The organism is Pedobacter terrae (assembly GCF_900100705.1).
GTDB lineage: Bacteria > Bacteroidota > Bacteroidia > Sphingobacteriales > Sphingobacteriaceae > Pedobacter > Pedobacter terrae.
The window spans coordinates 115,343-230,685 of record NZ_FNCH01000009.1 but is presented as its reverse complement, the minus strand read 5'-3'; the positions used below and the strand labels follow the sequence as shown (position 1 = coordinate 230,685).

The 115,343-nt window shown below is 40.4% G+C and carries 109 protein-coding genes and 1 tRNA gene (2 of these 110 running past the window's edge); 31 read left to right on the top strand and 79 right to left on the bottom strand.

Annotation, left to right across the window (positions count from 1 at the left end):
• On the top strand, positions 1 to 89 hold the 3' portion of the coding sequence (gene kdsB, locus BLR60_RS13530; protein WP_090500682.1) for a 3-deoxy-manno-octulosonate cytidylyltransferase. 691 nt of this gene lie to the left of the window's left edge; only the last 89 of its 780 coding nucleotides appear in the window; the start codon falls outside the window, past its left edge; the stop codon is at positions 87 to 89.
• A gap of 62 nt (positions 90 to 151) precedes the next feature.
• On the opposite strand, the gene BLR60_RS13525 is transcribed toward kdsB, so the two are convergent.
• A complete protein-coding gene (locus BLR60_RS13525) occupies positions 152 to 1,105 on the bottom strand; it encodes a bifunctional helix-turn-helix transcriptional regulator/GNAT family N-acetyltransferase (RefSeq protein WP_090500679.1) in 954 nt (317 codons plus the stop codon).
• A 315-nt stretch (positions 1,106 to 1,420) separates the two neighbouring features.
• Here BLR60_RS13525 and BLR60_RS13520 point away from each other — a divergent pair, with 315 nt between their 5' ends.
• The 7 genes from BLR60_RS13520 to BLR60_RS13490 all read left to right on the top strand — a co-directional run bounded on the left by BLR60_RS13520 (position 1,421) and on the right by BLR60_RS13490 (position 14,324).
• On the top strand, positions 1,421 to 1,963 hold the full coding sequence (locus tag BLR60_RS13520) for a hypothetical protein (protein WP_090500677.1): 543 nt from the start codon (positions 1,421 to 1,423) through the stop codon (positions 1,961 to 1,963).
• A gap of 495 nt (positions 1,964 to 2,458) precedes the next feature.
• Positions 2,459 to 5,233 (top strand): outer membrane beta-barrel protein, encoded by a 2,775-nt coding sequence (locus tag BLR60_RS13515; protein WP_090500675.1) that lies wholly within the window; start codon positions 2,459 to 2,461, stop codon positions 5,231 to 5,233.
• A complete protein-coding gene (locus BLR60_RS13510) occupies positions 5,220 to 5,993 on the top strand; it encodes a GLPGLI family protein (protein ID WP_090500673.1) in 774 nt (257 codons plus the stop codon). Before BLR60_RS13515 ends, BLR60_RS13510 begins: the two co-directional genes overlap by 14 nt.
• A gap of 162 nt (positions 5,994 to 6,155) precedes the next feature.
• Complete coding sequence (locus BLR60_RS13505; protein WP_090500671.1) at positions 6,156 to 7,772, top strand: CTP synthase; 1,617 nt, start codon at positions 6,156 to 6,158, stop codon at positions 7,770 to 7,772.
• A gap of 21 nt (positions 7,773 to 7,793) precedes the next feature.
• Positions 7,794 to 9,587, top strand: coding sequence for a membrane protein insertase YidC (gene yidC / locus BLR60_RS13500; RefSeq protein WP_090500669.1), 1,794 nt, complete (start codon positions 7,794 to 7,796; stop codon positions 9,585 to 9,587).
• A 350-nt stretch (positions 9,588 to 9,937) separates the two neighbouring features.
• Positions 9,938 to 12,790, top strand: coding sequence for an alpha/beta hydrolase family protein (locus tag BLR60_RS13495; protein ID WP_090500667.1), 2,853 nt, complete (start codon positions 9,938 to 9,940; stop codon positions 12,788 to 12,790).
• Positions 12,791 to 13,052: 262 nt separating this feature from the next.
• The gene (locus BLR60_RS13490; protein WP_090500665.1) at positions 13,053 to 14,324 is read left to right on the top strand and encodes a nucleoside recognition domain-containing protein; all 1,272 of its coding nucleotides are present in this window, start codon (positions 13,053 to 13,055) and stop codon (positions 14,322 to 14,324) included.
• 265 nt (positions 14,325 to 14,589) lie between these two features.
• On the opposite strand, the gene BLR60_RS13485 is transcribed toward BLR60_RS13490, so the two are convergent.
• The 6 genes from BLR60_RS13485 to BLR60_RS13460 form a co-directional block, all read right to left on the bottom strand.
• Positions 14,590 to 16,011: a SusD/RagB family nutrient-binding outer membrane lipoprotein gene (locus BLR60_RS13485; protein ID WP_090500663.1), complete on the bottom strand. Its 1,422-nt coding sequence runs from the start codon at positions 16,009 to 16,011 to the stop codon at positions 14,590 to 14,592.
• An 11-nt stretch (positions 16,012 to 16,022) separates the two neighbouring features.
• Complete coding sequence (locus BLR60_RS13480) at positions 16,023 to 19,199, bottom strand: SusC/RagA family TonB-linked outer membrane protein (RefSeq protein ID WP_090500661.1); 3,177 nt, start codon at positions 19,197 to 19,199, stop codon at positions 16,023 to 16,025.
• A 182-nt stretch (positions 19,200 to 19,381) separates the two neighbouring features.
• A complete protein-coding gene (locus tag BLR60_RS13475) occupies positions 19,382 to 19,561 on the bottom strand; it encodes a hypothetical protein (RefSeq protein ID WP_143009084.1) in 180 nt (59 codons plus the stop codon).
• A gap of 163 nt (positions 19,562 to 19,724) precedes the next feature.
• Entirely contained in the window at positions 19,725 to 20,165 is a 441-nt protein-coding gene (locus tag BLR60_RS13470) for a PaaI family thioesterase (RefSeq protein ID WP_090500657.1), read from the bottom strand.
• Positions 20,166 to 21,088: 923 nt separating this feature from the next.
• Positions 21,089 to 23,551 (bottom strand): TonB-dependent receptor, encoded by a 2,463-nt coding sequence (locus tag BLR60_RS13465; RefSeq protein WP_090500655.1) that lies wholly within the window; start codon positions 23,549 to 23,551, stop codon positions 21,089 to 21,091.
• Positions 23,552 to 23,873: 322 nt separating this feature from the next.
• Positions 23,874 to 26,264: an ABC transporter permease gene (locus tag BLR60_RS13460; RefSeq protein WP_090500653.1), complete on the bottom strand. Its 2,391-nt coding sequence runs from the start codon at positions 26,262 to 26,264 to the stop codon at positions 23,874 to 23,876.
• 368 nt (positions 26,265 to 26,632) lie between these two features.
• On the opposite strand from BLR60_RS13460, the gene BLR60_RS13455 reads away from it, so the two are divergent.
• Both BLR60_RS13455 and BLR60_RS13450 read left to right on the top strand, forming a co-directional pair.
• Positions 26,633 to 27,091: a MaoC family dehydratase gene (locus BLR60_RS13455; protein ID WP_090500651.1), complete on the top strand. Its 459-nt coding sequence runs from the start codon at positions 26,633 to 26,635 to the stop codon at positions 27,089 to 27,091.
• A 160-nt stretch (positions 27,092 to 27,251) separates the two neighbouring features.
• Positions 27,252 to 27,485 (top strand): hypothetical protein, encoded by a 234-nt coding sequence (locus BLR60_RS13450; RefSeq protein ID WP_090500650.1) that lies wholly within the window; start codon positions 27,252 to 27,254, stop codon positions 27,483 to 27,485.
• A gap of 353 nt (positions 27,486 to 27,838) precedes the next feature.
• Here the strand turns inward: BLR60_RS13450 and BLR60_RS13445 are convergent, their stop codons facing one another.
• From BLR60_RS13445 to BLR60_RS13425, 5 genes are all read right to left on the bottom strand, one after another.
• Positions 27,839 to 28,225, bottom strand: a complete 387-nt coding sequence (locus tag BLR60_RS13445) for a hypothetical protein (protein ID WP_090500647.1) — start codon at positions 28,223 to 28,225, stop codon at positions 27,839 to 27,841.
• Between the two features lie 214 nt (positions 28,226 to 28,439).
• Positions 28,440 to 29,156: a DUF92 domain-containing protein gene (locus tag BLR60_RS13440; protein ID WP_090500645.1), complete on the bottom strand. Its 717-nt coding sequence runs from the start codon at positions 29,154 to 29,156 to the stop codon at positions 28,440 to 28,442.
• A 120-nt stretch (positions 29,157 to 29,276) separates the two neighbouring features.
• Positions 29,277 to 29,975 carry a DUF1826 domain-containing protein gene (locus tag BLR60_RS13435; RefSeq protein WP_090500643.1) on the bottom strand — a complete coding sequence of 233 codons (699 nt, stop codon included), beginning with the start codon at positions 29,973 to 29,975 and terminating at the stop codon, positions 29,277 to 29,279.
• A 148-nt stretch (positions 29,976 to 30,123) separates the two neighbouring features.
• Positions 30,124 to 30,726, bottom strand: a complete 603-nt coding sequence (locus BLR60_RS13430; RefSeq protein WP_090500718.1) for a DNA alkylation repair protein — start codon at positions 30,724 to 30,726, stop codon at positions 30,124 to 30,126.
• A gap of 472 nt (positions 30,727 to 31,198) precedes the next feature.
• Positions 31,199 to 32,809 (bottom strand): DUF6377 domain-containing protein, encoded by a 1,611-nt coding sequence (locus BLR60_RS13425; RefSeq protein WP_208600634.1) that lies wholly within the window; start codon positions 32,807 to 32,809, stop codon positions 31,199 to 31,201.
• Positions 32,810 to 33,095: 286 nt separating this feature from the next.
• On the opposite strand from BLR60_RS13425, the gene BLR60_RS13420 reads away from it, so the two are divergent.
• From BLR60_RS13420 to BLR60_RS13395, 6 genes are all read left to right on the top strand, one after another.
• On the top strand, positions 33,096 to 34,199 hold the full coding sequence (locus BLR60_RS13420; RefSeq protein WP_090500639.1) for a glycoside hydrolase family 43 protein: 1,104 nt from the start codon (positions 33,096 to 33,098) through the stop codon (positions 34,197 to 34,199).
• A gap of 192 nt (positions 34,200 to 34,391) precedes the next feature.
• Positions 34,392 to 37,544 carry a SusC/RagA family TonB-linked outer membrane protein gene (locus BLR60_RS13415; RefSeq protein WP_090500637.1) on the top strand — a complete coding sequence of 1,051 codons (3,153 nt, stop codon included), beginning with the start codon at positions 34,392 to 34,394 and terminating at the stop codon, positions 37,542 to 37,544.
• 4 nt (positions 37,545 to 37,548) lie between these two features.
• Positions 37,549 to 39,402, top strand: coding sequence for a RagB/SusD family nutrient uptake outer membrane protein (locus tag BLR60_RS13410; RefSeq protein ID WP_167354736.1), 1,854 nt, complete (start codon positions 37,549 to 37,551; stop codon positions 39,400 to 39,402).
• Positions 39,403 to 39,824: 422 nt separating this feature from the next.
• Complete coding sequence (locus tag BLR60_RS13405; protein WP_090500633.1) at positions 39,825 to 40,907, top strand: PAS domain-containing sensor histidine kinase; 1,083 nt, start codon at positions 39,825 to 39,827, stop codon at positions 40,905 to 40,907.
• A 192-nt stretch (positions 40,908 to 41,099) separates the two neighbouring features.
• The gene (locus tag BLR60_RS13400; protein ID WP_090500631.1) at positions 41,100 to 41,678 is read left to right on the top strand and encodes a Crp/Fnr family transcriptional regulator; all 579 of its coding nucleotides are present in this window, start codon (positions 41,100 to 41,102) and stop codon (positions 41,676 to 41,678) included.
• A gap of 100 nt (positions 41,679 to 41,778) precedes the next feature.
• Complete coding sequence (locus BLR60_RS13395) at positions 41,779 to 42,849, top strand: SDR family oxidoreductase (protein ID WP_244155657.1); 1,071 nt, start codon at positions 41,779 to 41,781, stop codon at positions 42,847 to 42,849.
• 506 nt (positions 42,850 to 43,355) lie between these two features.
• On the opposite strand, the gene BLR60_RS13390 is transcribed toward BLR60_RS13395, so the two are convergent.
• From BLR60_RS13390 to BLR60_RS13375, 4 genes are all read right to left on the bottom strand, one after another.
• Positions 43,356 to 43,661, bottom strand: coding sequence for a hypothetical protein (locus tag BLR60_RS13390; protein ID WP_090500627.1), 306 nt, complete (start codon positions 43,659 to 43,661; stop codon positions 43,356 to 43,358).
• Between the two features lie 642 nt (positions 43,662 to 44,303).
• Positions 44,304 to 46,178, bottom strand: a complete 1,875-nt coding sequence (locus BLR60_RS13385; RefSeq protein ID WP_090500625.1) for an amidohydrolase — start codon at positions 46,176 to 46,178, stop codon at positions 44,304 to 44,306.
• Between the two features lie 56 nt (positions 46,179 to 46,234).
• Entirely contained in the window at positions 46,235 to 47,587 is a 1,353-nt protein-coding gene (locus BLR60_RS13380; protein ID WP_167354735.1) for a lipase family protein, read from the bottom strand.
• Between the two features lie 641 nt (positions 47,588 to 48,228).
• Positions 48,229 to 48,462 carry a hypothetical protein gene (locus BLR60_RS13375; protein WP_090500621.1) on the bottom strand — a complete coding sequence of 78 codons (234 nt, stop codon included), beginning with the start codon at positions 48,460 to 48,462 and terminating at the stop codon, positions 48,229 to 48,231.
• A gap of 691 nt (positions 48,463 to 49,153) precedes the next feature.
• On the opposite strand from BLR60_RS13375, the gene BLR60_RS13370 reads away from it, so the two are divergent.
• The 4 genes from BLR60_RS13370 to BLR60_RS13355 all read left to right on the top strand — a co-directional run bounded on the left by BLR60_RS13370 (position 49,154) and on the right by BLR60_RS13355 (position 53,159).
• Positions 49,154 to 50,137 (top strand): aldo/keto reductase, encoded by a 984-nt coding sequence (locus tag BLR60_RS13370; protein WP_244155656.1) that lies wholly within the window; start codon positions 49,154 to 49,156, stop codon positions 50,135 to 50,137.
• An 11-nt stretch (positions 50,138 to 50,148) separates the two neighbouring features.
• Positions 50,149 to 50,886, top strand: a complete 738-nt coding sequence (locus BLR60_RS13365; RefSeq protein ID WP_090500619.1) for an SDR family oxidoreductase — start codon at positions 50,149 to 50,151, stop codon at positions 50,884 to 50,886.
• Positions 50,883 to 51,818, top strand: a complete 936-nt coding sequence (locus tag BLR60_RS13360; protein WP_317039657.1) for a helix-turn-helix domain-containing protein — start codon at positions 50,883 to 50,885, stop codon at positions 51,816 to 51,818. Before BLR60_RS13365 ends, BLR60_RS13360 begins: the two co-directional genes overlap by 4 nt.
• 405 nt (positions 51,819 to 52,223) lie before the next feature.
• Complete coding sequence (locus BLR60_RS13355) at positions 52,224 to 53,159, top strand: EamA family transporter (RefSeq protein WP_090500710.1); 936 nt, start codon at positions 52,224 to 52,226, stop codon at positions 53,157 to 53,159.
• Positions 53,160 to 53,210: 51 nt separating this feature from the next.
• Here BLR60_RS13355 and BLR60_RS13350 read toward each other — a convergent pair whose 3' ends face one another.
• Positions 53,211 to 54,080: an NmrA family NAD(P)-binding protein gene (locus tag BLR60_RS13350; protein WP_090500617.1), complete on the bottom strand. Its 870-nt coding sequence runs from the start codon at positions 54,078 to 54,080 to the stop codon at positions 53,211 to 53,213.
• Positions 54,081 to 54,199: 119 nt separating this feature from the next.
• Between BLR60_RS13350 and BLR60_RS13345 the strand changes: the two genes are divergently transcribed.
• The gene (locus BLR60_RS13345) at positions 54,200 to 54,538 is read left to right on the top strand and encodes a winged helix-turn-helix transcriptional regulator (RefSeq protein ID WP_090500616.1); all 339 of its coding nucleotides are present in this window, start codon (positions 54,200 to 54,202) and stop codon (positions 54,536 to 54,538) included.
• A gap of 223 nt (positions 54,539 to 54,761) precedes the next feature.
• On the opposite strand, the gene BLR60_RS13340 is transcribed toward BLR60_RS13345, so the two are convergent.
• On the bottom strand, positions 54,762 to 55,784 hold the full coding sequence (locus tag BLR60_RS13340) for an LLM class flavin-dependent oxidoreductase (protein WP_090500708.1): 1,023 nt from the start codon (positions 55,782 to 55,784) through the stop codon (positions 54,762 to 54,764).
• Positions 55,785 to 55,904: 120 nt separating this feature from the next.
• Between BLR60_RS13340 and BLR60_RS13335 the strand changes: the two genes are divergently transcribed.
• Positions 55,905 to 56,417 carry a hypothetical protein gene (locus BLR60_RS13335; protein WP_090500614.1) on the top strand — a complete coding sequence of 171 codons (513 nt, stop codon included), beginning with the start codon at positions 55,905 to 55,907 and terminating at the stop codon, positions 56,415 to 56,417.
• Between the two features lie 122 nt (positions 56,418 to 56,539).
• Positions 56,540 to 57,028: a DUF4385 domain-containing protein gene (locus tag BLR60_RS13330; RefSeq protein ID WP_090500612.1), complete on the top strand. Its 489-nt coding sequence runs from the start codon at positions 56,540 to 56,542 to the stop codon at positions 57,026 to 57,028.
• 198 nt (positions 57,029 to 57,226) lie between these two features.
• On the opposite strand, the gene BLR60_RS13325 is transcribed toward BLR60_RS13330, so the two are convergent.
• Positions 57,227 to 58,000, bottom strand: coding sequence for a DNA-formamidopyrimidine glycosylase family protein (locus BLR60_RS13325; RefSeq protein WP_090500609.1), 774 nt, complete (start codon positions 57,998 to 58,000; stop codon positions 57,227 to 57,229).
• Between the two features lie 122 nt (positions 58,001 to 58,122).
• On the bottom strand, positions 58,123 to 58,884 hold the full coding sequence (locus BLR60_RS13320) for a DUF72 domain-containing protein (protein WP_090500608.1): 762 nt from the start codon (positions 58,882 to 58,884) through the stop codon (positions 58,123 to 58,125).
• Between the two features lie 753 nt (positions 58,885 to 59,637).
• On the opposite strand from BLR60_RS13320, the gene BLR60_RS13315 reads away from it, so the two are divergent.
• Positions 59,638 to 59,711 (top strand) — tRNA-Arg (locus BLR60_RS13315).
• Positions 59,712 to 59,852: 141 nt separating this feature from the next.
• Positions 59,853 to 61,085, top strand: coding sequence for a site-specific integrase (locus BLR60_RS13310; RefSeq protein WP_143009083.1), 1,233 nt, complete (start codon positions 59,853 to 59,855; stop codon positions 61,083 to 61,085).
• Positions 61,086 to 61,104: 19 nt separating this feature from the next.
• Here the strand turns inward: BLR60_RS13310 and BLR60_RS13305 are convergent, their stop codons facing one another.
• From BLR60_RS13305 to BLR60_RS13245, 14 genes are all read right to left on the bottom strand, one after another.
• Positions 61,105 to 61,545, bottom strand: coding sequence for a hypothetical protein (locus BLR60_RS13305; protein ID WP_090500604.1), 441 nt, complete (start codon positions 61,543 to 61,545; stop codon positions 61,105 to 61,107).
• Between the two features lie 61 nt (positions 61,546 to 61,606).
• On the bottom strand, positions 61,607 to 65,332 hold the full coding sequence (locus BLR60_RS13300) for a phage tail tape measure protein (protein WP_090500602.1): 3,726 nt from the start codon (positions 65,330 to 65,332) through the stop codon (positions 61,607 to 61,609).
• Positions 65,333 to 65,346: 14 nt separating this feature from the next.
• Positions 65,347 to 65,778, bottom strand: coding sequence for a hypothetical protein (locus BLR60_RS13295; protein WP_090500600.1), 432 nt, complete (start codon positions 65,776 to 65,778; stop codon positions 65,347 to 65,349).
• A gap of 69 nt (positions 65,779 to 65,847) precedes the next feature.
• A complete protein-coding gene (locus BLR60_RS13290; protein ID WP_090500597.1) occupies positions 65,848 to 67,713 on the bottom strand; it encodes a hypothetical protein in 1,866 nt (621 codons plus the stop codon).
• 1 nt (position 67,714) lies between these two features.
• Positions 67,715 to 69,916 (bottom strand): hypothetical protein, encoded by a 2,202-nt coding sequence (locus BLR60_RS13285; RefSeq protein WP_090500595.1) that lies wholly within the window; start codon positions 69,914 to 69,916, stop codon positions 67,715 to 67,717.
• A gap of 2 nt (positions 69,917 to 69,918) precedes the next feature.
• On the bottom strand, positions 69,919 to 71,556 hold the full coding sequence (locus tag BLR60_RS13280; protein WP_090500592.1) for a hypothetical protein: 1,638 nt from the start codon (positions 71,554 to 71,556) through the stop codon (positions 69,919 to 69,921).
• Positions 71,553 to 72,029: a hypothetical protein gene (locus tag BLR60_RS13275; RefSeq protein ID WP_090500589.1), complete on the bottom strand. Its 477-nt coding sequence runs from the start codon at positions 72,027 to 72,029 to the stop codon at positions 71,553 to 71,555. The genes BLR60_RS13280 and BLR60_RS13275 overlap by 4 nt, the downstream gene beginning before the upstream one ends.
• A 46-nt stretch (positions 72,030 to 72,075) precedes the next feature.
• Positions 72,076 to 72,903: a hypothetical protein gene (locus tag BLR60_RS13270; RefSeq protein ID WP_090500587.1), complete on the bottom strand. Its 828-nt coding sequence runs from the start codon at positions 72,901 to 72,903 to the stop codon at positions 72,076 to 72,078.
• Complete coding sequence (locus BLR60_RS13265; RefSeq protein WP_090500585.1) at positions 72,900 to 73,403, bottom strand: hypothetical protein; 504 nt, start codon at positions 73,401 to 73,403, stop codon at positions 72,900 to 72,902. The genes BLR60_RS13270 and BLR60_RS13265 overlap by 4 nt, the downstream gene beginning before the upstream one ends.
• Positions 73,378 to 73,908, bottom strand: a complete 531-nt coding sequence (locus BLR60_RS13260; protein WP_090500582.1) for a CHAP domain-containing protein — start codon at positions 73,906 to 73,908, stop codon at positions 73,378 to 73,380. Before BLR60_RS13260 ends, BLR60_RS13265 begins: the two co-directional genes overlap by 26 nt.
• Entirely contained in the window at positions 73,827 to 74,177 is a 351-nt protein-coding gene (locus tag BLR60_RS24675; protein WP_143009082.1) for a hypothetical protein, read from the bottom strand. Before BLR60_RS24675 ends, BLR60_RS13260 begins: the two co-directional genes overlap by 82 nt.
• Positions 74,174 to 74,413 carry a hypothetical protein gene (locus tag BLR60_RS13255; RefSeq protein WP_090500579.1) on the bottom strand — a complete coding sequence of 80 codons (240 nt, stop codon included), beginning with the start codon at positions 74,411 to 74,413 and terminating at the stop codon, positions 74,174 to 74,176. The genes BLR60_RS24675 and BLR60_RS13255 overlap by 4 nt, the downstream gene beginning before the upstream one ends.
• Positions 74,410 to 75,393: a DUF6712 family protein gene (locus tag BLR60_RS13250; protein ID WP_090500576.1), complete on the bottom strand. Its 984-nt coding sequence runs from the start codon at positions 75,391 to 75,393 to the stop codon at positions 74,410 to 74,412. Before BLR60_RS13250 ends, BLR60_RS13255 begins: the two co-directional genes overlap by 4 nt.
• Positions 75,393 to 76,745 carry a hypothetical protein gene (locus BLR60_RS13245; RefSeq protein WP_090500573.1) on the bottom strand — a complete coding sequence of 451 codons (1,353 nt, stop codon included), beginning with the start codon at positions 76,743 to 76,745 and terminating at the stop codon, positions 75,393 to 75,395. Before BLR60_RS13245 ends, BLR60_RS13250 begins: the two co-directional genes overlap by 1 nt.
• Positions 76,746 to 77,110: 365 nt before the next feature.
• On the opposite strand from BLR60_RS13245, the gene BLR60_RS13235 reads away from it, so the two are divergent.
• Genes BLR60_RS13235 through BLR60_RS13225 form a run of 3 tightly spaced genes read left to right on the top strand, consistent with a single transcriptional unit; the run spans position 77,111 to position 78,003 of the window.
• Positions 77,111 to 77,305, top strand: coding sequence for a hypothetical protein (locus BLR60_RS13235; protein ID WP_090500570.1), 195 nt, complete (start codon positions 77,111 to 77,113; stop codon positions 77,303 to 77,305).
• Positions 77,293 to 77,550: a hypothetical protein gene (locus BLR60_RS13230; RefSeq protein ID WP_090500568.1), complete on the top strand. Its 258-nt coding sequence runs from the start codon at positions 77,293 to 77,295 to the stop codon at positions 77,548 to 77,550. Before BLR60_RS13235 ends, BLR60_RS13230 begins: the two co-directional genes overlap by 13 nt.
• A gap of 54 nt (positions 77,551 to 77,604) precedes the next feature.
• Complete coding sequence (locus BLR60_RS13225; RefSeq protein WP_090500566.1) at positions 77,605 to 78,003, top strand: hypothetical protein; 399 nt, start codon at positions 77,605 to 77,607, stop codon at positions 78,001 to 78,003.
• Positions 78,004 to 78,120: 117 nt separating this feature from the next.
• Here BLR60_RS13225 and BLR60_RS13220 read toward each other — a convergent pair whose 3' ends face one another.
• The 7 genes from BLR60_RS13220 to BLR60_RS13190 form a co-directional block, all read right to left on the bottom strand.
• Positions 78,121 to 78,573: a JAB domain-containing protein gene (locus tag BLR60_RS13220; RefSeq protein ID WP_167354734.1), complete on the bottom strand. Its 453-nt coding sequence runs from the start codon at positions 78,571 to 78,573 to the stop codon at positions 78,121 to 78,123.
• Between the two features lie 222 nt (positions 78,574 to 78,795).
• Positions 78,796 to 79,227: a hypothetical protein gene (locus tag BLR60_RS13215; protein ID WP_090500562.1), complete on the bottom strand. Its 432-nt coding sequence runs from the start codon at positions 79,225 to 79,227 to the stop codon at positions 78,796 to 78,798.
• Between the two features lie 416 nt (positions 79,228 to 79,643).
• On the bottom strand, positions 79,644 to 81,191 hold the full coding sequence (locus tag BLR60_RS13210; RefSeq protein WP_090500561.1) for a hypothetical protein: 1,548 nt from the start codon (positions 81,189 to 81,191) through the stop codon (positions 79,644 to 79,646).
• Positions 81,178 to 81,657, bottom strand: coding sequence for a hypothetical protein (locus BLR60_RS13205; RefSeq protein ID WP_090500559.1), 480 nt, complete (start codon positions 81,655 to 81,657; stop codon positions 81,178 to 81,180). Before BLR60_RS13205 ends, BLR60_RS13210 begins: the two co-directional genes overlap by 14 nt.
• A 94-nt stretch (positions 81,658 to 81,751) precedes the next feature.
• The gene (locus tag BLR60_RS13200) at positions 81,752 to 82,021 is read right to left on the bottom strand and encodes a hypothetical protein (protein ID WP_090500558.1); all 270 of its coding nucleotides are present in this window, start codon (positions 82,019 to 82,021) and stop codon (positions 81,752 to 81,754) included.
• Positions 82,014 to 82,565 (bottom strand): phospholipase D-like domain-containing protein, encoded by a 552-nt coding sequence (locus BLR60_RS13195; protein WP_143009081.1) that lies wholly within the window; start codon positions 82,563 to 82,565, stop codon positions 82,014 to 82,016. Before BLR60_RS13195 ends, BLR60_RS13200 begins: the two co-directional genes overlap by 8 nt.
• 4 nt (positions 82,566 to 82,569) lie before the next feature.
• Positions 82,570 to 83,250: a hypothetical protein gene (locus BLR60_RS13190; RefSeq protein ID WP_090500554.1), complete on the bottom strand. Its 681-nt coding sequence runs from the start codon at positions 83,248 to 83,250 to the stop codon at positions 82,570 to 82,572.
• Positions 83,251 to 83,313: 63 nt separating this feature from the next.
• Between BLR60_RS13190 and BLR60_RS13185 the strand changes: the two genes are divergently transcribed.
• Complete coding sequence (locus BLR60_RS13185; RefSeq protein WP_090500552.1) at positions 83,314 to 83,505, top strand: hypothetical protein; 192 nt, start codon at positions 83,314 to 83,316, stop codon at positions 83,503 to 83,505.
• Here the strand turns inward: BLR60_RS13185 and BLR60_RS13180 are convergent.
• The 8 genes from BLR60_RS13180 to BLR60_RS13145 form a co-directional block, all read right to left on the bottom strand.
• On the bottom strand, positions 83,495 to 83,761 hold the full coding sequence (locus BLR60_RS13180) for a hypothetical protein (RefSeq protein WP_090500551.1): 267 nt from the start codon (positions 83,759 to 83,761) through the stop codon (positions 83,495 to 83,497). The two genes, BLR60_RS13185 and BLR60_RS13180, sit on opposite strands and share 11 nt — an antisense overlap.
• A gap of 205 nt (positions 83,762 to 83,966) precedes the next feature.
• Entirely contained in the window at positions 83,967 to 84,149 is a 183-nt protein-coding gene (locus BLR60_RS13175) for a hypothetical protein (protein WP_090500549.1), read from the bottom strand.
• A gap of 12 nt (positions 84,150 to 84,161) precedes the next feature.
• A complete protein-coding gene (locus tag BLR60_RS13170; RefSeq protein ID WP_090500547.1) occupies positions 84,162 to 84,707 on the bottom strand; it encodes a hypothetical protein in 546 nt (181 codons plus the stop codon).
• A 25-nt stretch (positions 84,708 to 84,732) separates the two neighbouring features.
• Positions 84,733 to 85,113, bottom strand: coding sequence for a hypothetical protein (locus tag BLR60_RS13165; protein ID WP_090500545.1), 381 nt, complete (start codon positions 85,111 to 85,113; stop codon positions 84,733 to 84,735).
• A 55-nt stretch (positions 85,114 to 85,168) separates the two neighbouring features.
• On the bottom strand, positions 85,169 to 86,302 hold the full coding sequence (locus BLR60_RS13160; RefSeq protein WP_090500543.1) for a hypothetical protein: 1,134 nt from the start codon (positions 86,300 to 86,302) through the stop codon (positions 85,169 to 85,171).
• Between the two features lie 38 nt (positions 86,303 to 86,340).
• On the bottom strand, positions 86,341 to 87,693 hold the full coding sequence (locus tag BLR60_RS13155; protein WP_090500541.1) for a S49 family peptidase: 1,353 nt from the start codon (positions 87,691 to 87,693) through the stop codon (positions 86,341 to 86,343).
• A gap of 77 nt (positions 87,694 to 87,770) precedes the next feature.
• On the bottom strand, positions 87,771 to 88,220 hold the full coding sequence (locus tag BLR60_RS13150) for a hypothetical protein (RefSeq protein WP_143009080.1): 450 nt from the start codon (positions 88,218 to 88,220) through the stop codon (positions 87,771 to 87,773).
• 125 nt (positions 88,221 to 88,345) lie between these two features.
• On the bottom strand, positions 88,346 to 88,762 hold the full coding sequence (locus tag BLR60_RS13145) for a hypothetical protein (RefSeq protein ID WP_143009079.1): 417 nt from the start codon (positions 88,760 to 88,762) through the stop codon (positions 88,346 to 88,348).
• 678 nt (positions 88,763 to 89,440) lie between these two features.
• Here BLR60_RS13145 and BLR60_RS13140 point away from each other — a divergent pair.
• Complete coding sequence (locus tag BLR60_RS13140) at positions 89,441 to 89,659, top strand: hypothetical protein (protein WP_090500534.1); 219 nt, start codon at positions 89,441 to 89,443, stop codon at positions 89,657 to 89,659.
• A gap of 206 nt (positions 89,660 to 89,865) precedes the next feature.
• On the opposite strand, the gene BLR60_RS13135 is transcribed toward BLR60_RS13140, so the two are convergent.
• The 18 genes from BLR60_RS13135 to BLR60_RS13055 all read right to left on the bottom strand — a co-directional run bounded on the left by BLR60_RS13135 (position 89,866) and on the right by BLR60_RS13055 (position 100,205).
• Entirely contained in the window at positions 89,866 to 90,306 is a 441-nt protein-coding gene (locus BLR60_RS13135) for a hypothetical protein (RefSeq protein ID WP_090500532.1), read from the bottom strand.
• Positions 90,307 to 90,462: 156 nt separating this feature from the next.
• Positions 90,463 to 91,137: an ABC transporter ATP-binding protein/permease gene (locus BLR60_RS13130; RefSeq protein WP_090500530.1), complete on the bottom strand. Its 675-nt coding sequence runs from the start codon at positions 91,135 to 91,137 to the stop codon at positions 90,463 to 90,465.
• Positions 91,138 to 91,149: 12 nt separating this feature from the next.
• The gene (locus BLR60_RS13125) at positions 91,150 to 91,881 is read right to left on the bottom strand and encodes an HNH endonuclease signature motif containing protein (RefSeq protein ID WP_167354733.1); all 732 of its coding nucleotides are present in this window, start codon (positions 91,879 to 91,881) and stop codon (positions 91,150 to 91,152) included.
• Between the two features lie 122 nt (positions 91,882 to 92,003).
• The gene (locus BLR60_RS13120; RefSeq protein WP_143009078.1) at positions 92,004 to 92,429 is read right to left on the bottom strand and encodes a hypothetical protein; all 426 of its coding nucleotides are present in this window, start codon (positions 92,427 to 92,429) and stop codon (positions 92,004 to 92,006) included.
• A gap of 112 nt (positions 92,430 to 92,541) precedes the next feature.
• Positions 92,542 to 92,817, bottom strand: a complete 276-nt coding sequence (locus tag BLR60_RS13115) for a hypothetical protein (RefSeq protein WP_090500525.1) — start codon at positions 92,815 to 92,817, stop codon at positions 92,542 to 92,544.
• Between the two features lie 41 nt (positions 92,818 to 92,858).
• Positions 92,859 to 93,137 (bottom strand): hypothetical protein, encoded by a 279-nt coding sequence (locus BLR60_RS13110; protein ID WP_090500523.1) that lies wholly within the window; start codon positions 93,135 to 93,137, stop codon positions 92,859 to 92,861.
• 7 nt (positions 93,138 to 93,144) lie between these two features.
• Entirely contained in the window at positions 93,145 to 93,393 is a 249-nt protein-coding gene (locus BLR60_RS13105; protein ID WP_090500521.1) for a hypothetical protein, read from the bottom strand.
• 159 nt (positions 93,394 to 93,552) lie between these two features.
• Positions 93,553 to 93,813: a hypothetical protein gene (locus BLR60_RS13100; protein WP_090500519.1), complete on the bottom strand. Its 261-nt coding sequence runs from the start codon at positions 93,811 to 93,813 to the stop codon at positions 93,553 to 93,555.
• Positions 93,814 to 93,938: 125 nt separating this feature from the next.
• Positions 93,939 to 94,226, bottom strand: coding sequence for a hypothetical protein (locus tag BLR60_RS13095; RefSeq protein ID WP_090500517.1), 288 nt, complete (start codon positions 94,224 to 94,226; stop codon positions 93,939 to 93,941).
• Positions 94,223 to 94,444, bottom strand: coding sequence for a hypothetical protein (locus tag BLR60_RS13090; RefSeq protein ID WP_090500515.1), 222 nt, complete (start codon positions 94,442 to 94,444; stop codon positions 94,223 to 94,225). The genes BLR60_RS13095 and BLR60_RS13090 overlap by 4 nt, the downstream gene beginning before the upstream one ends.
• A gap of 2 nt (positions 94,445 to 94,446) precedes the next feature.
• Positions 94,447 to 97,551 carry a primase-helicase family protein gene (locus tag BLR60_RS13085; protein ID WP_090500513.1) on the bottom strand — a complete coding sequence of 1,035 codons (3,105 nt, stop codon included), beginning with the start codon at positions 97,549 to 97,551 and terminating at the stop codon, positions 94,447 to 94,449.
• Between the two features lie 33 nt (positions 97,552 to 97,584).
• Positions 97,585 to 97,812, bottom strand: a complete 228-nt coding sequence (locus tag BLR60_RS13080; protein ID WP_090500511.1) for a hypothetical protein — start codon at positions 97,810 to 97,812, stop codon at positions 97,585 to 97,587.
• Positions 97,813 to 97,818: 6 nt separating this feature from the next.
• A complete protein-coding gene (locus BLR60_RS24855; protein ID WP_167354732.1) occupies positions 97,819 to 97,986 on the bottom strand; it encodes a hypothetical protein in 168 nt (55 codons plus the stop codon).
• Between the two features lie 238 nt (positions 97,987 to 98,224).
• A complete protein-coding gene (locus BLR60_RS13070) occupies positions 98,225 to 98,404 on the bottom strand; it encodes a hypothetical protein (RefSeq protein ID WP_090500507.1) in 180 nt (59 codons plus the stop codon).
• Positions 98,405 to 98,566: 162 nt separating this feature from the next.
• A complete protein-coding gene (locus tag BLR60_RS24670; protein WP_167354731.1) occupies positions 98,567 to 98,740 on the bottom strand; it encodes a hypothetical protein in 174 nt (57 codons plus the stop codon).
• Between the two features lie 252 nt (positions 98,741 to 98,992).
• The gene (locus BLR60_RS13065; protein WP_090500505.1) at positions 98,993 to 99,421 is read right to left on the bottom strand and encodes a hypothetical protein; all 429 of its coding nucleotides are present in this window, start codon (positions 99,419 to 99,421) and stop codon (positions 98,993 to 98,995) included.
• 17 nt (positions 99,422 to 99,438) lie between these two features.
• On the bottom strand, positions 99,439 to 99,975 hold the full coding sequence (locus tag BLR60_RS13060) for a helix-turn-helix domain-containing protein (RefSeq protein WP_090500503.1): 537 nt from the start codon (positions 99,973 to 99,975) through the stop codon (positions 99,439 to 99,441).
• Positions 99,972 to 100,205 (bottom strand): hypothetical protein, encoded by a 234-nt coding sequence (locus BLR60_RS13055; protein ID WP_090500501.1) that lies wholly within the window; start codon positions 100,203 to 100,205, stop codon positions 99,972 to 99,974. The genes BLR60_RS13060 and BLR60_RS13055 overlap by 4 nt, the downstream gene beginning before the upstream one ends.
• Before the next feature lie 134 nt (positions 100,206 to 100,339).
• On the opposite strand from BLR60_RS13055, the gene BLR60_RS13050 reads away from it, so the two are divergent.
• Positions 100,340 to 100,729, top strand: coding sequence for an HTH-type transcriptional repressor FabR (locus BLR60_RS13050; protein ID WP_090500499.1), 390 nt, complete (start codon positions 100,340 to 100,342; stop codon positions 100,727 to 100,729).
• Between the two features lie 220 nt (positions 100,730 to 100,949).
• Here BLR60_RS13050 and BLR60_RS13045 read toward each other — a convergent pair whose 3' ends face one another.
• The 12 genes from BLR60_RS13045 to BLR60_RS12980 all read right to left on the bottom strand — a co-directional run.
• The gene (locus tag BLR60_RS13045; RefSeq protein ID WP_090500498.1) at positions 100,950 to 101,405 is read right to left on the bottom strand and encodes a JAB domain-containing protein; all 456 of its coding nucleotides are present in this window, start codon (positions 101,403 to 101,405) and stop codon (positions 100,950 to 100,952) included.
• A 270-nt stretch (positions 101,406 to 101,675) separates the two neighbouring features.
• Entirely contained in the window at positions 101,676 to 102,809 is a 1,134-nt protein-coding gene (locus tag BLR60_RS13040) for a Shedu anti-phage system protein SduA domain-containing protein (RefSeq protein WP_090500496.1), read from the bottom strand.
• A gap of 829 nt (positions 102,810 to 103,638) precedes the next feature.
• On the bottom strand, positions 103,639 to 103,914 hold the full coding sequence (locus BLR60_RS13035; RefSeq protein WP_090500495.1) for a hypothetical protein: 276 nt from the start codon (positions 103,912 to 103,914) through the stop codon (positions 103,639 to 103,641).
• A gap of 385 nt (positions 103,915 to 104,299) precedes the next feature.
• Complete coding sequence (locus BLR60_RS13030) at positions 104,300 to 105,298, bottom strand: TIR domain-containing protein (RefSeq protein WP_090500493.1); 999 nt, start codon at positions 105,296 to 105,298, stop codon at positions 104,300 to 104,302.
• 715 nt (positions 105,299 to 106,013) lie between these two features.
• Entirely contained in the window at positions 106,014 to 106,382 is a 369-nt protein-coding gene (locus BLR60_RS13020; protein ID WP_090500489.1) for a ribonuclease E inhibitor RraB, read from the bottom strand.
• Between the two features lie 797 nt (positions 106,383 to 107,179).
• Entirely contained in the window at positions 107,180 to 107,413 is a 234-nt protein-coding gene (locus BLR60_RS13010) for a hypothetical protein (RefSeq protein ID WP_090500485.1), read from the bottom strand.
• 708 nt (positions 107,414 to 108,121) lie between these two features.
• A complete protein-coding gene (gene uxuA, locus BLR60_RS13005) occupies positions 108,122 to 109,288 on the bottom strand; it encodes a mannonate dehydratase (RefSeq protein WP_090500483.1) in 1,167 nt (388 codons plus the stop codon).
• Between the two features lie 59 nt (positions 109,289 to 109,347).
• Complete coding sequence (locus BLR60_RS13000) at positions 109,348 to 110,172, bottom strand: SDR family oxidoreductase (RefSeq protein ID WP_090500481.1); 825 nt, start codon at positions 110,170 to 110,172, stop codon at positions 109,348 to 109,350.
• 18 nt (positions 110,173 to 110,190) lie between these two features.
• Positions 110,191 to 111,657, bottom strand: a complete 1,467-nt coding sequence (locus tag BLR60_RS12995) for a glycoside hydrolase family 30 protein (protein WP_090500479.1) — start codon at positions 111,655 to 111,657, stop codon at positions 110,191 to 110,193.
• 170 nt (positions 111,658 to 111,827) lie between these two features.
• On the bottom strand, positions 111,828 to 113,000 hold the full coding sequence (locus tag BLR60_RS12990) for a glycoside hydrolase family 88 protein (RefSeq protein WP_090500477.1): 1,173 nt from the start codon (positions 112,998 to 113,000) through the stop codon (positions 111,828 to 111,830).
• A gap of 1 nt (position 113,001) precedes the next feature.
• The gene (locus BLR60_RS12985) at positions 113,002 to 114,189 is read right to left on the bottom strand and encodes an alginate lyase family protein (RefSeq protein WP_090500475.1); all 1,188 of its coding nucleotides are present in this window, start codon (positions 114,187 to 114,189) and stop codon (positions 113,002 to 113,004) included.
• 15 nt (positions 114,190 to 114,204) lie between these two features.
• On the bottom strand, positions 114,205 to 115,343 hold the 3' portion of the coding sequence (locus BLR60_RS12980) for a glycoside hydrolase family 2 TIM barrel-domain containing protein (RefSeq protein WP_090500473.1). Its footprint extends 1,327 nt past the window's final position; only the last 1,139 of its 2,466 coding nucleotides appear in the window; the start codon falls outside the window, past its right edge; its stop codon occupies positions 114,205 to 114,207.

The following is a 115,343-nucleotide window of genomic DNA, read 5'->3' as shown; positions in this document are numbered from 1 at the left end:
TCCAAACAAAAGTAACTGATTTAGAGACAGTTGCAATAGATACTCCAGAGGATTTGTTTAAGTTGAATAAGCTATTGAAAGCGGAATGAGTTTATCAATTCCGTCCTGCTGATCCGATAACTATCGGATCAGCAGGACGTATGGATTCAAACTAATTCAAGGTAAGTTCCATCTGTATATTGCAGCGTTCATATGGCGTGGGCTTACCTGCTACTTTTTGGAAACCCAGCTTATGGTAAAGATTAATCGCCGGTTTTAAAATGGTATTGCTTTCCAGGTAGATTTTAGATGCACCTAATGATTTTGCTTTTTTAATAATCGCATTTGCCAGCAGAAATCCTAAATTTTTCCCCTGCGCTTTTGGCGATACCGCCATTTTAGCTAATTCAAAATCATATTCGCCATCATTCATCTTAATGAGTGCGCAAACGCCTAAAGGCTCACCTTCGTAAAGTGCAACCAATATAAAACCTCCTTTATCTAAAATATAACCCTGAGGATCATCCAAAGCTTTGTAATCAGATTCTTCCATGGTAAAATACTTCGAAATCCACTCTACATTTAATGACCTGAATACTTCCTGGTATTTCGGAAGGTAATCCACAATTTCAACCTTTAAGCCATCTCTTTCTTTTTTCTTTTCGGTTACCCTTCTCAATAAAGTTTTTTGCTCCAGTAAAAATTCCCACTCTCCTATTGCTTCCCAAAGTTTATGCTGCGCTTGTGCCGAAATTTCTTCAATGGCAGCGTTTACATCAATAAGCTGATCTTTCAGATCTTCTGAAATTTGTATTCCTTTTTTAGAAAGGCTTACTACATTTCTACGTCCATCGGTTTTGTCTTTACTTTCTTTAACATAACCTTTTTTCAACATCTCGCTAATGATTTTACTCACTGATGGATGAGAATGACCAATGGCTTTAGCGAGCTCCGTAATTGTTTTTTCGTGATCTCTGGCCAATGCATAAAATACCGGAAACCACTTGGGTTGCATATCAATATTATACAACTTATAAATCTGCGCGGCATCCTCAGTCACTTTATCCGTTAACATCCTCAACCTGCTACCAATAGCTACTTTACCTGTTTGTTCAAAAAAATCCATAACAAAAATCAATTACGTAATCAGTTACGCAAATATAATGATTTCATTAATATCTACGATATTTTTTTGTAACCTGATGCTAATATTCGATATTATCGTTTACGCGTCAAAAAGAAAATGCGCTATTATATTTGTATGTGTGTGTGTCCATTGTTGTTTTCACAACACGATCCAGGCTTTTTGATTAAGACTAACAACCTCAATCTGGTAACCAAAGATCTAAAATAGCCGTGTTACTATAAGTTATTCTTTCAGAATTTAAAGGATATTATAAAATATGAACGTGACTAAAACATAAAATTTGTAGTTTTGAATATGAAAAATATATTGCTCTTCGTTGCTGGCTGCATGTTAGCGCTTGTTGCCTGTAATCCAAACGGGAAAAAGGAAAACAATGCCGTTGAGTTTAAAAATGTTAACCAAAGTCTGGCCAAATCATTTTCTGATTTAAAAACACTGGATACATTTAAAATAGAACTTACCGGCAGAAAACCTGAAGAAATGGTATTGAATTTCACCATCAAAAATTCAGGGGGAAAAGAGATTTACAATACCAAAATCAAGGGAACAGAATTGGTGAGCAATACCGACCCCAATGTTGACCTTTCGAAAGAAAAAGACCAGATTATTTTTTTAAAAACCATTGCCGATGATTTTTTTAGCGAGGATAATTTTCTTGAACCTGCAGTAATGCCGGAAGACAAAGCAGATAAGTATACCCCAGACAAAGCACTTTACGAAGAATTAAAAAAATCAGGTTTAAACGGCTTTAAATATCGATTGGGGAAAGAAAACAACGTTTATATTGCCTGGAGTGTAAAAGAGAAGAAAGTTAAAATTTATTATAAATGTTGCTAACGTAGCTCATGCACAATTATATATTCAAAAAGCTTTTTAATTGATGTTTAACTAAAAGATTTTTAGTAATTCAATAGCATTTATTCTTTACTTCCGTTCGGTTTCAAATTACCAGCACAAAAACAGTTTGATTCCCAAACAATATAAAACTTAAATTCCTTCCCGTTCTATTTTTAGCCAGCCAGATAACCTCAGTTCGATTATTGATATTCCCTTAAATGTCTACTCCAGACTTTTTTTGTTCACAGCCATCACCCCTGACCTTTAGCGAAGCAGAAATCTATTCCGTAAACCGAACCTCAAGCGAGCTCACCAAAGGTAATTGAGCTCAGCGTTTATCCAGCAGAAAAGATGCTGACCACGAAGTAGCTTCAGGGCAATTTAAAATATCATCTTTACTTGTAAAAATATTGCGAGTATTTTAGATAAACTAATCAAATAGTTGTATTTTCACGCACCTTAGCCAAACAACTATTTATAAACGTTTCTCTTCAGATGCTCAAAAATCTATTTGCCGTTTTCATATTTTCGGTATTATTTCTTCCTGTTTTAGCTCAAAAAGCCAGTATTAAAGGTACTGTAGTCGATACTGTAGAAAAAAAGAATCTCTCAAACAGTTCAATAGTGCTTATTAACAGCAAGGATTCCATTCTGATTAAAGATATCAGGGCAAAAGCAAATGGCGAATTTGAGCTGGCCAACTTAAAAAAAGGCAGTTATACTTTGGTTATCACCTACCCTAAAATGGCCGATTATGTCAGAGATATCAGGTTGTCAGATTCTTCAAAGTTTAATTTGGGCAGTATTGCAATGGATAGTAAAGCCACACTTTTGAATGAAGTGACAATTAAAGCGCAGAAGCAAGCCATTAGCATGAAAGGCGATACCATAACCTACCAGGCAGATAGTTTTGCAGTAAAACCACATGCCAACTTACAGGATCTGTTAAGGCGGTTACCGGGAATTGAAGTAGATAAAAACGGCGCCATCAAAGCTGGTGGTAAAGATGTAAACACCTTATTGGTAGATGGGGAGGAATTTTTCGGGGATGATCCCCTACTGGCTTCGAAATATCTAAAGGCAAATGCGGTGAACGAGATAGAAGTGTATGATAAAAAGAGTAAAAATGAAGAGCTGACGGGCATTAAGGAGGAAGACTCCAAAGAAAAGGTGATTAATGTGAAGCTAAAGGAAAATGCTAAAAATGGCTATATCAGCACCGCAGAAGCGAGCGGTGACCTGAACAAATACCGCAACGTGGGTGCTATGGCTGGAGTTTATAAGGGGAAGATGAAAGTAGCCGCTTTCGGTTTCAATAACAACATCAGTACAGAATCTAAATCCAGCAATGCCATGAGCCGCCTGAAGGGTGATGAATATGATGTGATCCAGGTTGGTGATGATGGCAGCTCCATGATGATCAGCTATGGCAACAATGAGGATGATGATTTCAGGCCTGGAGGCGGCATTCCGAATATCACTACTTATGGTGCTCATTTTTCCAATAAATGGAAGGATAATAAGGTGGGTATGAAGCTGAATTTTAAAGGTGCAGATAACAGTTCATTTAACGAAAGCACCAGCCGTAATGAATCACTGATCCCAAATGGTACGACATTTTTAAGCCAGGGTGCGGGTCGCGAGGAAAACCGCACTACCGGGCAAAGCCTGCGCGGAAGCATAGAGTTGAAGCTCGATTCGCTTTCGAACCTGAAAATTTCTTTCGGGGGGCGCCAGCAACGCAATTCGGCCAACAGTTTCAGTAACAGCGAAACGAAAAACGGACGGGGTATTATGGTGAATAGCAACAATGAAAACGGGGATTCTAACGGCCGAAGCGAAGTCTTCAACGGTAATATTGGATATGTGAAGAAATTCAGAACCAAAGGGCGGATTTTGACAATAGACCTACAGCCGGAAAACAATCGGAATAATAATGAACGGAATAGCCTGAACCAGACTAATCTCTTTGATTCTACGGGTGTAATGCTGACTCCGGATCGCCGGAATTACCTGAATGATGACCAATCCAGTAAAACATCACTTGCTTCACGGATCACTTATACCGAACCCCTGAGCAAAAGAATCTCATTACAGGCAGGCTATAGTTTTAAAACGGTTCGTTCCAGTAGTCAGAAGTATACCTATAACCAGGACCTGGACCGGCAAAAGATTGATTCGTTAAGTAACTTCTTCAAATTCAACAACTTCTCTAATGTGGGGAATGCCGTAATACAATATAAAGGCAAAAAGTTTACGTTAAGGGGCGGAACCCAGGCCATTCAAACCAGCTTTCACCTGGATGATATCGACCGTAACCGTCAGGTGAGCCGTTCGTATATCAACTGGGCGCCTGAAACCAACCTGAGTTATAAGCTGGGACGTAGTGGTAGCATTTCAGTTAGTTATAATGGCAGTACAGATCAGCCGGATATTGAGCAACTGCAACCTTTAAGGCAGGTGAACAGTCCGTTGTACCAGTTAATCGGGAACCCCAACTTAAGGCCATCATTCAACAATAGCTTTAACCTGAACATCAATACTTATCAGCAGAAATCTGAAATTTTTGCCTACAGTTACCTGGGGTATAACTTCGTACAAAATGCGGTATCATCGAGTACAACCGTAGACCAATCCAACAAGACTGTGACCACTTTTGTTAACCTGAATGGTGGAAAAAGCCTTTATGCAGGCGGAAGTATCGGAAAAAATTTCAGCAAGATCCATCTGAATACAAATATGGGTTTCAATTATAATTTTAACGAAGATGTTTCAATCCTGAATAAAGAATTGAATAAAACCAGCCGGAGCAGCATGGCATTAAGGCCAAGGGTGAGTATTTATCATGATAAGTTCAGCCTGGAATACAATATTTCGCTAAACTTTTCCAAAAGCCGTTCCACCATCGGAACGGTGAATGATGGCAGGAACTTCCGCCATGATCATGAAATCTCAGGGAACATCATCCTCCCCTATCATACGGAATTCAATACTTCCGTATCTCTGTCTTACCAGCCAGCCAATGCTTCATTTGCCCGACCGGTGAATATCGCCATCTGGAACGCTTCTATGTCTAAAAGGATGCTAAAGGCAGAAGAAATGGAAATCAAGGTTTCCATTTCCGATATCCTGGGCCAAAGGGTCGGTTATAACCGTTATGTAAATGGGAACAGTGTAGGCGAAAGCACTTACAGCTTTATTCCGAGATACGTACTGGTAGGTGTGGTTTATAATTTAAACGGCAATTTTGTTAAAAATGAAAAGAAATAATATCGGTTTTTTTTGCCTGATCTTTAGTATATGCTTAAGCATTCAGCCAGCTTGTGCGCAAATGGTGTTCATCAAGAGCGCTAAAATTACTTTTGAGAAAAAGGTGAACATTAAAGAGGGACTTGCCAATAACCAATGGCTGAGTGATGAGGTTAAAGAGAAAATGGGTAAATACCGCACCACCAACTTGGAATATAGTTTTAACGACAGCGCCTCGATTTACCGGGCTAAACCAAAGGAAAGTTTAGGTGATAACGCTTTCTTCTTCAGTTCTGACAATACGGATGAGCTGTTTACAGATTTTACAAAAAGCAACCGTGTGAAAAGAAAAAGTATTATGGGTGATGATTTCATTCTGAAGGATAGTATCCCGCGGCTGAAGTGGAAAATCATGCACGACCTGCGCAAAATTGCGGGTTATGAATGCAGAAAGGCTATCGCTACCATCAATGATACGGTTACTGTAGTGGCTTTTTATACCGATGAGATTTTGCTGAAAGGTGGTCCTGAAGGGTTTACTGGTTTACCTGGCATGATATTGGGTTTGGCCATACCTCGGTACAGAACCACCTGGTTTGCCACTAAAGTGGAAGCGAAAAACGTTCCGATCTTAAACATTGCTCCGCCAACAAAAGGGAAAAGAACAGACACGGAAAAAGATTTCAAAAAGCTGTTTGATCTTTACACGCGTTATGATGATAAAAAGAGCCCAAGAAAGATAGAAGATGTTAAAAAAGAACTTTATTCATTATTTCTTTAATCCAGCATTTTCGCTAAAACTATCAATATCAGCAACATAATACAATTAAAAAATATTCTGTCAAGTATCCAAACTGGCGATAATTTTTTTGTACCTTTGTATCCCGTACAAAAACAATTAACAAGGTTCAAACAGCCTGGTTAATATCACAAATTATCAATCATGACAAAGTATATTTTTGTTACGGGCGGTGTAACTTCCTCTTTAGGTAAGGGCATCATTTCCGCATCTTTAGCTAAACTTTTACAGGCACGTGGCTACCGTGTAACCATTCAAAAATTCGATCCGTACATTAATATCGATCCAGGAACATTAAATCCTTACGAACATGGCGAATGCTTTGTGACTGAAGATGGTGCCGAAACAGACCTGGATCTTGGTCATTATGAGCGTTTTCTTAACGTAGCAACTTCACAGGCAAATAACATTACTACCGGCCGCATTTACCAAAACGTAATTAGCAAAGAACGTAAAGGCGAATATCTGGGCAAAACGGTACAGGTTGTTCCACATATTACCGATGAGATTAAACGCAACATGCGCATTTTAGGCGAAAGCGGCGAATACGATATTGTGATTACTGAATTGGGTGGTACAGTTGGTGATATTGAGTCTTTACCCTTTATCGAGGCTGTACGCCAATTTAAATGGGAAGAAGGCAGTACCAATGCCATTGTAATCCACCTAACCCTGGTACCTTATTTAGCAGCTGCAGGTGAATTAAAAACCAAACCTACACAACACTCGGTTAAAGCATTATTAGAATACGGGATACAACCGGATATATTGGTTTGCCGTACCGAGCACCACTTGGGTGCTGACCTAAGAAAAAAAATTGCATTATTTTGTAACGTTAACATCAATGCAGTAGTCGAATCGATGGATGCATCTACTATTTATGATGTGCCATTGTTGATGTTAAAAGAACAACTGGATAAAACGGTTTTATCGAAATTAAAACTGCCGACCAAAAACGATCCGGATATGGAAAGCTGGAAGGATTTCTTAGGCCGTTTGAAAAACCCAACAGCTGAAGTAAAAATCGGCTTAATTGGTAAATATGTAGAGTTACCGGATGCTTATAAATCTATTATCGAATCTTTTGTACACGCAGGTTCGAAAAATGAATGTAAGGTTAGAGTAGAATATATCCACTCTGAAGGTATTTTTCCAGACAACGTAGAAGAGAAATTGGGTCATTTACAAGGTGTTTTAGTGGCACCAGGTTTTGGTAGCCGAGGTATTGAAGGTAAAATTGATGCCATAAAATACGTTCGTGAAAAAAACGTGCCATTCTTCGGAATCTGCCTGGGTATGCAATGTGCGGTGATCGAGTTTGGCCGTAACGTTTTAGGTTTAAAAGACGCCCACACAACAGAAATTGAAGAGAATTCTACAAATCCGGTCATCAACATGATGGAAGAACAGAAAAAAATAACCAATAAAGGTGGCACCATGCGTTTAGGTTCTTATCCCTGCGATATTAAAAAAGGCACAAAAGCATTTTCTATTTATGGCAAATCACATATCAATGAGCGCCATCGTCACCGTTACGAATTTAATAACGCTTACTTAAAGCAATATGAAGAGGCAGGAATGATTGCTTCAGGTATGAATCCACAGACTAATTTAGTTGAAATTGTGGAGCTAAAAAACCATCCGTTTTTCGTTGGTGGACAGTTTCACCCAGAATTAAAATCAACAGTTGCTAATCCTCACCCACTTTTTGTTAAATTTGTCGCCGCTGCAATGGAGTTTGCAAAAAAGAAAACGAATTAAAAAGCAGTACATACATAAATAATGGATAGAAATACCTTTACAGGACTGTTCCTGATTATGATCATTTTGGCAGGATCATTCTACTTTTTGAAGCCTAACGAGGCCGAAATAAAAAAAGCCAAAGAAACAGAGCGTTTAGATTCTTTGAAAAAAGCCGGTATAACACCCGCACAAAAAGATACCACCAAAACAGTAGCAATCGCTAATCCAGCTGTAGATTCTTTAACCTTAAAAGGTCCTTTTGGCACCGCTTTAACGGGTACTGAAGCCAATACGGTTCTGGAAAACGAAAATTTATTAATCACTTTAAGCAATAAAGGTGGTAAAATTACATCTGTTGAAGTTAAAGGGCAAAAAACCTTTACCGGTAAACCACTTATTTTATTTGCGGGTAGCGAAAACAAGTTTGGTTTAAATTTAAATGCAGCTGGTAAGGTAATTAATACCAATGATTTATATTTTACTTCGACAAAAACAGGTAATACGGTTACCATGCGTGCCAACTACGGCGCCAATGCTTACGTAGAATATGTTTACGATTTAAAAGCCTCGAGTAACAAAGTAGCTTTCAATGTTAATTTAGTTGGTTTACAACAGGTAATTGCAGGTAATACTATTGGTTTAAATTGGTCGACAATCTTACTACAACAAGAAAAATCAATTGAAAGCGAACACCGTTACTCTGCACCTTACTATAAATATTTAGATGGCGACGTAAATCATTTGAGCGTTTCGAAAGACGAAAAAGAAGAATTATCGAAAGGTAAAATCCAATGGTTCTCTTTCAAACAACACTTTTTCTCCGCCTCTTTAATCTCGAAACAGGCTTTCGAAAAAGGAAGTTTAGAAGTTAAAATCCCAACAGCTCCTGGTGAGGTGAAGTTTTATGATGCCAATATGCAATTGCCATATGCACATACCGCAAATCAGGTTTATGAAATGGAATTTTATTTTGGCACTAATAAGTTCTCTACCTTAAAAGCACAGGGTTATGATTTAGAGCAACAGGTTGATATGGGGTACTGGCCTTTAAAATACATTAACCGCTTTATTGTATTACCGGTATTTAATTTCTTAAATAGCTTTGGCTGGAACTACGGTTTAATCATTCTGGTATTAACCATTTTGTTAAAAGTTGCTTTATCGCCGCTTACTTACAAATCGTACCTTTCAATGGCTAAAATGCGGGTATTGAAACCAGAAATGGATGAAATTAAGGCTAAAGTAGGCGAAGATAACCCAACACTGGTTCAACAGGAGTATTTAAAATTATATAAAAAGGCCGGCGTAAATCCTCTGGGTGGATGTTTGCCAATGGTACTACAATTGCCTTTGGTAATGGCCTTCTTTTTCTTCTTCCCGAACCTATTTGAGTTACGTGGCGAAAGTTTCCTTTGGATGAAAGATTTATCAACCTATGATGAGTTTATTAAATTTGGTGTAAAAATTCCTTTCATTGGTGATCACTTAAGTTTAATGTGTGTATTGATGACCATCTCTACCTTAATTATGACTTATTTTAATAACCAGGTTTCTGGTGCCACCGGGCAGATGAAATACATCGGTTACATTATGCCAATCATTTTCTTAGGCGTGTTAAACAGCTATCCTGCCGGATTAAACTATTATTATTTCCTGGCCAACTTAATGACTTTCGGACAGCAGTTCCTGATCCGTAAAATGGTTGACGATGAAAAAATCCATGCTTTAATCCAACAGAACAAAGCGAGACCAGCTGATGAGAAAAAGAAAAAATCTAAATTCCAACAACGTTTAGACGATTATATGCGTCAGCAGCAACAAGCTAAAAAGTAATTTTGCTTTAATGATATAAATACCCTCGACTGCTTAATGTAATCGGGGGTTTTTAGTTTAAAGGGGCATGGAGCAATGTGCGTAGAGCTTAGTGTTGAAATAAAAAATCGTCATCTCTAAGCGTAGCGAAATGCCAGCATTTGCGGAAAGGATGCCCATACAGGCAGGGAGAGATCCGTTTAATAGATTTAGCTTCGCTCGAAATGATGGTATATACAGCGCGTTATATATTTCAGATAATCACAATAAAACCATTTCTATTGTAATATTTGGTATACAAGTTTCCTAATAAGCCAAAAATTTCCAATTTTAGAAGATTAAATCTCAACCAACAAACTAATTCATTTAAAATGCAAAAGAGACTAACTGTTATTCTGTTTTTCGTTGTCAGCATTGCCTATGCACAAAAGAAACCTTTAAATCACTCGGTATATGATACCTGGGAATCTGTAGGCGCTAAGCAACTATCAAATAATGGTCAATGGGCAATGTACAGCATCTTACAACAAGACGGTGATGCACGATTATACCTAACAAATATTAAAACGAATAATAAGATTAATATTCCCAGAGGGATGAATGCGCAATTCAGCAACGATTCGAAATTCGCGGCTTTTAATATCCGTCCGCTTAATAAAGATCTACGCCAGGCTAAAATAAAAAAGAAAAAGCCTGATGAATTACCAAAAGATTCGTTGGGGATTGTCAACCTCACAACTAATGCAGTTATAAAAGTACCAAGAGTAAAATCATTTAAGTTTCCGGAAGATGGTACTGGCGTACTAGCCTATTTAAACGAAAAGCCTGATACCGCACAAAAAGCAACGAAACCAGCTGAAAAAAAAGATGGTGAAACAGATTTTGCTGATGATGAACCTGCCGGAAAAACTAAAACAGAAGAAGGAACAGATTTGGTTGTTAAAAATCTGATTATAGGAACAGACAAGACCTATAAATTCGTTACTGATTATTATTTCAGTAAAGATGGCAAACAATTGATTTTTACTTGCAGTGGATCTAAAAAAGACAAAATGGCTCCTCAAGGGGTATTCTTACTCAACACAGAAAAAGGCATCTTAAAAACACTGATTAAAGGCAAGGGAAGTTTCAAAAACTTCACTTTTGATGAGGAAAGCGAACATGTGGCCTTTGTAGGGGAACAAAGTCCGGAAAAACAGGAAATAAAAAATTACAATATCTATTATAACTCTTTAACAATTGATACCGCACAGATTCTGGTTGATTTTGATATGCCAGGACTACCTGAAAAATGGTCGGTTAACGGTGATGGTAAAATTACTTTTAGTAAAGACGGTAAGAAATTGTTTTTCGGCATATCCCCTATCAAGAAACCAAAAGACACCACTATTGTAGATTTTGAAGTGGCAAAAGTTGATGTCTGGAATTATAAAGACGATTATTTGCAGCCTATGCAGCTTAAAAATGCAGAAAAAGACAGCAAAAAAAGTTATTTATCGGTAATTGATGTTTATAGTAGTGATCCAAAAGTAATCCCATTAACAGATGTTAAATTACCTGAAGCCAATATCATTGCTGAAGGTGATGCAGCACAGGTTTTGGCTTCAACTGATTACGGGCGGCGGATAGAATCGCAATGGAGCGGTTCAACTTCAAAAGATTACTACCTGGTTGACACGAAGAATGGCCAGAAAAAGAAAATTATCGAAAACCTTAACGGCTATGCGCTGGCTTCGCCAGCAGGAAATTATATCCTTTACTTCGATCGGAAATCGGGCAGTTGGAACACCTATCAAATAGCAACAGGAAAGGTTACGGTTTTAACAGCTGGTTTAACAGAAAAATTTGTTGATGAAGAAAATGACGTACCTGATTTACCTTCTGCTTATGGCTTAGCTACCTGGATTGAGGGTGATAAAGCTGTCCTAATTAACGACAAATATGACATCTGGTCGTTCTCGCCTGGTGGAAAATCGGCACCTAAAAACATAACCGCCGGTTTTGGAAGAGCGAACAACATTACTTTCCGTTACGAAAACGTAAAGCCAGACAAAATAGAAAGAAATGCCAATAAATTTGTTAAAGCAAACGAGTTGGTTTGGTTATCTGCTTTTAATAACCTAACCAAAGAAAATGGTTTTTACCGCACCAACGTAGGTTCTACCAAAGCACCTGAGCTGGTTGTAATGGCAAAATTTAAATATGCTAACCTGACGAAAGCTAAAGATGCTGATTTATATATCTATGATAAAGCCAATTATGTGGAATCGCCAAATGTTTATATCACTACTGATTTCAAAACCGAAACCAAATTAAGCAATACCAATCCTCAGCAAAAAGACTATAATTGGGGTACAGCAGAACTGGTTAAGTGGACTACGCCAAAAGGTTATAAAGCTGAAGGTATTTTATACAAACCAGAAAATTTCGATCCAAATAAGAAATATCCGATGATTGCTTATTTCTACGAAAAACTAACGGATGGTTTATACACCTACCAGGCGCCTGCTCCTACTCCCTCCCGTTTAAATATTTCTTACTTCGTAAGTAATGGCTACCTAGTATTTGCACCAGATATCAGCTACGAAGCTGGTCATCCAGGAAAATCAGCAGTTGAATATATCAATTCAGGTGTAGAAAGCCTGAAAAAAAACAGTTGGGTAGATGGTAATAAAATTGGTATTCAAGGTCAAAGCTGGGGAGGTTACCAGGTGGCTTACCTCATTACGCAAAATAATATGTATGCTGCTGCCTGGGCGGGTGCACCTGTAGTGAACATGACTTCTGCTTATGGTGGTATCCGTTGGGAAACCGGTATGAACCGTCAGTTCCAGTACGAGAAAACACAAAGCCGTATTGGTGCAACACTTTGGGAGAAACCAGAATTGTATATCGAAAATTCTCCGTTATTTATGCTTCCGAGGGTAAATACTCCAGTTGTGATTATGGCAAACGATGCAGACGGAGCTGTGCCTTGGTACCAGGGTATTGAAATGTTTACTGCATTACGCCGTTTAGGTAAACCGGTTTGGATGTTAAACTATAATGGTGAAGCGCATAACCTGGTTCAACGGCAGAACCGTAAGGATATTCAAATCCGCGAACAACAATTTTTTGATTATTATTTAAAAGGTGCAAAAGCGCCAGCCTGGATGACCAGTGGAATTCCGGCTACCGAAAAAGGAAAAACCTGGGGTTTTGAATTAACAGACGATAAGCCGTAGTTAGTCCGAAGTCAGGAGTCCAAAGCTAAAAAAGTCCATATCTAGTAGCACGTTAACTATTAGCTATGGACTTTTTTGATGGCAAATATTTTATCGTCGAATAAATCTATCTGCTGGCTGACTATCCTCCTGAGCATCAAAGATGATGATCTGATAGGCACTAGCCTGACTTTAAACTAAGGATTACAGGTTCAAGACTAAACTATGAATTTTCGACTAAAAAAGGTATTTTAACCCCTTCAAATAAAACTTAACAATCCTAATGGCATTAAGCAGAATCTGGTCGGCATTTATTATTGTGGCTATCGTTGTAGCAAGTATTAAATGTTTCTTTTTCGGACATAGCGATATTTTTAACTGGATGGTAATCGGGAAATCATCCGATCCTTTAAATCCCTTAAAATTAGATGGTATTATAGAAACCTGCTGGATTGCAGTTGACCTTTGTATCAAATTAGTGGGAACATTGGCTTTATTTATGGGTTTAATGAGCATTGCAGAAAAAGCAGGTGGTATCCGTTTGTTATCCAGAATTATTGGTCCTTTCTTTTCTAAACTTTTTCCCGAAATTCCGAAAGGACATCCTTCTATGGGGCATATGATCATGAATTTCTCTGCCAATTTATTAGGTTTAGATAATGCGGCCACACCATTCGGTATAAAAGCGATGGAGAGTTTGCAAGAGTTAAATCCCAATAAAGACGTGGCGAGCAATTCGCAGATTATGTTTTTATGCCTGCACGCCGCCGGTTTATGTCTAATACCGGTGAGTGTAATCGCCATCAGGTCAACTCAGAATGCGCAAGATCCTACCGATATTTTTATCCCCTGTTTAATTGTAACCTTTGTTGGTACCATGGCGGCCATGCTTATTGTATCTTTTAAACAAAAAATAAATTTACTGCAACCCGTGATCATTACCTGGGTATTAAGTATCTCAGCAGTTATTGGTTTACTGGTTTGGTATGTGAGCAAACTAAATGCAGAAAGCATCAAATCATTTTCAGGTTTATTAAGCGGTGGAATCATTTTATTGATCTTTTTATTGATCGTATTAGGTGCGCTATATAAAAAAATAGATGTTTTTGATGCGTTTATTGAGGGCGCCAAAGGTGGATTTGAAACCGCATTGAAAATTATCCCCTATCTGGTTGGTATTTTAGTTGCGGTGAGCATGCTGAGAACCAGCGGGACTTTTGATGTGATCATGAGCGGGATTAAAAACATGTTTATATATTTTGGAGCTGATACCAAATTTGTTGATGCATTACCCACAGCCTTAATCAGGCCGCTAAGTGGTGGTGCCGCCCGTGGCATGATGGTGAGCACCATGATTTCGAGCGGGCCAGATTCATTTGCGAGCAAACTTTCAGGTGTTTTTCAAGGTGCTTCTGATACTACTTTTTACGTGGTTGCAGTTTACTTCGGTGCTGTCGGGATAAAGAACACACGTTATGCTATCGGCTCGATGTTATTGGCTGATTTGGTTGGGGTGTGTACGGCTATAGCGCTCAGTTATATGTTTTTTGCATAGTTTGATTTATTCGTCATTAGTATATTATTTTCTTTTTCATCAGTACGAAAGGTATTTATATATCGGGTCAGTATTTTTTTGATAGCGAATGGACATCAGGCCTATTAACTACGGCTGCAGTTTTCGTTTCTTCTCCGTTTAAAGATTCTTCATTGCATTTACAATGACAACAAAAAGTTAAGCGGATACAAAAATCCCTGCGAGAAATAAATCTTGCAGGGATTTTTTATATTAATGTATTGTAATTAGCTAGGTAAAGCTTGCCTTAAGGCTTATCCCACCAAACCCGGGCGTTCAGATCATCACTACCCAAGTAAGGAAAACCTGCAATTGCCGCTTTATAGTTCTCGGTATTGTTAGCCTGTTCCTGTGTAGGATATCCCTCTCTTCTGGGAATAAGTTTGCCATTATTATTTGGAGGAGGTGCTAAAAAACTAGGAAAACCTGTTCTGCGCCACTCTGCCCAACCTTCGTAACCATGCATAAATAAATGTACCCATCGCTGATTACCAATCTGTTCCAGTGCATTTGCCGGATTATAAATTACACTGGTGTTTAACATATATGCGGTTAATCCACTGATATCATTATTATTCCACTGACGGATCGATTGTTCGATAGCTAAATCGTAATTGGCTTTTGCAGTCGCATCTCCTCCACCTATCCATCCCATTTTTGCGGCTTCCGCTAAAGCAAAAAGGGCCTGTGCATAAGTAACCAGATACACAGGAGAATTCTGCTGACGGATTGCGGTACCCAATAAAGAATAATTACCTGGCGTAACTGTAGTAGCTAAACCATAGTCTAAACCAACGTAATTTCCCGAGCTATTCTTTGTGGCGAAAACAGGCAACCGCGGATCGTTTAAAGGCAGCATAAAATCGACAACTGGTTTACTCACCGCAAACCAGTTTCTGCCCAGTACAGTAAACGAATTATACCAATAATTTTCCTGAGCGGTAACGGCTAAATGAGGATAAGCTAAATTATCGGTATTTGCCGTCATGATACCATTTGTTAAAGCTTTATTAAATTCGATACCGCCTTTCGTTGGGTCAACTTTACTCAAGCGCAAAGCCATTAATAAATGAATCGTATTACCTAAACGTTTCCATTTCGATACATCTCCCCCATAAACAATATCATTTTTTAAATTTCCATTAACTAATGATGCATTGGCTTCATCTAGTAAAGCAAAAAGACTATTATAAATACTTTGTTGGGAATCGTACTTAGGCGTAAAATTTTCTTTTCCCTTCAAAGCTTCTGTATAGGGTAAGGGGCCCCAGCGGTCTGTTGCATGCCACATAAAATAGGCCTTTAATATTTTAGCTACCGCAACCTGGTTAGCAATTGGCCCTTCACTCGCATCAAGGGTTGTGTTGGTTATCACAGTCTGTAAATTAATCAATGGCCCCTGGTATAAACCATAAAAATTAAAATTGGTGGTTACATATCTGGAATTATCAGGGAATGAGGTGTTGGATAAATATTGCGGGTAGTGAACACCGAATGGAGATGAGCTCAACGTGGGCAAAAATTGTTCCGAATTGGCTATTAATTGTGTGCCCGATGCTTTAGTAGGATTATTGGGATCTGTATTAATGGCATCATTAAATTTGTTGCAACTGCTAAATAAGGTTAAAACCGTTAAGCAGTAATATATAGATTGGTGAATTTTTTTCATCGCTTTAAGATTTAAAATTTAACGTTTAAGGTTAAACCGAAAGAACGTACGGTTTGCAACTCCCCTTTTTCGATCCAGCTGATTGCTGAACTACCTGATGAAAGTTCAGAAGGATCAACACCTTTAGGTGCCTTTTGCCAGATCATTACCGGGTTACGTGCCACAGCAGAAAGTTTAATGGCTTTAAATGGTGTTTTACTTAAAATTTTAGAATCGAAATTATAGCCTAAACTTAATTCCCTGATTTTTATATAAGATGCATCATAAATCCACTCGTCATAAAATTTTGTGCCCAGGTTTGTTCTATAATACGTTCTGGCATCTACATAGGCCGTAACAGGTTGCCCCGTAACTGAAGATATTCCCGAAACTTTAACGCCACCTCCATTTGCAACGGGTTCGCGTACATTTACGCCTTTATCGTTAAGTGCAGCCGTAATTTCCGATTGACCTGATTTCGCCGCTAACATTTGGCTCCAGCTAAAGAACTTGCCACCGCTTTGGAAACTTAATGCAGCGCCGAGATCGAACTTCCAGATTTTAAAATTATTGGTAATACCACCTGTATAATTGGGCACCACACTTCCAAAGTTTACGCCATTAACAGAGATAGGCATATTATCTGCGCCTAAAAGAATTTCGCCGGTTGCAGGATCGCGTTTATAACCTGGCCCAACCAAATTTCCAAAAGATTGATTTAGGGAAGAATTTAAAAAGATTGTTTGACTTGAATATACATTCTGATCTAACTGATAAACATTAATTCCAGGGTATAATTCTTTAATCGTATTTTTGTTTTTAGCATAATTCAGGCTGATGTCCCAGGTAAATAATTTTGATTTAACCGGTTGGCCAGTTAAGGTAAGCTCTAATCCCTTATTCTCAATCAGGCCTGCATTAACCACATAAGTTTCATAGCCACTTGCCCCGGAAACAGATAAATTAATTACCTGGTTTTTATTCCGCTGCTGGTATAAGGTAAAATCGATCCCCAGCCTGTTATTTAAGAACCGTAAATCTACACCAGCCTCATAAGAATTTGCAAAGGAAGGTTTAAGATCAGGATTTTTTAAAATATCAGGTACTGTTAAAGAACTGATGGTTCCGCTTGTGGCAGGATACGGGCTACCAAAAGCATAGGTAATTGCGGTTTGAAAAGGATCGAAATCAGAACCGGCTATGGCGTAGCTTGCACGCAATTTACCATAGGTAAGCACTTTTGATTGAATGAGATTACTAAACAAAAAGCTTCCTGAAAAGGATGGATACCAATAGGAATTATTAGCCGAAGGTAAAGCTGATGAAATATCATTACGGATAGAAGCATCCAGAAAATAGGTATCTTTATAACCAAAGGAACCCATTGCATACATACTTCTTACCTGCTTTTGGCGGAGATAAGAACTGCTGTTTGGCCGGTCTACTGACGCAGCAATGGTGTAGGTATTTGGACTGGATAAACCTCCCACGGTAGACTGTGATGTTTGGGTAAATTTAGTGGTATACAGATTGGCTCCGGCATTCACATTGATCGAAAAATCATTAATATTTTTGTTGAACTGCGCCAAAAACTCGTAATTATTATCTATTCCATCTGCTTTAGTTATGGCATAATTATCTAAATTACGACCACCAAGCGGCTCTTTATGCGTAATATGCTGACTGAACATATCAGACCGAACGAAACCGCTGATTTTTAATTCAGGCAATACCTGGTAACTTAAGTTTACATCCCCAAATAAACGGTTACGATCATCGTTATTTAACACTTCATAGGCATCAAAAAACGGATTGTTCCAATCACTGGGTTTATTGTTGGTAATTACTCCTGCTGTATTTGGATTTACATTCCAGTTTAAAATAGTGCCATCGGCATACCGGTAATTTCTAAGTGTATTAATGTCTAAATTACGCTGAAACCATTGTACAGCCCCCGTAAACGAGCCCTGATAACCTTGCGTAGGTCTCTGTCCGGAATTATTAGCGTAATTTACATTTGCTCCAACGGTAAGCTTTTTATTTAAATCGAAAGTGGTACTTAAGCTTAAATTATTTCTTTTTAACCAGGTATTCGGAATGGTACCTTTTGTGTAAGCATTGGTATAGCCAATTTTAAAGGTAGAATTGTCTGAACCACCGGTTAGAAATATTCCATTATTTATATTTTGGCCTGTTTCGAAAAAATCTTTAATGTTATTAGGTTGCGGTTCAAACGGACTTAACTGGCCATATGTAGGATCCTGTGGATAAAAGCTATTGATTTTTCTAATCGGAGTACCATCCATTTTCGGTCCCCAGCTTTCGTCATTACCATTCACATAATTTTGTCCGTTGGCGAGTTTAGAAAAAACCTGACTATTCCCAACGCCATAAATGTTCTGTAAGGGTAAAAAATTTCCAATTTTATCAATAGTGTAGGCAGAACTGATATCAATCTGCATTTTAGCACCTTTACCTCCTTTTTTTGTGGTAATTAACAGCACACCATATTGCCCTCTTATACCATATAGTGCAGATGCTGCCGGTCCTTTTAACACATTGATCGATTCGATATCATCAGGGTTAACATCCTGAGAAGTATTTCCGTAATCTACCCCATTTTCACCACCTCCAAAATTATTCTGTGTAATGGGTGTACCATCAACTACGATTAAAGGTGAGCCACCGCCAGTTAGGGAATTTACGCTTCTGATTTTAATTTTTTGTGTTCCACCTAAATTTGCACCTGAAGAACCAGTTACCTGAACCCCTGCTACTTTACCGGCCAACGAGCCAATAACATTGGTTTCTTTGGTCATGGTTAATGCATCCCCATCAATCTTTTGCGCAGCATAACCAATTGACTTTTCAGATCGTTTAATACCTAAAGCCGTAACCACCACATCAGAAAGCTCTTTAGCATCTCCTAAAAGTTGGATATCAACCTGTGTTCGTTCCCCCACAACTACCTCCCGGGTTACAAAGCCAATCGATTTAAAAATAAGTGTGGCATTATTTGATGGAACAGTAATGCTATACGTGCCATCACCAGCGGTAGAAGATCCTGTTGTACTGCCCTTAACCAGCACACTTACTCCGGGAATACCAACATTGCTACCATCAGTTACTTTGCCTTTTACAGTGGTTTGGGCGTAAGAAACGACATAACATGTTAAAATCCCTAATAATATTAGTAATTTTTTGTTCATAATGAAAGATTTAGGTTAATTGATTAGTTAAGTGGTTGTTAAAATACACAATTTGCCCAGCAAAATCTATTATGAAATCGATTCAGGAGATTATAGAAAATAAAAAAAGATAAGATTGGGTATAAAAAGCAAAATCCTGTAAGTTATTTACAGGATTTATGCTTTAATATTTTTATGATGCGTTACGAGTAAGAAGTTTGTGGAGATATCCGATTGATGATTTCATCAATGGCGTCGGGATCAATCACCGCATTTTTAGAAGCATACCATTTCTCGGTCTTATTATCTAACCAGATACAGAACGAGTGGTAACCATCTAAAACTACGGCATAGGTTTCATGAAAATCATCTTGGATACGCATGCAAAATCCCTTAAAAATTTTGCCTCGCACGTTAAATTGCAGGGTGGAATAATTTTCTAACATGGCTCATTATATTTTAGGTTAAATTACAACAAATTATACATGAGAATGTTTTGCTAATATAAAGGAATCAACAACTTATTCTTAAGCGTTGTGCATTAACTTAACCTATGTTTAACATGTTCGAATAACCCTTGGCAATTAAGCGTTTTTTCGATGGCAAAGATATTTCACATTGTAGATTTAAAATCGTACGCCCTCTTTTCACAATTGAGGTTTCTGCAATAACTTCATCCCCCTCACTTGCCGGAGCAAAATAATCGATATAATTGTTAACAGTGGTATACCTTTCATTTAATCCCATCGTAAAAACCGTTGCACCAATCAGATCATCAATAATGCCTGCGGTTACGCCACCATGCAAAATCTGATACGGATTGGTCATTTCTTTACGGATGGTATAGCGGCAAACCAATATACCATGATCTGCTTTGATTAAAACCGGGGCCAGCCAGTTCATAAAGTTTGATGGCGAATCTGTAATTACCTTGCCAATTGATTGTCTTAAAAAATTCAGTCGCTGCTCGCTCAAAGACGCTTCCATTGTTATAAATGTTTAATATGATATGCTTCAGGTAAATATAGAAAAACTAAAACAGTATTTCATTTTTTAAGATTGCGGGGTCAAAAAGAACCACGAACAGCAGCCCGGAGCATAGCGAGCACTATGAGCGATAGCGGGACTGCAAGCCGCTAATAGCCACGTAACGTTTTTTTCCTAAAAACCCTCATAAGTAAATCAGTAATACATTAGATCTATTATTAGTAGCGCAAAACCTGCACCGAACACCAAGTTTGTTCCCGTTTTCCGCTTATACGCTTCGCTGCCTCGTACCTCGTTGCTGCAGGGTATCGCTGCAACCGGGGCTAAGCAGCTAAAACAGTATTTCATTTGTGGGGTTGCAAGGTGCAGAAACCTTTGTTCCTAACCCCCCGCCTGCAACGGGCAGGTGATAAAGCGGAATAGCCAGGATCCCGACATTCCGTCGGGAGAGCAATATGAGCGATAGCAGGACTGCAGGCCGCCAATAATTACTTAACGTTCATTTCCTAATAAACACTCAACCCTAAATCATTAATGCATTAATCTGTTATTATTAGCGCAAAACCTGCACTGAACACTAAGTTTCCTCCTGTTTTCCGCTTATACGCTTCGCTTCCTCGTACCTCGTTGCTGCAGGGTATCGCTGCAACCACGGCTAAATGGCCAATGCAGTATTTCATTTGTGGGGTTGCAGGGTGCAGGAACCCAAGTACCTAAACCCCCGCCTGCAACGGGCAGTGATAAAGCGGAATAGCCCGGATCCCGACATTCCGTCGGGAGAGGACTATAAGCGAAAGCGGGACTAGCGGCCTCCAAGAATCACAAACGCTCATTTTCAAATAACCTATATCAATTAACATATCGTATCTCTAATAGGTCAAGAAAAATGTTATTTCCGGCCGTAATAATAAAAAGATAACCCCTTAAATTGGAATAATCACTTTAAAACTCAAATTTCTGCCCATATTATAAATCCCCGACCGGCCGTTGGGCGAATGATTGTAATATTCAAAATACTTCAATCTGTTTAGATTAGACTGATACGCAATATTAAAAATATTATCGGCCTGAAGGAAAATATCGCAGATGGTTTTCCCTTTTTTTGTTTTTAGCGTTGATCCTATTCCACCGTTAATTAAAGTATAACCAGCTGTAAAGCTTTCTGTATTGTCGAGCGCATAAAACCTGTCCTGATCTGCGAAAAAGGCCGCATCTATTTTAATATAAGGTTTATCAAAAATGCCCATAGGTTTTTGAGCGGTTGCCTTAATTTCCGTTCTCACCTGCAAAGGCGGAATAAAGGGTAGATATTTGGCTTCGTTACCATGCTGATCCAGTAGCTCGCGGTTTTGATTCAATCCTACGGTATAGGCTAAACTATTATTGAAGCTTAACCATTTTAAAGCTGTGGGATGCAGATTGATAGAAATTTCGGCACCATATAACCTGGCTTTTGATTGTTGGTACTGATAAGTAAGATTCCCGGGAACAATAACCACCGGATTCCCATTGGCATCGGTTAAGCGCGATTGATAAATATAATTTTGGATATTATTGTTAAACAGCTCCACGCTTATATCGGCATCTTTTAAATAGGCAATAATGCCAATATCTTGCTGAAGGTTAAATTCTGGTTTAAATGTTCTGTTCCCTAAATAAACAATGTGTGCACCCGGATCCAGTCCGTTAGAACCGATTTCTGTGATATTTGGGGCCCTGTAACCTCTTGCAATATTGGCTTTAATCAAAAACTTTTCTGAAATATTGTAAGTTAAGCCCAAACTGCCAGATAAACCATAATAGTTTTTATGAAATGATGGAAACTGCAATTTCCCTGTTGGATCGTTTGCGCTTACCTGCTTATCAAAACCATTTTGCACATTGGTACCTACATAAAAATTATCCCAATTGATATTTCTTCTGTCGATCCTGATCCCGCCGGAAACATCTACCTTACCCATTGATTTTTTTGCGAAATAAAATGCACCAACATCAAAGAGGTTATAATCAGGAATGGGAAAATCGGTAGCTGCTTTACTCCTGTTTACCTGGTACATACCATTAAGTCCCAGAGTACTTTCTATACCTGCAAAATCGGGCAGGTTGTATTTAAGATCATAATTAAAGGTGTTCAACACCACGTAAAGCCCGGCCTGGCCTGGCCATGTAGGATGATTATATTCTCTCCTAACACTCTGTTGCCCGCCAATTAATAAATTTAAATCGCTGGTGCCGAATTTAAACTGACTGGTATTGTAAAACCGGTAATGTTGAATGTGTTGATGCAAGGGGTTAATGGTATAGGTCTTCAGTTCACTGTCTGCCACAATGGGTCTGTTTTTAATATCGTCGCCATCATCCAAAACCTGCCTGGTAAACCTTCTCGATAATGAATCTCTACTGCCATCTGGAATTTCCATTAAATTATTGTAATAGGTAATGGCTGTTTTAGAAAAGCCCCAGGTTTTATCTAATCTGGCACTGGCAGATAGATTGTATTCCCTAAAAGCGGTTCCATAAACTAATCCATCAACTCTATTACGGTAATTATGTGCTGTTTTTCCCGTCACCCTGAAGGTATATTTCCAATCATTTTTAATGTAGGCCAATCCGATTGACGAGCCGATCATTCCATTATTACGCTGGTAATTGGTGGTAAAATCGCCTTTCAATTTTCCCTCTTCAAAATTCGGCATATAGGGGATCATATTAATTACGCCAGCTAAAGCGTCAGAGCCATAGGTTAAACTAGCCGGACCTTTTACAACCTCTACCCTGGTAATGCCGTATTCATCTACCTCAATGCCATGTTCGTCGCCCCATTGCTGTCCCTCCTGCCTTAAACCATCATATAAAGTTAACACACGGTTATACCCTAAGCCTCTGATAAAGGGTTTAGAAACATTGGGGCCAGTGGTAACGGCGGTAATCCCGGGCACTCCTTTTACAATAGCTTCAATTAAGTTGGTATTTACGTTTTGATCCATCGTTTTTTTAGACAGTACAGCAATGGGCACCGGACTTTTCCGCAATTGTGTTGCCCGGTTTACCCCTGTAATTACCACATCATTTAAATCGGAAGCTAAACTTAACATTTCGGCATTAACCATAAGGGTATCCCCTTTTAGGGCTACCTTCACTTTTTTGGACTGATAACCAATGCCTGAAAAAACGAGATCACAATTTTCAAATGGAACTCCATTTAATAGATAAATACCTGTACTGCCTGATTTAGTTGAAATTTTAGTCCCCAATACTTTGATAGTAATATTTTCAAGCGGTTCGTTCCGGGAAGTGACTACTCCTTTAATGACTACCTTCTGGGCTATGGCATTTAGGGATACGAGAAGGCAGCAACAATATAGTGATAAGAATTTCGCAAACATAACTGATCTATCTAAATATAATTTTAGACAAATCTAAATTTTAATTTATATATATCAAATAAAATATTTAGATGGTATTGAAGACAAAGTTAGATAAGCGTTTAGCGTAAGGCGAAAAGTGTTTTTTAATGGTGAGAGGTGGTATGGAACGCTTACAGTTTCCGGCCTTTTGGTCTATCAGAAAACTAAGCGTATGTTGCCAACTGACGAAATCTGAGGTGATTTAATCCCTTTAAATTCTAATTTAATTTTATACTGATTTTTATACAATAATTAACTCTCAGGGTGACACCTTCAAAAATACAATTTAAGTAATTAAAGATTATTCGTATTTAAGTGCATCTACAGCGTTAGCTTTAGCCGCACGGTACGATCTAAAACTTACAGTAACCATTGTTAACAGCATCGATGCGATCATCGCTAATAAGAATGGCCATAAACTGAGCGCAGTGCGATAAGCAAAACCAGATAGCCATTTATTTGCCAAAATATAGGCTAAGGGCCAAGCTACCAGGTTTGCTATAAAAACCATTTTAACAAAAGATCCATTAAGCATTTTTATAAGTTCGACAGTGGTAGCACCTAAAACCTTTCTAATAGCCATTTCGCGTGTACGCTGTGTGGCAACAAAAGATATTAATCCAAAAAGGCCAATAAAAGAAATAAACATAATTACCACGGCAAAAATCTTAAATAAAAGGCCCGTAATCCGTTCCGATTCATAATATCCGTTAATATCGTCATCTATAAATTTTGCTGAATACACTTCATTTGGAAAACGGCTTTTCCACATGGTTTCGATGTTTCTCATCGCTTCAACTAGCTGTTTAGGATTAAGCTTGACAGCCATACAATAATAGTGCTTTTTCTCCTGGTAGAAAACCATGGGCGAGATTTTCTCTTGAAGCGATTGATCATTAAAATCTTTTATTACCCCAACAATTGGCCCTGTTCTTCCATTTTGCGAAATGACTTTTCCCAGCGCTAGCTGAGCATTTGAAATTCCTATTTTTTTCACAAAGGTCTCGTTGGCGATATAAGCATTCGCCGTATCACTTTTCCCGTAAACCATACCGGCCACAAACTGAAGTCCAAACAGATCAAAATAGTGTTCATCACTCATAGAAAGCCGCACTTCAAAGTCTTTATTCTCACGGCCATCTACATAAAAATTGGTCGTATTCATCTGACCCGAAAGTGGTGGCCGCATAAAATAACTCTGCATTTCCACACCAGGTATATGCAACAGTTTTTCTCTGAACATTTGCTGTTTGGCCAGGCTGGCACTATCTCCCGGAAAATTAATCAGCACAATCGCATCCTTTTTAAAACCAAGGGGTTTTTCCCTTACATATTGCATTTGCCTCACTACTACAACTGTAGCAATGATCAGCACAATAGTAATGGCAAACTGTACTACAATCAGCACCATGCGAAGGTTAAAATTTCCTGACTTGAGGCGCACGCTATTTTTAATGGCTAACGCAGGACTGAAACCTGAAATAATCATTGCCGGATAAAATCCTGCAAGTAAGCTTACAGTTAACACCATAAAAAACAGAAAAACAAAAATTACAGGGCTTGCGAAAAGCGAAAGATTAAGCTGCCCTTTAAAAAGGCTGGCCAACTGAGGTAATAATAACTCTGAAAATATACAAGCCAACAGCATAGAAATCGTTGCAATTGCAGCAGTCTCCACTAAAAACTGAAGCACAAGCTGCTTACGCATTGCGCCCATCACTTTGCGTACGCCTACCTCTTTTGAACGGTTTACTGACTGAGCCGTGGCCAGATTAATAAAGTTAATGCATGCTGTGACTATTAAAAAAAGTCCGATAATGGCCAAACTGTACACCTCTTTTTTGGTAATAGCCGTATCAGCAAAATTATTGTAACGTTCACTAAAATGCACATCGGCTAAAGCCTGTATGCGACTCTTTTGATTGCCTGCTAATTTTTTCTGTTTTAAATATTTATTATTTAACCTTTCTAACGACTGTTCAAACAATGGCATGGAAGCGCCTTTTTTCAGGAGCATAAAACACTCATTATATGAACTTACCGAATCCCAATCCTGGTTTTTACTTCCATAAAAAGTTGAAAAACTAATCATAATATCCATTGGAACACTGGTACTTTCGGGTAAATCAGCAAATACACCGACAACGGTTAAAGGGATATCATTCCAGAAAGTAAAACTTTTACCAATAGCAAGCTGGGCAGAACCAAAAAAAGTTTTGGCAGTTTTTTCGGATAGCACTACAGTATTAGGTTGGGAAAGCGATTGTCCTGCCTGACCAAAAAGCCATTTTACGGATAATATATCAAACAGATCAGATTCAGTAAAATAGACATTACGAACTGCTTTAAAACGTTCAGTACCATCATTATTCTTAACCATCACCACGCCACTATTGCGCGAAATTCTTGCAATTTTCTCTATTCCCTCTAACTCTTCTTTAGCAGCAGGAGCAAACGGTATAGGCACACCTGCAGAATAATCATCAAAATTATTGTATTTCCAATCGGTTACGAACCTATATATCCGATCAGTATTTTTAAAGTGTGTATCATAACTTAATTGAAACCTGATAAATATGAAGATCAAAATGCAACTGGTCATCCCGATAGACAGACCAAGTATGTTAATCAAAGTATATGATCTGTTTCTAGTCAGATTTCTAATCGCAATTTTCAGGTTTAATCTAAACATAGACTTAAATTTAGGCAAACAACTCCATTCTTATGCCAAATATAAATATGCGGTTTGAAACGAGGAAAACCCTAACGAAACACAAATACTGTTCAGAAACGAACAATACTGTACGCAAGCGGACAGCAAATTTAATAAGGATATAAACCCTAAAAAATGCTTTATCATTTATATCTATCTGATTATAAACAACCTTGCACTGATCAAACTAAAAGCAGCAGAATTTCATTTAAATTTTTAACGATATATCGCCTTAAAAACGGTTATTATGGTTAATATTGTCACAGAAAAGTAAATGAAACTATAGTATCTATAGGATTGTTATGCGTTAGGAATTTTAGAATAATATTAATTTATAATCAGAATATATGTTGGTGATCAATAACTTCGAAGAGTACGAATCTTACCTTGGTAAAGAACTAGGTGTTTCGCAATGGCATACTATAGACCAGCAACAGATCAATAAATTTGCCGATGCAACTTTAGACCATCAATGGATACATACTGATCCTGAAAAGGCCAAAAATGAAGGACCCTTTAAGGCAACAATTGCACATGGCTATCTAACCTTATCCTTAATTCCTTATTTATGGAAGCAGATTGCGGATGTACGCAATATTAAAATGGAAATTAATTACGGTATTGAGCGTTTTAAATTTGGCCAGGCTGTTTTAGTGGATAATGAAGTACAGCTAAAAGCTAAATTGATGAATATTAGCAATCTGAGGGGCATCACCAAAGTAACCATTCAGGCTACACTTGTTATTAAAGATCAACCTAAGCCAGCTTATGTTGGTGACGTGGTATTTTTATACCATTTTATATAAATGCGAAGTGATCGGGCAAAGTAAAGACCATCATTTTTTATTTTCCTGTTGACTTAATGCGATATAAGCCCGATACGGTTTCCTAATTGTTACATTGGTCTGGAAATAATTAGGCTGGCTGGACGTTAATTTAACTAGATAAGATCATTAAATTTGACATATGGAAAACATCATCACCCCTACGCAATTAATCATCAACCATGCAAATAATGGTAACAAAGCCACTTTAAAAATTGGAAGCAAATTTCAATGGGATCCTAAATATGCATCAAAAGAGACACCTTCTTTTGATTCTTTTAAAAGCGAAATTGAAAATTTTTACCAATATAAACTGGTATTTGGTTATGAAGGTGCGGTTGGTCAAAGTATTTATATGGTAACCGGCGTAAAATAAACTGCATCAATCAGTTCCCAGGTATTAATAAAGGATCGTCAGTTATGATCAAATAGATTATTTCAATGAAATGCGTTGAAATAAGGCTTAAATATAAAAAGCCCGGATATCCATCCGGGCTTTTTTATCAACTAACCTAAACTTATAAATACTAACCAAATATTTATAGCACAAAACTAAATATCGGTTATTAAGCTAGTGTTAAATATTTATCATCTGTTATGGCACCAGATCCCGAATCAATATTGATACAGCTATCTGGCTTATTTTAGCACCCTCCGTATTACTTTATCAATTTCATCCAGATCTGACAGATCTTTAAGGTCAATCAATAATTTCAAATAACAAAACGGTTATTTTACAGCTCTGGTGGCCTTATCAAAAGATAGTACCAGGTTCTTTTGGTCAACCTGCTTTAAGGGCACTTCATGTTCATTTTTACCCAGGCCATTTGTAAAATAAACATCGGCTTTTACAGTCTCCCCCTTGTTAACACCATCATCAAATAAAGCAATACCAAAAAGGGTGCTGTCTACTTTTGATGATGCCGTAACACTCACTGTACCCAAAGCGTACTTACCATTATTCTTCAGGGTAACAACGCCCTGTTTATAAGTGTAACTTACTCCTTTCAGTGTTTCCAGATAGGTTTTATTCTTGCTGGTAATAGGTTGATAGGTTTGGGCATAACCTGAAAATCCACAGGCTGCCAGCATTGAAACAAAAATGATTTTTTTCATGATCTTATAAGAACTAACAAATAAATATCGCAAAAAAAAGCTTATTAAAAATAAATGTTGGTCATGATGAATGAAGGATTTAGAAATTAAATGACAAAAGCCAAAATAGACTGATATTCACCGCATTTATGGCGTTTTCAATTTAATATTATGCGTTGACGACATCAAATCATCCGGATTAATCTTTTAAAGTTTGTTTGGGCAATAACTGTTTCTAAATCAAAACAATTTCCATCACCAAAACGACCAGTGCTGCTGTTAAGGTATTTGCAAAATTAACCAAATTATTGCCGATGATGCCTTTACGCTCCAATACAGCGCCCAGTACAGAATCAGTCAGGTTGCCCACCGTTCCTGCAATAATAATAAAGCAAAAACTCATATTCCATCCATATCCCAGCGCATACATACCTGCAATGATGCAGCTTCCTAAAATACCAATTAATGTTCCTTCCAGACTGATTACCCCATCCATTCCGCAACGGTCTGGCTTGAAAGACATGATGTTAAAAAAACGCTTTCCATAAAGCATTCCCAGTTCGGATGAAAGGGTATCTGCAGTAGCAGATGCAAAAGATGCCGCCATTGCTGGAAGCATTAAATAAGTAAGCGAAGGATAAAATAAAATTACTACAGCTGCCATACCAGCAGCCCCGGCATTAGCCATTACCTGCCCTGCTGTACGGCCATTTTTGGTTTCCGCTATTGTGGCCACATCCTGTTTTTTACGTCGCTGCCAGGAAGTAGCCGCAGAACCCAGAATAAAAAATATAGTCATCATGGCGATGCCTGTATAACCAGCCGCAAAATAAATCAAACAGGCTAAGATAGCGCCGGTAAAAGCGGCCGGAACAGTCAGCTTTTTGGCCAGGATACTGTAAGCCATACCAGCCATGATAATGATAGGCAGAAAGATGACGCTATTGAACATATCGCAAATATAGGCGAATGATATGGATGAAAAGCACCAGAGTAAGATTTTGGGTTTTAAATGGTAATGAAAATAAACAGCCATTTATCCAATACATTACCTTAAACTTACCCGAACCCGTTAGCAAATGAGCAGCAACCTATACTCCCCTTTTTTTTCCATCGGGGCACGATGGATACAGGGTAAACTCTGTTGATCAGGATGATCTACAGCCAGCCTCCACAAATGACCCAAACCCAACTTTACAGGTAGTGCGCCGGGTTTAGCCTGATAGTGCAGATCAAAATAATGCTCAGTCAAAAAATTTTCAAATCCCTCTTCCGTACCATCGTATAATTCCTTAAGCTTCTGTCTGATTTCTGGCAACAGCACTTTTTGTTCAGCCTGGTGATTGGCCAAGATTTCACTAACAGCACCATAATACGTACATAAAAAAGTATCGGTACCAATCGGCGACCGGTCTACATGAAAAGAATATACATCTGTTGAAATAAAATCCAATTCCTCATCACGCTCGTAACTTTTAATTAAATTCAGCGAAGGTGATGCGCCGGCATCCGTTAACAATTGGAAATCGCTCAAAATAACTTCCCTGGCCATTTGCCCTTTTTCTGATAGTTTGAGTGCCTGGAGATCTTCCATAGCAACTTCTGTCAGGTTTGCTTTTAATTCGAGTTGAGATACAATTTCCTTAAAATCTCCCACCAGTTCTCTCTGCCAGCACGCTGCGTTTACATCCCCTTTAAAAACGGTATCCATCAAATAAGAAAAAGTAGAGACCACCACCACCTGTGCACTATCCGAAAATTTGTTATTCATCTTTATCAGTTAACCATTTGGTTATTATTTGCCGCAAAAATAAGGAATGGCGCAGCTGTTCATAAAAATAATCTATTTTTTTAACGGTTAACCCTTAGCTTTTTACCAATTTCTTTCCATCGCGGTCTTTCCACTCAACCTCTGGGATTCACTTGCCTGTAGCCAGCTGATGGGTAAATGCAACTTTTTTATCTGTCAAATCCCAGGTCGAGAGTTCATCCAGTACTTCTTGCCGATGTTTTTTGCTGATATCGCGAAGGGCATTCCCAACTGATTTTCTGAGGTATTCGCTGTCAGCTGATTTATTTACACTGATCAGCGTAATGGCAGTATGGGGATGATCTTTAAAATAAGGGCGGCCCGTCCAGATACGAAGTCCCTCTGTTACTGCTCTTTTCATATTCGGATGAGGATCTGAAAGCCATTTTTTGATAACAGGAAGACTTTTCTCATAACCGGTAACCTGGCAATATTGGTCAAAAGCTTTTGCCAGCATTTCCTGCACCCGCCAGTTTTGGTCTTCTGCCACCTGTGTCTCCAGAATCTGCAACGCTTCCGGATGGGTTGGCGAAAGTTGCCCCAAAATATAGGTAGCCAGCATCCTTACCTGGTAACTATTGTCGGCAAGAAACTGAAGCGCAAGGTTAAAATGCGGCGTTCCCTGATCTGCCAAAATCTGGTCGCCGGCTGTTATGATATGCTTAAAACCATGTTCAATTTGTTTAATGTGATTAATAATTGATGGTATCATGCTCATGGTATAGGTTTATTCGATTGTTTTACTGTTTCAAATGCCAACCTGGCGCATCCGCAATTTTAATGAGATATTGCAGTGCAATCACTGTGCTACAAATATACAAAGTTCAGTTTATATGACTTAATCCATTAAATATTGATTTGTAACTAATGTAGTCATTGGTAATGATAAGTTACATTTTTTCATATATGTAATAATACCTATTCGAAATTATGCCAGTAAGTCGAGAAGCTATTTCGCCTTTTATGAAAATCATCATGCACAGGGGACCTGCGATTTCCTCTATGGCGCGTTTGCAAATGTAAACTTAAATTTAACCCAAACACATCCAAAGTCAAATGATCGGAAAATTATCTACCCTGGCTAGTCAAGTTAAATCGTCATATTACCCCCGAAAATATCTCGCTCATCACCATCAGGTTAAAGCGCTTACGCATGTTAAGCAAATATGGAACACTTGTGCAGGTTAGCGTTCATCTGTAAATTTAATTTCCATAATCTTTTGTTCAAACTGCTCCGGAGGCACCAGCGCTTTTGCTTTCATACGGGCCTTGTAGGTATAAACGGTATTTACCGTATAATCCAGTATCCGGGCAATGGTTTCCGTATCGGTAACCCCTAAACGGATCAGCGCAAAAATACGCAGCGAGGCGGTGAGCATTTCTCCTTCCTTAAGCTCAATCTGTTCGTCGGCTCTTAAAAGTGCATTAAATGAAGAAACGAAATTGGGAAAAAGGGTCAAAAAAACGCTATCCAGTGTACTAAACAACTGGATTTTCTCTTTTTGGATGTGCACATTTCCCAGTACCTGGGTCGCATCCTGATATTTTCCTAATTTAATATTGTGCTGCGCTTTTCGTTTTACTTTATCGAGCGTTTCGATATAGGACGAACAGGTTTTAAAAAATAAGCCGATGAGTTCTTCCTTTATCCGTGATGATTCCCATAGTTTGCCGTTTACATCTTCCAGTTCTGTGTTTTTCTCTGTAATAATCAGATCATTCTGTTCAATACGGATCATCTGTTTGCGGAAAAGCACCAACTGAAAAAGCAAAACAATGGCCACCAGAATAAACAATACAATGCCAATCCAAAGCATCTCTTTATCATGTTGTTTTTCTTCTATCAATCTGCTTGCAATGAGCGGCAGTACCGACTCGATCTGAGCCGCTCTGTTTCTGGTGCCATAAAAAGCGGCATTACCCAGCGCCTCCTGCATACATACATAAGCATCATCATTTCTGTTCATTTTAAACAGTTCCTGCCCCAGCAAAAATATGGCAAATGTTTCTTTCGTGGCCGACCGTATATCGTTGATTGCGGCAAGTGTGAGTAACATTAATTTATCCTCACCTGAATAAGCATGACTGATTCTGGTGGCGATAATGGCAATCTGATGTTCTGATAGATCATGATTCAACAGATAGTCGTAATAAAATCCGGCATCTGGCGGTGTGCTTTGCCCGGCACCAGGTGAAAAAGCCATGTTAATGGTTTTTTCGAGCTCACTCGGGTCAATTAAACTCCCGGCCTTTTCAAATTCTTTTCGCGCAGCTTTACGGTAGCCTGTAGCATAGTAGGCATCGTTATTGTAAGCACCAATTTCATCAAAGAGCATTCCGCGTAAATTCAGATAGTCATACCGGAATTTGCCCGAGAGGCCAATGGTATCTATTTCTGATATTGTTTCAAATGCTTCTTTGTAAAAACCCGACTTTACCAAAACTCTAGCCAACCCCATCTGGCTTTGGATAAGGTGTTGCTTACCGCTTAATTGTTTGGAAAGGGCAATTAACTTATTGGCGTTGGTAATGGCAGAATCAAAACGGAAAGCACTGTATTCATTGAATAATTCAGATAATAATTTGTACCGATCAGGATAACAGGTAGCTGGTACGGCTGAAAGCTTGTTACGCAGTTTCTCTATCTTTTTTTCCTTTTGGCGGATATAATTATTTTCTGTTAAAAGTTCCAGCTTTAGTATCTTCCATAAACTGTCCGCTTTTGAAGTTTGCGCATGAACGGGAACCATGTAAAAGAGCGGAATAATAATTGCAAAAATTTTCTTTATCATCATTAATGCTGTTGGCCTGCGGCATTATATAAACATACAATAAATTATGATTTAAAGTCATATTGCCGCGCCAATATGACGTTTCAAACCCAGGTATGCAGTTTTCTATATACTAAAACCGCAAAAATGGTTTTGATTTTTGAAGCTTAACAGAGCAATAAGACACTCATTAACAGCTGTTTAAAATTTATTTGATTTTGATTTAAATAGAAGATCGCTTTGAATTGAACCGATCGCGTTTTTTCATCGCTACTTTTGGCTAAACCAAATAACAACCATTTTAAACTTTATGAGAAACAGATTTTTTATCTTGATAGCTGCAGGACTTCCCCTCTTGTCCACGGCCTGTCAAAAGCGTTCTCAGGGAGATACGGTCATCACTTCGCAGGGCAAGGTGGTGAAGTATTTTCAAAACCCATTGCTTAACGGAGATCATGCCGATCCTTTTGTAGCCCAGAAAGACGGAAACTATTATTTTCTTTCTACCAAAGGTAACCGTGTAGCCATCGCAAAAACAAAGGCCATGTCGCAACTCGCGGAGGCTACTGAAATCACAGTGTGGACCCCACCTGAAAATACCGATCACTCAGCCGACCTATGGGCGCCGGAATTGCATTTTTTAGCGGGCAAATGGTATATTTATGTTGCCGCAGCACAAAAGGGTGTAGACGATAGTAACCGCATGTTTGTGCTGGAAAATGAAAACGCCGATCCCACACAGGGTAGCTGGAATTTCAAAGGTAAAATTGCTGATGCTGGTCATGATCAGTGGGCAATAGATGGTTCTGTTGTTACAATTGGCAATAAAAACTATTTCGTCTGGTCGGGATGGGAAAATCCATCAGAGAAATATAAACAATATATCTACCTCGCACCCATGTCTAACCCCTGGACCATCAGCGGACCGCGCATCAAGATCTCCTCACCCACAAATGACTGGGAAAAATGGGAACCCACTTTTCTGGGGGCAGGCGTAAACGAAGGGCCAATCATGCTCCAGCGTGATGCTAATAGCCCGGTGTTCATTATTTTCTCTGCCAGCCGGTATAGTAGTGACCATTACTGCCTCGCCCAAATCCAGTTGAAAACCGGCAGCGACCCAACAATTGCAGAAAACTGGATCAACAAAAAACAGGTATTCGTAGCGAGCGATAAAAATGCCGTTTATGGCCCGGGGCATAATGGTTTTTTCTCCAGTAGCCGTAGGGACGATGACGGCACGTTGAAAACCGAAAACTGGTTTATCTATCATGCGCGTAGTATGCCGAATGATCCCGGACAAGCCAGAACGACTAGAATGCAGCAACTATCCTGGAAGGCAGATGGATCACCCGATTTTGGAACCGCCATCAGTACAGGGATCAAGCTATCCTGTCCCATCAACGAACAATAGGCTAATGTATACCGTCCGTTTTGTACTGTGCCGCTAAGGCGGCAAGAGGGATCCGTTTAGCCTTTTTTTCTACAACTCACTAACCAGATTGATAATTTATGACACCAAAAAAAGCTGTGGTCATCCAAAAGACCACATCCTGTTTGCCACCCAATTTTAAACCAGTAATCGAAAAAAACCATTAAACCAGCTATGAGAAAACTTTTACACCACTATAAAGGAAGCACTGCTGTAGGAACCCTTGGTTTCCGTACAATGTGCATCATAATGATCATCTGTTGTTGTTCCGCTGCCCTCGCGCGTGCCAGCACAGATAAAAAAATCCGGCCGTACATATTATCTGCTAAAAACCTTCGGAAAGATATTGAAGTAAGAGGAAGTGTAACCGACACCAGCGGCGTGGGCCTGCCAGGTGTAGTGGTAAGCGTAAAAGGCCGCAGCGGCTTTGGTACAGTTACCGATGTTAATGGCGGTTACCTGATCAAAGTTCCCGAAGATGCCACGCTGGTATACAGCATGGTGGGTTTTATCCGGCAGGAAGTGGCCGTCGGTTCACGCGAATTTATTGCGGTTAAACTGCGCCAAAACCAGGCCATGTTAGAAGATGTGGTGGTGGTAGGCTATGGCACCCAACAAAAAAACAATGTTACCGGTGCGCTTACTTCGGTAAGTTCGAAAGAACTGCTGCGCACACCAACAGCCAGTTTAACCAATAGCCTCGCCGGACGTTTACCCGGCCTTTTAACCATACAGAGCAGCGGCGAGCCCGGAGCCGACGGGTCTGCCCTCTATATCCGTGGATTTGGTACCTACCAGGGCAAGAGCCCCCTCGTGCTGGTTGATGGGATCGAGAACAGCATTGATGGTATTGATGCCAACGATGTAGAAACGGTAAGCGTTTTAAAAGATGCAGCTGCCACAGCCGTTTACGGTATGAAAGGTGCAAATGGAGTGGTACTGGTTACCACTAAACGGGGAAAAACAGGTAAACCACTTATTTCACTTACCGCACAAACGTCGCAACAACGTCCGTTCAATATGCCAGAATACCTCGACTCATTTGATGCGCTAACCTTATTCAGGGAAGCATTGAACAATGATGGTTTGAATGCAAACCTGTACACGGATGCCTATTTGAATAAATTCCGCGACCGCAGTAACCCTACTTACCAGTACCTCTATCCAAACGTTAACTGGACAGAAGAACTGATCAAGCCCTCATCAATGATGAACCAGACCAACCTCAATGTTAATGGTGGTTCTTCAACGGCCAGGTATTTCGTATCTATGGCCTACCTAAAACAGGATGGGTTGTACAAATTTGACGATCTCAATGCCTACAACATTAATGCGGTGATGAATAAGTATAATTTCAGAAGCAATATCGATATCGATCTTTTGCCTACACTGAAGTTGGAACTCAATCTTTCAGACATTGTTCGCGATCGAAACTATCCGACAGAAACGGCAGGCGCATTCTGGTCTGAAATACGCAATACACCAGCCTACCTTTACCCTTTAACCAATCCAAACGGTTCGGTATCCGGACAAAAAGATTCACCAGCCAATCCGTACGGCCGTTTAACGCAGTTTGGATATGGACGCTTTTTTGAAAACACCTTAAGCTCAATTATCGGTTTTACCCTAAAAATGCCCTTTATTACCGAAGGACTAAGCTTTAGAACACGTTTCGCTTACGACGCCCAGAACTTCAGAAACATTACCCGGCAACGCAATTACTCTACCTACCGGTTTATTACGAACGAAAACGAAACAGACCTGAGCAAAGGCCGGTATGAAGAACTGACCACGGGTGATGGTTTACTCGGTTTTAACATTGCTGCGAACGGCAGCCGTAAATCTACCTTTGAAAGTTACTTAAATTACGACCGGACATTTGCGCAGAGACATGTGGTTTCGGGGATGATCCGTTACAACCAGTCGCAAAGTTTTCTGGCTACGGCTACGGCTGATGGTGCCATCGCTGCCTTACCTTATAAGCAATTGGGTATAGTAGGTAGGGTTAATTATGCATTTGACAGGCGTTATGTACTGGAATTTGATGCGGGTTATAATGGTTCAGAGAACTTTATGAAGGGGCGGCGTATGGGCTTTTTCCCGGCAGCGTCTGCTGGCTGGATCATATCCAACGAGCAGTTTCTAAAAGATTCTAAATTGATAAGCCTATTGAAATTAAGAGGTTCTTACGGTATAGTAGGTGTTGATAACAGTGTTGGGCGTTTTGCGTACCTCAGTACCTGGCAAACCGGAAACGGCAGTGGCTACCGCTTTGGTTTGGCCGCCGATGGTGATGGCTACTCCGGCGCTCAGGAAAGTGCCACCGGAAACTCATTCCTTACCTGGGAGCAGTCTAAAAAAACCAATATCGGTGTCGATTTCGAATTATTTAAAGGGCAGATTGCTTTTACCGGTGATGTTTTTACCGAAAGGCGTTCGCAGATCCTGACCACTGCAGCCATTATTCCAAATGTAACGGGTGTTCAAAATCTACCGGCCATCAATGCCGGTATTGTAGACAACAAAGGTTTTGAAGGCGAAATTACCTTCCGCAAACGTTTCGGCAACCACAACCTGATGTTACGTGGCTCCTATTCGTATGCCACCAACCGGATACAGTATGCTGCAGAGCCCAACTATGCCCTGCCATACCGTGGATTAAGGGGCACACAGATCAATGAAGCCTACGGCTTAACCGCTCTTGGCTTATTTAAAGATGCAGCAGATATCACTGCAAGCCCTACCCAGCAATTCGGAGCCGTGCGCCCGGGTGATATCAAGTACCTTGACCGGAACAATGATGGTGTAATTAACAGTCAGGATGAAGGCTACCTGGGCCAGGTAACTACCCCAAAATCAATTGTGGGCCTAACCCTATCCTATACTTATAAAAACTTCGATCTGAATGTTCTTTTCCAGGGTGCTGCCGGCGGCAAACTTTGGTTAACCGGTACATCTGCATGGGCATTCTCTAGCAACAGCTCTGTGCTGGCCGATTATATGGATGGGCGTTGGACCACGCAGAATCCTGACCCAAATGCTAAATGGCCACGATTATCATCTTCCAATAATGTAAATAACAATAAAAACTCAACCTTCTGGCTTAGATCATCCAATTATGTGAGGCTAAAAAATGTAGAGGTGGGTTATACACTGCCCAAAACCTGGATCAAAAAAATCGGACTAACCAATATCAGGGCCTTTGCCACCGGATCAAATATTTTTACCTGGTCTGAAATGAAGATTTTCGATCCGGAGCGCACCAATGGCTTTGGAGACTATCCTCAAATGCGCGTAATCAACTTAGGAATAAATGCTTCATTGTAATCCCATGAAAAACATAACCAAGCTGCTTTTGGCAGTACTATTATTCAGCAGCACGTCTTGTAAAAAATACCTGGATGTTGTTCCGGCCGAATATTCGAGCGAAAATGATGTTTACAATAATATCAATCTTACAGAGCAGGCGCTGGCCCGTTTATACAACGCGCTGCCTAATGAGCTTACCTCACCCCTAACTGCAGCAACAGATGAAACCTACCACCATTGGTTTGATAATGGCGAGGCCATTGATGCTTATAAATATAATCTCGGCGCATGGACTACCAACGATAATCCGTACGGTAACTGGTCAGGAAAATACCAGGATATCCGCAGGGCGAATATCTTCATCAAACGCATAGATGCCGTTCCGGTACCGCTTGATCGTGAAAGTTATTACGCCATCTGGAAACCACGCTACAAAGCGGAGGCGCGTTTTCTTCGTGCACATTTTTATTTTGAACTTTTTAAACGCTATGGAGCCGTTCCGTTAATAACCAGCTCAAACGATGTAGACCCCGGAAACCTGGAAGATACGCAGGTAGCACGCAATTCGGTAGATGAGATTGTCAATTTCATTACAGCAGAGTGCGATGAGATTGCAACCGTACTGCCACTCACCCAGGAGGCGGCACAAACCGGTCGCATTACCAGGGGCGCAGCGCTGGCTTTGAAAGCCCGGACATTACTTTATGCTGCCAGTCCGCTGTTTAATGGCAACCCACTTTACGCCAGCGTACAGAATAAAGATGGCAAGGTGCTTTTTAGCCGTAGTTACGATAAAGAAAAATGGAAAAAAGCTGCAGATGCGGCGAAAGCGGTTATTGATCTGGGCATTTATAAATTATATGCGCCTTTTCCTGATAATCCGGTACAAAATTATGCGGCACAGTTTTATACCCGCGATTATACCGAAACCATCCTGCCAAGAATCCTCGGCAACTCTACAGATATTGACGGAAACTATCTGCCCAACGGCTCCCCTTTTAAAGGAAATGGAAAATTAACGCCTTTACAGCAGTTCGTAGATGCTTATGAAATGAAAAATGGTTACCCGATTAATCAAACCGGTTCTGGCTACAGTGCTACCGGGGTTTGGAGCGGGCAGCTATGGGACGGCTTGAAATTTCAGACGGTGAGCAATATATCCAATATGTACAAAGATCGCGACCCCCGTTTCTATGCCAGTGTATTTTTTCAGTATGATGTATGGCGGTTCGACGCCACTAAGCGTCCGGTAAGACTGGCCTGGTATGGTGCCGGCAACGGCATAACCGATGGCTGGGCAACCGGAAAATCAGGTACTAATCCGTGGGGCTATAATGTTCGCAAATTTTTATCGCCCGGTTATGACAGAAATGCCAATTCGGGTACAGGAACCCGAAACTTTCCTATTTTCCGACTGGCAGAAATGTACCTGAACTATGCAGAAGCCATGAATGAATACCTGGATGCACCAGATCAGTCTGTTTATCAATACCTCAACCTGGTACGCAACCGGGTAGCCATGCCAAATCTGCCAATCCTGGCCGCCGACAATACCAAGGCCGGCATGCGCAACCGCATCCAGAATGAGCGCCGGGTTGAACTCGCCTTTGAAAGCCACCGCTTCTGGGATGTAAGACGCTGGTTAATCGCTAAAACGGTAGATAATGTACCTGCGCTCGGCCTTAATGCACGCCCTTCAGCGGCAGAACTCAGCAGTACCGGGCTGGATGTATCCAGCGAGGCAGCCGGGGTAGCCGTATTTTACAAAACGGTTACCTTACAAAACCGGGTATTTGCCGATAAACATTATCTGATGCCTATACCCCAGTCAGAAATTGATAAAGATCCAAACCTGGTTCAAAATTATGGCTGGTAGGCCTAACACTACAAAAAACAATAGCCGTTATGGCAAGCCTCAAATGCCTGAAGATTTAATACAATCTTCAGGCATTGGCTTTATCTTAAATTATAAATGCTGTGCGGTATGCACTTTTAAGAAGATCCGTTCGGTTTATCAAAATTAATGTCAAAGCTAAATTGTTACGCTTACTGGTAAGCGTGGTTCTGCTGATCTTGTTAAACATTAACTTCCCTTGGCATCAATTTTCATGCCTTACACCCACTATCTACTGCTGTTGATCAGTCAGGCTTTATTGATATTTTTCGGGGATTCCGTTACAAATTTTCATTTCGGCTATGCAACAGCGGTCATTTTAATCGATTATGTAAAATCCTCATAGCGAAACTTGCGGTTCAGCAATCAATCATTATCTTTGCTAAAACTAATAGCAAAGCACATTGCCTAAAAATTTTTTAAATTCTGCTAGCGTTTCTGAAGAAAACCTGTCCATTGCCCTGGCTCAGGTTAAACTTGGATTTTGGGAACTCGACCTCGCTACCAAGCTCATTACCTGTACGGAACAGAACAGGGCTAATTTGGGATTAACGGCTGATCAGGTCATTACCGAAAATACCATTATTGAAGCTATTCTGCCCGAAGACCGCTGGAGGCGCGTGGAAGGGCTAAAACGAGCCATGCATCCCAAAACGCCAACTTATGATTTCGAAATCCGTGTAAAACACCCTTCTCAAGCCATTCGCTGGCTGCAGGTAAGAGGAACCGTTATTTTTGAAGCACGCACACCTGTGCGGATTATTGGCACAACGGTAGACATCTCCGAGAAAAAAGGGATGGAAATCCTTCGCGATGAACTGTTAAACATCACTACGCACGAGCTCAAGTCGCCGTTATCTGTCGTAAAGGGTTATCTGCAGCTCATTTACAAATTCATCGCCGGAACAGGCGATACCAAACACCTGCTTATTGCGGAGCGCGCCATTAATGCCAGCAGCAAGGTGGAACGTTTGATAGAAGAAATCATCCATCCCAGCGCGCATAGCGAATCTGAAATCTTACTTAAAAAAGAAACCTTTGATCTGCGAAAATTGGTTTTAGAGGTGATTTCCAATACCAAGGTGATCAGTGAAGCGGTAGAGATCAAATTGATCACGCTCACTGATGTTTATTATGTTACCGCAGACCGTTACCGTATAGCGCAGGTATTAACCAATCTGATCAATAATGCGATTAAGTATGCGCCTGGCGAATCGCTGATCGTGATCGAAATATCCAGCGATAGTTCAAATGTTAAGATTTCCATTATTGATATGGGAATCGGTATTCCCGACCATGAGCGGGAAAAGATATTTGGGAAATTCTACAGAATCAAAAATTCAAGCAGTGTTGCCGCCGGTAGTGGTATCGGTCTTTTTCTATGTTCCGAAATTATTGCCCGGCATGGTGGTGCAATCGGGATGAGGCCTAATCCAACCGGAAAAGGAACTTTGGCGTTTTTCAGTTTGCCCATTATAAAAAGTTAATCAAAGTGTATGCTAAATTCAAAGTGTGGAGTAGTTATTGGTTCAGTAAGATAGTTAAACCAACCCATGCTTAAAGTTTAGAAATCATAAAGAACAGCGTTAATAAGAATCATTACCATCATATAAAAGGCATCGATATTAAACCTAGCTGTTAATTTATTTAAATTGCATCACTATTCATCTTCATTACTGATGTTCGAAATTTTAATAAAACATATTGGTGATAAGGTTGAGTTGAACCAAAAGGATCTGATCTTGCTAAAAACCTTTTTTACGCCGAAAAAGCTGAGCCGGAAAGCCTTTTTGTTACGTGAAGGGGAAACCTGCAATCACCTCGCATTTGTAAGCAGTGGTATCCTAAAATCATTTGTAAGCGATGAAAAAGGTCAGGAACGGATTAATCTTTTTGCTTTTGAAGGCTGGTGGATTTCTGATTTCAACAGCTTCATTAACCGCGAAAAAGCCCTGCTAAATATCAGCGCCATTGAAAATGCAGAGCTGCTGCTGATCAGTTTTGACGATTACGAGGCATTAACGCTTCAAATCCCCTTAATGGACCGCTATTTCCGAATCCTGTATCAAAACAGCCTGGTTACTAAAGATCGCCGGCTTATCATTTCCAATAAGTCTACTGCAATGGAAAAGTATCTGTCACTCGTACACCATAATCCCGATATGGTAAAAAGCATTCCACATAGCCTCATTGCTTCCTATTTAGGCTTGAGTCCGGAAACGGTGAGCAGGATCAGAAAAAAGCTGTTATTTCAGTAATTCCTTATTGCTTTGATCAATACTTGATCCCGGTCAAGTATTTTAGCATCGGTTCGTGCCTACTTTTGTGCTGTTCTTAAAATTTTAACAAAAGGCATTTATGATGAAAAATATCGCATTGGTGGTGGGTTCAACCGGAATTACAGGGAGTAATCTGGTCGAAGAATTAATTGCGCAACACTGGACTACTTATGGTTTGGCCAGAAACCACAGCAAGCCTGTTGAAGGGCTTAAACCAATTAAGGCAGATCTGCTTGATGAAGAAAGTTTAGCTGTTGCCCTAAAAGATGTTTCCCCTACGCACGTTTTTTTTACCAGCTGGATGCGGAGGGCTAATGAACAGGAAAACATCATCGTTAACAGCACCATGGTGCGCAATCTGCTCCGTGCTTTATCTCCTAAAAAAGCTGTCCGCCATGTGGCCTTGGTTACCGGTTTAAAACATTATTTAGGCCCTTTTGAGGCCTATGCCAAAGAAGGCACATTGCCCGAAACACCGGTACGGGAAGAACATCCCAGGTTAGCCTACCCCAATTTCTATTATGCCCAGGAAGATGCCGTGTATGAAGCGGCAAACAGAGACCACTTTACCTGGAGCATTCACCGGCCGCATACCGTTATCGGCTATGCCATTGGCAACCTGATGAATATGGGAATTACCTTAGCGGTTTATGCCAGCATCTGCAAAGAAACAGGTGCAAAGTTTGTATGGCCAGGTTCAGCAGCCCAGTGGAATGGCTTATCAGATGTTACCGATGCTAACATACTGGCCAAACAGCTCATTTGGGCATCTACTACAGAAAATGCTAAAAATCAGGCTTTCAACATCACCAATGGCGATGTTTTCAGGTGGAAATGGTTGTGGAACAAAATTGCAGATTACTTCGCAATTGAAGCCGACGGTTATAATGGTTCCATCAGGCCACTGGAAAAAGAAATGGAAAATAAACAGGAAATCTGGAGCCAGATCGCACATCAATATGGCTTGAAAGAAACCAGCCTCGATCGGCTAAGCTCAGCCTGGCATACCGATCTCGATCTGGGCAGGCCGCTGGAAGTCATGACTGATATGTCTAAAAGCAGGAAATACGGTTTTACTGCTTTCGAAAGCACGGCAGATTCTTTTGTCAGCTTATTCCGGCAATTGAAACAGGAGAAGATCATCCCATAAATTACGGATAAAATTGCGTCCTGAGGGATAATTTATGGTGTAAAAATCAATATGATAGGCAGATAAAATTTAATTAGGTAATATCCATCAAGTGCATTCCGTCAACGGTAGCTTGTCGAAGAACCTTAACCTGCTGTTAAAGGTATTTCAATACTTCGTCAAGCTCAGCTTGGGCCAGGCTTAACCTGCAAAATATAGGTGAAGTACAAATGATGATACCGCCGCATATATTTTAACTGATTAAATCCGGTACACGGTCAATTGAAATGATGGCCAGAATGGAATAAAACCACTGGTTAACAAGCAGAACCATAACAAGGAAGGTTTACATTACCTGCAATGGAAATATAATGCACAATAGGAGATAGCAAAAGGAACTATTTTATACGCTGATCGCCAACACCTATTCCTCTTTCCTACAGCGATGGCAAGCCTGCTGCTGCTTTAACGGTAACACCGCTTCCCAATGCACAGGCACAAAACCCGGTGGCTTAATCATGGCCTATTTACGGTTTCAATTCCGAAATTGCATCCAGCTCCTCATCCGCTACATAGTTAAAGGTGGCAAAGCAGTTGCCCTTGCGGGTGCGCACAGTGCCCTTAAAACAGTATGGATAATTACTGGCTGATCTCCAAAATACTTCTGCTGATTGTGCAAAAACCAATAAGTCGGTTTTATCCTCAACGATGAATGTTATTTGCTTATCGTTTTGATCCGGTGCCGGAATGCTTTCCAAAAAATGATTTTGATAATATTGGGTACTTTGTACTAATTTCTGATTAGGATATGGGCTATAAGATGTAACGGCCATTAAGCTAAAATTATCAATAACTGCATTGTTATTCTTCCTTTTACCAACATCAAAATAGCGCGAAAGTTTATCGAATTTTCTTCAAGGGTTTCAGATCCGGCAAACAATTGTTTAAACCCGGTGGTTCACCTGCTGTTGTTTAATCAATCATCTTAACTGTAAATCAGGCCCTTAAATAAAACAAAACATCAACAAAGGCAACATTCCAGTTAAGGGTTTCCAGCCCGGGTGGCTTGCGGCTTTTACTTAAAATATTTTTAGGAAATTTACGGGAATTGAAAAACCGCCTGATCAATTTTTACGTATAGTTTAATATGTAGGGGGTGAGAGTCCTACATCGGGCGAAAGCTTGAGAGCGTTAATTTAGATTGGAGGGGCTATAATCATGGATTTGATTAACCCCTCTTTTATTGTAAAAAGTAGCCTGTATAGGCAAAATATAGTTTTAACTTCTATTTAGCGACGGGTAAAAATTCGCTCCAAAAGCGCTGGCTTTCATGCTGGCTAAAAAAAAATAACAGTCAGCATAAACGGACTGTTATCTAAAATCAGCGGTTAAAACCAACGTTAACTTGCGCTGCATATCACCCCGCCAACTAAAATAAATTTGCAAGAGGATTATAAAACAGGTGCCGTATATCCTTAGCTAGCGGTATAAACCTTTATCCCTCCCACCCAGGTTTCCAGCACTCTGATATTCCGCATATTCATGCCGCAATCTTGGCGGGGCATCAGGATCGGATCCTGTTCCAGGATTACGAAATCCGCAAATTTCCCATCCTCCAGACTTCCGGCCCAGCCATCGGCATAACACTGCCAGGCAGCATCATAGGTAACAGCCTTTAGTGCCTGCTCATGGGTAAGCTGTTCTTCGGTGTTCAGCACATTTAATGGCCAGGTATTGTCGCTCGCCTCCATTACACGGGTAATCGCTTGTTCCATCATCCTTAAAGGGCCAAGCGGGGTAACCGTATGGTCGCTATGAAGGGAAATGCGCAGCTTTTTAGCTGCCGAGCTACAGCGGTCAAGAGAAAATACCTTAGGTGCATGGTGTTCTGGCAAATCCTGTCCTTCAAATATTACTTTTTCAAATACATCGCCCCAGTACCCTACATGGCCAATTAAAAAGCTGGGCGAGATATTCAGTGCTTCCATTTCATCTATCCCACTTTGCTCCAGCAGCGAACAGTGCTCAATCCGGTTGCGCAGTTGAGGCCCCGTATATTTTGCTAATGCGCTACGGAAGGCGGCAATGGTATCGGTTATAGCTCGATTTCCATTTGCATGGATCATAATGGGCCAGCCTTTTTCCAGTATGACCTCATCAACCACCTTTTGATAGGCTTCGGTATTTTTAAAGTTAAATATTCCACACGAATGATCTTTTTCAAGTATGACCGAATAAGGTTCAGACTGATAGCCGGTTAGTCCCTGGTTAGACCCATCAGATACAATTTTGACATGGCCGAGGTAAAGATCCAGATAATAATCGGGCTGCCGGTAAGGTGGTAAAGCCTGTGCATCCTTCAGCGTTTCGCAGTATAAGGCCCCGCCCAAACGTACAGGTAACCGCTTGGCCTCCAGGTATTTTTCAAGATAAGGCACATACATATGGTTAATCAGTGCATCGTACATGGAAGTAACCCCTCTCGAGTTGGCCTGCCGGAAGAATTCATCCATATTTTCTACAATATCATGTGACTTTGTCTTAATGGCGTCCTCAAAGGTCTTTACAGCTGGCATCATCATGGTTTCCTCTTCCAGTAATCCATGTGTCTTGTCAATGTAATCCTCAGCACTGGTATAGTCGTGCATGGCAGGCTGCCCTTTCTGGGCATTGTAAATGGCGCTGAGGGCCGCAGAATTGGCATATAGCGTATGGCCTGATGCGCTCATGATTATTATCGGTGTATCTAGGCTCACGTTATCCAGGAACACGTTGTCAATCTCCGAAAAATTTTTTCCGCTTTGGGGCTGAATAAGTGCCGGGTCGAGTCCGGTAGCCAGTAACACACTGTCTGAAGATGTCGCAAGGGCCGAAGACAAGGTTGCCGATATCCAGTGTTTTGTATAAACTTTCCGCAAATCCTGTCCTTCAAAAGGGCTTACGTCTATCCAAGAGGCCATCATGCCCGAAAACACCGTATGAACATGCGGTTCAAACATTCCGGGAATCAGGGTATGCGTCTTATCCAGCACAATATTTTGATAAGCATCTTTGTATTTGGTATCCATAGCCGCCTTTACCTGTGCATAAGCACCGCTTGCTACTATAATGCCCTGCGCTATACCGATTGCCTCCACAGCGCGGGCATCGCCGTTAACCATGGGCCTGATCGTTCCTCCTGAATAGAGAATGGCTTCGGGAGATGCTGCAAGTGGCTTGCTTTTTGGTAAATGGGCAGTCAGCTTCTCGATATGTTCTTTACTGAAAAGCTCATGCTTTAATATTTCGACTATTGGGTTTTTGCAGCCGCAGGTGCACGCATGCGGATGGTGATGATCTGTTTTTATCATGGGTAAGGAGCGTTAACTGTTTTTTATCTATTTGCTTTTTATGGAAACTGATTTTTTTATTGTTCTTCTTGCAATGTACCATCTACCGAGGTAGCATAAGATGCAATCCAGGCCAGTATCTGCTCCATAATTCTGATGATTAATTCCAAACTGGTAACCTTTTTAACCCGCGGAAGCAACGTTTTATCTTTTGGATACACGGGTTGAGGCAACGGTTGTGGCAGTATAAGGCCTTGTACAGCCGGGCTGCCCGGCTGCGCAGGTATACCTGAATACAAACTCACATGCTGAAGGAAGAGTTGGGTAATATAATCTTTCATTGTTTTTGGCGGCGTGTTAACCGTATGTGAAGAAAGATCTGTATGCTGAAGTGTGCCTGGCAACGCCTGGTTCTGTATCCTGGTGTAGGTTACGCCCGATGTTGCAGCCCTTTTAAGCACCAGTCGCTGAAGCGTGTCAAGCGTCTTCTTCGTTAGAAAACGGGTGGATTGGCCGTAGATCTGAGCAATTTCCTGTAGGTCCGATTCGGCCCAGGCGTGTGGCACAACATCAAGCGTATTCCAGTGCATGGTATTCCAGTTTTGGTAATCACCGGTTTGTGCAACCCATCCTGCCGGAAGCGCCGGAAACGTGCTATTGAACAAAGCGGCAAATGCGCTTTCGCCAGGTGTAGGGCCGGCTGTAGGATAAACCAATGAGGTAGCAAATGCATCCAGCTTGTTGTTCTGTTTTAAATAAAGTGCCAGCGTTGGGGAAAGTGCCCCCGCCAGGCTATGTCCGCAAAATACGATTGCGCTTTGCTCACCAGGATTTAAACTGGCAATAAATGTTTCAAGAGTGGTATTGGGCGATACAGCCTTTGGCGGACTAACCAGCCCGAGCACTAATTTAACACCTGTAGCAGTTCCATTGGAGATGTAGGGATCAGTTCCGTTATAGGCTGATGGGGAGAACGTTGCCGGATCGTAGTCTGTCCAGTTTACCACTTGGGCCACCGAAAAATCCTCGGTTTCCCAGTCGTAAAGCGATGCCGGGTTAGTTGCCGCAACTGCTACCACATAAGTTGGCAAAGTTGGGCCGCCTGGGTAAGCAACAGCATCACACTGCGCAACATACAGGGCATTATCAGCAACGCCAGTAGTTTTTCCATGTTGGTCGGTCTCCTCAATAAGTGCAGGCCCCCATACCAATTTCCAGCTGCCCAGTGTCGCCGTCACCGACGGATCCGCCACCGAAGGCGCGGTTTGCCCCATTACTTCAACAGGTGGAACACCGTTCAAATAAAAAGATAAATCATACTGCAATTGCAGTTGTAAGTCGTTGCCAGTGCCCTGGTAGCCCCCGGCCCGGTTAGCGATGCAGGCCAGGCCAAAAACCTGTTGGTAAGCATCAAAAGATGGGTTTTGCATAAGTTTAATGAATTGATAGATTAAAATGGTGAACATTAACACAGTACGATATCAACTGGAGCTTTTACGCTGATAACTGGTATAAAGGTCACCTATCTGTGATCTGAATGAGATGCGAACTTGAACTGAGTTGAAAGCGTTACTGATGAAGTAAATGTACGATTTTAAGGAATACCTAAAAACAATTAATCATACATAATTAAAAATACTTAAATATCAGTATGTAACTGTAAGTCTACAAGCAATACATCAGCCCTACCTATATTATTATTCAATAAACTGGCATAAGCTTAAATGCAGCTTACACTATCTTGATGAGCACAGTCTGATCAAACCTCAATTGTTTTTTAACTAATAACTGGGTTTACCCGCTAAAGATAACCGGACAGGCATGGAACCGGAGCACTAACAACCTAACTGTTGCTGCATAAACAGAGCAATTTTTGCCATCCTGGCAAATAACGGATTAAAAAAAACTTCATTAAAATCCCTCCCGTCCGCATGAACATCAAACTAAAAAAAATCGAACTAAGCTACACCCAGCAAAATCTAAGATGGGCGGAAAATAAAAACGCCTGCCGATTTGCTGACAGACGTTTATTTGTTAATTATAGTCCTGAAATGGAGGGAATGGGATAGCTTTATACAGCATTCTGATAAACCACCTCAAAACTTCCGTACATGGCCATTTCTGCACTGTGCGCTACCGAAAGCTTTAGCTTTAACTTTTGTATCACTTCATTGGCGTAAACGATGCTTTTATTTAAATCTTTTATTCCGCGCACCTCTATTCCCCTCGCTAAGCGTTTGAACTTCGAAGGCTCAAATTTTTCAATGAACTTGTCCATATCAGCTGTTTGTGTCATTTTATTCATAGCGTAATCATTTTACCATAGCAAACCTCACGATGGAAGTTTTGTTTGCCTATCGCCCTGAAGAAAATATTAACAAACCAGCAGAACGCAAATAGTGGTACTGTAAATCAGCGAATTAAACAACACATACCGTTAATAAATTCTTAATCGTTATAATAAGTATTCCCTAAGCTGTACTGACGCAGGGTTGCCCTCCATATTCCCTTTCAGCATAAACGTATGGTCTTAATTCGATAATCCCCTGGATTTGACCATGAAACAAGTGCTTTGGGAAAAGTCTGTTTATTTCCTTTACCCGCTCTTCCGGAACTACATATATCAAACCGGCTATCGGGATTTACGCAAGAGCGCCACAGCATCAGGAATATACCAATGGTTTTTTAGAATAGATGCTAAACAAATGCGGTTTACATTCTTCCCGGAATAATATGCAGCAACCTTTGTGATGGCGATCCATCCTATAGGTTCCAGATCAAAAGAATAAATAATCAGACAAGCATGTTAGGCCAATAGCAAATATGCCCCTCCAAAAGCTTCAGTTTCCACTATCGGGCTCCCCTCCCTCAATGATGGTATGAATTTAAAATAATCTGACTACAACAATTACCAATTGAACTACTTTTTAAAAAGCGTTAATCCTGAATTTTGAAAATGAAAATAAAATTATTTTCAGAAACCATTAAAAGGAAGAATGATGCAAAAAAGAAAATTAGGAAATGAGGGATTGGAAGTTTCTGCTTTGGGCTTTGGCTGTATGGGTTTAAACTTTCTTGATGGTAAGGGCATGGAGAAAAATGCGGCCATATCGCTGTTGCACAATGCCGTGGAGCGCGGTATTACCTTTTACGATACGGCCGAAGCGTACGGACCTTATACCAACGAAGAATTGGTAGGCGAAGCACTGAAGCCTTACAGGGAAGATGTAGTGATTGCCACCAAATTTGGCTGCAAAGATGCCAGCCCGGCAATTGGTTTAGACAGCAGACCGGAAACCATACGTGCAGTAACCGAGGCATCGCTGAAGAGATTAAAAACCGATTATATTGACCTGCTGTACCAGCACCGGGTTGACCCTGCTGTGCCGATAGAAGATGTAGCCGGCACGGTAAAGGATCTGATTAGCGAAGGTAAGGTGAAATATTTTGGTTTATCGGAAGCGAGTGCCAAAACCATTCGGCGGGCACATTCCGTTCAGCCTGTATCTGCACTGCAAAGCGAATATTCGTTGTTCTGGCGTGAGCCGGAAGCGGAGATTATTCCGACTTTGGGGGAGCTGGGCATTGGTTTTGTTCCCTTTAGTCCGCTGGGTAAGGGGTTTCTGACGGGGGCCATCAATACAAAATTAGCAGCTGCAGACCGCAGAAATGTGCTGCCTCGTTTCACCGAAGAAAACATCAAGGCAAACCTGGTTCTGGTGGAAGCGCTTTCTGAAATTGCGCGAGAGAAAAATGTAACAACAGGACAATTGGCATTGGCGTGGTTACTGGCGCAGCAGCCCTGGATTGTGCCAATTCCAGGAACAACAAACCTGCATCGCTTGGCAGAAAATATAGCCAGTGCGAACGTTTTATTCACCGCCAGTGAACTTAAAAAAATCAATGCAACAGTGGATGAAATTACATTGGTGGGCGACCGTTATCCGGAATTTTTAGCCAGGCAGATAGACCAAAACTAAATACATAAACAATGGAAAATATTAAAGGAAAAGTAGTCGCCATTACGGGGGCAAGCAGTGGAATGGGGAGATCGATCGCCATAGCACTCGCCAACAAGGGAGCGAAAGTTGTTTTGGGCGCAAGACGCACGGAACGACTGCAACAATTGGTAGAAGAGATTAAAAATAATGGTGGTGAAGCCAGTTTTAGTACAATAGATGTAACCAATAAAGCTGACCTGGCTCGGCTGGTTACTACCGCCCTGCAACAATACGGAAAACTGGACGTGATGGTAAACAACGCGGGTATTAGTCAGCTTAGCCGCATTGACGAACTGGATATTGAAGGCTGGGAACAGATGATTGATATTAACATTAAAGGGGTTTTGTACGGGATGGCCGCGGCAATTCCGGTTTTTAAACGCCAACAGGCCGGGCACATTGTTAATATCATTTCTACCGCGGGGCTGAAAATTACGCCCATAATGGGGGTTTACGCCGGGACTAAAAATGCCATTCGAACCATTTCGGAAGCTTTTCGGCAGGAATCTGATGGTAAAGTACGCATTACCGGAATTTCACCGGGATATGTGAAAACGGATTTTGCAAACCAAATTAAAAATGAAGAAATGAAAACAGCCATTCAACAGGGCATGCAAGAAATGGCCATTGACCCTATTGCCATTGCAAATGCGGTGTTATATGCGATTAGCCAACCGGAAGATGTGGAAGTTGGTGAAATTGTAATTCGTCCGTCAAAACAAAATTGATTAAATTAGCAAAAGTAATGCAGTCATCACCTGAAATTAACCACATTAACAGTATATCGCAGCTGATGCGTTTACTGGAACTACCGGCACCCTCCCACCCGCTGATTGCATTGGTGGATTATCATTATGTACCTATAGAAACGTTCCCGAAGGGACAAAAAATAAGTCTCGACTTTTACAAAGTATCCTTTAAATCTGCATTTACAGGACAAATAAAATATGGACAGGGTTATTATGATTTTGAAGAAGGCGGCCTGGCATTTTTAAAACCCAGACAGCTGGTTTTTCCTCCGGAGGATAGCGCGAGTTATGAGGGCATTGCCCTCTATTTTCATCCCGACTTTATCAGGAATTATCCTTTGGGAAAAACAATCAGCCAATATGGCTTTTTCGCCTACGATGTTGCTGAGGCCTTGTTTTTATCAGCAAGTGAAAAGGAAATTATAGCTGGTCTGTTTACTTCAATTGCCAATGAGTTAAAGCACCATATTGACCATTTTAGCCAGGATGTTCTGGTATCGCAATTGGAGCTGTTGCTGAATTACAGCAATCGTTTTTATAACCGGCAATTTATTACCAGGAAAGCGGTCAATTCTGATATCATCACTACGCTGGATCGGTTATTGGCTGCCTATTTTGATGAGGGGAACAGTTTGAAGAATGGATTGCCATCTGTAAAGTACATCAGTAACGAATTAAAGCTTTCGCAGCGTTACCTGAGTGATATGTTACGCTCATTTACAGGATTGAATACGCAACAGTACATACAGCACACGGTGATAGAAAAGGCCAAAGAAAAACTATCAAGCACCAATCTGTCGGTTTCTGAGATAGCTTATCAACTTGGTTTTGAGCATTCACAGTCGTTCAGCAAACTTTTCAAAACCAGGACTCATGTTTCCCCCCTGGCTTTCAGACAATCGTTTAATTAAATAAAGGCGCTATTTTTTTGCTACGCTTATAATCCCATACCTCGTTAAAGTATGCGACCTGTAATGATTTGATGTATTGAGTTGATTTTAAATCTGTATGATCCGTAAATGCCTGATGTATAAGCAGAAACACCGCGAATTGAAGCTGTTTCTCCATTAAAAGGCCTGGTTGTGTGCCAAATGAGCATCATCTGATCATCAAAAAGTGTACAACACTCAAATGGCTGTCAATAATCCATTTTTGCTACGGGCTGAATTTCTCTTCTCAGTGAAGAGCAAACTGAGCACCGGGCATTAAGGTAACATCCAGCTGATCTGTGTATCATCCAACAGTAGTGTTTTAGCTATTTGCATGATAAGCCCAAAGATTTTATGATATTTGCGGCATCACAACATTTGGGCAAATTGAAAAACGCAAAATATTACCTGGCCGCTATATTCGCTTACGCAACCTGGGGCTTTTTTAGCTTAGTTTTAAAACCTTTGAGCGGATATGCTTCGGTGGATATTTTATTTTATCGCATTTTTAGTTGCGCGATACTGATGCTTTTTATTACCGTTTTGTTTAAACGTGCCGAATTGATTAAAACCTTTTCCAATATTAAAGCCTTACCCGCTAAGCAGAAGCGAAATATGCTTTTGTTGAATGTAGGTGGCAGTATTTTTCTAAATATCAACTGGTTCTCGTTTATTTACGTGCTTAATCATATCAGCGTTAAGGCTACTTCACTTGCCTATCTGGTATGCCCCATTATTACCACGCTGCTTGCGTACTGGCTTTTGCACGAAAAACTCAATAAAATACAATGGGCGGCTGTGGTATTAAGTATATTGGGGTGTTTATTACTATCATATTCCGTTATTATGGATATGGTTTACGGCATTGTTATTGGATTTACTTATGCCGCTTACCTGGTAAGCCAGCGCAAAAATGCAGGGTTTGACAAGTTTATCATCCTCACGTTTCACATTACGCTTTCCGCACTGATGTTGCTCCCCTTTTACCCTGCTTACAGCGGCGCTGTACCCACCGCTACGCAGTTTTGGTTACTGATAGAAGTTATAGCGGTTGGCTTTACCATCATGCCATTGTTTCTGAATTTGTATGCGTTAAAGGGTTTAAACTCCTCAACAGTGGGTATGTTGCTGAACATTAACCCCACTATTGCTTTTGTGATAGCAGCTTTAGTATACCGGGAGCCGATTAGTCCGTTACAAATGGCGGCCTACAGTGTCATCTTCCTATCGGTAGTGGTTTTCAACGTGCATTTCCTTTTTAATAAAAAACAACGGCACCTGACTGGCAGGGCCAATCAGGATTTTGCCAAAGAAAAAAGTTAAGGAAAAGCGTAAAGATGAGGTAGCTTTTCATTGTAATATTAAACGGACTGATTACGCCAAATATCTTGTTGTCAAATAATCTCGTAAAGTAAGTGCTGGTCTGCCCAGTATCTTTTCAATATCACTTTTATGGGTTTCAAATTCTCCTTCCGCTATCGCACCAGCGAATCTGGCCAAATAAGCTGCATCACCCGCACTTATACCCTGTTTTACCAGTTGTTCGATGTACACCGCTGATACAGCCTGATGGTAAGCTATCTTTTTGCCGCTAAGCGCAGAGATGATTTCGGCAATTTCTGCGAACGATATGGCGGTTTCTGCAGCAATGGTATATGCCTGGTTTTGATGGCCTGGCGTAGTTGCTACACTGGCTAAGGCATTGGCCATTTCTGCTATTGGTAAAAAAGGAACATGGCCATCACCTGCCGGGATAGAGATTCCATTGTCCAGGATATTTTCTCCGGCAATTATCGGAATCAAATCAGCATATAAGGTATTATTCATTAAGGTATAAGGCACTTCAGCATGTTTTAAATAATCAGCGGTATAGGCATGATATATTACATCATCAGCCATAGTGCTTTGCGTTAAGTTTTTCATATCAAACCCTGTGTAAATGATATGGCTTACACCACTCTTCTTTGCTGCATCGATCACATTTTTGTGCTGATTAAATCGATGGATAATATCCGATGAGGAGGAGATCAGTAACAGCTTATCTACATCCTCAAATGCAGCTGTTAAAGACGCAAAATCATCATAATCACCAACTTTTACCTGGATTCCATTTGATTTAAATGCCGCACCCTTTTCTTCATCTCTTACCAAGGCAGCAATTTCCTTTGCAGCTATACCCACTTTCAAAAGCGCGTTGATGGTGGCCCTGCCTAAATTACCTGTTGCACCCGTTACTAAAATCATATTTATTGTTTTTAAGATTAAAAATCAGTTAATTTGTTGGGCAAAGAAAGTGATATTGATGTTGAAAAACGCCAGTTTTAATCGAAGCAGCGCAAAAAGTAGTAACCTTTAAGTAACTAATGGGAAGTAATTTAAATATGGCTGAGTGTCCTGCTATGGAAACCATCGCGTTGATTGGCGGACGGTGGAAAGTGATTATTTTGCACGTACTTTCTAAGGGTACCAGGCGTTTTGGCGAAATCATCGTTCGTGTACCTTCAATATCAAGAAAGGTATTAACTGAACAGCTAAGGGAGCTGGAAGCTGATGGATTAATTAGCAGGGTGGAATACAAAACGCTTCCACCAAAGGTTGAGTATACCCTCACCGCATTTGGAAAGAGCCTCTGCCCGCTATTAAGCTACATATCAGCATGGAAACGAGATTCGGAGGCTGGTTTATCTTCCGACAGCTTATAAATCCTGCAGGGCATGCATTTTAAATTTAAAATAATCGCCACGGCGATGAAGCGATCATGATCAGTAAAAATTGGCTCCCCTGATCCTGATCTGTAATCATACAGACAACAAAAAAGCGGAAAAAACCAAAGGCTCTTCCCGCTTATCTAAATTAACGCTCTCGATATATAAACACCATTGATGGCAATATGTTTTACGTGATTTGAAAAAAAATCAAATTTATTTATCTCCAACCAAGGCCCGGTGCAACGTGCTCCAGAATTGAAGATAACACATGGATATTATAATCTACGCCCAAAGTATTCGGAATGGTTAAAAGTACCGTATCCGCTTCTTGTATGGCTTCATCGGCGGCCAATTCTTTAATGAGTTGATCGGGTTCAGCGGCATATCCCCTACCGAAAACCGCCCGTTGGGTGGGCTCGATATAGCCAAAACTATCTGCCCCCTTACCCTGCTGCCCAAAATAATATCTATCCTGATCGTTCATCAGCGCAAATATGGAGCGGCTGACCGAAACCCTTGGCTCGCGCTTATGCCCTGCTTTTCGCCAGGCTTCCTTGTACAGCCTGATCTGCTCGGCCTGCTGGATACTAAAGGGCTTGCCACTTTCATCAAACTTTAAAGTAGAACTCTGCAGGTACATTCCCTGCTCTGCCGCCCAAATAGCGGTCGCATTGGAGGCTGCTCCCCACCAGATGCGCTCGCGCAGTCCCTCCGAATAGGGTTCCAGCCTTAACAATCCAGGAGGATTGGGGAACATCGGATTTGGATTAGGCCTTGCAAAACCTTCGCCATTCAATCTTTCCAGAAATTCCAGGGCCTTTTGCCGGCCCATATCAGCATCGCTCTCCCCTTTCTTTGGCGCAAAGCCGAAATACCGCCAGCCTTCGATCACCTGCTCGGGCGACCCCCTGCTGATGCCCAGTTGTAACCTGCCGCCAGAGATCAAGTCGGCCGCACCGGCATCCTCTACCATATATAAAGGGTTTTCATAGCGCATATCGATAACGCCAGTTCCAATTTCGATCTTCGAAGTTTTGGCGCCAATGGCCGATAGTAAAGGGAAAGGCGATGCCAGTTGCTTTGCGAAATGGTGCACCCTGAAATACGCGCCATCAAGGCCGATCTCTTCGGCGGCAACCGCAAGGTCGATAGATTGCAGCAAAGTATCGCCAGCGGTACGCGCCTGATATGAGGGATGTTCTGCCCAATGCCCGAACGATAAGAATCCGATTTTCTTCATTTCATTAATTGCTAAATCCAAAGTTAGCTTTACGCCTATCAAACAAAGGTCATGGCGTAGTCATAACCGCTACTACGTTTAGCAAACAATAGACCCCGGCCGATTGTTCCAAAATCAGTCATGTCGAGAAGAAAACAGATACGGTCAAAAGAACAGTTTACCGCTGCGCTCCAACTGGAACGGGCAGGCGATGCTGCTGCCGCATTGAAACTTTACCAGAAATCAGCCGTTACAGACCCTGCCAATTCCCACGCGTGGAACAGGCAGATGGTGCTTTTGCGCAAAGCGAAATCAAAAGAACAGGAGGTTAAGCTCATTAAACAGGCCATAGCCGAATACAGGAAATCGTACGAAACCAAACAACAAGATTGGCTGACAGAAAATCAGGACAAGGCAGACAGCAGCCGTGAACTGGCCCGTGTACTTGGTCTTTTAGAACCAACAGGTCTTCCAAAAAAAGACGATACCATCATCGAAAAATGGCAGACCAGGTTATACCTGCTTGAATACCGCATCAAAAATGCACGAAAGAAGAAAGCCCCGTCAAAAAAATCCACAAATAAATCGCCAAAAAGGGTGGCTGTTGCACCTAAAAAGCGTAGGCAAAAAGCAGCTACCCAACCAAAGCAGTAAAAAAGTAATAAAATCAGTTTAACTTCTATAGGCCCTTATCCATGATAACCAGGGATGAGTGAATGCTGACTTTAACCGCTTAAATGTAAAAACATAACCATAAGAAGGTATGTTGCTTATTTATGCCGGCAGAAAGAAAACCATCCTACCTAAATTTTGATACCGAAAAATACCATTGGAAACAGGACATTGATTATAAAAACAATCCCGAAAAATACAGGGTTGGCAAGGGCGAACAAGGCGTTTTGATCTGCGAGCCTTATAAGTCTGAAATTGGCCGGTTCTGGCGGTTCAAAACGCCAGCAATTGCCAAAGAAAGCAGTGAAAAGATATTGGAGATGTTCCATAATTACATCCTCGACAACGATTTTGTGGGGGCAGACATGGCCCGAAAATACCTGCAAATGGGTTACACCCGCGCCAGGCGGTACGCCAATTACAAAGGGGGAAAGAAATACGACAGGAACAAAGATTATAAGCCATTGGAACGCGGTACCGGATCGGCAGAAAAGGCACAGTCTGCCGAAATATTCTACTCCGCCTATAAGCTGGCAGCGGCCCACCCGATCTACCAATTGCTGAAGGCAGACTGGAAAAAACGGCTCGGATAGCCATTAGACTTACCAGGTACGAACCAATAAAAGCGCCAGGAGTTTACCTGCAGATCTGCGCCAAAATCTCGGATACCAAGGACTTTACCCCCTTCTAGCGCTTGTTCAGCATTTCGCACCGATACCAAACCCGCCTACAGGGATGCCAAATGCTCCCCTATTGTCTTTTTTCTTTTTACAAAATTATTTCAGTTGTTTTCAGGAATATAATTTCTGCTCGTCGGTATAATAACTGGTCCTTCCGCCTATCTTTTCTGACTTTACCGCCGCTCCGGACGGGGACTTCTCCAGTTGTGCGCCATGCACTTTCATGAAATCACGCAGCTCGCCCCGAAGCTCATCTCCGTTCTCTTTTGCGATGGCTGCAATGGCTTCTTTCAAAACAGCTCCCAAACTCTTGAACAATTTCTTCACTATTTTTTCGGGTATGGCCGAGCTGACCGAAAACGGAGATACCCTGGCATCCCACAGGATCTCATCAGCATATGAATTACCAATTCCCCGCATCTTTTTCTGGTCCATCAGCACTTCCTTAACCATTTTCCTGCTCTTAGAAAGCGCTTCAGCAAAATATTGCTCGTCCATTTCAAGCGCATCTGGTGCCTTAACAGCCTCGGGATTTAAGGTAGGGGTTGCTGCCCGCAACATATCTACAACTGCAAAGCCCTCGCCTCCGGCAAAATAAAAAGCAAGGATGGTATATTTCGGAAGTGCTGAATCTTTCTTCAACACCTCCAGTTTTCCCCGAAGCATGAGGTGGACCTGTAAAACTTCCTTACCGAAGTGAAAGTGCAAGGTTTTGCCATAGCGCAAAACCTTCGAGAGTTTTTCTCCTTCGAGTTTTGCCTTGAGCTGTGCGGCAGTCACGTTCAGCTTTTTCGCCACTTTTACTTCCAACTCCTCCAGGGTCTTTCCCCTGAACCGGTGCGAGAGGATCTGCGCAAATACTTGTAAGTCGGGTAGTTCAGCCATAACATTTTTCTAAGATTAAACGCGCAAATATTTGCTGATCTCCCTTAACGGGCCAGCTGATCAATCTGCAAAAATAAAACATGGTGCAGACCCTAAAAGTTTAGGCCAATACGCAGCAAATACTAATAGGTATCCCTTACGATCTGGCGCAGCATATTCAGGTTGGCATGTGCCTCTCCCATCGTATTATTAAAGTACACGAAAACCTTCTTGCCCTCTGCCAGCCAATCGGTTACATAGCTTGCATACTCATACAATACGTCGTCGGCGTAGCTTCCCCTGTAGTTTCCACCCGGGCCATGGAACCTGAGGTAGATAAAATCAGGATGGCTTTCCCGCACAGGAGAACTGGCAGGCGATTTATCGTGAACCACCATACCAAGCTCAAACGCTTCCAAGAGCTCATACACCTCATCTATATATAGCGAAGCATGCCGAAATTCCAAAGCGATCTTCCATTCAAAAAAAGGATCATTAGCCCTCAGCACCGACATTAAAAAGCGCAGCTGCGCAAAGTGAGAAATCCTGACGCTCGGGGGGAACTGTACCAAAAGACAACCCTTTTTATCGCCAACGTGCGAAATGACCGAAAAGAACCTGGACACCATTTCCGGATCAAAGGCCAGGTCTTTATTATGGGTGATCTCTTTAAAAAGCTTAAAGGTGAAACGAAACTGGTCTGGCACATCTGCCGCCCACTTTTTCATGGTAGAAGCCTGCGGTATTTTATAAAAAGAAGAATTGATCTCGATAGAATCCATCAGCGAGGCATAATAGCACAATCTGCTTTTCTCCTGAAATTCTTCAGGATAATGCAATTTATTGGGAACTGGTAACAGCAGGCCGCTGGTACCCGAATAATAGTTTTCAAAGGCGATGTCCATATTAACTAAACAAGCCGATGCAGAAAATAGTTGAGTGGCCAGATCAGAAGAAAAAAATCGCGTTTGAATGCTATGTATTCATCACCAAAGGTACAACAGCACGTTATTCGTTATACCATTGAAAGAATCTAATAGTTGCGTTGTGATCCGATAGGCCCTAAATCCACAGGTTAAAAAAAAGCTGCAAAACCTTGATAAATAGCGTTTTGCAGCAAGGTAATATTCACTTAAATTAGTGTTGACCAATATTACTGCTGTGAAAATAATAAATTCAGATCCAATATCCTCTTTCGGAGGCATATTTTTTTTTTGACTCCCCCGCCCATAGTGCTAAGCACAGCGTCACTACGGATTAATAACATGGAGTTTACAAACGGATAAATTAGTAGCGGGCCTGAGACTCTTTTCCATTACATATTCTGTAGAGCCCTGCGGAACGCTACGGATAGATAGGGATTGGATTCGAAGTGTATATTTGTTCAGAGGCAAGGAACTAGATTCGCATCATCCCGAAACCACATTGGTGGCCAGTTTGGCGCAACATAGAGGGGGTCACTTTCACTGAAATACACAATAAAGTCGAATAATCAGGTTTTTAGAGGCATGAAAACAAATTAATATCCAGAAGATCTAATTTTAATTGCTTCGTTTTTAAATACTTATTTAAAATAGAAAAAGTACATTATAAATAGTTTAAAATATATTTTTACATATTAAAGAGAACTTCTATATTTGCAGCTCATTAAAAAACGGGCCTCGGTAGCTCAGTTGGATAGAGCAACGGTTTTCTAAACCGTGGGTCAGGGGTTCGAATCCCTTCCGGGGTACACAAGCATACGCATGTATGCGAGGCACCGCAATAAAGCAGCTTCAGAGCAATCTGAAGCTGCTTTTATCAAATATAAAAACCCCAGAACAGGTTTATTTCAGATGTACAATTCTTGTACAAAAAAATTGGGGGGATTCCAATGGACAATAAGATTAATCTTAGCTGCAGTGTTGAGCTATGGATAAATAAACGTCGAATCCATAAGGATGGACAAGTTAGGCTGTATTTAAGGATCAGTGTTGAAGGGCATTTGCCCCGTGATATGAAACTTAGATTTTACTGGCCATTTGAATTTTTCGATTATTCTAAGAAGAAAATATTGCGTAGGTCAAAAGACGATATCGACTTCGTTACTGTGAACGCATATATTGAAAGTGAGAAAGCTAAATATTGGTCTGCTGTAAAAAAGTTCATACTATCAGATCAATATTTCACTCCAGATGATATTGTAAAATCCGTATGGTATGCTAAGATAGGCGGTTCATTTACAGACTTCATGCGGATTAGGTCTCGAGAAAGAGTGAAAGAAAAACAAATAAAATCTCACACTAGAGATAATCATATTTCCACCGCCAATATATTAGAGGCCAATAGAGGAGTAAGTGTGCCAGTTAGTATGATTGGCAAACGGTGGCTGGAGAAGTATTTGGCATTTTTAATGGAAACTATGAGCTATTCCGGCGCCTGGTCCCATATTAAAAATATCAGAACATATATTGGTGAAGCGAAGGATAAAGGGATTGCGATACATCCCACATTTGATGAATTTAAACTTGAAAAGCCGGAATCTGATCCAGTTTGGTTAGAAAGGGAGGAACTTGAAAGCATTTTAGGCGTTTACCAAAGCCCATCAACCTCGACGATAAATAAAACTTATATTAAAGCATTCTTGTTTGCATGCTTTACTGGTTTAAGGGTCTCCGATCTTCGGCGTTTTGATCTTAGCTGGATTGTGGGTAATGAGATTGTTTTTACTCCAGTCAAACAGCGTATTACGCAGAAGAAGCCCCAGATTGTTAAAATTCCAGTAATTGGAGTGGCAAAGCAATTTCTATTAACTCTAAAAGATGGGGACAAACTAATGGAGCGTAGTGATGTAAAGTTTAATAAGCATTTAAAGGTGATTGCAAGTTTAGCAGGGATATCAAAAAACCTTACTTCACACGTTGCCCGCCACACTTTCGGGACATTAATGGCTATTCAAAATACTCCAGTTGCAGTAATTGCGAATTTACTGGGACATAAAACCTTAAAATCGACAATGATATATATTCACATTGCGGAAAAGATTAGGCAAAATGAGATGATGAAACTTCAGGATAATTTTTCAGGCTTTATAGTTCATTCTAATTTTAAAAGAGAGGCCGGATAACCGGCCTCAATTGTAACGGTTATTTTTTTATGGCCATACCGGTGGCTTCATAGCCAGAGTATGTGCTTGGCGTTGCCGGAACAAAATTAATCTTCAGATTAATTATTCCATTACCTCCAGCTAAATGAGCCTTTTTACAGAGCTCAGCCAAAACTGATGATCTTGTAGCAGAACTGAAAACACCAGTTGTTACAACATTAGTCCCACTTAAACTTCCGAGAACATCATCTTTAAACTTTTTCTCACCCTTATCTGACAACTCATATCCTGATAGATGGATGGCAGAAACTGATGCTATTGGCTCGTAGCTGAAATTTACTGAATTTGATTCAGTCAAAAATATGCCTTGTTTAGCATATTCTGAATAGTCTATGGCCGACGAAGTGCGCACCACCGGTAATCTAACGCTGCAGCTTGTTAGTCCAGCTGCAAGCAGTGTTAAGAGCATTAACTTTTTCATATTATAATAATTTTAAAGGGCCTAAAATAATAAAACCCTTGCGCTAAGCAAGGGTTTATGTTTATCCAGTTTGTGCCGATCTATCATTTTGCAGCTTCCGGTTATAATCTTCCATTGCCTTCCACTCATTAACAATCGGTAAGCTATTGAACCTACGCTGTTCACTTACAAATTCACCAAACAAAATTTCCAATCGGTCAAGTCTGGTTGTACTTGGCTCGCTGTAAACTGGATTTGAGGTTGTGCTTGTGGCATTACCATTAAAACCGCCGGCTGCATAGGCCCTTTTATCCTGCCTTGCGGCTTCCAACATTCCTATAACATTAGCGTATCGAGGGCTTTTAACCATCCAATTAGGAGCAATCCATTCCTTTCCTGCTTCTCCAGCCATGAAACTTCTACCTGATGCAGACTTTTTGAAAACTGTCGGCTGGCCAACATACCCGGCAGGATCACTATCACTAAAACCGCCCTGTGCAAACTCTGGCATGGGCTGTGCCAAAATTATAGCAGATTGTAGGGCCGCACCCGCAATAATGGCCGGAATAGCGAATGGTGATAAGATACCGGTTTGAGCCATAACTTTTGAAACCGCGATGGCCCCGTTAACAACAACCTGAGCCAAAGCTGCAGCCTGGTCTGCTTTCCATGCTTTCTCTTTAGCCTCCTTAACCTTTGCGTCGTAGCGTTCATTTATTTTAGTCTTTTGATCTTCAGTTAAATTTGCTTTGCTTAATTCAGCATCTCTTTCTCTATCAAGGGCTTTAATTTTCCGATCGGTTTCAGCAGCACGGTTATTGCCCATAATATCGAAAACCCCATCTGCAGCTTTCTGAGTTGAATCAAGAATGAAGTTCTTTTTATCTTCTTCTGTAGCTTTTGTTTCTACTTCAATCTCTTTTCGTCTGTTTTTTTCAATCAGCTTAAGAGCATCCTGAAATTCCTTGGTGGCTTGAAGTTCTTGGCTGAATTTGGTTTTGAGGGCCGTAATCTCATCATCGTACTGTTTATTGATTTTTGCTAATCGCGCTGCAGGCTTGGAACCGGAGAGAGAGTCATATTCCGACTCAATGGCTACCTTTTCCTTTTCGAGACGTTCTTTCTCACGAAGTTCAGCTGCAGATAGTTCCTTTGACCGCTCAATTTTTAGTTTATTAAGCGCATTCTGATTACCGGCACTTTTGACTTCCTGATCATCATAGAACTTGTTAATCTGATCCTGTTGTTTTTTGATTTCGGTCTCGTGTACATCAGCAAGCCTTGTGCGAAGCTCTGAAATTTGGCGGTTCATTTCAGTTTCCTGGCGGACCCTTAAATCTGAAACAGCTTTCTCCCGATCAACCTGTATCTGGAGAATGTTTGTATTGGTTTTTTGCTCCTGCTCCTTATTTTCTTTCTTCTGTTCGGCCGTCAGTTTAAGTTTTCTGTTAGCCTCCAGCTGCTTTAAGAAATCTTGCTCTTTTTTGATCAGGGCATCGTACTTATCCGCTTCTTGCTTGACCTCTTTTTCATTAGCGCTCAGCTGATCATTTAATCTCTGCAGCCGAAGTTTTTTGTAATCATCATCAAGGCTTTCAAATTCAGATAAAGCTTTCTTCGTTGCTGCCTTTGCTGCATTTTCTGTTTTTTTATCCGGCTTTCCAGGCACTACGCCGCCAGTTGTAGTAGGCGATGTTTCTTCAATGGCATTCTTAAAAATATCCGCACCATACAGATTTTGAATCTCCGCAATGCTAGCTTTATTGGTTTGGATCTGTTTATTGTTATTTTCCTTGATTCCGTTCCTAAGCCTGGTTACGCCGCCTTTGTAGCCAACAGCTCCATACACAGCCTGAAACCCCTCATTTATAGCACCGAAAAAGCCGGAACCCTCTGATCCGTCAGCAGCCGCCAAAGCTATATTTTCCTTCTGCAACTCTTTGATTCTCTCCTGTGCCGCCTCTGCTAGGCTTTTCTTCTCCAGGGCATTGATATACTTGTTAATTGCCCCAACGGCTTTACCCGCCAATATCTCTTCGTCGGAATATTGCTTTAAATAAGCAGGCATAATATCGCGCAGCTTATTTACGGCTGCTAATTTTTCACTTCTTGTAAGATTTTCTGTTTTGATCGCCTTAACCAAGGTTTCAATGGTAGATTTCTCATCAACCATTTTCTTTGCTGCAGCTTCTTTTACATTATTAAGGTTTGTCTGGATTATAGCAGCTGCTGATGTTTCGCGGGCAAAAAGCACGTAAGCAGCTGTTAATGCTGAAATTATAGCTAGTATCGCACCAACAGGATTGGCTGCCATTGACAACCCCAACAGTCGTTGAGCTGCAGCAGCTCTGCCGGTATCGCCGGTCAGCTTGGCCATCGCAAGGGCATAAAGGAGTGCAACTGTTCGCCCAACAGCCATAGCTGCAGAAAGTAATGTAGTCTGAATAGTAGCAACCAGGGTTGCTGCTCTATAACCTAACCAGGCAGCTGTTATTACAAGCGCTGACTTTATAACTGTTCCTATAGCCTCACTATTAGCTTTAAGCCACTTAACAGCACTTGCGGCCATTAGGACCACTTCAGAAAGAAAACTTACTAAGGTCTGATTGGAAGCCAGGCTGTTGAAATCTTTGCCCAGCTTATCAACCTGTGCACCTAAAGTTTGATTTTTAAGCGTGAAAGCCTCATTAATATCGTCGTATTCCCCAATGGCTGTTGTGGCATCCTTTATCTTACCACTGAAGAAATCGAAGTTCTGGCCGAGCTTAGTAATTGTCTCAATAGTACGAGCACCTTCCTCGCCAGCATCATCAAGCGATTTGGTCACATCAGAGAAAGCATTTTTATTGGCCACTAACCCACGTGTATATTTCAATAATGCTTCTTCAGGAGCCTTACCGAGTAATGCAGTAAAGTCTTTTAATGAAACACCGGCTATTTTTGCAGCTTTTGGAGTGTCGCTTGAGATGCTTAATAATAGCTTCTGCATAGCAGTCGCAGCGCTTTCAGAGCGGCCACCAAGTTCCTCAATGCCGGCGCCGAAGGCCAATGTGGCGGGTAAACTTAAGCCTGCAGTCTTTGCAATGCCAGAGACGCGTTGGGTGAAATCAGATATGAAACCAGCGCTGGCCACACCATCATTTGCCAATTTAACCATGGCATTTCCCAACCTGGTAATGTTATCACCGGTTACTTCACCATCAAATACATTCAGGATTTTTCCGAGGGTGGTGGTGATCTGATCGGCGTTACCAAGTTCATCACCCAAGGCAACAACGAGTTTATCTGTTGCCTGCACAAAATCCAGTATTTGGGATTTGGCAACACCAAGCTTACCGGCAATAATTGCAATCTCCCTTAAACCTGATTTGCTTGTCCTGGTATCGAGCTTACCCAAGCTTGCATCGAGATTTAAAACACCCGCCTCAGTTAAGCCGGTAACACGCCTTAAATCAGCCAGGCTATCGCTTAGTTTTGCATTACTTGAAATGATATTCTGAAACTGAGCAGTGATAAACTGGAAACCCAAATATCCGGCTGCCAAAGAGCCAACCTTACCAAGTTCCTGGCGGATTTGTGCAAAGGCTCCGCCAACTTCGTTTACTTCATTCCGTATATTTCGTAAATGCTGACGGCTGGCATGTAGCTGCTCCATTTTGCGCTGCCATTCGGCGGTACCAACAGTCAGACCATTTAGCTCCCTTTCGAGCTGTTTGGTTACCTGAGTAAGATTTTTTATTGAGTTTTCGGCCGGTTTACCATCAATGTATAAACTGGCCTTGATTGACTTTGGAACTGCTGTTGCCATGAGAGCGTTGAGATTTAGCGTACTAGTATTTTTTCAATTTTTGCGAATACCTTATCGCCGTGATATTGGGCGATGATATTGGCGAGCTCCGGGAAGAGCTCCTCGATCACTGGATTAAAGAATGGCTTGGCCTTTCGTTTGCCTGTGCCCATTTTGCCCATACTGAGCGGGTTTGTTTTCCCCTTTCCGCCTCCTTTCAAAGAGAACTCTCCCGACTTATTTCCACCATAGCCACGGCCAGCACCCTTATGGACAAAGGCCATATAGTAGGGCATTGAAAAATCAATTTTTGAAGCTTCACCGGCATATTTCTTTACCGATGCCTTTTGTTGATCGTGACCGGGACCAACGTTAAGTACCAGGCGTAGAACTTCAAGCTTAATTTTCCGCCTGGCTTTATTGGTCCATTGGGAAACATCGGAATTGTACTGGGTGAGTAAAGACATAAAAAAAGCGTTCAGAGGTTATTCTGAACGCTAAGGAGGGGTAATTTTAAACGCTGGTAAACGACAGGCCTAGAACACGATCAGCAGCCCACGTCCGCGCTGATCATCAAAGCCATACACATCAAAATCGTGGTCACTTACATAATAATAGTTATCGCGTTGTCTGAAATAATACTTTTTGCCGAAAACCACTATATACTTTGGAACAGCATTTTTAATCCTTAATTCAATGGGTGCGATGTCATAAGATTCAATAAATTCTGTAATGGCTACAATACCACCTACACCATAGCTGTCTGTTGAACTTGTAATGGTTCCGCTAACTGTTCGTGGTCCCTGCGATTTTTGGGGCATGTTTTCTTCAGGGCCAGATTGACCAGGTGGCCACTCCCTGGTTGCCCAGTCAAAGTAATAGAGATCATATTCAATTTTGCTAACCGTTAGTTCAGTGAAATATGCCCTGAATGCAGCAAATCCAACAACATTGTTAAAAGCAGGGATAACCGGCTGAATCTTTACACTGGTCCTTGAATCCAGTGTAATCGTTCGGCAATCAACTTCCACGTCTATCAGATCCTCATTACTATTCCTGATTGAATATGAGACTTTTTCCGTTAAGGCCAGTGAATAGAAACCCTCCCGGCTTTTAAAAGCAATTTTTTTAAAAGAGGTCAGTTTAGCAGTAAGGGAGCTGCTTATCAATGCTGTTAAGCGAACCTTTTTGCTATCATTCAAAAATTTATAATAGAAAATTTCATCATTTCCGATTTCCATTGCCCTGGCTTCAGGAAAAAACTTGCCTCCACCCACATCTTTCATGCCTTTAAAGCTGATCAATCTCATATCGTTATGTGGGTAAATTGGCTGATTTGTGGCAGGCATAACGTAGTTATCGACTGTTCTTTCTTTGAGCGTACTGATATCGATCTCAATTCCCTTATCACCATCACCAATGATTACCTGGTTAGTTGGCGCGGACTGCTTTTCATCATTAATCTTGATTTTAAATAGCTCATCTGTATCATCCGGCTTAAGCGTCAAGGTATAGCCAACAACCTCAGGAGGTGCAATTTCCGTAACATCCGAAACATAAGGAGTTAAATCGATAATGTCCTGCGTAGCGATCAATGTCTTGGCTGAATCGATATATGCTTTGCCATCCAAAAGGTTAAATGATATCGATATGTTCAACCGCTGTTTATACATTTTGAAAAAATCGGATATCGTGATACCTGGAGGGACTGAGGCTAAAGAAGAGTAAATAAAAATACCATCGATGCCACCATAAATATAAATGGCCTTGTTATTCTCATCCTGAAAAAAACTGCCAGCCATTTCAAAACCCAAATACTCAAGTATCCGTTCAAAGATATATTGCAATTTGTAAAAGGCAACCACAGGACTATTAAGGGAAAAGCTCTGGCTGGAATGGTTCCAGTTATTTACAAAAGAGTTGTTCGCAACGGGATTGTAAATTGGGAAAAATGCATACGGATAGTTCTGTGGGTTAACGCACGTGTCTTTCATTAATGCAGGCGTGGTAAGATCAGCACTAAGCCGGCCATTTCCATCAAGGGTTGTAATATTATTAACTTTCGAGTTTTTAGCCTTGCTGACTAGTGTTCCGTAGTTGATTTTGAGAAGTGCCTTGAAGTCGCTCCCCTGCAGGCTGTAGGTGAGCAGGCCAGCAAAGAAGCTTGTTCCGGACACGAAGGTCTGTACCTCTAGCTGGTATACGTCGTTGGAGGATTCAACTAGGTGGCCGCTTTTAAAAAACTCTTTATTCCAGGCATCGCCCGGCATGTTGAATGAATAGGTTATATCTTCAAAATAGTTCTCGTTATCTAAAAAGAGCGGATTATTCCGCTCTATTGAAATTGAAGTATCCGAGAAAAGGTGCGCAGCGCGACCTCCCTTGTTTATGATTTGAATCATTTTAGTACAAACTACTTAACCATTCTGCTTGAATATCTAATAATAAATTCTGAGCCTGTGCGGAAGTTGCTGGATGTATATTGTCTGGAATCCAGTACTGTAAGACGGTTATATCTTTGTCCGGATCTGTTCCATCTACACCTGCATACGCAGCTCTGCCAGGGTCATCTGTCCATAAGTGCTGCGTCCCCTTAATTCTGTTTTGCGACCAACCAGTTTTTTTCCATGTTTTTAGAATGGGAATACCCCAGTGTTCTGCAACTGCCGTTTGAGCTTTTGAAACAATTGGATTCAATTGATTTTCATAATGTCCTACTATCGCTATACGTGCATAAGGGTTTGCCTTTAAGATCATACCAATATAAAAATTCATGGCTCCCAAAAAAGTTGTTTTGTCTTCTGGATTTTCAGGCTGAGTCAAGTAATTTTCATCAGTTTCGAATACCGGATTCGGACGTTCATTATAACCATGCGCAAACAGCCAAGAATCTGGCATAGGATTTGTTCCGTCCAGATATGGGACAATCCTGTGCTCGTAACTACACTGAATGTAAAACTCGGCATCTGTAATACCTCGCTTTATTGCTTCTACTTCATGTTGCCCTTCAAAATATGCTCTGTCTGGTGGCGCCGGCAAACCATCACCCGTGGCTAAAGCTTTGTATATGGAGTCCCAATTTGCAAGAATATAAACCTTTTCAGCGATAGTATCACCCATCGCTCTTAATATTATAGGCCATGCCCTTTTTTCTCCTGGATACTTTGGAACACCCGAACGTGCGCAACCGCTTGAGATCGCTTCATTTATAGGGAAACCTCCATTTTTCAATATCGCAGCAGGTAGATCGTAGCTTAGCGCCCAAATAGATGTGCCATAATAATTTACCCTTAATCCATTTAGCCAAGAATTTGGATATCTGATCTGACTATTGTAGAATCCAGAACGCACACCGCTGACCTTATCATTGTTGCCTACTACCAGTTTTAACTCAGATGATGCATTTGGCACATACTGAAAGTTGGCTCCCAAAGCCTTAAAGTCGATCCTAACATTAAAATCTATGAAGTGCATTCCGTTTGCTGACCAGGCTCGTCCTTCAAAGCTCTTTAAGCCTTGTAATTCATCTATAATTAGCTGAGGCTGGTTATACTGTACAATCATATAAGCGGTAGAGGTGCTTAGATTCCTTATCTCAATTGCAAATTTATAACTAGCATCAAGAGGCGATACAGGTGCATTTGTCGCAACTGCATGAAACCTCCAATCGTCATTTATAAAAGCATTTGGCACCATGATATCAAAAACAGGAGTGGCTGATATAACTTTTCTTGCCAACCTAGAATATTTTCTGTTTTTTTCTTTTAGATAACTCGGCATATTTTCAACGTCAAGCTTATCTAATAAATTAGCTGAATCACTAAAAATACCTGTGATTACATGCAAGTTTGTGCCATTATTATCGAAAGTAAAGTCAATGGGGAGTAGACTCCAGTCAATACCAACATTATACTTAAACAAAGCATCTGCATATGAATATTCAGTCTCCCCATTATAAAAAGTTATGCCTGTTTGTTCAGTTGGCACAGTCTCGTCTTCCGGTATTAAATACCAATTTGCGGCGGCTGTGAGATTACGTAAAATTATCGTTCGAGGATTGGAATTTACTTGAAGGATAATCCAGTCGTGTAATTTTTCATCATCAACTGGTTGAATACTTAGAGCCTTAATAGCATTTAGAATAATTTTTTCATCTGCAGAATATTGTGCTTCTTTATTCAACAGAAAATCAGGGAGTAATTCAATTGATTTTACATAATTATTTAAGTCTATATTAAAATTTGCACTACTGAATTGTGATCCATTCCATACAATAACACCTGCAGCACCTGTGATTTCTTGATTGCCAAAATTCGCATATTGGCCCGGTTCCGCGAACCAGAACATGGGCTTGCTCAGTTCACCATGGTTATCGCCAGGTTTTATACCAGCTTCTGGCTTTGCAGGGAGTTCAAGATTATATTCGAGCTGGGAAAACGGCTTTAGTCCATCACCAACTTTAATATTTACATAACTTGTGCCGTCAGTATTGTAAAAACGGACATAGATAGTTTCACCATCGTGGGGAATGAAATCTTCAAGAAGCCATTCTGCTTCGGTCAGTATTAAGTTTTTAATTCTTGCTAAGAGAACAGGAGTAGCCATTGTTATGAAATTTGTTGTTGAATAATTTGTTTTGATGGGTTTGCAGGTGTCCCCGCTAAAATTAAAATCGGGCCTGTGTACGGCGGTTGGAAAGAAGATCCTGAAAATGAAAAATCATCTTCAATGTCGTTCTCCAGATAGTTTTGATTTGAATATAAATACTGGTATTCAAAAGACTGTGCATATAAGAAGTCGCTGTCTGCGGGCTTGGCAACCGAATCGCTTGTAACCTCAATTGGCAGAATAGTGTTTTTAATGTATCTAAACTGGAGATTCGATAGAAAGAAATCCTTATTAAACTTTATGATGTCCGGATCATTAAAACCAGTGGATGCCTTAAACTTATCAGTACCGGTCTTTCCATAAACTTTAAATTCACCGTTTGTTACCTTGTAACCTGATTGAAGCAACCGAGAGGCCTTACTTGAGTTTATTTCCAACGTAGGTTGATTTACACCGGTGAAACACCTTGAATCCAGTGAGCCCCAGCTGCTCCAATTCAGGAAGTACCTTAAATACCGCTGGCCATCGCGTTTTATAAAATATTCCTGTTTTTCTGATATCCTATTGCCGGCATTATCAATCAAGTTAATTTCATATCTGTCCAACTGTTTTACGCCATTATATATATTGCCAGGACTTACATTAAAAGCAAACTTTCGGTGCTGATCGAGGTTAAAAGTTAAATCGTTTGCCGAATCACTGCTACCATCTGAAAAAAATCGCTTAATTAATAGTTTTGCCCCAGCCTTGGTCGACCTGGTATTAAAAAAATAAAGAAATTGTGGCTGATCGATTCGACCATATTGTGACTTGGGTCCTTGCTTTAAAAAACGGTCTTCCGTAGGTGATCCACCAGCAATCAGGCTAACCAGGTTAACAGACGATTTAGATTGAAAGCTCAGTCCACCGTGTAGAACATTAAACACATTGGATTTTAACAGCTTTTTGACCGTAATGGTGTCCCCGAAACTTTCAGCAAATTCAAAATAGAATTTGCGGGCAGTATTCATACAACTAAGAACCGTAATGCCAGGAACTTCAAGCCCATATTCATCTATATCTGCAGTTATTTTTTGATGGATTTTATCGCCCAGTTCTGCAATTGCTAACCCACCTGATCCGTTCTGGATATCGAGATAAGTTTTATAGATTTCATCGTAACCGGTATGGGTATTATTTTCTAGAAACAAACGAAAGAATACGCGATAATTAGGCTTTACAATTTCAGCTTTTCCGATCGTGGTATTTGTACCTCCTGAAATGAAGTCAAATCCAATTGTTTTCTGCTTTGCGGTAAAGATGATGTTGTAGCCGGAAAATGAAATATCAAAATCAGTACTCAGTTGGTGATTGGATTGAAACGAACCTGCTACATCGCTTGCAGGCAAAGCGGTTCCGTTGCCACAAAGAAATTGGGAACCACTATCATCTGGAGCAAGTGCGCTCATCATCGTAACAGTGTTATTCCCGTACTTAATTTCAATGATAGTACCAGGAGCGGTAATTGCTGCAATGTTGATCGAATTAACAGCATAGGAACCTACCTGTTGAAAATAATCTGCACATTGGAACTTGGCAGTAATGTAGCTATTGCTAAATGAATGAAGCTGAGGGCTTGAGGCAAGTGTTACGCTCATATTCCATCCTCCCAATCGTTGGCATTCACTTCACCATTGTAAGGTTTTGAGAAGCCAAATTGAACCACCCAACCATAAAGCTGATCTGTAGTAGGACCAATTCCGCCACCACCTGCTTCCAAGCTGTCGCACTGATAGAAATCCTCTACTTCAGCTAACATCTTGTTAAACACCTTATCGGAAATCAATTTACATTTATTAAGACAAGCTGCTTTGGTAGTAACCTTTTTATCCAGGATAATATAAGAGCCCTCCCATGATTCCGATAGATTGTCCATACCTCCTGATTTATCGATATCGGGCGTAAGAAAGAGCATTAATGGAAATTTACAGCCCTCTTTGATGGCCGTTTGCAAATCCTCAAAATCTAGTTGAAAAAAAGATCGTTCCCTGAAATTCTCCGGATCGTGATCCAGGTCCTTTAATTTTTGGGCATAAAGTTCAAAACGATCGACAATTGCCTGTATTTCCATAACACGAATTACGGCATAAGGCAATCGTCAATAAACGACAGGTAAATTAGGCAGTTATGCTTTTTTGGGACTCTTTAAAAGCAATACGCATTTCCTCCAGCCCATCGAGAACGAAGTCGGCATTTTCCAGTCGCAGCACGCCTGTAGTTCCCCATTTTGGGCCAAGTAATTCGCGGAAAAGGGAAAATATAGTTGCTGGAACTTGATCACTTTCAGAATCTACATTTTCACCTGTGCCCACTGGAAAGGCTGTAGGACGGTAACTCATTTGGAGGTTAATCGACGCTGTAAACCACGCATAAATTGCGAGTTTTATCCTATGGTGAACGTTGCCAACGCTTTTTGCATTTTTGGATATCAGGTTTTCGTTAAATGGCTCACGGATATCCCCAACCTTATCAAGAGCATGCTCATCAGTTGACTTTTGGCGATAAAGGATAGCGATTAATTCATCAAGAAATTTATCATCCTTGAACTGGGTGTAATAATTCCAGGCCTGATAGGCAAAACACCACTCTCCAAAGTTCAGCTCGCTTAGGAACTCAGATGGTGCAAAGTGTTTTTTCTTACGGAGCTGCAGCGTTGGGAAAAAGTTTTTTACCGGTACCTGAACATCCATAATAAAGTTCGTGAGCGACACCAAGCTATGTTTATCCTCATCAGGCAAGTAATAAAGAATGTGATAATTATCTACGCCCATTAATACAGTTAAAAGGCTCATTGCCATGGTATATGGGTCAGCCTTACTGAAGCTTCTTATTTCGACTATTGTCGCGTATTGATGCGCTTCTAATTCTTCCCAAGCGGAGGGAATTTCTGCAGAAAAAGGCACTTCCTTTTCATCTTTGATGTAATTACCTGAGATAGGAATCATGAACGTGATTTATAGCGTAAAAATAGGTAAATGGCAGCAATCGCGACTACAAATATTGATATCACCGTCAATACTCCCATAAAATTATATCTTTTTGACTCAGACTGCTTATTCTTTATAACCATATCGTTTTTAACTGAAATCCCCTTTGAAACATTGATTTTAGCATTTGAATCGATCTTATTTTGAGTGGTTAAAGCACTTTTAAGGCTCTTTTTTTGTTTCCCATGGATCGTTACACTCTTAGCTTTTCCAACAAAGCCAGTTAATTGATTAAAAGTTACAGTTCCGGTATCGGGAGTAATGTTGACCCAATATTCATTTTCTGAATCTTCGAATGAAAAAACATAGGAATTATTAGTTTTTGAAAGCTGAACTAAGCTTGAGCTATCAATCTTGGTATCAAGCCTGGTACTTGTTTTCACAGCTTGTAGGTCAACAGTTCTTTTACTGCATGCTGCCACCAGCAGGAAGCTAATTAAGATAAGTACTAACCGCATAAATTTGAGATTTTAAACGCCTTTTACGATATACGCCATCGCCTTCGCGACTGCCTGCTTCATTGGTATTGCCTTCAACGGTAATGAGATAAGTCGATTCCCACTTATCGACAAAGCCGGTATGAGCGACTCTTTTTTTCGTGGGGTAGTAGATAAAGAACACGTCACCTGGCCCAGGCGTCCGGGTAAGCTTATTTGTTCGATAGATAGTTGTTCCCTGTTCCATAAGGGCAACACATCCACCAGACCGGGCTTTTTTGACTCCGCTCTGTCCAAGTGTCCAAGATACGAACGCAGCACACCAGGGGTTACCAGGCTTAAGCCATACATAAGCGAGATACTTTTCAACATCAACGCCGTCGTTCCGACCTGTCCGCTCCCGCACACCAATAGCGGCATTGTAGGTTTTTTGGATTCCATCCCTTAAGCTGATGCCAGATTGAGCAGAACTATTGAGCCCACATAAAACAATAAAAGCGAACAGGAAACTAAGGTTTTTTGCCATGGTGTTAAGGATTTAAATTCGTTACTGAAGAAATGTTTTAAGTAGGTTTTTTGGTCTGGCCAGAATGCTCCAAATGCAAGCCATCCACAGGTAAAGCACACTGCAGCTTTTACCAGAGACAGGTTTATTGACTGAAGAACTCCAGCATCATAAGTACCGGCAGTTGGATCAATCCATCTAAGCACATATTGGGCAGCGAAGAAAAGTAGCAGGTTAACAATTATCGCACTGTACTCTTTTACTTTCTTGATAAGGGTTTTGGGTGTCATGATTTGCGTTTTATTTTAGAATGAACTTTTTCTACCAACTCAATACACTTGAGGATAAGGGTCAGTGCTGCGACCAGCATGCCGAAAACCACGCCAAGACTGGCGGCGATTTTCAAAGCATGTTCGTCGGTTACGAAGGACTGGACCGACAAGAGCAGGCCGCTGCCGAAACCACCGGCCATCCCAATGGATGGCCGATCGGTTAAAAAAGTGAGAGCGTTTTTTAAATCTATCATAGCGTGTAAATCCCTTTTTCAGGATCATTTGTTCTTTTAAATCTTCCCCTTTTCAATGGCTGAGGTTCGTAGCCGTCTATAGAATCAATATTGGCCAATAAGAACTGTAGTCCATCCTGTATGAATTCATTTCCGTCTTTAGTGAGCTGTTCAGCTGCAGCCTGGATTGCGGTATTGTAAATGGCGCTGTTATCCTTAATGGTTTCATAATTTGAGCTTAGGTTAACAGAGGCCATACCATTATCAATTGTAATGATGCGTTCAACAGAAGCTTTTGCAATAGTTAAAAGTGCTATGCCTGGCTTCAGATAAGATTCAACCAATTCAAGTGTTTTTCCATCGAGGTTGTCCATCCTAAGTATTTCCATAAATGCTTTCCCAAACAATGGGATAAGTATCTGATTCTCGATACGGTACATGATCGGCACCATTACCTGGAATGCATACCGGCTTCGGCGGATATTATACTGATCATCAAAGTCAGCTGCAGTCTCGATCAAACATCTTTCAACCTTTGAAAATTCTTTGGAATTGATGTATTCGGGAAATATATCAGCGTTATACTCCAAAAACTCAAGCAATTCCTCAATTGCATCAAAACCTAGCTCCAAAAGTGATTTCTCGACTTTATCTACCTGCCACTGAAAAGCGTTTTTAGTATTGTCATTGCTTAGGATCTGGATTCCAGAGGCTCCAATTGTAACGCTCAAAACAGGCAATCCGATTAAATAAGCAAGATTGGCCTCTATTTTCTGGCACAATTCTATTGCTTCGCGAATTTGAGGATCAGTAATTGCCGAAGTATCTTTACCTGCAGCTTCATAAGCAGATGCAAAAGCATCGAATTGCTCCTTTCCGATCATAAACCTGATAAACTGGCGTTCCGCCGTGGAAAGGTAAGGTTTAAGCAACTCGATGTTTTGCGTCATACTTACAGGAACCTGGTCCTGTATTTCTTTTATTTTGCTGACCAATTTCATTAGCTTACTACTTTTTTAGTGCCGGCACCGGTATCAAGGGTTGTCAACACCTGATCCTGTACACCGATCTGAATTTCTGGATCAAAACCATTATAAGCCTGGGCAAACTTGAAAATACCCATATTGATATCCCGATCAGCTTTCAATAAACTTCGCATGAACAGTCCGCTTTCGCGGATATTTGAGCCACCATTATTTGCACCACCGGTATAATCGCCACCGGTATTACCCTGGCCAACAGTTGCTGGATTGATCAGCATTGAGAAAAGTATTTCAGCATTACCTGCTGCAGCATCTGGAAGATATGCGTCACTTCTCATTTTATCATCAATGGTTTTAATCACCCAACCACCCACCGGTTTACCGGTCTGCTTATCTGTCCTGAAAAAAGAGACAATAGCTTTTTGAGCGTTTGTTGCACCGGTTAAATTATCTGTAATCTCATCGATCAGATCATCTACGATCTCATCCTGCTTTTCCTGCTCAAGTGTCTTAAAGTTTGGATACAATTCCTCCAGGTATTCGATTGGAATTTGTACATCATACTTCAAACTCATCTGATTTTTGAAAAGTGCTTTTTTATAAGTGGGAATTGATGTAACGATATCCAGCCATCCGCTTTCGCGTGAACTGTCCCAGTAGGCGACAGGATAATAATCATTTAATACATCTGGCCAATATTGCGGCATGATGTACTTGAAATTGCTGGTGTTTTTCTTGATCGCTTCTATCTGGTCATAAAAGCGTATGCTATCAATATGCGGGTAAGTGGCTAATTCTTCATTTTTAGCATCCGGAAAATTACCACTTACAAAAACATTGGGAATCTTACCATTGGTATAAGGTGCCAACCTGCAATGCGAAGCTTTGTGGTAATCTATGCCCCACACTGCGGTTTTATTCCCATTCATTCGGATTTCAGGAAAATTGATCCCGAAATAAGCGTAATCCTGCATTAGGCCAAGGCGTACCATATCAAAATTGGATCGGCGGGTAATTTCATCCCATTCAGGGCATTTAACGAGCTGTACTACCTCTTGACCGTTGTTTTCCATGTCGACAACCTTATAAGTCATCAATCTTTGACCGTAGATGTACTTAGTGAGCAACTGCAGTCCGGCACGGCCAACTGTACTTTTGCGCATGAGCTTCGCTACAATTTTGGGAAAATCATTATTTGTGCCCCAGGGTACATACAGTTTTTTACCAGTTTCTTCTTCAGTGGATAAGGCTCCCTGTTGGTGAAGAGCTTTCGGGGATTGTTCCCCGATACTTAAGAGTACTGGCCCGCCCGATCTGTAAGCATACATTGCAGAACCAGTGCTGCTTCTTTTAATAATCGACTTACTCATACCCAGTAAATTGGTTGTCCGTTAACTGTAAACATTAGCCTATTGTGGACCGCATATTTTTTCCCAGTCTCCATATCCTTTATTCCGCACATTTCATGTACATTTTTACAGGTTGGAGGTAATCCGCATGAACATGCCTTATCCAGGGAAACCAATTCACCTCCAGTTCCTTTGTCACGGTTACATTTCATAAAATCTATGGAGAATGAACCGTGTCCGTCTCTGAAATCGTGTTTTCTAATAAGCGTCAAAGCGTTTTTGAGAGCGATCATATTACGAATGTCGGGAGCTTACGATCCGCGGTAAACGACAGGGAAAAAAGTAAACAAAATCTTTAGTGTGTTAAAGATTTTATATATTTGGATATGACGATCAGAGAAGCATTTACAGACCTTATCAATCAAAGAGGTTGGTATGTCAAATTAGAAATACCTGAAGGAACCGCTAATTCGACCAAGAAAAGGTTTTTGGAAGGGAAACCGGTAACGGAAGATAAAATGAAAGAAATTTTGCAAAGGGCCGGTTATAGAATTAAACAGGTGGAGCTATGGGAGAAGTAATAAGTAAATATAAATTCCGTAAAATGTTTTTTATCTGCAGAGATAAGAAAGTGATCGCGCCAAATGTTGGAATGACCCAAGCATACCAATTACGAGAAACAGCCGAGCAGGTTTGCAAGGATAGAACAACGCATATGATTTGGGAGGACCAAAGCAAACCTATACCAAAAGAAAGTGTAGAAGGTTTTTACCTGGTGCCTGAAGCGCTATACAATGAAATCCTAAAAAGTCATGTAGATAAATAATGCAATTACGGGAAACCGTATTTTTTTGCTAAACACGATTTGCAACTTAGTGCCATGGAAAAAATTATAACATTAACACTAACCGAAAAAAAAGCCAGGATGTTGTTCGACAACCTGGTTGTGCTGACTAGAGATCTGGATGATCTTTACAAAAAAAATAATAATCCAGGGACAAAGGAAAACGCCGATCTGATGGAAGAAGTTTTCGAAGATTTAAGGATGAATATTTTTAGTGATCAGGAACAATTAAATTTAAACTATAAAACAAAAAAAATGAAAGTAAGAGTTATTTCAGCAAGAGCAACTGATACATTAGAAGAAAAGATAAATGAGTTCTTAGATGAACAAGATGTGGATGTTATCGACATTAAAATAGCATACAATGACGATATTAAAAAGATGATGGCATTGATCCAATATAGAGAAATTCCATTAGGTGGCGCGCAGTTGTAATATCGAGGGGTTAATAGCCCCTTTTGTTTTTTGCTACTTTTTTATTCAGGGCGACTGAAGAAAATAAAAAAGTAGGACAGGCACAAAAAAAAAGCACCATTTAGGTGCTTTTTAGCGTTATAGAAGACCTTCATCGGCAAAGCTATAATAACTATCTTCTGTAAGGATTAAATGATCTAATAGCCTTATATGGATCATTTTCGCACCTTCAAATATTTTTTCTGTTGTTGAAATATCTGCAGGGCTTGGCCGGAGCGTTCCCCCTGGGTGATTATGGGCCAGGATTATACCTGTTGCATTACACTTCAAAGCGATCTGAAGTACTTTATAAATGTCCATCGGGCAGCAATCAACGCCACCACTACCAATTTTCACTAATCCTAGAACATTATTACCATTGTTCAGTAGGAGCAGAAACGAGCTTTCATAAAGATTTAAATCATCAAGCCAATATTTTCTGAAAATGACTTCGGAGTTTTTGCTTGTTGTAATTTTTGGTCGGCTAGATATTTTGAAGTCGGGTTTGTAAGAAACTGTTATTTCAGAGACGTTATAGATATCATCAAGCATAATAATTAAAAAATTGGTTGTATTCGAAATTGTAAAGCTCTGGGTTGTCATTCGCCAATTGTTCGGCATATCCATCCCAAAAAAGGCCGTCAAGGTGTGTTATAAAGGCATCAAACATTTTTAATACCTCCTAAATATGTAACTTTGCTTTTCATTAGTTAAAATTTTAAGTAATTAGAATTTTAAGCCGTTTACCTCTGCAAAGGCAAACGGCTTTTTAGTTTAAGGGAGAATAATTTCGGCTTCGATTTCCGATCTGCGATTTTGTAATAAACCACCAAGAAATTCTATTACTTTACCGATCAAAACAGGGTTTTTAAGCTCAAACTCTCGTCTTTTATCATCTTTTATGGTCAGCACGCAACCTTGGTAATAATGATCCTGCTTTAATAAATCTTCGTCTTTTTGTTCAATTTCAAACTCCTCCAGTCTTTCAATGTAAAAGCCAAGCCTGGTAACATGTTTGATTTTGTCGTGAAGGGAACTAATAATTTTTGAAGTTTCTTCGAGGTTTGGCTTGTGGCCCTTCGGCTCGATCACCTGAGCTTCTTCAATTTTTGCGGTGTTCAACAATTTCATTTTTGGAGTTTCTGCTTTTGCGGTTGGTGCTTTATCTACTTTAGATTTAGCACTTGTTTTCGTTTTTGTTTCCATATATAAATATACTAAAAGTCTTTAATATATTAAAGACCTAAGCAATTTATTTTCAGAATTTTAACACTTTTTTTTATGCATTTTTTCTATCTCATATTTTTAGATAGTTTATGCTTTAAGATTTTGATTTTTAGACGCTTTGCTTTTTGAGATTCCCTTTCGAATCTCAAAAATATCCACGAAGTGCACCGCCTGCCCTATCGAAAAAGGCAATTTCCCTTTTTTCGATTTCTACGGAATATGATAGGCGGGCGGGGCCAAGTCAGGTAAAAAAATGTCGGGGGGCGCGGGGCGGGCGGGCCAAGTAAGCTAAAAAATGTTTTTGGGATGGGTAGGACGGCACTAGGCAGCCCCCTTACGCATAAAAACCTCATTGATTTTAATCAAATGAGGTTTTTGCCTATTAATAATTGAAGTTATCTAGTCCTGGTTCTGATTACGCCCGTACGCTCTTCGGTTCGGGTGCCATACTTACCAAGCGCAATGGTATCATGCGCATCAGAGAAGTGGGTTGTTGTTCGCTGATCTATATTGCGGTTCTTTTCATCTGCTTTATCCTTTTCAAAGCCGTTGCGGCCTTGTTTGATATTGGCATTGTTGATTGATATGATCAGATACTTGCAATGGTGACGATTGTATATAAACTTAGGTATGTTAGGATGGTCCCCCTTATGCGCATAACCCCAAAACTTATATCGATCATCATGCCCTGGCTGTTGTCCGATATAGAAGTGTATTGGGTTAAAGCCGTGGCTGATCAGTGTCTTAGCCACTATCTCCGCATAGGTAGCACCAATACCATTCTTGCCGATAGCGGTATGGTCATACCAGAAATGTACGTTACGGTTGCGATGGAAACGGTAATAGGTACACCATTTGGTAACGAGATCTTCAATCCGTTCACTCTCATCGATGCTCATTGCTGACAGATACCGGAAAACATTGTTATACTCCTGACAGGTAACCACACCATTGAACCACGCACCCCAGTCAAAGGATATCTCTAATGGCTGGTCCATCTGCACATCATTGTCCTGAAGGGAATTCAGCTGCTCAAACGCCTGTGCGTTATATCCATTGTTATTATCTATAATGCCGTCCAGATGATCGTTATTGAAATCTATGTAAGTATGCATCCGATCATTGAATAACGGGTAGAAACCACCAATAACTTTCTTTGGCCTTATATTTCTAATCTCGATATCGTATTCGGAAGGTAATAAGATTCGTTGCTGATCCTTGAACCAATCTGGCGGAAGGTTGTGCGCATTTATTGCTGAAGGACCCTCTATCCATAGATAGTCCGCAGGAAACTGCTTTGCCAATTCCTGATACTGAAATATCCACTCAGCTCTTCGCATACGGGGCATGGAGCAATACATTGACAAGCGGCGATAAGTCCGGCGGTTTTTAAAGCGCTCGTATTCTCCGCGCATTGTAGGAATTACCTGGCTTTCTAATTTGCCCTGGTCAATATCCTGTGCCTCATCGACCATTCCCGAGCTGTAGTTACCACCACGGCTATTTGTATCCTGAGATAGGAGATCATAACAGCTGCCATTAAAAAACGTGATGGTATGGATAGCATCTAAAGGTGGTTCGTACGGCGAATTCCATTTCCAATTCTTTGGAGGTAACCTGCCAACAAAATAATGCAGGTCTTTATAGAAACCGAGCATCTCTAGAGCTTTTATCGTACTCGGTAAAGTCCTGGTTAAAATCTGCTGATAAGTTTCACCCAAAATGAAATTTTTCGAACGTGGCATATCATACACTACATTCTTAATATCGATTGCTGCTCCTGTTGACTTACCGCCACCACGCCCGACCTGAGTAACACGGATACGCTGAGGCGCAAGCTCCAGTATAAGCTGCATAGGATTTAGTAGTAATTTAGCTCCTGGAAGAACACCTGCAGCTTCAGTGTCAATCAGCAATGATCCGTCGGGCCTAATCAGATTCATCGTCCTTGATTATTTCCGCCTCATCAGCGTGTTTCGACATTTCATTGACCAGTCCCCCTAAATTGATATGGCCGCCGGTAATCATAGATTGCAGTGCAGATATTACATTTTGCGGCAAGCTGATGTTATAAGTGTTTGGTTCCAGTTTAGAGAAGTCCGGAAGATCAGGATCTACTGTGTTAACGCCATTGATACTTGCCATTTCTTTAGCACCTTGGATCATGGCCACCTCATTGTTTTTTATACGGGCAATACCGATCGCATCTTTTACGATTTCCGTTGCCAGATGCTTAATACCCTGTTTTGTTGACTGTGCGATATCTCCAAATAAACTCAATGCATTAGCACAGTCACGGTAAGCGGTCGCCCGGCTTAAGCCAGGAAAGCGCTTCATTAAGAGCGCTGCCGAATCTGCCGTACTATGGCCATTACGCTGAAGTGTAAAAGCCTCCTGCCATCTGGCCAAAAGGGTTTGCTGGTGTAAAGTGAGGTTTGAAGCATCGCCGTCAGGATTTTTAATTCAGCGATGATCTGATCATAATTAGATAATTTTAATAGACTCATCGTATTTTCCTGTCGTTAATGTTTATGGCATCTGCGATCTTTAGTTCGATGGCCATGGCCGGCGAGCTCAGCTGATCAGTAAGTTTTATAATGCTTTCATTGAATGTTGCTTTACGGAGCAGTCGCCTCCTCAAAAAGGCAATTCCTTCTTGAGAATTTTCATCATCAATGTTTTCCACTGGTACGCCCGTGACCAGGGCGATTTCTGATTTTTCTAAGTATCTATAGGCGAAATCTTCTATTTCTTTTAAAATGTTATCAGACATTGGCTACTCCTTCCATTATCCAATTGATGTTGCTTTGCGCCAAATCATCGTTTACGATTATCACGCCAACCTCAGTACGCGGATTACGGGTAAGATTCGCGGACCCCATGAGTGTAAGGGAAAGGTTATCGCCTTTTATAACGGTAACTTTTGCATGGCTTTTTGAAAATTTTAGCGAAGAAAAAGTATTAATTGCCTGATGATAGAGGTCGGGTTTACGATTGCGAAAACCCTCATCAATAATTCCTACAGCTGATTTGACCAAACCAGAGTTTAGCCAATGGCTGTAATACCTGAGTGCTTCCGGACCAATTGACCAGGTAGAAAAATAGATATCTGCAGCACCGGTTTGTTGCAATAGATATTCGATCAGATCAATAGCACTCCAGGCCCCATCTGTTTTAAAAAAAATGGAAATATCGGATTCTAACCTGCCTATGTTATGAGAAATTTGGTTTAGCTTTCTGCCGTCCAAAAACTTAAATGCAGTCTCCAGTTTTATGCTATCCGCTGACCCTTTGGACTCCGGAGCAGAGATATCCATTGATTTAAATAGCATATCCATCGATCCTTTCCAAAACAAGTTTATACCTGGCTTCCCGGGCTTCAATACGTTGTGTTATTTTTAATCGTGATTTATCAGAATCGGCTACTTTAAGCTTCTTTCTATCTTTAGAAATGTTTGGGCCTAGATTGGCTTTTTCCTTGAGTAACTGTTGCAAGCTCATGTGCTGCACATCAACAACAACCTGTTTTTGTTCCTGCTCCCTCAGGTGGCCAGTATCGTTCCACTCATCAATGATGGCCCATGCTTCATTAACCTCATCCATTAGATCAAGTATTTCAATAGCAGCATCCAATCGGTGCTGTTGGCTGTCCATTACCCGGACGGCTTCAAATAGTCTACGTGCTTTGGCGTAGTTGAACCGTTTTTTCTCGAGAATCTGGATGATTTGATCAGGAGCAGAATCATAAGAGATCCGCATTTTTTCCGGCGATGGCTCCGGTTCCGGAGCTTCCAAAATAATAATTGGCTTTGGTTCTAAATTAGCTTTTAAATTCAGGGCGGCTAATGCCGCAGTAAGTTTGGAAAGATGGAAAGATGTGCTACCCGATTTAAATAGGGCAGAAAGGCTTTTATTGTCCCCGTACTGATCATAAAGCAGTTTTCCATGTTCATAGGTACGGTTTGGATCATTAAGCCAGGATGTGAGAGACGCAATTGCCATATTGTAAAAATGGCAATTGCTCTACTGCAGGTAAACGACAGGTCTTTTCTCTACTTTTGAAGTATGAAAAGATTCTTAGCATTTGCATTTTATGGATATGAAGCCCATGGCGGCATGAATGATCTTATAGGTGATTATGACACACTAAAGGAGGCAGTAGAAGCTGTTCAAAAGTTTATTAATGAAGCAATAAGAGGAATGTATCCTGATGGCCACGTGTATGATACCGAACTCAGAAGAATAGTTAGTAACTAGGATTTAAAATTGGTGGGTTCACCAACCAGTAATACTTTTTGTTGTTTTCATTAAACGCATATTGGTAATGTGCGGCTTCCAAAATTTCCCTGATCCTTTCGGAATCTTCAAAGTAACCTGGTAAGACTTCATGTATTTTCTCGAAGAATTCTGGCGTGCTCATTGGCATCTCACAAGATTCCCAATCTGCAGCTGGAGAGAAAAACCGTTCCAATTGTTGGAACAAAACACTATTTGGATATTTTGGTTCAGACATATAAAAACGGTAAGGCCTGCTACTAAGTGTATGAATACCCCTATTGGCTGCTTTTTTCCGACACGTCGAAATTATGGCAGGCCCACGCCTTACCGTATACCGGTAGTGCGAGATATTCAAGAAACTTAGTAGCGGTACAAACATAAAAAAAACCGCTCAATCCTGAGCGGTTCTTTAACTAACTAAAACTAAAAAATGAAAATGATTATTTTTCTTCAGCGATATCGCTTTTATTTTTCTTTACCAGAAAAGGAACGCCGGCTTTATAAAGCTGATTTGCGAGTCCTAAATCAATTTTTGAAAAATCGATTATCCCAAACTCAGCGACCTGGTGTTTCCCTTCAGTAATTCCAACTAATTTGTATTTATCTGATACTGCCTTTACCATGATCTGTCCCCCTTAAGCTGCTGGAGCCAATAGGCTCGCCAATGGTACAGTGTAGATAGGAGCAGGAGTTCCAGCGGACGCTTTTACTGTGATAACAGTTTTACGGCCGTCAGCTACTTTTTTACCAGATGTATAATCTGCAGAGATTAAAAGAGCCGGATCTTCCAATGAACCAACAACACGGTTTACATTGTTTTTCTCGGTCACAATCCAAACAATCTGCCTGTTAGCCGTTGCAGCTAAGTGGCCTAATGCAATCGGATCATTACCGGGATAAGAAAATTCATAGCTGTTTTCAAAACCTTTACCATCATTAGGACCAACGATCGTACATTTTAATTCGCCCTCTTCTAAAGTACCATAGTACTCGAAAAATTGTTTACCCGGCTTCATTACGATAGCGGTATCAATTTCAACGAGGCTGGCCAGTGTTGTCGCTGTTTCCGGATCATCAAGTACTGGAAAACTTAAGATGTCCTCTACGAAAGCGTAAAACGCTTTCTTTACACCTGCAGGATTTAATCGACCTGGAGGATAAGATATTTTTTGAGCATTCATTTATAAAAAATTGAGAGGTTAATTATTAAGATACGGGCGTAAGAATGCTTGATTCCTTAGCTAAAAGCTTTTCAAGCAATTTCTCATCAGCCGCTAACTCATCGAGTTTTTTCGGTCCAACGCCAGGAATAAGAAAATCTGTTCCGGTAAGTACATACTGGTCACCTTTAATTGAAACAACTTTTTTATCTGGAGCACTAATTTCAGATAATGCAGCCAATTGAGCTCCTAAATCCGTAATGATAGCGTTAGCGTCATTAAGTTCATCTTTCAATGACTCGATATCGCCATTGGCGCGATCTGATTCGGCTTTCTTTTGTGCTACAAGGTTCGCGTATTCCGCGTTAATTTCTGTGATGTAAGCTAATGCCTTATCCAGATCAGTAAATTTATCTACAATTTTCATTTGTGTATTTGAAAAAGCCCGGGCTTTTAAAGGCCCGAGCTGAGGTTAATATTGATTAAGCTACTAATGAGATATCAGAGCGGAAAACTAAAGCTGGATTCCAGAAACCAACACCTTTATGGAAATCGGTCAATGCCTGGATTTCACGGCCTTGTTTCTGAAGATCAAAAATCCCTTGATTTTCAGGGTTCTTATTCGCGATGATTTTGTTGTCTTCCGGAGTAGTCCAGATAACACCATGACCGGTTTGCGACGGTAGACCCACAACCTGGCAATCGGTATCGATAATTGTTTTCTTATCTGTTACCTGAGCATAATTTACATTATACTTTTCACGCATACCTTGTGCGAAGCGTTGTTCCAATACTGGAGCCATTGCGATGCGCTTACATACACGTTTAGCCAATTCTGGCAAAGTGCCCCTGAAATCTTCTACATATTCTACAAACTCTGTTGCAACAGTTGGAACGGCGCCCATTGTGATTACCTGTACACCAGCCTGCTTTAACTTTTCACGAACACCGTTCATTGAAGCACCTGGTGCTGTTGCGGTTCCCGCTGTAACGGCACCTGTTTTACCATAGAAAAACTCGTTCATCTCTAAATCTTCATTGTATTTAGGAATTACCAGATTTTCCAACCAGTATTTTACGATCGGACAATCTTCCGGCTTTAATGCATTTAAAGCAAGGAATCCTAACCAAGATTCCATTAAATCGTGAGGTACGATCGAAACATCGATTTTTAAGTTATCCAATTTAATTACCTGAGGTGTAAAACTTGTATCGCTAATTGGAGTGAACGCCTTTTGATAAGCCTGCAAAACACGGGTAATTTGAGCATTGGCTAATTCAATTCTTGTGGCTGTAGTCAGACGCGGTGTAAAAAAGCCTTCAGACACTGATTGCTGCATTAAAGCCACCCGCAAATCTTTTAATGACTGAGAACCGGCACTGTAGTAAGCACCGTATTCCGTAATAAGATCGGCAATGGTGATGGTACTAACCGCAAGCGATCCTTTTAGATGGAAAAGACCAGGGGCAACAGCGAATGATACCGCCGAGAAAGCGACACCGACAACCAAGGCCTGATCAGGAGCACCAGCTGCATGAGAAGCAAAGGCACCAAACAAGAACGTTAATGCAAATGCAAAAAAAGTTCTAATAGAGAGCGAAAAAATAGATTTCATTGTGTGTTTGTTTGTTTTATGAGAGGGTTAATTATTAATTAATTTCCTAAAGCTTCGTTTGCAGCTTTGTTGTGTGATAAGTTCGATATCACGGCGGCTGAATCTTTGTTATCAGCGTCAGGCTGAACATCATCACCGGTTTTACCATTATGAACAGCGCCAGCATTTTTACCAAAAGCAGCAACCTGACCTTCAAGCTCAGTGATACGCGCGGTAGCAGTAGCTGCAGCTGTGGTCATGGTCTGGATAGTAGTGTTTGCGGCACCAAGGTCAGTTGTTAATTGAGTGTTTGCAGTTTGTAAAGTGTCACGTTCAGTGGTTACAGCTGCAGCTTCAGTCATAAAGCTTTCTTCAACCAGGGCAATATGAGTAATGCCGGCTAAAGTAAGTTCAGCATTTGCTAAACTCATTTGAGACTCAGTAGGATTTGATATTCCAGCTAAAGCCAATACATTTTTGAAAGAATGTTCCATGTTATTTGTGGGTTGTGTTTTACTGTTGTTTTTCTTTGGCTGTTTTGCCAATTCACGAACTCTCGAGAGTGCAAAATCCCGATCCCCCAAATGATCAATCATTCCGAGCTCGAGAGCAACCGTTGCCATGAATGTTTCGCCCTGAAGGATCGTTTTGTTGGTGGACATCCCAGGGCGCTGCGCCTTTACATCTTCCTGAAAATCCTTGTTTAATGGATCAAGAGAATTTTTTCTGATAGGAGAATAGTTGCCCTTAAGGGCCTGGTTGTAAGTGTTATTTTTAAGAACCGATTCGGTAGCATAGATTTCATGAAACTCAACGCCCATTTTTTCCAGAGCAGGTTGAATATTTTGAATGAAATTCATTGTACCAATACTGCCGATTACCGCTCTAGGATGATCAATAACAATTTCATCGGCATGTACGGCAATGGCATAAGCGGCACTTGCTACGACATTACCGCCCAAAACAACCAATGGTTTGGTGCGCTTATCCATCTGATCAGTTAAGACCTTAATGGCGAAAGCCTGTCCGCCACCACTTTCAATGATCATCAGCGTACCGATGAAATTGCTGTCAGCATCAATCTTTTTTAATTCGGCAGCTAAATCCATTGTACCGATCGGTCCGCAGAATTGAGAGTACTTCATGATCGGACCACGAAGATTCAAAACGGCTACTGATCCTTCGGGAGCAGATGTAAGATCATGGTTCAAATCCTCATCATCGAAACCATCAGCATCAGCGGAAACAAAAAATGATTTGTTTCTCAAACGCTCTGCAGAGTTATCGGTTTGATTGGCGCTTGCCTCACCTTTAAGCAGAGCGGATAGAATAGGCAAATAACCCTGGGCATATTCTGGATGAATAGCCCAAGGTTCATTTAAGCCGAGAGTCGCATAATAACCGATGTTCATTAATAACTTAATTACAGTTCGTGTGTGTTGTGGTTACAAAGGTGTTTTAAAGTGGATGGCTGATAAACGACAGATTTTTAGAACGGATAGATCGGGGCGATGTCGTGTGTGTTTGCTGCAAACTGAAAGGTATATCCTTTGGCCGCGGAGCGTGTGAGTGAGCCATCAAATTTTGATGTGAATATTAATGGATTTGACGGCGTTCCGATCAGGCGTTTAAAACCTCTAGCATCAGTTAGTAGCACCAAAAACGGTTGTTGCTCCATATTTTGCATCAAACTGATATGCTGTGCAGAATCTCCAGGAAGAAAACCGGTAAGGAGCGGCTTATAAAAGGTTCCGTGCTCATTCGTTTCCGGTTCCTCTGTATATTGAAGCGTTTCATAAGTAGCATATCCATTATACCACGCGCCAAACTGCTGCAGGCCTAAGGGCAGAATATTGCTTCCATTGTTCACTAATGGATAGGTAGCCACGTCATTTCGTGGAACAAAGAGAAAAGAGCGATAACCCCCTGGGTTATACAACGGTTTATTGGGAAAATTGCCGATCATAATACGAATATCGACACATGATTTAGGCTGATAAACGACAGGTAATTTTGCTTTTTAAATTACGTGCAAGATAACCGACCACTTTATCATAAATTATTTTACGCTGATAATGAAGCAGTTGAACGGGCGTATTTGCGCTCCCATTGCTTTTCGAGGGTTTTATAGGGCAAATCATCTTCGTAAATCCCGTAAATGCTCCGAAATTCTAAAAGTGCCTTACGGATATCGCCCTTATTGCCATTCATTCTCGGTAAAACAAAGTCCATCATCCGGTCATTAAATTCGTCCAGGAGAAAGCTGTTAAACCGGAACTGATTTTTCTTCGGGATAAATATACCATAATGTGTTTCCAGATAAGGCGGAATCACGACGTTCAGACTTTCACCTTCAATTTTACAATGAAGGTCAGACTGGATGATTTCTTTTTTTTGCTTGAGGCTGTTAATTAGAAATGTGCCAAACCGATTTTTTTCGGACAGCACAAAATGAGGATCAATCGCAACATATCGGGCCATGTACTTTTTTAGGTACGGCTTTATCGCCACTGGGTGGATAAAGATCATGAGAGCAAGAAAAGTTTGTGTGTTTGTTTGGTTGTTCCGGGACTCAAATTTACTTAAAATATCTATCAGTTTTACATAATTGCACAACTGCGCAACGAAATTTACAACATTGTGAGTGTCTGAACTCACTACATTTTTATAACTTCTTAACCGTAACGCAACAAACTGCTGTACAGATACTTAAGTCTTAACTTTTGTTGAAATAAATTCTTAACCGGAGCCATCAAAGTTTTTAACCGCAAAAACCGTTAAGAATATTTCTTAACTTCTTTCTTTAGTTAAGAATAAAATCTTAACTCTTTAACTCCTATAAGCTTTTGGTTCAGTCTGTTAAAGTCTGAAATTTAAAACTGTTAAGAAGTTAAAAAAATTTACTGGATTATAAAAAATAAGGGATTGCAAAGGGAAAAGCCGCCCCCGGCGGCTGCGATTAATAAGGTGTTCGCTTCGTGCCTCGCTCACTTGTTTATAGTACAGATGACAAAAGATCTTCTCGGATCAGGAGGGGAATAAAGGCGCTGAGAATCGCGTAAAAAAAAATGAATGGCCACTAGCCAGGAATATTAAATTCTCAGGAAGTTGTTTTTTGAATTTTTCGCAAATTTGAAGCGCACCTACGAAAAAATATTAATGGAAAGATTCAGTTTCATCCATTCTTCAGACGAGATAATAGTTACATCGAAAAACAGTGGAAACACATTGTTTATGTTAACCGTAAACAATCAGTTTATGGGATATGTGGCCAAGCACAACGGTGAGTTTGTAATGCAGCCAGGCTCAAAGTTGAGCATTGACCTTTATCACGAGATCGTGTCCGGGATAAAAATCGGACTTGAGGAAAGTAAATAAGATTAGCTGAAGTAAAATTTATACTTTTGCAACTGAGCGTTAATACCAAAAAACGGGCTCGTACTATCTGTGGTACGGCCCGTTTTTTATTTTCTAATCATGATTGGCAATCACTTCATAGAGAAACCGGATTAAAAAGCCCAAAGCTAGCACCCCGATAATAACATCGCTGATGCTTCCGTCAACAAAGTAATTGTAGATTTCTTTCATAATTTAATTTTCGTTTTCGCCTGGCTAAACCTGGTATTTTTATCTTCAACCCACAAATTGAATTGAGCGTGTAAAAAATGTTCATACCCAAGCCTTTGCTCATATATAAAAAGCCGATTGTCAAAAAGACCACCTTTTCGCAACGCTTTTTCAATTTCGTCAATAATAAGGTCTTCAATAATTTGTTGACGTGTTAAGTCTTGGCAGGAAAACCAATACTTCTCCTTAAAATCGCGCATCGGAATCTTTAAATCAAATTTAAAATGCTCGAGCCAGGTTCTATCCACTATTGTTTCACGGACTTCAATTCGAACGGTATAGTATGGGACATGCTTTACTTCATCCAGTAGTTCGGCTAAAGCCCTAAGGTTTGACGATATCCAATTAATGAGCTGTTTTTTTAAAACAAGATAATCGGACTTTTTAAAAAAGTTCATATTGGACTTTAAATTTAAGTTTGATCAATTGGCCAACATAATATTTAGCCGGAACTGGAATTTTATCAAAGCAGCTGGCTGGAGCATGGATTAAATTATTCCTGCCATCGGCCTTTATCCCAAGCTGCTTCAATTTTTTTAATGTATGTTTCTTTGTCATTGTGAGCGGGCACTTTGGCTTGATAGAAACTTATTTCTAACTGTTTCTGGATCGACACCAGGTTTAACAAATACAACAGTTTTTGCGTCAAGTCTTACGGCAACAAGTTTAGATTCATCAATTTTCCTGGTTGGCATAACGCTTCGGGTTTCCCGCTCAATTCTTTCTCTTTCTTTATCCCGCTTCGCCTGAAGCTTTTCCAATTCGCGTTTGACCTTATATAACCGCTCTTTTTCTGCCTGTTTTTGGTCCTTTGCTGGGCTTGCTTTGGCTTTATGAGTCTTAGTTGCCTTTATAGGTGAAGTTTTAAGGGCTACTTTCTGTTTCTGTAACCGTTTAAGATTACTTTTTGCTGAATCTTCGAACTTTTTAATAATCAGATCTTCCCAGTTAGATTTTGGGATAGATTTATTTAAAGCTCTGGCTTCAGCATTAGCTTTCTGCTTAGCAAACTTGGTCGCAGATCGTTCAAATTTCAAAATAAGCGCCGATTCCCATTTTTCGATTTTCAGGTTGTTCCGTATAAGCTGTTTATTATTTGCAGCGTTTAACTTTTTGTGCTCCCGTTCCAGTTGATTGAATGCCTTTACAAGGTTAGCATTAGCTTTCGCACTTTCTTTCGCTTTCTGCAGAGCTATTACTATTGCCTTTTTTTCAAAGCTCCTGATCAATCCATCTTCCCATTACTGCTTCTTCCTTTCACTTACTGCTTGAGACCTGCGTTTATTTGGTGTTTTAATCCTTGGGTCAGCCGACAAACCTTTTCCCGCAAGGGAATTCAGACGATAGCTGTCTTTTTTGCTTACCAATGCAAGATTATCGAGTTCGCAATTAAGCGGGTTGCCGTCTTTAAACCGCACACAGTGTTTAGCAGGTACTTTCCCATGCGCATCTTCCCAAATATGGATGTGCAATGGCACCCAGACATTAATGCCTAGTGATATCCATTTTTTTTGGGTGCCGTCTTTATAATTTGTACGGATCGTGATAGTTCCGCTTGGCAGTGTGTTTTTTGGTTTGGAGCCACGTTTAAATCTACTTGCTTTAGTTTTTTCAATAGCTTCTGCCGTCATGTAATCGGTTTGTTTCTTCCCCTTGGTGACAGGAACGCTACCGGCTTTAAAGCGATTATCAAGCGAGCGCAACCTTTTTACTTCTTCCGGTACAACCAAGCCTAATTGCCTCATCCTGGTCAAAACTTTCGTCGTGCTAAAATTTAACTCTCTGGCCATTTTCTTTGAACCTTTCAGAAGGTAGTTGTCAACGATGTACTGATCATCTTCAATACTGCAGGTGGTTTTGGTCGCGTTTTTTTCTCCGGTCCATTTTTTTGAAAGGGCCAACGGAACCTTTAAGCCAAGGTTGCTCCGGATTGCTTTGATCGTTGTTGCTGAGCAGTTAAAATGAGCGGCCATATCAGGTGCGCTCTTTTTAAGGTAATTTTCAGCAACAAACTTTTCTATTATTTGACGTCTATTTTCCATTGTTATTTAATGATAGCGGTCCATGATCGGCTAATCATGAACCTTTTGCCTTTTTAGTATGTAAGGTCAGTCCAGTGAATTAATTGGCCGGTAAAGTCTTTGTTGAAGTAATCGAAAAATGCCTCTACTGATTCGAAACCGTCGTTAATTGCTAGTGTTTCAATCTCGACAAAATCTATATGACGGCCCTCAACATAGAGATAAACCCAATCTTCGGTTTTCCACTTAATTTCAATAGTCTGAACGCTTTTACACTTTATCGTTGGCGCGAACTGGAAACGGTTACCAGTTCGGTTATTGATGACCATGTGGATATCTATACCGGAACGCCAGCGATCACCTTTTCTGACTGTGTGAAGCTTTGGTTTAACATCTAAAATTTCGAAGTTGCTGCTAAACTTTACCAGGTGATTTTTACTGTACAAATGGTAATCATCAAGTACGGCTCTAAGCTCTGTACCGCTTAATGTTGTAGGCATTAACCCTGTCCAAATTTTAGGGACAAAGAAGTTCTTAACCCCTTTGATCTCTTGTGAAAACCCTAAAGTCATTAAATATCCTCCAATTTGATTTTTCGCCCTTTCATATTCTCTAGTGATAGCGTTCCATGAGCTGCTCATCATGAACCTGTCGCCGGTTTAATTCTTTCAACTCATCTTTTAGTGCCTGCTCCGAAAAAATGTACTGTTGAGTAGATTTATGGGTGCTTGGAATCAAAACTTTGAATAGGCATTTTGCTTGAGTGTCTTCTCCTTTATAGGCAATTTTTCTAGCCTCATCCTCGGATACAAATGCCTGTGTTCTTTCCAAATACTGGACTGCATCCGGGTATTTGGTTTTGTAGTAATCTAATTTATAAGTTGACATCGTTTAATTAACCATTACTGGGGTTATACCATCTGTTATAATTATTTTGTTCTGGCTGTTTCTTGCTTTTTTGCTTTACTCTCCAGATAGGGAACCATTTTAAGGATTGACTGGATCTGCCGCTCCGGATTTGCAAATAACTCGTCTCGATTGCCTTCAACAGAGAAGCTGACGGTTGTATCGATGGTTTCCGACTCCTCCGTGACAGCGATTATTTTGCATATAAAGGGGTTTTCAGGCTTTGAGAGATCGTTTAATTTATACACCAGGATATTTCCCGCCGGTGTTTCTACTTTTTTAAAGAAGTCTGTTAGTTTCATTTTATGTTTATTCTGAATCTGAGTTTGGACTTAGGCATTGGATAAAAACGCCTGGATGGTCGGATTCGTGGCCTAATACTACTATAGAAGACGAGTCTGGAGGTGAATAATCTAAACCGGACAATTCTTTGGGAATAATTGATTCATCGTCAATACTTACCTCTGCAACCGTTACAATCATATACTCGCCCTGCCCGGCGGCATCAATTAAAATGATATCGCCAACTGTTATTTCGTCAATCCTGAGTATTTCCATTATTTCGTTATTTCTGTAAGTTTTCCGCTTTTGATAAAGCTTTGAACAGCATGAGCATCCAGAGTCATTGTATGGTGATCTGTGGCGACATCGAATAATCCGCGTCCAGCAGGAGCAATGGTGATCACCTGATCACCGCGCTCAAATGTTCTGATTTGGTTAGTCATTTCCTTTACCGTCACTTTCTGAGAGTGTGATCACAATTTTTCCATGGGATGGAATTATGTCAACATCCCTACTGTACATTGCCGCTATAGCCACGAGGTTGCGAAATTGCAGAGGATCAACCTTTTTAGCAGTTATTTTAAACATAAATCCGATTCCATAATCCTGAACTTTAGCCTCAGGGAATGCAATACCCAACGATTTAATTAATGCCGAATCTTTAGATTCTTCTGTGTTTTCTTGTAATTTTTCCATCTTTGTTGTTCTTTAAATAATTAATTATTTACCGCCCCGGCCATTCGCACTGGCGGGGCGGTTTTGCTAACTGGCAATTGCCAGGATCAAAGCAAGAATGATTAAAAGAATGATCCCGTCTTTCATTATACTGATTTAGATAACTCCTTTAGTAGCAGGTTAATTTCAAGTTCAGTTTCTTCGATGTATTTTTTCGTAACGAATTCCTTTGCTTCCTGCAGTTCCTTCATGTATTTACTATTGATCCGCATAAAAGGATCATCTTTGGATTGCTTTTCAAGGCTCGAAAACATTGTTTCCAGCATTCCACGTAAAGGGGAAGGTTTTAAGCTCTCCTTTAATTCCGCTTTTAGCCTCATCAGATCTTGAATTTGCACTTCAAGTGATTTCGTTTGTTTTTTGGTTTCAGTCATAATTTCTGATTATTTATTAATTCAATTTTATTATCATTTATCAACTCGTGCAGTCGAACGGCTTCGATGTACTGTATTTTAGTGGTGTGTTCATACTTGAGCTCATACATTGTCCGCTTATAATTGTCACCGGCACCGGTACTCCAGATATCAATTATCTGAAACCTAAAGGCGGTTCCGGTTACATTCCATTTCGTATTTACACCAGGTACTTCCATTATTATTTAATTGGGAAATCATCGTCCTGATCATTAGGATCTAGTGATCTTTTACTTTCAGATTGATTGACATTTTCATTAAAAGGAATATTAGTTTGGGCCGTGTTCTGGATCTCACTGATCCTTCTCTTTACAAGTTCATCAGCTGACACATTCGATTCATCCCCAATTCCCTCAGGCAGATCATGTGTAGCCTGGATATAAAACATCTCGGAGGCAACCTTTGGCATTTCCGGAAGTGGTGTCCAGGTGTTTGATCTGGCATCGTAATGCTTGCGTTCAACTTTCTGGATGATATTACCTTGCTTGCCAAGGAATTTTTTAGGGTTGAATAGGTAACCTTCCAACCTGCAGAACGCTGCCAACTTAGTTTTGAACGTCTGGGCGGTGAACTTTTGCGGGTTATTCATGAAAACAAAATCCTTATATGCCTCTTCCCGGGCAAAGAAAATATCAAGCTTACCGCTTTCTTCAGAGAAGTATGTTTTTGCCCAATCGTAAAATACCGGGCCCATTGCCGCCATTAAATTCCTTCTATTCACATTGCCCATTGCTGGAGTAATTTTTTCAGTAGAGCTCAGGTAAAAGCGCAGCGCATAAACAGCCGTATTGTAAAAGTTATTCCACTCTGCTTCATTAAATTCTACGAAAAGCTGCTTGCCAAACTCAGTACTCGGATCACGGCTTTCTCTGTAGTCGGTCGTTTCTCCCATATTATGGTAATAGTCACTGAAAACGTTGTAGATCATACGGCGTTCAGTTGAAGGCCCTAAATTTTTCGGGGTGTAGTTGCTTGAGAAAGAGAACTTACCTGATCTGTCAAACGTGATCGTATAAGGCTTTTTTCCCTTCGGGTTAACCTTAGTGTCGCCGGTGATATCCGGATAGAATACATCAAGCTTTAGGTACTCGTGTGCGTCATCTATAAATATATAGCGATGGTGTTCGGTAAGGCCGTCATACTTGTGGGGATCATCCGTGATTTTTGGGTTACGGCCATTAAGCATAAAGTGCTTGCGCAACAACGTTTTCATGGCCACGTCATATAATATAGATTTACCAGAACCGCCATGGCTCTGGCCATCTTCATTCACCTTGCCATCCATGGCAAAAATGAACCAGGGCTTTGACCGGTCTTTATACCGGTGCATCAAATAACCGATGGAAAAAAGCTTATTTACCAAATGGCGCTTTTGATCAATGATCTCATCTTCCGACAATAGTTCACCATCGATAGCAAATTTATTCCTGGCCAGGTATTCCTCTTGCTCAATACCGGTTAGTTTGGATTTTGGCAGAAGTTCCTCGAGTTCTTTGCGCCAGTGAGCACGGCTTGTTTGCACCAGGTACTTTAAGAAAAGACAATCTTTGTTCTTGATCTCGATATCATATTCGCCAAGCTCATTCCTGGTGATCACAAATGGCTCTTCTTTTGGTGCTTGCCAGCGGTGAGGGTAAACTTCATCCTCCCACACAAACCGCTTAACTGCACCAGGCTTATGCTCAATAATACCCACGGCAGTTACTTCGATGGTCTTATTTTTAAAGAACAAAAACTGCTTTCCCTTTTCGTTATCAATAAAATCGATATCAATCTCATCAAGGCTATTCAGGCTGCTATCATTCAGCTGAGCTGTTCTGTGCATTTCGTCCCGCAGATCGATATCCATGTGACGACTCCGGAGAAAATCCTTTACAAAAGCTTTTATTTTTATGGCTGAGGTGACACGGACCGTGTTCCCTTCAATTTGGATATATTCGAAGTCCGTTTCCTTGTCGCCAACCGGTAGCCGGTAAAATCCATTTCTCTGGAGAAAATTATAAGCGTACTCGTTCCGGAATTTGTAATCATAGCCGGTAAAATCTCCAGACTTGTTAAACTGGGCTTTCTTTTCCCAGAACCGGTAAGGCATGGCACTATATTCTACCAGGAGTTTAAAATCTTTCTTTTTGAAATGATTAAAGTAATCACGAACATCTTTACACGGATTTCCACGCTTATCATAATGCTTTTGTAACTCTGATGGCAATTCGATATCGTAGATATCCAAATACTGCATGCAAAGCTTGTGGCGTTGCTTAGCGCCTGTTTCATCTAAATCGCCAAGGTTATAGAACTTTTTAACCTTTTGAGCTATCCGATCATACTGGGACTGATGAAGAACGGCAGACTCACTGTTTAACCATATGACGCGATATCCACATAAAGCAACATTTATGGCATCAGAACCACCGGTACATAGAATTACCTCATCGAGTTTATAATCATCATCCTTGCGCTTTTTCTTTTCTCCATCTTCAATTTTGTCCTCCTGCTCAATCCGCTCACGATGCTCATCGTATGCAAGGTTAAGCTGCTGGAGGCCATGGATAAAATCTTTCGGCTTTTTCCCGGGGATGTACATAAAACGCATTGCTTTCTCGGGGTGCAAAGGCTGGTAAATCTTTTGAAAGCGGTCAGTTTCTTTTGATCCTTCTTCTTTTGTTCCCTCATCAATTAAAAACATCGGGTATTTATCTGATGCGGAAAAGGTCATCACCTTTCTGTTTTTGATGATGGAATAGGAATTCATTGGATGGAAATGGTATTCTTTCAATTTATCTGAGATATGGCCATGGGCAAACTTTGCCTTTTTCTCATCCTCATTTTTCCAACTAAAGCTTTCCCTGATTTTTGTGCTCACAATCGTTTCTATTTCGATATCATTAAATGAGCCACGGGTTTCATACGACCAGGTACCGTCAGCCTCCGCTGATTCTGCAGGCCTTTCAGAATAAATGGCCTTAATATCTGATTTAGATGGATCAGCTCCCTGGATATTGTAGCGGCTGGCCAGTTCATTCCGTGCGGTGTTCCAATCGCAGGCATGTTCAATAACATAGCAATGGATGGCGTTGCGGCTTTTGGCATCATCGCCAAAATCCACAACAAGGTAGGTACCGTCAGCTAACCGGTTTAATTTTGCTGATGCTGTCTTTTCTTCTCTTGTTTTAAATTTTCGGTTAGGTTGATCTACACTTTTTGCGGCATCCGGATATAAGCTGAGTATGATATCCAGTCCGCCATTAGTGGCTTGTAAAATGTCTGCATCTTCAAAGTAAGGCATGGTTTGTTTGTGTGTTTGGAGTGTTGAGAGTGTTTATTGTTTGTTTTCGCCTAACAGAAAAGATGAATTGAAACCAAGAGCTTCGATCTTATCTTTCTCATCAGCGGTATTGGTAAGCTTTTTTGTTTTTGCATTCATTTTGTTGCGATATCGATTTGATTGGATCAAAAGGTCTACCTCCCGTAGTTCTGCTGGAGAACATGCATCCAGGAAGTTTTCTACAGAAAAATCGAAATCTGCAAGTCTGGTGATTTTAGGCATGGCAAATTATTTGGTTAGATGCTGTTTCACCTCATTTCTATAGGCTTCAGCTAAAATTGTAGCCAGGCCATAGCGCAAGGCGATCAGCAATAAAATTATTAAGGTAACTTGAGAGAAAAAGCTGATCCATCCCATGATTGGTTTGACATCTTCCGCGTTAAGATTTCGTTTCATAATATTTGGTCAATTTTTATGTGTGATAATAAGTCCCAGATTGTTTCATCTAATTTTGATTTTTCAAGCTGAAGCTGATCGTCGCTCATCATATAGGTATTACTGATCATCCTTCTTATGCAACACGGACAACCACCAGACATGAGTCGAAACTTCTCAGTTCTTTTAGCCTTTCGAAGTTTTATCGCCAACAGAATATCAGAACGCTGTTGATCCATAAGAAGTAGGATTATCTCAATCATAATTTTATAAATACGTGCCTAACATTTACCGGTGCTAAAAAGAAGTTTTGTAGAAGCTCGAGGTTAGCTTGAGCATAGTTCGCGGCCTGAACAGGATTAACCTTCGAAAGCTTATCAATATTCATTTTTTCATTGGCCAGCCAGTGGGCAAGTTTTTTAGTGGTTTCTTCATTCATAACAGTGCGGTTTATTTGAGGTATTAGCACCGGCGGACCAAATGTTCCTACCGGCGACTAATTAACGCTCTCACCACCCCAAGCCCGAACCTTGGTAGGTGTCGGGCTTTTGGGAAGCGGGGTGGGTCTTTCCTCTATTTACGAGCCTACAAGCAAGTCTCTTTAACTGGTTTCGCTACCTTCATCATCAATCTTAAAAATTTCAGATCTCAACCTGTAAACCACATATTTCTCTGCATCAATAAAAAAATGCCGGTCTAAACCAAGGGATTCTACTACATCTATAATCCCGTCAATAAGATTATATAGTTTTAAAATTTTTTCTTCTTTAGTCATTGTATTTAAATCGAAGCTAAGAGCCATAATATTGAGTTGTTAAGTTAATACCCGAGCTATTAAACCTGGGGGAACTTTCGCTCAACCCCAGAATCTAAATTAACGCTCTCACTGCCGAAGCCCCGCATTTGTTACAGTGCGAGGCTATCTGGCTAATATTTTAAAAATGGTTCGCCCCAGAACATTTCCGAACCATTTCCCCTGGCGCCAGGCGTAGGCACTTCGGGAGGTAGCACTTGCTACCCAAGAACTCTACCCGCCATTTAATTCACTTCCGATGCAGAATGATAGGATCGGTTCTATTTTTTCTTTAAAGTTGTTGTGAAATCGAGATCCAACTTTGGGCATAACTTTTAAGAACTTTGGACACTGATATGCGATAATTTTCACCAGTTCATCAAAATGCTTCAGTCTACTGGAATAAATAATTTCGTAAAGGTTTACAGCTACATCACCCATTGGATGGTTTTTAAGCGCTACTTTCCTTTGCTGAAGAAAACCGATTAAAGTTTTCGCAATAGTATTTCGGTTCTCAAAGAGCATTTGCTCCTTTACCGCCTTAAGTGGTGGCATAACCTTTTTTTTCTGTTCGGAACTTACCCGGAATCCGTTGTCGGTTTTGAAAACAGCGTGCACGTAGCCACTGTCTTGCATCTGTGATAAATGAGCGTTTACCATCATTGCTTTTGTTTAAGGGTTTATATTAAATTGATTTTTTTAGCACGTAGGGCTAAATCGGCTTTTCTGTGACAGCCGAAAAAGTCTCTTAAATATTTGTTATGAACGCGGACAGTTTTTTCGCTGATTTTGAGCTTAACAGCGATCTCCTTATCCAACATTCCTTTTCCAATGCATTGAAGAACCTGGAGGCGTCGATCCGTCAAGCCAGAACCTTGAGAAGGGCTTATGCATAAAATACCATTCTGATCGCACGATAGGCGGTGGTCGCATTGCACAACCTCTCTCTCCAGCTTTGATTTATTCGGGTTATAGTCCGCCACAAAATCAAGGTTGGCCTGGTTACATGAAAGCCATTTATTTCTACGGCTATCGATATCGAGGATATCCATTGTGTCCAGGGCTTTTTGGTGAGCAGGCTCAATAGAATTATCAATCACCTGAAGCACCTCAATTGGAAACTCAGCATAAGGCAACCTGTGGCCATCGAAAACTAAATGATTTTCGTGATCATGAGTAAAAAACTCCCCATTATTACAAACTAATCCGGCTATCATGCTTTCAGGTCTACTAATTCAGTTTCGATTACGTTGGCCTTCAGATCCTGTAATGCCTTGTTTTCTTTCGCTACGAGGATAATTGCGACTAGAATCTCATTGTTATCGAGTTTGCCCCTCATTACCATCCTGATCGCAGTAGCACTGTATGGAACTTTTTCCATAACCTTTGCTACCCAATCCCTCGGGAGGTTTTTCTTTACCAGGTTTAAATCGTGTTTCGCTATCATAGTACTTTTATAGTATTTACAGGCTGTTGTCTGACTGTTATCTTTGTGTCGTATTTGTGTTGCGTAAGTGTCGCATCACTGTTGTACAAAAGTGTAACATATTATACACTTATGCAACACTTTGTGTTGTATGAATGAAAAAATATAACGCTTTATTTTGTAACAAGTTGATAGACAGAGGAAAAATTTTAGAAAAAGTAGTGCAGGATATGGGGATATCTATTGCAGAAGTTGCACGTAAGACTAATTATGAGCGTACGACTGTATACCGACACTTTTCTAAATCCGATTTAGATTATGCCATAATTCTAAAATATGGTAAGGCTCTGAAATACGATTTCTCAGTGCAATTTCCTGAATTGCTCGATTTCACATCACAGTATGACGCTCCGCTTTCAGATTATAAGGTTATTACTGTAGCCGATGCATTGAAAGAACGTGACTATTGGAAAGATAAATATGTCGCACTTCTTGAACGGCACAATGAACTACTATATCGGGAACTTGGAATGAAAAGCAAGTAAAATACAAATCAAATGTTTCACTCTTCTTATGTACAAAACTGATAAGTATCTGATTTTCAATAATTATTTAACACCCTTCCGGGGTACAAAAAAAGCTTTCAGTAAAAACTGAAAGCTTTTTATTTTAGCTCTATCCTAGTTTGTTTCGCATTTGGCACGCTAGTTTGTAAATCTATTAGTTAATTCAAAGTTAGTTTCTTTAGTCTGAAGTTCAAAGTTCCTAGATCATGCTATCATCAGCAAAACTGTAGTAGTTGTCTTCATTTATTATGAGGTGATCCCAGATATTTACATCAAGTAGCTTACCGCACTCTACCAACCTCTTAGTTAATTTTAAATCTGCATCACTTGGCAAAAGCAATCCACTTGGATGATTATGAGCAAGTATTATTCCTGATGCGTTACCTTGTAAAGCAATAGCGAATATTACCTTAGGATCGACATAAGTACCACTCACGCCACCCATTGATATATCTGCAATGCCAAGAACTCTATTAGTTCTATTGAATAGGATTACTTTAAACTCTTCGAGGAATGCGATCTTCCCCGTGTCCCAGTGATTCTTTATAAGCTGAAACATTTGGTTTGATGAGGTAATCTTTGGACGATCGTTGATGTTGTAATCGGGCTTGTAGCTTAGTTGCACTTCAGCTACCTTAAATTGTTCTTGTACCATTTTGTATATATTTAAATATGGCACAGGTACCAAGCTTTCAAACCAATTAAGGAACGGAACAACGGAATAAATGGCCTGTGTGATGGCGACATGAGCGTTTATGCCTGAATTTCTTGAAATGTGTTGAGGGGGGAAGCTTAATTGGTGCTATGATTAGATAGATACTACATATCACTATCACTCAATATCCAACTTTTGATCTATTTCTTTCTTTTAAGGGAATGGTTTAAGTCTTGGATATTCTTCGAAGAAAATAGTTAAAAAGTTCTGCTAAGCATGGCTTAAAATTTTAACCATTGTACGAGCTTTAAGCAAAACATCATCATAAGTTAAAATATTAATAAGACCATTGAATGCCTTATTTCTACGTATTAAACTTGCTTTTGTTTTATCAGTTAAATCTGAACTTCTTCCAATTATAATATAACCTTTTGGTGTTACTAACCCCTGTAATTTTTGCCTAGCATAAGAGCCGTTCTTTTCAATCCAGTCTAGCCAGTCTATGACCTGCTGTTCTGCATGAACTAAATGGCTTGAAGGGTTGCCTGCTTTTGTAAAAAGTTGTAAAGCACTTGACTCAATTTCCATTAAATCGATCAACCCGGAAAATCTTTCCAGTGCATAATCAACTTCATATTCAGCACCTAGTTTATGTTTTGGAATGATGTTTGAATATTCTAAACCAAATAATATTGGATTTTTGGTCAGCGTTTCTTGTAACCTATTTTCATTTCTTGTTTCCGATTTTAATAGATCCGCAAACTCTTTAATAGCTACTTCAAGATAGGTTAAGGTACGATGTGCATTGTTAAGCTTCATCAACTCATTTTTGACAGAGTCCCTTAAAAGCAATAAATCGGAAGCTGACCAATAGTTTGTTAAATTTATATTTTTAAAATTTTCTATTTTAAAATCCTCGGTTCTTTTCGCATTCGTAGGTATTAGTTTTACATCCTCTCCATTTTCATCTGGTGCTGTAAATCCTTCACTAATTAATTTTTGATAGTAATAACTAAGTTTTTTCTCCGCTATCGCATTATTTGGAAATATTGGCACTTCCAGAGCAACCGCCAATCCTAAAGAATTTATGACTTCTTTTTCAATTTCTTTATCATCACCTGAAAAAAGGATATCTAAAAAATGGTCATACCTGATGTCAAATTTATTTGTGTCAAAAACAGGTGAAATTACATGAATAACTGGTACATTATTTTTGATGTCAAAAATAAATTCAAGCGCAAGCTTTGTTAAGGTATAGTTGGAGAAATTAGTTTTCTCTTCCTCCTTTTTTTTTGATGATTCTTTCAATAAAATTTCAAACCTAGGATTAATTGGATGTTCAAAAAGAACTGGAGAGCTTTCTTTGTCCTTTTTCCACCTAGATAGTCTGCTGTTACTTTTCATATTGAATTATCCTTAAGCATGTTTAGTAAATTTACAAATCTTTATAGGATATCATCTGACTGGCAATCCCATTTCTTCATCTTTACTTGCAGCTAATCTAGTAGAATAACATCAACAATTTTTCAATTATAGCTTACTTCTACTTCAGCTACTTTAAATTGAGTTTGTTGTACCATATTATTTGGATTAATTATGGTACTTGAGCAAGCTTCAACTCAACTAAATCAAGAAACAACGGAATAAATAGCCTGTGTAATGGCTACATGAGCGTTTATGCTGGAATTTCTTGAAATGTGTTGAAGGGATAAGCTTAAATTGGCGCTATAGTGAGATAGATACTATATAATGTTACTTCTCAATATCCAATTATCAATCTGTTTCTTCTTTTAAGGGGGGGTTAAGTTTTGGATATGTGAATAGTTGATCTTGCTACAATTAGCCATTTTTATAAAAGTTTAACTTATAAAGAAGAAAGATGAACTTGCTTTAATTAATTAATGAAAAACTATAAATATACATTTAACTTATTTTCTTCGTCTTGAAGTATGGTGTGATTGGAAATTTCTGAGTAAGCTATACTTATAGGCAATAGAAGCGTAAAATCCAACAATATTAGAAGGGGGTTATAGAGTGGCAATAAAATTGGTGAAAGATAAAAGTTGGTTTTACAATTAGTACACCTAAGTATTATGTTTATAAGTTATGAGTTTACTAAAACAACATCAAGACTTCATTCGAATTCTCATTCCTTGGTCCTGCAATTCTAATACCGCTCTAATTTTTGACGTATCCCTTCCTTTAGACTCACAAAAATCTATCAAATTATATTCTATCTTACGATGGATAATTGCAGCTTTGTCCCTAATAGAGTCGATTTTATCAAGCAATTCATTTTTATTACTCCCGCATTAAAATCCTCTTCGTTTCCACAGATAACATTGTGAACTAACCAATTTCTTAGTTCCAGAAAAGCATCTAATTCACTTTGTATTGATGGACTATACAACTTTTCTGTAACTGCAAGTTTGATAGCCTGCCCTAAAGTATACCGTTGTTTTTGTAGTAAAAATTCATCAGCTCGTTCTTTTGTTTCGTCAGGATTCATCTTAAGGGTAATTGAATGTTCAATGCCTGTTCAACTACCTGAGTTTTCATTAAAGCTTCTCCAAGGGAAGCGTACAAGTTAATTTCATCACTGTTGGCTGGTATTTTTTAATATTTTCGTTCATATACTTTTCGTATTATTAATGGCTTGCAGCTTTGGAACGTTAGGACTTCTAAACAACTCAGGGTCATTACAAGCTCCTGTAATAAGTCAGTCTAGTATCAATTACTTCCCGAGGTTTTTAGCTCTTCCTATAACATTCTGAAGCTTTGGTTCTGACGAGTTTTGGAGCGCAAAATTTTCAATTTATTACTGAGTTTATTAGAGGCTCCAAGTTTGTACGTCAGCCCACCTGACGCAAAGCCCGTGTTATAAGCAGGTTTTTTCATTCTTCAATTACTGGTCTTACAAATTCTACTAAGGAAACTCGCCCTTGAATGTCCTTTATTGTAACTTGCATAATCATACCTTCACAATCTTCTAAGTCCATTGGAATATTCACTTTAAATGTCGCTGGTTGGGGCAGTCCGCCATCAATTGCAATATTGTCTGCGTACAAGTAAGTTCTGTTGGAAGTGTCTAGAATTGGATTCAATCGACCTTTCAGCCCTGGTATATACCCGGTGCTAGTACAAATCACCGAACCAATATTCTCTGAGGAATGAACTGAAATTTCAAAATTATTCACGGGATCTATTTTTTCAACTATATAAGCCGGATAATTCGCATTGGCAAAATAAAGTTTATAACTTCTTCTCGTGTTTATTACAAATGTTGCTTTCCCTTCGCTATTTGTCTTGTTGTTCAGGTGAGTATCATTATCAGCGATTAAGAATAAGTCAGCTCCAATAAATGGCTCTCCTTTTTCATTCTTTACTGTTACAGAAAAATTAGACGGATCGGTTTTAGGAATTTTGACAAGCGGTGATAGGCTTTTCCTAACTTGGTCGCTTGGAATTGTCCGTCCGCCTAAAACAAGCTTTTTGAAAATAACTTCACAAAAGTCACCAGCACTTTTTTCTTTCAGTGATATATAACCGATTGTTGGAAGTAAGCCTGGAATTTCTGTTTCGTCAAACATTGCTGGTAATATATATTCCTGATTCTCTTGAAATGCTCTGCTCTGCATTGCCTGCCTTTCGTGATTTGTCCACAACTTTTTATTGTAGTTGTCAGAGACAAACATTATTGTATAAAGTGCCTTATTTCTATAAATGTCGCTCAAGTAATCATAAAGATTCTTACCCCATAAATTAGCCTCTTCAAATTTGTCATAAAATACACTAATTCCTTTCGACTTAAGAATATGCGCTACTTGGTCTACATAATCTCTATCTTCACCTGCAAATGATAATGCTATATCAAATTCTACTTGTCGTGTCATTTTAAACTTGCTTGTAACTCATAAATATACGCAACTAAAAAATCAAAAAAGCTCGATTAAATCGATTATCGCAGTTTTTAATGCATAATATGCGTACAGTTTAATGTTTTTTAAACTTTTATAAACGCTTGCACTCGAATAATCTATTAAAAAAAGGAACTGATAAGAGCTTAAACATTTAGTTTTGTAAGATATAAATTTAATCTCTAACGCCAATAAGGAAAACTTTAAATACGCATATTTAAGTACGCTCACTGTCAATGCGAACTGAGAAAATGTGTGAGAACTGGTAGCTGCTCAGCAGCGAGGTTCGATCTATGTTTTAACACAAGCGTTAGCGCAGCATTTTCGATTACGCAGGTGAGCTGAAAAGTGGAGCCTGACTAGATTTATCCAGGATGATACGTAGCAAATCCTAGATAAAGATAGAGATAGCATTCATGAGCGATCCGCTTTGCCAAAATTAAAACCATGACAGAACGAGTGTGATGGCATGTGTTTTAAGTGGCATTAGACATGGCGTAGTACCGATCTTCATACCTACTGGCACTGCCTTTTGCTAAGAACCAAAAGCTAAGATGTGAACGCAGTAACTTATAAAACAAGTACTACAATTGCCGTTTTGCACAGAATCAATGACTAGACCGAGCCTTTCCGCACTTAAGCCGCCATTGTGAGGAAAGGATTGGTTTAAGGAGCGTCTAATTAATTTTAATTAAACCCCGACCTGCCAACCGTCTAATTGACAGTCATATTGATAACCGAAATCCCACATTGTTTGATTCCAATTGTTAATTTCATTTAAAGACATTTCGACTTTATCAGTAATTCCTTGGATATCAAAAAAACCATCAGTTTCGACAATAGAAACCTTACTGTATGAAGGAAATTGATCTAAAAGTTTGTCTTTCAATAAAATGGCTTTATCCTCACTATCTGTAATAAAGACAAACTCTATTTTTAGACTATCATTTGACTTTATCCCATCAGCATATATGTTATTCAATATATCTTCATTTATTTCCAAATGGATTTCAGAATTATATAGGTCTGCTGTGAAAAAGGTGTTCGAGGTGTTAGCCATGATGCTAAGTTAATAAAACCAGAAGCAATTCTATTAGAAACCTACATCAATATAAACACTAATCCCTTCGTTTCTCGCTGTAAGCCACTAAATGAGAGAAGGAGTGAATTACGATGCATCAAAACGGTTTGCCTACTACTTTACTTTACCAAACATCGAAATGATTCTATTAGCATTAGGATTTGTATTTCTTTCGACCAGTGATCAACGTCGGAGTACTTCTTCAACTCACTTACATCAATGGTGCCTTTCATCACGTAAGAATTTGATTTGTTACCATACTTATCTTCCCTCTCAATTTTCACATAGACCTTGCAATTACCATTTTGTTCTTTAAAAAAGTTATATACCTTACTATTAAGTTGCTTAAAGTTACCCGCGGGCTTGTTAATCTCAATCTTGCCAAAGCTATAATCAAATTCAGCGATGTATAATCCTCCGTTTTCATAATGAACTTATGGCTTACTCCCGAGGATATTGTTAATTGAACTTCTATTCGGGTCAAACCCGTAAGATAAGAAGCCTATTAACGTGACAAGTACAATTACTATTAATACACCTATTGAAAGTAGCTTGATGTTGTCAATAGCATTCTTCCATTTGACAATCCGGTCGTGCCTCTTTACATTCGCATCATACTTTTCTTGATTGAATTCTATACGCTTATAGGGCGCTAGTCTTTTAATAACTGTTCCACATTCACAGGACAAATTAAAATGTTTAAAGATAGCCATCGGATCAATTAACTCACCAGATATGGTGGTAGTTTCAAGCCTATAAATCCTGATAATCAAAGATTAAGCATCTTCCCCATTCCAAACATCATCATCCGCCTGCCGAATTTCCTTGTGGCCAGAACTTACACTTTTTAGTTCTTCGTGGTGATAATTTCTTTCCGGATTTTCGGGCAATGCATCATCATTACGCGCTGGCAATTTTCTCAAATGCTCCGGCTTTTTAACCTCTGGCAAATCATTGTGTACAACCGAGGGCGTTAAGATTTTCTTTGTGGGCTTATTGCTGTTTTCCATATCATTTAAGGACTCAAATTTCAAGCCACAAGCAGATCAGGGTTAAAATGGTGACAATTGGATATGCTTTTAAGCTTCGGAATTGGCGAAAGACCGATAAAATGCAGCCTAAAGAGAAATTTTTACAAATAAATTTACAGCTATGGTAATCTTACTTGAAAGATCCTTCTAATACGCTCATGATGATAAAAAGTGGAAAAAATTAATGAAAACGCACAAAAAAATCGTTTGTGTTTATCTATATTGAGTTAAATTTTCCTATCGGTTAATATTCATACCGACTCAATGAATGAGTTTGTAAAATTAGGAAATATACGGCCTGTGGTTCCAGGCGGTTTGCATCCCCGCTTCCGCTTATAGTCCTCGCTGCGCTCCGGGCTATTTCGCTCTAATCGGGTTTTAGAGACAAAGGCTAATGCACCCAGCAAACGCTAAATATGAAATGCTGCAGAGCAATTTAGACCTGGCTGGAGCGGTTATCCTCCAGCAACGATGAATCCTGAATTTTCGGGAAAGCATAAAAGCGAAAGACGGGGACACGCTATCCTATTTAGCAAAGGCTTTGCGCTCCAGATATTTAATCAAATGCGTCTAAGCCGATTATTCTTCGACTCTATCGGGACGACTGCAAAAAAAGCCGCAGGTCTTTCGATCTACAGCTTAAGTTTGTTCTTTTAAGATGCCCGCCTGCGCGAGGATGACGGATCATTATTTGAAATTACCGGTTACCCCGATCTCCAAGCCCCTTAATTCGGCCAAACCTCTTAATCGCCCAATGGCCGAATAACCCGGATTGGTTTCTTTAGCCAGATCATCCAACATCTGGTGGCCATGATCTGGACGGAAAGGAATGGATTTATCGCGCAGTGCATTTTCTGCAGTTAATGCTTTCATGATTTCATACATGTTTACATCACCACCTAAATGATCGGCTTCGTAAAAACTACCGTCTTCATCCTTTTTAACGTTGCGTAAATGTGCAAAATACACCCTTTCTTTAACCGCATTAAAAATTTCTAATGCATTATTTCCCATACCAGCGCCTAAAGAACCCGTACAGAAACAAACCCCATTAAAAGCCTGGTCTACTTCTTTAATGATATAGTTAAAATCTTCGAGCGTGCTGGCGATTCTTGGCAAGCCTAAAATGGCATAAGGCGGATCATCAGGGTGAATGGTCATTTTAATCCCTTCTGCTGTGCAAACTTCAGCAATGGATGACAGGAAAAATTTTAAATTCTCCTTTAAACCCTGTGTGCCAATTGCTTTGTATTCATTAATACTGTTGCGCAAAGTTTCCAGTTCGATTTCTTTTTCGTTAGGGATGCCCATTAATACATTAATCCGGAGATCAACCAAATCCTGTTCGGTTAAAGTAGCAAATTTAGCCGCAGCCCGATCTAAAATAGATTCTGCATAATCTGCGTCGGCCCCTTCACGTTTCAAGATATAAAGGTCGAAAATGGCCAGATCGATCCAGTTGAAATAAAGTGCTTTTGAGCCATCGGTCATTTCAAGATCGAGTTGCGTACGTGTCCAGTCTAATACCGGCATAAAATTATAACATACAATCTTAATGCCGCAGGCCGAAAGATTACGCAAAGAGGTTTTATAATTTTCGATGTACTGCACGGCATCTGCCCTACGCGTTTTAATGGCCTCATGTACGGGAACACTTTCTACTACCGACCAGGTTAAGCCCGCCGCCTCGATAATGGCTTTTCTTTCCTGAATATCTGCTAAAGGCCAAACTTCGCCGTGGGGAATATGATGTAATGCGGTTACAATACCCGTGGCACCTGCCTGTTTAACGTCTTGTAAGGTAACCGGATCGTTCGGGCCATACCAACGCCAGGTTTGTTCTAATTTTCTCATTTATATGATTACACTGATTTAAAGGATAATAAAGATTATTTTTACAATATAATGTAGCATTAAACACCGGAGAACGCCGTAAAGCCACCGTCTACTTTAATATTTTCGCCGTTTACAAATTTGGCAGCATCACTGAGCAGATAGACCAGCGCCCCAATTAATTCTTCGGGCGCACCAAACCGTTTAAATGGCGTTTTAGCGATAATGGCCTGCCCTCTTGCCGTTAAGGAACCATCTTCATTGGTTAATAACGCCCTGTTTTGGTTGGTGATAAAAAAGCCGGGCACAATGGCATTCATCCTGATTTTATCCTGATAACGATTGGCCAGTTCAACAGCCATCCATTTGGTATAACTCTCAACAGCTGCTTTAGCCATTGAATAGCCCAATACACGGGTAAGTGCCTGTGTGGCCGACACCGAAGATATATTCACAATACTACCACCATTTTTGGCAATTGCTGCCCCGAAAACCTGCGTAGGCATAATGGTTCCGAAAAGGTTTAAATCAAACGCCTGTTTTAAAGCGGGAACGTTTAGATCAAAAACATCGCTTCCCGGCTGGATTACGGCTTCAGCCACATTTCCGCCGGCTGCATTTACCAATGCATCAATGCGGCCGTAGGTTTTAATGATGGTTGCGTTTGCGTCCATCAGGTCTTGCTCATTCAGTACATCAGCAATAATGTAAATGGCTTTACCACCAGCTTCAGTCACCTCTGCAACCCTTTGTTTCGCTATTTCTTCATTTCTTCCAATAACTACGAGGGTTGCGCCGGCAGCGCAAAGACCATTAATAAAGGCCTCGCCCAAAACACCTGTGGCACCGGTAACCACCACTACCTTATTTTTTAACGAGAACAATCCTTCTATTTCTTTTACCATTTTTTAATTCTATTTATTTTATTCTACTACCAATGTTGTAATGGAGTGTGGCAAACTGGTTGTTGTTGCAGCCTCACCTTTAATCCATAAACTGTATTTTAGCTGGTCATCAGATTGATTCATGACCACTACAACCAACTTACCATCAGCATTTAAAAAAGCTGTTGATTCCAATTGATCGCGGCTGGATGCTGCGCCTATCCTTTTAGCACCCGGCCGGATAAATTTAGAGAAATGCCCCATATAATAATAAGCATTGGTATAAATTAATTTATCTTTTTTCGTATCAGCATGTACAGGCGCAAAACAGAAGTTTCCCACGTGGTTTGGACCGCCTTTTTCATCTAAAAGAATATTCCAGTCCGTCCATGCAGCTGTTCCGGCATTAAAATCGTTAATCATCGAGTAACCATAGCGCTCGCCCAGCGTCCAGTCATCTAACTTATTTACATCATACTTTTCTTTACATCCTTCGGTAAAGATCAAAGCTTTATCGGGATAGGCTTCATGCGTTTGTTTCACATTACCAAACTGCATGCCGCTGCCTGTCCAGGTTTCATACCAGTGGAAGCCGATGCCCCAAACATATTTGGCAGCCGCTTTATCATTTAAAATGGTACTGGCCCGCTGGAAAATCTGGTCGCGGTTATGGTCCCAGGCAATAAGTTTTTTTGAGGCGAGACCCGATTTTTTTAAGGTTGGACCCAAAAAGTTTTTAATAAAATCGCGTTCTTCTTCAGCACTGAATACACACGATTCCCATTTCTGTTTAGCCATGGGCTCATTTTGTACACTTAAACCCCAAACCGGGATGCCCATGGCCTCGTAGGTTTTAATAAATTTTACATAATGATTGGCCCAGCTTTGACGGTAAGCCGGCAATAAATGTCCACCCTGAATTAAACTGTTGTTATCTTTCATCCAGGCCGGTGGCGACCAGGGGCTTACAAATAATGGCAATTTTCCGCCTGCCGCAACAATGGCCTGTTTAATTAAAGGAATTTTATATTGCTCATCGTGCACTACGCTAAAGGTCTTAAGATCCAGGTCATTATCCTGTACATAGGTATAACTTTCGCTGGAAAAATCGCAACTGGCAATATTGGTGCGGGCCAGCGTATAACCAATACCCTTATCCTGACTATAATAAGCCGTTAAAAGTTCCTGCTGATTTTTCTTTGATAATTTGGCAAATGTTTCTGCCGAAGCATCTGTTAAGGCACCTCCAATACCCACCAGGGTTTGATATTTTATAGTTGGATCGACAAAAATACAAGGCTCTGTTTCAAACGGTTGTTTGTTCTCCGTAAAACTTAAAGTTTCGGTTTTACTGATGCGGTAGTCAGACTTTTTTGCCGTGGTGTAAACCGTTACCTTTTTATTGGCAACTGTATACGTTTGCATTGGCTTTGCCACTTTTTTCTGCTGGGCAGACACCTGGAATGCCATGGTTAGCATAAACAGGATGTTTAGATTTCGTTTCATATGATATATTTATTTACCACTCAAAGGTATTGCGATGATCAGGGCCCAATTTACGAACAATTCGATCCTTCCATCATAAATTTCAAATTTACAGTTCAAATCTGATCTGGCTAAACAACCCTTCATCATCTGCTGATAATTGAAGAAAATGCCATTCGTGATCTAACATTTTATTTTTTACTTCTGAGCAAAGCTTCCAGGTAATAATAATCGGCATAATTGATCGGCACATCTATTTCAGATTTTGCCGGACGGTGACCGGTGCTATGCTCCAGGATGAAGCCATAATTATCGCCAGGTTTGCTCCTATATTTTGTACTTAAAGAATATAAAATCTTATCGGCCGCTGCCTTATATTTTCTGCCATTATTACTATATTTTGCCAAATCGTAAAGCGCAGATGCTGTAATTGCAGCTGCAGAGGCATCACGCGATACATCCGGAATTTCTGGATCGTTATAATCCCAATAAGGAATCCCATCAGCCGGCGTAATTTTATTGTTCAGGATAAAAGCCGCAACACCATCAGCCTGAGTTAAATATGCATTGTTTTTTGTTTCCCGGTAACACATGGTATAACCATATAATGCCCATGCCTGGCCCCTTGCCCATGCAGATTCGTTTGCATAACCCTGTGCCGTTACTTTTTGAAGCACTTTACCCGTTAAGGTATCGTAATCGATTACATGGTAAGAACTAAAATCGGGTCTGAAATGGTTTTTTAAGGTAGTATTGGCGTGGGTTACCGCAATTTTGTAGAAAGAGGAATCGCCCGTCAATTTAGTCGCCTCGAACAAAAGTTCAAGGTTCATCATATTATCGATAATGACAGGATATTTCCATTTATCGCCATTATGGTCCCAAGATTTGATTACGCTTGCCCTAGCATTGAACCTGGTAGATAAGGATTTTGCTGCCTGAATAATGACTGCTTTATAAGCCGGATCGCCTGTTAAACGGTATCCGTTACCAAACGGACAGTAAACCATGAAACCGAGATCGTGTGTTCCTTTATTAAACTGCTCCTTTTTGATGTCTTCGGTATATTTTTTAGCTAAATCCAGCCATTTTTTATCTTTAGTATACTGATAGAAATACCAAAGCTCTGCGGGGAAAAATCCGCTGGTCCAATCTTTTGACGCTACCATTTTGAACTGTCCATTTTCTACGGTGCGTGGCGAAACCAGGCTAGGCTTAACTTTTCGTGCTGAATCTACATTTTTAATTAATAGATTAGTTTGATTAGCGGCAGCTGCAAAAGCCTTTTTCACATGTATTTGTTGAGCCTTTACCATACTGAAAGACAGTATAGTTAATGCTATTATCGTTAATTTTATCTTCATATTATAGCCAGATTAATGGATTACGGATAGGTAAATTTCTAATCACTTCTTCTACTTGTGGTTGGTGGTCTAATTTTGCCCAGGTTTGGTACCAGTTTAATTGATTAAATTCTACCGCACCAAATAACAAAAAAGGCTGGGCAACGGGCCAGTTATTCCAGTACATCACATCAGGTTTTAAGGGCCAATTGCTTTTATCAGCAATAAATGGATACAGATAAAGAATTCCTTTTTTAATTGATTTGCCATCGGCAGTTTCAAAGTTCCAAAGGTTATCTTTTGGACCGGACAGAATCTGGCAGAGCATGGTCATCGCATCAAGATTAAAAATCGAATAGCCATAAGGTTTTGTTCTGGCCATTTCTAAAGGGAAACTACCATCTGGCCCCATTTGGTTAGGGAGCAAGATGGTTTTATAACTGTTGCGCAAAGAATCGAGCATATTTTCATCCCCACAAAGTTTGGCAAACGAAGCCACCTGCATGGCCCAACAGGTAGCATGGTTGTTTTTTACCGTTTTCTCTTGAATACCCGGTTTGCTGGTATTTAACCATAATGTATAATCGGCAAACCACTTTTTAACACCTTTAGCCGTATTTGGATCGAAAGCTTTTGCTTTTTGCATTACAAACGCGCCCTGCGCCACCTCCATTAAATGAATGGTATCGATAATACCATAATTACGTCCGGTAAATTTACCTTTTACCGCCTGCGCAAAAAGCAGATTTGGATTCATTAAGGTTTCAGTATTGATAAACCAGGCTTGAAAGTGTTTAGCCGCTGCTTTTACATATTTTTCATCGCCCGTAATTTTATAGGCAGAAGCTAAGGCGCCGATAATTTTGCTGAAACGCACCATGGCTTTGCGATGGTCTAAAAAGTTATCAGGATTAGTCAAACCATCCCTGTTGATGTATGGCCCATCTGGATGTTGTGGATCTGGCCAAAAATAATCGGCTTCTGAGAAAAAATCGTGTTTTCCGCCTGCACTCCTTGGCGAAGAAGAAGCAGTTACCGTGATGGGCTTTTGTTGCATGGCCCAGGCCGCTTCGGCCAAAATCTGTTTTTTTAATATAATTGCCACCTGTTTTTCAAAATCAGGTCCTTTCGGATCGGGTTTTTGCGAGGCCAATACTGTTCCGCTAAAACAGAGCAGTATGATTAAAGTATATGGGATAAATTTATTCATAGATTGTTGGGTTAGTTATGATAAAGTGATAAAAACGGTTTTTAATCCTTCAACACTTACGGATGCCGCACTTTGCCCCCGGTTTAACTTTACCCTGATCACCGCCCTGCCATTATAAGCCTGTACTTTTCTGGATCCTAAAGAAGTGCCTTGATTATCAATTAATTTACCATCGCCAGTTAAACCAAAAGTTATCCAGTTAATGGCATCCAAACATGGTATGCCCTGCTCATCTAAAAGTCTTACTTCAATGGTCGCCACATCATCCTGCTGATCAATTTTCTTTAAGACCAATTTAGCAGGTTTGGTCCATTTTTCGGTTTGATAAATGAATTTAATTTCATCATTGACCACCTCTTTACCTTTTTTAGCGATTACTTTAACGGTATTTTCGCCTTTCATAAAAGGCAGGTTCCAGCGCAGGCCGGCTGCAGGGTAATCCTGACTGTTGCGTTTTTTGCTACCGAAACTTTTACCATTCAGAAAAACCTCCGCCTCGTTGCAGTTCGAGTATACCTTAACCATTTTTTCTTCACCCTCATCGCCCCAACGCACCGGCCAGGTATGTCCGTAAAGGTGAACCATGGGTTTCGCTGTCCAGTAAGACTGGAAAACATAATAAGCTTCTTTTTTAGTAAAATCGCGTTCCACTACCCCTTTTTGGTTCATATAAGGCACAGGATTATCAGGACGAACCGGTGTAGAAAAATCCTTAAAAGGCCAGTAAGCTGTTCCACTTAACCAGGGCATGGTTTCCTGCTCTTTTAAGTGCCAATCGATTAAATTGGTAATGTACGATTCGCTCCAGTCGCCATCTTTTGAAATCCTGGCCGCACCGCCGTACAATGAAGCATCACCAGCCCTTTCATCGGCGCTACCACCGGTTTTGATTTTACTCAAAGCTTTATCGGGATTTTCGGAATGGCGCATGGCATGACTATCGCCACCCCACTCTACATGTAAAAAGCGTTTTACCTTGGCAAATTCATCTTCTGAAGCTTTTTTATAATCGGTATAGGCACCGCGATACCAACCTGCCCAGATGGAAGGGGAATACACATCAACAATGTCGCTGCAAAAATCGCATCGGCGGATGGCCGTGTAACGCGATTGATCAAGCTGGTGAGAAAGATCATTCAGTTCTTTCATAAATG

Coding starts and splice junctions, on each gene's coding strand:
- BLR60_RS13525 (WP_090500679.1), bottom strand. CDS start 1,105: ATGGATTTTTTTGAACAAACAGGTAAAGTAGCTATTGGTAGCAGGTTG.
- BLR60_RS13520 (WP_090500677.1), top strand. CDS start 1,421: ATGAAAAATATATTGCTCTTCGTTGCTGGCTGCATGTTAGCGCTTGTT.
- BLR60_RS13515 (WP_090500675.1), top strand. CDS start 2,459: ATGCTCAAAAATCTATTTGCCGTTTTCATATTTTCGGTATTATTTCTT.
- BLR60_RS13510 (WP_090500673.1), top strand. CDS start 5,220: ATGAAAAGAAATAATATCGGTTTTTTTTGCCTGATCTTTAGTATATGC.
- BLR60_RS13505 (WP_090500671.1), top strand. CDS start 6,156: ATGACAAAGTATATTTTTGTTACGGGCGGTGTAACTTCCTCTTTAGGT.
- yidC (WP_090500669.1), top strand. CDS start 7,794: ATGGATAGAAATACCTTTACAGGACTGTTCCTGATTATGATCATTTTG.
- BLR60_RS13495 (WP_090500667.1), top strand. CDS start 9,938: ATGCAAAAGAGACTAACTGTTATTCTGTTTTTCGTTGTCAGCATTGCC.
- BLR60_RS13490 (WP_090500665.1), top strand. CDS start 13,053: ATGGCATTAAGCAGAATCTGGTCGGCATTTATTATTGTGGCTATCGTT.
- BLR60_RS13485 (WP_090500663.1), bottom strand. CDS start 16,011: ATGAAAAAAATTCACCAATCTATATATTACTGCTTAACGGTTTTAACC.
- BLR60_RS13480 (WP_090500661.1), bottom strand. CDS start 19,199: ATGAACAAAAAATTACTAATATTATTAGGGATTTTAACATGTTATGTC.
- BLR60_RS13475 (WP_143009084.1), bottom strand. CDS start 19,561: ATGCGTATCCAAGATGATTTTCATGAAACCTATGCCGTAGTTTTAGAT.
- BLR60_RS13470 (WP_090500657.1), bottom strand. CDS start 20,165: ATGGAAGCGTCTTTGAGCGAGCAGCGACTGAATTTTTTAAGACAATCA.
- BLR60_RS13465 (WP_090500655.1), bottom strand. CDS start 23,551: ATGTTTGCGAAATTCTTATCACTATATTGTTGCTGCCTTCTCGTATCC.
- BLR60_RS13460 (WP_090500653.1), bottom strand. CDS start 26,264: ATGTTTAGATTAAACCTGAAAATTGCGATTAGAAATCTGACTAGAAAC.
- BLR60_RS13455 (WP_090500651.1), top strand. CDS start 26,633: ATGTTGGTGATCAATAACTTCGAAGAGTACGAATCTTACCTTGGTAAA.
- BLR60_RS13450 (WP_090500650.1), top strand. CDS start 27,252: ATGGAAAACATCATCACCCCTACGCAATTAATCATCAACCATGCAAAT.
- BLR60_RS13445 (WP_090500647.1), bottom strand. CDS start 28,225: ATGAAAAAAATCATTTTTGTTTCAATGCTGGCAGCCTGTGGATTTTCA.
- BLR60_RS13440 (WP_090500645.1), bottom strand. CDS start 29,156: ATGTTCAATAGCGTCATCTTTCTGCCTATCATTATCATGGCTGGTATG.
- BLR60_RS13435 (WP_090500643.1), bottom strand. CDS start 29,975: ATGAATAACAAATTTTCGGATAGTGCACAGGTGGTGGTGGTCTCTACT.
- BLR60_RS13430 (WP_090500718.1), bottom strand. CDS start 30,726: ATGATACCATCAATTATTAATCACATTAAACAAATTGAACATGGTTTT.
- BLR60_RS13425 (WP_208600634.1), bottom strand. CDS start 32,809: ATGATGATAAAGAAAATTTTTGCAATTATTATTCCGCTCTTTTACATG.
- BLR60_RS13420 (WP_090500639.1), top strand. CDS start 33,096: ATGAGAAACAGATTTTTTATCTTGATAGCTGCAGGACTTCCCCTCTTG.
- BLR60_RS13415 (WP_090500637.1), top strand. CDS start 34,392: ATGAGAAAACTTTTACACCACTATAAAGGAAGCACTGCTGTAGGAACC.
- BLR60_RS13410 (WP_167354736.1), top strand. CDS start 37,549: ATGAAAAACATAACCAAGCTGCTTTTGGCAGTACTATTATTCAGCAGC.
- BLR60_RS13400 (WP_090500631.1), top strand. CDS start 41,100: ATGTTCGAAATTTTAATAAAACATATTGGTGATAAGGTTGAGTTGAAC.
- BLR60_RS13395 (WP_244155657.1), top strand. CDS start 41,779: ATGATGAAAAATATCGCATTGGTGGTGGGTTCAACCGGAATTACAGGG.
- BLR60_RS13390 (WP_090500627.1), bottom strand. CDS start 43,661: ATGGCCGTTACATCTTATAGCCCATATCCTAATCAGAAATTAGTACAA.
- BLR60_RS13385 (WP_090500625.1), bottom strand. CDS start 46,178: ATGATAAAAACAGATCATCACCATCCGCATGCGTGCACCTGCGGCTGC.
- BLR60_RS13380 (WP_167354735.1), bottom strand. CDS start 47,587: ATGCAAAACCCATCTTTTGATGCTTACCAACAGGTTTTTGGCCTGGCC.
- BLR60_RS13375 (WP_090500621.1), bottom strand. CDS start 48,462: ATGAATAAAATGACACAAACAGCTGATATGGACAAGTTCATTGAAAAA.
- BLR60_RS13370 (WP_244155656.1), top strand. CDS start 49,154: ATGATGCAAAAAAGAAAATTAGGAAATGAGGGATTGGAAGTTTCTGCT.
- BLR60_RS13365 (WP_090500619.1), top strand. CDS start 50,149: ATGGAAAATATTAAAGGAAAAGTAGTCGCCATTACGGGGGCAAGCAGT.
- BLR60_RS13350 (WP_090500617.1), bottom strand. CDS start 54,080: ATGATTTTAGTAACGGGTGCAACAGGTAATTTAGGCAGGGCCACCATC.
- BLR60_RS13345 (WP_090500616.1), top strand. CDS start 54,200: ATGGGAAGTAATTTAAATATGGCTGAGTGTCCTGCTATGGAAACCATC.
- BLR60_RS13340 (WP_090500708.1), bottom strand. CDS start 55,784: ATGAAGAAAATCGGATTCTTATCGTTCGGGCATTGGGCAGAACATCCC.
- BLR60_RS13335 (WP_090500614.1), top strand. CDS start 55,905: ATGTCGAGAAGAAAACAGATACGGTCAAAAGAACAGTTTACCGCTGCG.
- BLR60_RS13330 (WP_090500612.1), top strand. CDS start 56,540: ATGCCGGCAGAAAGAAAACCATCCTACCTAAATTTTGATACCGAAAAA.
- BLR60_RS13325 (WP_090500609.1), bottom strand. CDS start 58,000: ATGGCTGAACTACCCGACTTACAAGTATTTGCGCAGATCCTCTCGCAC.
- BLR60_RS13320 (WP_090500608.1), bottom strand. CDS start 58,884: ATGGACATCGCCTTTGAAAACTATTATTCGGGTACCAGCGGCCTGCTG.
- BLR60_RS13310 (WP_143009083.1), top strand. CDS start 59,853: ATGGACAATAAGATTAATCTTAGCTGCAGTGTTGAGCTATGGATAAAT.
- BLR60_RS13305 (WP_090500604.1), bottom strand. CDS start 61,545: ATGAAAAAGTTAATGCTCTTAACACTGCTTGCAGCTGGACTAACAAGC.
- BLR60_RS13300 (WP_090500602.1), bottom strand. CDS start 65,332: ATGGCAACAGCAGTTCCAAAGTCAATCAAGGCCAGTTTATACATTGAT.
- BLR60_RS13295 (WP_090500600.1), bottom strand. CDS start 65,778: ATGTCTTTACTCACCCAGTACAATTCCGATGTTTCCCAATGGACCAAT.
- BLR60_RS13290 (WP_090500597.1), bottom strand. CDS start 67,713: ATGATTCAAATCATAAACAAGGGAGGTCGCGCTGCGCACCTTTTCTCG.
- BLR60_RS13285 (WP_090500595.1), bottom strand. CDS start 69,916: ATGGCTACTCCTGTTCTCTTAGCAAGAATTAAAAACTTAATACTGACC.
- BLR60_RS13280 (WP_090500592.1), bottom strand. CDS start 71,556: ATGAGCGTAACACTTGCCTCAAGCCCTCAGCTTCATTCATTTAGCAAT.
- BLR60_RS13275 (WP_090500589.1), bottom strand. CDS start 72,029: ATGGAAATACAGGCAATTGTCGATCGTTTTGAACTTTATGCCCAAAAA.
- BLR60_RS13270 (WP_090500587.1), bottom strand. CDS start 72,903: ATGATTCCTATCTCAGGTAATTACATCAAAGATGAAAAGGAAGTGCCT.
- BLR60_RS13265 (WP_090500585.1), bottom strand. CDS start 73,403: ATGCGGTTAGTACTTATCTTAATTAGCTTCCTGCTGGTGGCAGCATGC.
- BLR60_RS13260 (WP_090500582.1), bottom strand. CDS start 73,908: ATGGCAAAAAACCTTAGTTTCCTGTTCGCTTTTATTGTTTTATGTGGG.
- BLR60_RS24675 (WP_143009082.1), bottom strand. CDS start 74,177: ATGACACCCAAAACCCTTATCAAGAAAGTAAAAGAGTACAGTGCGATA.
- BLR60_RS13255 (WP_090500579.1), bottom strand. CDS start 74,413: ATGATAGATTTAAAAAACGCTCTCACTTTTTTAACCGATCGGCCATCC.
- BLR60_RS13250 (WP_090500576.1), bottom strand. CDS start 75,393: ATGAAATTGGTCAGCAAAATAAAAGAAATACAGGACCAGGTTCCTGTA.
- BLR60_RS13245 (WP_090500573.1), bottom strand. CDS start 76,745: ATGAGTAAGTCGATTATTAAAAGAAGCAGCACTGGTTCTGCAATGTAT.
- BLR60_RS13235 (WP_090500570.1), top strand. CDS start 77,111: ATGACGATCAGAGAAGCATTTACAGACCTTATCAATCAAAGAGGTTGG.
- BLR60_RS13230 (WP_090500568.1), top strand. CDS start 77,293: ATGGGAGAAGTAATAAGTAAATATAAATTCCGTAAAATGTTTTTTATC.
- BLR60_RS13225 (WP_090500566.1), top strand. CDS start 77,605: ATGGAAAAAATTATAACATTAACACTAACCGAAAAAAAAGCCAGGATG.
- BLR60_RS13220 (WP_167354734.1), bottom strand. CDS start 78,573: ATGCTTGATGATATCTATAACGTCTCTGAAATAACAGTTTCTTACAAA.
- BLR60_RS13215 (WP_090500562.1), bottom strand. CDS start 79,227: ATGGAAACAAAAACGAAAACAAGTGCTAAATCTAAAGTAGATAAAGCA.
- BLR60_RS13210 (WP_090500561.1), bottom strand. CDS start 81,191: ATGAATCTGATTAGGCCCGACGGATCATTGCTGATTGACACTGAAGCT.
- BLR60_RS13200 (WP_090500558.1), bottom strand. CDS start 82,021: ATGTCTGATAACATTTTAAAAGAAATAGAAGATTTCGCCTATAGATAC.
- BLR60_RS13195 (WP_143009081.1), bottom strand. CDS start 82,565: ATGGATATCTCTGCTCCGGAGTCCAAAGGGTCAGCGGATAGCATAAAA.
- BLR60_RS13190 (WP_090500554.1), bottom strand. CDS start 83,250: ATGGCAATTGCGTCTCTCACATCCTGGCTTAATGATCCAAACCGTACC.
- BLR60_RS13185 (WP_090500552.1), top strand. CDS start 83,314: ATGAAAAGATTCTTAGCATTTGCATTTTATGGATATGAAGCCCATGGC.
- BLR60_RS13180 (WP_090500551.1), bottom strand. CDS start 83,761: ATGTCTGAACCAAAATATCCAAATAGTGTTTTGTTCCAACAATTGGAA.
- BLR60_RS13175 (WP_090500549.1), bottom strand. CDS start 84,149: ATGGTAAAGGCAGTATCAGATAAATACAAATTAGTTGGAATTACTGAA.
- BLR60_RS13170 (WP_090500547.1), bottom strand. CDS start 84,707: ATGAATGCTCAAAAAATATCTTATCCTCCAGGTCGATTAAATCCTGCA.
- BLR60_RS13165 (WP_090500545.1), bottom strand. CDS start 85,113: ATGAAAATTGTAGATAAATTTACTGATCTGGATAAGGCATTAGCTTAC.
- BLR60_RS13160 (WP_090500543.1), bottom strand. CDS start 86,302: ATGAAATCTATTTTTTCGCTCTCTATTAGAACTTTTTTTGCATTTGCA.
- BLR60_RS13155 (WP_090500541.1), bottom strand. CDS start 87,693: ATGAACATCGGTTATTATGCGACTCTCGGCTTAAATGAACCTTGGGCT.
- BLR60_RS13145 (WP_143009079.1), bottom strand. CDS start 88,762: ATGGCCCGATATGTTGCGATTGATCCTCATTTTGTGCTGTCCGAAAAA.
- BLR60_RS13140 (WP_090500534.1), top strand. CDS start 89,441: ATGGAAAGATTCAGTTTCATCCATTCTTCAGACGAGATAATAGTTACA.
- BLR60_RS13135 (WP_090500532.1), bottom strand. CDS start 90,306: ATGAACTTTTTTAAAAAGTCCGATTATCTTGTTTTAAAAAAACAGCTC.
- BLR60_RS13125 (WP_167354733.1), bottom strand. CDS start 91,881: ATGGCCGCTCATTTTAACTGCTCAGCAACAACGATCAAAGCAATCCGG.
- BLR60_RS13120 (WP_143009078.1), bottom strand. CDS start 92,429: ATGCCTACAACATTAAGCGGTACAGAGCTTAGAGCCGTACTTGATGAT.
- BLR60_RS13115 (WP_090500525.1), bottom strand. CDS start 92,817: ATGTCAACTTATAAATTAGATTACTACAAAACCAAATACCCGGATGCA.
- BLR60_RS13110 (WP_090500523.1), bottom strand. CDS start 93,137: ATGAAACTAACAGACTTCTTTAAAAAAGTAGAAACACCGGCGGGAAAT.
- BLR60_RS13105 (WP_090500521.1), bottom strand. CDS start 93,393: ATGGAAATACTCAGGATTGACGAAATAACAGTTGGCGATATCATTTTA.
- BLR60_RS13100 (WP_090500519.1), bottom strand. CDS start 93,813: ATGGAAAAATTACAAGAAAACACAGAAGAATCTAAAGATTCGGCATTA.
- BLR60_RS13095 (WP_090500517.1), bottom strand. CDS start 94,226: ATGACTGAAACCAAAAAACAAACGAAATCACTTGAAGTGCAAATTCAA.
- BLR60_RS13090 (WP_090500515.1), bottom strand. CDS start 94,444: ATGGAAGTACCTGGTGTAAATACGAAATGGAATGTAACCGGAACCGCC.
- BLR60_RS13085 (WP_090500513.1), bottom strand. CDS start 97,551: ATGCCTTACTTTGAAGATGCAGACATTTTACAAGCCACTAATGGCGGA.
- BLR60_RS13080 (WP_090500511.1), bottom strand. CDS start 97,812: ATGCCTAAAATCACCAGACTTGCAGATTTCGATTTTTCTGTAGAAAAC.
- BLR60_RS24855 (WP_167354732.1), bottom strand. CDS start 97,986: ATGAAACGAAATCTTAACGCGGAAGATGTCAAACCAATCATGGGATGG.
- BLR60_RS13070 (WP_090500507.1), bottom strand. CDS start 98,404: ATGAATGAAGAAACCACTAAAAAACTTGCCCACTGGCTGGCCAATGAA.
- BLR60_RS24670 (WP_167354731.1), bottom strand. CDS start 98,740: ATGACTAAAGAAGAAAAAATTTTAAAACTATATAATCTTATTGACGGG.
- BLR60_RS13065 (WP_090500505.1), bottom strand. CDS start 99,421: ATGATGGTAAACGCTCATTTATCACAGATGCAAGACAGTGGCTACGTG.
- BLR60_RS13060 (WP_090500503.1), bottom strand. CDS start 99,975: ATGATAGCCGGATTAGTTTGTAATAATGGGGAGTTTTTTACTCATGAT.
- BLR60_RS13055 (WP_090500501.1), bottom strand. CDS start 100,205: ATGATAGCGAAACACGATTTAAACCTGGTAAAGAAAAACCTCCCGAGG.
- BLR60_RS13050 (WP_090500499.1), top strand. CDS start 100,340: ATGAAAAAATATAACGCTTTATTTTGTAACAAGTTGATAGACAGAGGA.
- BLR60_RS13045 (WP_090500498.1), bottom strand. CDS start 101,405: ATGGTACAAGAACAATTTAAGGTAGCTGAAGTGCAACTAAGCTACAAG.
- BLR60_RS13040 (WP_090500496.1), bottom strand. CDS start 102,809: ATGAAAAGTAACAGCAGACTATCTAGGTGGAAAAAGGACAAAGAAAGC.
- BLR60_RS13035 (WP_090500495.1), bottom strand. CDS start 103,914: ATGAATCCTGACGAAACAAAAGAACGAGCTGATGAATTTTTACTACAA.
- BLR60_RS13030 (WP_090500493.1), bottom strand. CDS start 105,298: ATGACACGACAAGTAGAATTTGATATAGCATTATCATTTGCAGGTGAA.
- BLR60_RS13020 (WP_090500489.1), bottom strand. CDS start 106,382: ATGGCTAACACCTCGAACACCTTTTTCACAGCAGACCTATATAATTCT.
- BLR60_RS13010 (WP_090500485.1), bottom strand. CDS start 107,413: ATGGAAAACAGCAATAAGCCCACAAAGAAAATCTTAACGCCCTCGGTT.
- uxuA (WP_090500483.1), bottom strand. CDS start 109,288: ATGAGAAAATTAGAACAAACCTGGCGTTGGTATGGCCCGAACGATCCG.
- BLR60_RS13000 (WP_090500481.1), bottom strand. CDS start 110,172: ATGGTAAAAGAAATAGAAGGATTGTTCTCGTTAAAAAATAAGGTAGTG.
- BLR60_RS12995 (WP_090500479.1), bottom strand. CDS start 111,657: ATGAAACGAAATCTAAACATCCTGTTTATGCTAACCATGGCATTCCAG.
- BLR60_RS12990 (WP_090500477.1), bottom strand. CDS start 113,000: ATGAAGATAAAATTAACGATAATAGCATTAACTATACTGTCTTTCAGT.
- BLR60_RS12985 (WP_090500475.1), bottom strand. CDS start 114,189: ATGAATAAATTTATCCCATATACTTTAATCATACTGCTCTGTTTTAGC.